The sequence below is a fragment of the Pseudoflavonifractor sp. HNCC25GI2 genome, assembly GCF_058136395.1.
This window is the reverse complement of record NZ_JBYUOW010000010.1, coordinates 1-99,489: the sequence shown is the minus strand read 5'-3', so window position 1 is coordinate 99,489 and position 99,489 is coordinate 1. Positions and strand designations below refer to the sequence as shown.

97 protein-coding genes and 2 tRNA genes are annotated in these 99,489 nt (G+C 59.0%); 38 read left to right on the top strand and 61 right to left on the bottom strand.

The features are described 5' to 3' along the window. Nucleotides 1–420: 420 nt before the first annotated feature. From AC3YUO_RS11585 to AC3YUO_RS11560, 6 genes are all read right to left on the bottom strand, one after another. Entirely contained in the window at nucleotides 421–834 is a 414-nt protein-coding gene (locus tag AC3YUO_RS11585) for a hypothetical protein (protein ID WP_489963196.1), read from the bottom strand. 22 nt (nucleotides 835–856) lie between these two features. Continuing rightward, nucleotides 857–1,252 carry a hypothetical protein gene (locus AC3YUO_RS11580; RefSeq protein ID WP_489963195.1) on the bottom strand — a complete coding sequence of 132 codons (396 nt, stop codon included), beginning with the start codon at nucleotides 1,250–1,252 and terminating at the stop codon, nucleotides 857–859. A 42-nt stretch (nucleotides 1,253–1,294) separates the two neighbouring features. After that, a complete protein-coding gene (locus tag AC3YUO_RS11575; RefSeq protein ID WP_489963193.1) occupies nucleotides 1,295–1,909 on the bottom strand; it encodes a hypothetical protein in 615 nt (204 codons plus the stop codon). 25 nt (nucleotides 1,910–1,934) lie between these two features. Then, nucleotides 1,935–2,165 (bottom strand): PF20097 family protein, encoded by a 231-nt coding sequence (locus AC3YUO_RS11570; protein WP_489963192.1) that lies wholly within the window; start codon nucleotides 2,163–2,165, stop codon nucleotides 1,935–1,937. A 27-nt stretch (nucleotides 2,166–2,192) separates the two neighbouring features. Continuing rightward, nucleotides 2,193–2,831 (bottom strand): hypothetical protein, encoded by a 639-nt coding sequence (locus AC3YUO_RS11565; protein ID WP_489963191.1) that lies wholly within the window; start codon nucleotides 2,829–2,831, stop codon nucleotides 2,193–2,195. A 153-nt stretch (nucleotides 2,832–2,984) separates the two neighbouring features. Next, on the bottom strand, nucleotides 2,985–3,857 hold the full coding sequence (locus tag AC3YUO_RS11560) for a LysR family transcriptional regulator (RefSeq protein WP_489963190.1): 873 nt from the start codon (nucleotides 3,855–3,857) through the stop codon (nucleotides 2,985–2,987). 169 nt (nucleotides 3,858–4,026) lie between these two features. On the opposite strand from AC3YUO_RS11560, the gene AC3YUO_RS11555 reads away from it, so the two are divergent. The 6 genes from AC3YUO_RS11555 (at nucleotide 4,027) to AC3YUO_RS11530 (ending at nucleotide 14,297) form a co-directional block, all read left to right on the top strand. Continuing rightward, nucleotides 4,027–4,878 (top strand): aldo/keto reductase, encoded by an 852-nt coding sequence (locus tag AC3YUO_RS11555; protein WP_489963189.1) that lies wholly within the window; start codon nucleotides 4,027–4,029, stop codon nucleotides 4,876–4,878. A 335-nt stretch (nucleotides 4,879–5,213) separates the two neighbouring features. Further along, entirely contained in the window at nucleotides 5,214–6,251 is a 1,038-nt protein-coding gene (gene asrA / locus AC3YUO_RS11550; protein ID WP_489963198.1) for an anaerobic sulfite reductase subunit AsrA, read from the top strand. Nucleotides 6,252–6,265: 14 nt separating this feature from the next. Next, nucleotides 6,266–7,057 carry an anaerobic sulfite reductase subunit AsrB gene (gene asrB, locus AC3YUO_RS11545; protein WP_489963188.1) on the top strand — a complete coding sequence of 264 codons (792 nt, stop codon included), beginning with the start codon at nucleotides 6,266–6,268 and terminating at the stop codon, nucleotides 7,055–7,057. Between the two features lie 18 nt (nucleotides 7,058–7,075). Then, the gene (gene asrC, locus AC3YUO_RS11540; protein ID WP_489963187.1) at nucleotides 7,076–8,143 is read left to right on the top strand and encodes a sulfite reductase subunit C; all 1,068 of its coding nucleotides are present in this window, start codon (nucleotides 7,076–7,078) and stop codon (nucleotides 8,141–8,143) included. Nucleotides 8,144–8,355: 212 nt separating this feature from the next. After that, nucleotides 8,356–9,558 (top strand): LuxR C-terminal-related transcriptional regulator, encoded by a 1,203-nt coding sequence (locus tag AC3YUO_RS11535; protein ID WP_489963186.1) that lies wholly within the window; start codon nucleotides 8,356–8,358, stop codon nucleotides 9,556–9,558. A 470-nt stretch (nucleotides 9,559–10,028) separates the two neighbouring features. After that, a complete protein-coding gene (locus AC3YUO_RS11530; protein WP_489963185.1) occupies nucleotides 10,029–14,297 on the top strand; it encodes an S-layer homology domain-containing protein in 4,269 nt (1,422 codons plus the stop codon). A 300-nt stretch (nucleotides 14,298–14,597) separates the two neighbouring features. On the opposite strand, the gene AC3YUO_RS11525 is transcribed toward AC3YUO_RS11530, so the two are convergent. Both AC3YUO_RS11525 and AC3YUO_RS11520 read right to left on the bottom strand, forming a co-directional pair. Next, nucleotides 14,598–15,512, bottom strand: a complete 915-nt coding sequence (locus AC3YUO_RS11525; RefSeq protein ID WP_489963183.1) for a DegV family protein — start codon at nucleotides 15,510–15,512, stop codon at nucleotides 14,598–14,600. Next, a complete protein-coding gene (locus tag AC3YUO_RS11520) occupies nucleotides 15,476–16,837 on the bottom strand; it encodes a radical SAM/SPASM domain-containing protein (protein ID WP_489963182.1) in 1,362 nt (453 codons plus the stop codon). Before AC3YUO_RS11520 ends, AC3YUO_RS11525 begins: the two co-directional genes overlap by 37 nt. 226 nt (nucleotides 16,838–17,063) lie before the next feature. On the opposite strand from AC3YUO_RS11520, the gene AC3YUO_RS11515 reads away from it, so the two are divergent. Continuing rightward, nucleotides 17,064–18,095, top strand: a complete 1,032-nt coding sequence (locus AC3YUO_RS11515) for a hypothetical protein (protein ID WP_489963181.1) — start codon at nucleotides 17,064–17,066, stop codon at nucleotides 18,093–18,095. Between the two features lie 72 nt (nucleotides 18,096–18,167). On the opposite strand, the gene AC3YUO_RS11510 is transcribed toward AC3YUO_RS11515, so the two are convergent. Then, nucleotides 18,168–18,743, bottom strand: coding sequence for a TetR/AcrR family transcriptional regulator C-terminal domain-containing protein (locus AC3YUO_RS11510; protein WP_489963180.1), 576 nt, complete (start codon nucleotides 18,741–18,743; stop codon nucleotides 18,168–18,170). 274 nt (nucleotides 18,744–19,017) lie between these two features. Between AC3YUO_RS11510 and AC3YUO_RS11505 the strand changes: the two genes are divergently transcribed. The 4 genes from AC3YUO_RS11505 (at nucleotide 19,018) to AC3YUO_RS11490 (ending at nucleotide 24,963) form a co-directional block, all read left to right on the top strand. Further along, nucleotides 19,018–21,633, top strand: a complete 2,616-nt coding sequence (locus AC3YUO_RS11505; protein ID WP_489963179.1) for a calcium-translocating P-type ATPase, PMCA-type — start codon at nucleotides 19,018–19,020, stop codon at nucleotides 21,631–21,633. A 66-nt stretch (nucleotides 21,634–21,699) separates the two neighbouring features. After that, nucleotides 21,700–22,380, top strand: coding sequence for a TVP38/TMEM64 family protein (locus AC3YUO_RS11500; protein WP_489963178.1), 681 nt, complete (start codon nucleotides 21,700–21,702; stop codon nucleotides 22,378–22,380). A gap of 124 nt (nucleotides 22,381–22,504) precedes the next feature. Beyond that, nucleotides 22,505–24,040 carry a glycosyl hydrolase family 79 N-terminal domain-containing protein gene (locus AC3YUO_RS11495; RefSeq protein WP_489963177.1) on the top strand — a complete coding sequence of 512 codons (1,536 nt, stop codon included), beginning with the start codon at nucleotides 22,505–22,507 and terminating at the stop codon, nucleotides 24,038–24,040. Between the two features lie 191 nt (nucleotides 24,041–24,231). Beyond that, nucleotides 24,232–24,963, top strand: a complete 732-nt coding sequence (locus AC3YUO_RS11490) for a class I SAM-dependent methyltransferase (protein ID WP_489963176.1) — start codon at nucleotides 24,232–24,234, stop codon at nucleotides 24,961–24,963. Nucleotides 24,964–25,072: 109 nt separating this feature from the next. On the opposite strand, the gene AC3YUO_RS11485 is transcribed toward AC3YUO_RS11490, so the two are convergent. Beyond that, nucleotides 25,073–26,461 carry an MATE family efflux transporter gene (locus AC3YUO_RS11485; RefSeq protein ID WP_489963175.1) on the bottom strand — a complete coding sequence of 463 codons (1,389 nt, stop codon included), beginning with the start codon at nucleotides 26,459–26,461 and terminating at the stop codon, nucleotides 25,073–25,075. Between the two features lie 142 nt (nucleotides 26,462–26,603). After that, the gene (locus tag AC3YUO_RS11480; protein ID WP_489963174.1) at nucleotides 26,604–27,035 is read right to left on the bottom strand and encodes a MarR family winged helix-turn-helix transcriptional regulator; all 432 of its coding nucleotides are present in this window, start codon (nucleotides 27,033–27,035) and stop codon (nucleotides 26,604–26,606) included. A gap of 245 nt (nucleotides 27,036–27,280) precedes the next feature. Here AC3YUO_RS11480 and AC3YUO_RS11475 point away from each other — a divergent pair, with 245 nt between their 5' ends. The 4 genes from AC3YUO_RS11475 (at nucleotide 27,281) to AC3YUO_RS11460 (ending at nucleotide 31,546) form a co-directional block, all read left to right on the top strand. Then, nucleotides 27,281–27,667, top strand: coding sequence for a Fur family transcriptional regulator (locus AC3YUO_RS11475; protein ID WP_489963172.1), 387 nt, complete (start codon nucleotides 27,281–27,283; stop codon nucleotides 27,665–27,667). After that, nucleotides 27,625–29,727 (top strand): rubrerythrin, encoded by a 2,103-nt coding sequence (rbr, locus tag AC3YUO_RS11470; protein ID WP_489963171.1) that lies wholly within the window; start codon nucleotides 27,625–27,627, stop codon nucleotides 29,725–29,727. Before AC3YUO_RS11475 ends, rbr begins: the two co-directional genes overlap by 43 nt. 203 nt (nucleotides 29,728–29,930) lie before the next feature. After that, a complete protein-coding gene (locus AC3YUO_RS11465; RefSeq protein WP_489963170.1) occupies nucleotides 29,931–30,563 on the top strand; it encodes an ECF transporter S component in 633 nt (210 codons plus the stop codon). A 14-nt stretch (nucleotides 30,564–30,577) separates the two neighbouring features. Continuing rightward, complete coding sequence (locus tag AC3YUO_RS11460) at nucleotides 30,578–31,546, top strand: P1 family peptidase (RefSeq protein ID WP_489963169.1); 969 nt, start codon at nucleotides 30,578–30,580, stop codon at nucleotides 31,544–31,546. Between the two features lie 102 nt (nucleotides 31,547–31,648). Here the strand turns inward: AC3YUO_RS11460 and AC3YUO_RS11455 are convergent, their stop codons facing one another. Both AC3YUO_RS11455 and AC3YUO_RS11450 read right to left on the bottom strand, forming a co-directional pair. Beyond that, on the bottom strand, nucleotides 31,649–31,831 hold the full coding sequence (locus AC3YUO_RS11455; protein ID WP_489963168.1) for a hypothetical protein: 183 nt from the start codon (nucleotides 31,829–31,831) through the stop codon (nucleotides 31,649–31,651). A 181-nt stretch (nucleotides 31,832–32,012) separates the two neighbouring features. After that, nucleotides 32,013–33,227, bottom strand: coding sequence for a LuxR C-terminal-related transcriptional regulator (locus tag AC3YUO_RS11450; RefSeq protein WP_489963167.1), 1,215 nt, complete (start codon nucleotides 33,225–33,227; stop codon nucleotides 32,013–32,015). A gap of 249 nt (nucleotides 33,228–33,476) precedes the next feature. Here AC3YUO_RS11450 and AC3YUO_RS11445 point away from each other — a divergent pair, with 249 nt between their 5' ends. Together AC3YUO_RS11445 and AC3YUO_RS11440 are read left to right on the top strand one after the other, a co-directional pair. Next, the gene (locus AC3YUO_RS11445) at nucleotides 33,477–33,890 is read left to right on the top strand and encodes a ribonuclease Z (protein ID WP_489963166.1); all 414 of its coding nucleotides are present in this window, start codon (nucleotides 33,477–33,479) and stop codon (nucleotides 33,888–33,890) included. Continuing rightward, nucleotides 33,887–34,813: a DNA/RNA non-specific endonuclease gene (locus AC3YUO_RS11440; RefSeq protein WP_489963165.1), complete on the top strand. Its 927-nt coding sequence runs from the start codon at nucleotides 33,887–33,889 to the stop codon at nucleotides 34,811–34,813. Before AC3YUO_RS11445 ends, AC3YUO_RS11440 begins: the two co-directional genes overlap by 4 nt. Nucleotides 34,814–34,900: 87 nt before the next feature. Here AC3YUO_RS11440 and AC3YUO_RS11435 read toward each other — a convergent pair whose 3' ends face one another. Genes AC3YUO_RS11435 through AC3YUO_RS11425 form a run of 3 tightly spaced genes read right to left on the bottom strand, consistent with a single transcriptional unit; the run spans nucleotide 34,901 to nucleotide 36,953 of the window. Next, complete coding sequence (locus AC3YUO_RS11435) at nucleotides 34,901–35,311, bottom strand: hypothetical protein (RefSeq protein WP_489963164.1); 411 nt, start codon at nucleotides 35,309–35,311, stop codon at nucleotides 34,901–34,903. Between the two features lie 15 nt (nucleotides 35,312–35,326). Further along, entirely contained in the window at nucleotides 35,327–36,454 is a 1,128-nt protein-coding gene (locus AC3YUO_RS11430) for a DUF4179 domain-containing protein (protein WP_489963163.1), read from the bottom strand. Then, a complete protein-coding gene (locus tag AC3YUO_RS11425; RefSeq protein ID WP_489963162.1) occupies nucleotides 36,447–36,953 on the bottom strand; it encodes a sigma-70 family RNA polymerase sigma factor in 507 nt (168 codons plus the stop codon). Before AC3YUO_RS11425 ends, AC3YUO_RS11430 begins: the two co-directional genes overlap by 8 nt. A gap of 280 nt (nucleotides 36,954–37,233) precedes the next feature. On the opposite strand from AC3YUO_RS11425, the gene AC3YUO_RS11420 reads away from it, so the two are divergent. Further along, entirely contained in the window at nucleotides 37,234–37,713 is a 480-nt protein-coding gene (locus tag AC3YUO_RS11420) for a flavodoxin (RefSeq protein WP_489963161.1), read from the top strand. Nucleotides 37,714–37,739: 26 nt separating this feature from the next. Here AC3YUO_RS11420 and AC3YUO_RS11415 read toward each other — a convergent pair whose 3' ends face one another. The 5 genes from AC3YUO_RS11415 to AC3YUO_RS11395 form a co-directional block, all read right to left on the bottom strand. Beyond that, nucleotides 37,740–38,066, bottom strand: a complete 327-nt coding sequence (locus AC3YUO_RS11415; RefSeq protein ID WP_489963159.1) for a hypothetical protein — start codon at nucleotides 38,064–38,066, stop codon at nucleotides 37,740–37,742. Further along, nucleotides 38,051–38,572: a hypothetical protein gene (locus AC3YUO_RS11410; RefSeq protein WP_489963158.1), complete on the bottom strand. Its 522-nt coding sequence runs from the start codon at nucleotides 38,570–38,572 to the stop codon at nucleotides 38,051–38,053. The genes AC3YUO_RS11415 and AC3YUO_RS11410 overlap by 16 nt, the downstream gene beginning before the upstream one ends. Then, nucleotides 38,569–39,849: a helix-turn-helix transcriptional regulator gene (locus tag AC3YUO_RS11405; protein WP_489963157.1), complete on the bottom strand. Its 1,281-nt coding sequence runs from the start codon at nucleotides 39,847–39,849 to the stop codon at nucleotides 38,569–38,571. The genes AC3YUO_RS11410 and AC3YUO_RS11405 overlap by 4 nt, the downstream gene beginning before the upstream one ends. Nucleotides 39,850–40,059: 210 nt before the next feature. Further along, entirely contained in the window at nucleotides 40,060–40,374 is a 315-nt protein-coding gene (gene trxA, locus AC3YUO_RS11400; protein ID WP_489963156.1) for a thioredoxin, read from the bottom strand. 36 nt (nucleotides 40,375–40,410) lie between these two features. Next, a complete protein-coding gene (locus AC3YUO_RS11395; protein ID WP_489963155.1) occupies nucleotides 40,411–41,265 on the bottom strand; it encodes an NAD(P)/FAD-dependent oxidoreductase in 855 nt (284 codons plus the stop codon). Nucleotides 41,266–41,539: 274 nt separating this feature from the next. Between AC3YUO_RS11395 and AC3YUO_RS11390 the strand changes: the two genes are divergently transcribed. Continuing rightward, nucleotides 41,540–43,252 carry a glutamine--tRNA ligase/YqeY domain fusion protein gene (locus AC3YUO_RS11390; RefSeq protein WP_118640693.1) on the top strand — a complete coding sequence of 571 codons (1,713 nt, stop codon included), beginning with the start codon at nucleotides 41,540–41,542 and terminating at the stop codon, nucleotides 43,250–43,252. Nucleotides 43,253–43,360: 108 nt separating this feature from the next. On the opposite strand, the gene AC3YUO_RS11385 is transcribed toward AC3YUO_RS11390, so the two are convergent. The 12 genes from AC3YUO_RS11385 to AC3YUO_RS11330 form a co-directional block, all read right to left on the bottom strand. Continuing rightward, a complete protein-coding gene (locus AC3YUO_RS11385) occupies nucleotides 43,361–44,269 on the bottom strand; it encodes a zf-HC2 domain-containing protein (protein ID WP_489963154.1) in 909 nt (302 codons plus the stop codon). Next, nucleotides 44,266–44,745 (bottom strand): RNA polymerase sigma factor, encoded by a 480-nt coding sequence (locus AC3YUO_RS11380; protein WP_489963153.1) that lies wholly within the window; start codon nucleotides 44,743–44,745, stop codon nucleotides 44,266–44,268. Before AC3YUO_RS11380 ends, AC3YUO_RS11385 begins: the two co-directional genes overlap by 4 nt. Nucleotides 44,746–44,924: 179 nt before the next feature. Continuing rightward, nucleotides 44,925–45,443 (bottom strand): GNAT family N-acetyltransferase, encoded by a 519-nt coding sequence (locus AC3YUO_RS11375; RefSeq protein WP_489963152.1) that lies wholly within the window; start codon nucleotides 45,441–45,443, stop codon nucleotides 44,925–44,927. A gap of 34 nt (nucleotides 45,444–45,477) precedes the next feature. Next, nucleotides 45,478–47,682 (bottom strand): SF1B family DNA helicase RecD2, encoded by a 2,205-nt coding sequence (recD2, locus tag AC3YUO_RS11370; RefSeq protein ID WP_489963151.1) that lies wholly within the window; start codon nucleotides 47,680–47,682, stop codon nucleotides 45,478–45,480. Between the two features lie 24 nt (nucleotides 47,683–47,706). Then, on the bottom strand, nucleotides 47,707–48,045 hold the full coding sequence (locus tag AC3YUO_RS11365) for a hypothetical protein (protein ID WP_489963150.1): 339 nt from the start codon (nucleotides 48,043–48,045) through the stop codon (nucleotides 47,707–47,709). Nucleotides 48,046–48,097: 52 nt separating this feature from the next. Further along, nucleotides 48,098–48,595, bottom strand: coding sequence for a COG2426 family protein (locus AC3YUO_RS11360; protein WP_489963149.1), 498 nt, complete (start codon nucleotides 48,593–48,595; stop codon nucleotides 48,098–48,100). 47 nt (nucleotides 48,596–48,642) lie between these two features. Next, a complete protein-coding gene (uvrA, locus tag AC3YUO_RS11355; RefSeq protein ID WP_489963148.1) occupies nucleotides 48,643–51,495 on the bottom strand; it encodes an excinuclease ABC subunit UvrA in 2,853 nt (950 codons plus the stop codon). A gap of 31 nt (nucleotides 51,496–51,526) precedes the next feature. Then, on the bottom strand, nucleotides 51,527–52,258 hold the full coding sequence (locus AC3YUO_RS11350) for a hypothetical protein (RefSeq protein WP_489963147.1): 732 nt from the start codon (nucleotides 52,256–52,258) through the stop codon (nucleotides 51,527–51,529). A 33-nt stretch (nucleotides 52,259–52,291) separates the two neighbouring features. Next, on the bottom strand, nucleotides 52,292–52,780 hold the full coding sequence (gene ybaK, locus AC3YUO_RS11345; RefSeq protein ID WP_489963146.1) for a Cys-tRNA(Pro) deacylase: 489 nt from the start codon (nucleotides 52,778–52,780) through the stop codon (nucleotides 52,292–52,294). A 5-nt stretch (nucleotides 52,781–52,785) separates the two neighbouring features. Continuing rightward, entirely contained in the window at nucleotides 52,786–53,307 is a 522-nt protein-coding gene (locus tag AC3YUO_RS11340) for a transposase (RefSeq protein WP_489963145.1), read from the bottom strand. Continuing rightward, a complete protein-coding gene (locus AC3YUO_RS11335) occupies nucleotides 53,304–53,732 on the bottom strand; it encodes a hypothetical protein (RefSeq protein ID WP_489963144.1) in 429 nt (142 codons plus the stop codon). The genes AC3YUO_RS11340 and AC3YUO_RS11335 overlap by 4 nt, the downstream gene beginning before the upstream one ends. After that, nucleotides 53,729–53,962, bottom strand: a complete 234-nt coding sequence (locus AC3YUO_RS11330) for a helix-turn-helix domain-containing protein (protein WP_489963143.1) — start codon at nucleotides 53,960–53,962, stop codon at nucleotides 53,729–53,731. Before AC3YUO_RS11330 ends, AC3YUO_RS11335 begins: the two co-directional genes overlap by 4 nt. Nucleotides 53,963–54,055: 93 nt before the next feature. On the opposite strand from AC3YUO_RS11330, the gene AC3YUO_RS11325 reads away from it, so the two are divergent. Then, the gene (locus AC3YUO_RS11325) at nucleotides 54,056–54,322 is read left to right on the top strand and encodes a hypothetical protein (RefSeq protein ID WP_489963142.1); all 267 of its coding nucleotides are present in this window, start codon (nucleotides 54,056–54,058) and stop codon (nucleotides 54,320–54,322) included. Here the strand turns inward: AC3YUO_RS11325 and AC3YUO_RS11320 are convergent, their stop codons facing one another. The 5 genes from AC3YUO_RS11320 to pyrE form a co-directional block, all read right to left on the bottom strand. After that, on the bottom strand, nucleotides 54,323–54,466 hold the full coding sequence (locus tag AC3YUO_RS11320; protein WP_489963141.1) for a UvrB/UvrC motif-containing protein: 144 nt from the start codon (nucleotides 54,464–54,466) through the stop codon (nucleotides 54,323–54,325). It lies immediately after the preceding gene. 77 nt (nucleotides 54,467–54,543) lie between these two features. Next, entirely contained in the window at nucleotides 54,544–56,511 is a 1,968-nt protein-coding gene (uvrB, locus tag AC3YUO_RS11315; RefSeq protein WP_489963140.1) for an excinuclease ABC subunit UvrB, read from the bottom strand. Between the two features lie 95 nt (nucleotides 56,512–56,606). Next, complete coding sequence (locus tag AC3YUO_RS11310; RefSeq protein ID WP_489963139.1) at nucleotides 56,607–57,332, bottom strand: JAB domain-containing protein; 726 nt, start codon at nucleotides 57,330–57,332, stop codon at nucleotides 56,607–56,609. Between the two features lie 60 nt (nucleotides 57,333–57,392). Beyond that, the gene (locus AC3YUO_RS11305) at nucleotides 57,393–57,557 is read right to left on the bottom strand and encodes a hypothetical protein (RefSeq protein WP_489963138.1); all 165 of its coding nucleotides are present in this window, start codon (nucleotides 57,555–57,557) and stop codon (nucleotides 57,393–57,395) included. Nucleotides 57,558–57,564: 7 nt separating this feature from the next. Further along, entirely contained in the window at nucleotides 57,565–58,239 is a 675-nt protein-coding gene (gene pyrE, locus AC3YUO_RS11300) for an orotate phosphoribosyltransferase (RefSeq protein WP_489963137.1), read from the bottom strand. A 217-nt stretch (nucleotides 58,240–58,456) separates the two neighbouring features. Here pyrE and AC3YUO_RS11295 point away from each other — a divergent pair, with 217 nt between their 5' ends. Together AC3YUO_RS11295 and AC3YUO_RS11290 are read left to right on the top strand one after the other, a co-directional pair. Beyond that, nucleotides 58,457–59,635, top strand: a complete 1,179-nt coding sequence (locus tag AC3YUO_RS11295) for a sensor histidine kinase (protein ID WP_489963136.1) — start codon at nucleotides 58,457–58,459, stop codon at nucleotides 59,633–59,635. Further along, nucleotides 59,628–60,332, top strand: coding sequence for a response regulator transcription factor (locus AC3YUO_RS11290; protein WP_489963135.1), 705 nt, complete (start codon nucleotides 59,628–59,630; stop codon nucleotides 60,330–60,332). Before AC3YUO_RS11295 ends, AC3YUO_RS11290 begins: the two co-directional genes overlap by 8 nt. Before the next feature lie 434 nt (nucleotides 60,333–60,766). Here AC3YUO_RS11290 and AC3YUO_RS11285 read toward each other — a convergent pair whose 3' ends face one another. From AC3YUO_RS11285 to AC3YUO_RS11275, 3 genes are read right to left on the bottom strand one after another with little or no spacing between them, the layout of a single operon-like run. Beyond that, nucleotides 60,767–61,483 carry a sigma-70 family RNA polymerase sigma factor gene (locus AC3YUO_RS11285; RefSeq protein WP_489963134.1) on the bottom strand — a complete coding sequence of 239 codons (717 nt, stop codon included), beginning with the start codon at nucleotides 61,481–61,483 and terminating at the stop codon, nucleotides 60,767–60,769. Beyond that, nucleotides 61,480–61,917 (bottom strand): anti-sigma F factor, encoded by a 438-nt coding sequence (spoIIAB, locus tag AC3YUO_RS11280; protein WP_489963133.1) that lies wholly within the window; start codon nucleotides 61,915–61,917, stop codon nucleotides 61,480–61,482. Before spoIIAB ends, AC3YUO_RS11285 begins: the two co-directional genes overlap by 4 nt. Nucleotides 61,918–61,959: 42 nt before the next feature. Next, entirely contained in the window at nucleotides 61,960–62,265 is a 306-nt protein-coding gene (locus AC3YUO_RS11275; RefSeq protein WP_489963132.1) for an anti-sigma factor antagonist, read from the bottom strand. A gap of 293 nt (nucleotides 62,266–62,558) precedes the next feature. On the opposite strand from AC3YUO_RS11275, the gene AC3YUO_RS11270 reads away from it, so the two are divergent. Further along, nucleotides 62,559–63,896, top strand: coding sequence for an MATE family efflux transporter (locus tag AC3YUO_RS11270; RefSeq protein ID WP_489963131.1), 1,338 nt, complete (start codon nucleotides 62,559–62,561; stop codon nucleotides 63,894–63,896). A 50-nt stretch (nucleotides 63,897–63,946) separates the two neighbouring features. Here the strand turns inward: AC3YUO_RS11270 and AC3YUO_RS11265 are convergent, their stop codons facing one another. Then, nucleotides 63,947–65,335 (bottom strand): MATE family efflux transporter, encoded by a 1,389-nt coding sequence (locus tag AC3YUO_RS11265; protein WP_489963130.1) that lies wholly within the window; start codon nucleotides 65,333–65,335, stop codon nucleotides 63,947–63,949. Nucleotides 65,336–65,699: 364 nt separating this feature from the next. On the opposite strand from AC3YUO_RS11265, the gene AC3YUO_RS11260 reads away from it, so the two are divergent. The 10 genes from AC3YUO_RS11260 (at nucleotide 65,700) to AC3YUO_RS11215 (ending at nucleotide 73,980) form a co-directional block, all read left to right on the top strand. Next, the gene (locus AC3YUO_RS11260) at nucleotides 65,700–66,080 is read left to right on the top strand and encodes a GntR family transcriptional regulator (RefSeq protein WP_489963129.1); all 381 of its coding nucleotides are present in this window, start codon (nucleotides 65,700–65,702) and stop codon (nucleotides 66,078–66,080) included. Beyond that, nucleotides 66,077–66,940, top strand: a complete 864-nt coding sequence (locus AC3YUO_RS11255; protein ID WP_489963128.1) for an ABC transporter ATP-binding protein — start codon at nucleotides 66,077–66,079, stop codon at nucleotides 66,938–66,940. Before AC3YUO_RS11260 ends, AC3YUO_RS11255 begins: the two co-directional genes overlap by 4 nt. Then, the gene (locus AC3YUO_RS11250; RefSeq protein WP_489963127.1) at nucleotides 66,937–67,572 is read left to right on the top strand and encodes an ABC-2 transporter permease; all 636 of its coding nucleotides are present in this window, start codon (nucleotides 66,937–66,939) and stop codon (nucleotides 67,570–67,572) included. The genes AC3YUO_RS11255 and AC3YUO_RS11250 overlap by 4 nt, the downstream gene beginning before the upstream one ends. Then, a complete protein-coding gene (locus tag AC3YUO_RS11245) occupies nucleotides 67,573–67,740 on the top strand; it encodes a hypothetical protein (protein ID WP_489963126.1) in 168 nt (55 codons plus the stop codon). A gap of 13 nt (nucleotides 67,741–67,753) precedes the next feature. Continuing rightward, a complete protein-coding gene (locus tag AC3YUO_RS11240; RefSeq protein ID WP_489963125.1) occupies nucleotides 67,754–67,918 on the top strand; it encodes a hypothetical protein in 165 nt (54 codons plus the stop codon). 84 nt (nucleotides 67,919–68,002) lie between these two features. After that, complete coding sequence (locus AC3YUO_RS11235) at nucleotides 68,003–68,131, top strand: hypothetical protein (RefSeq protein WP_489963124.1); 129 nt, start codon at nucleotides 68,003–68,005, stop codon at nucleotides 68,129–68,131. A gap of 78 nt (nucleotides 68,132–68,209) precedes the next feature. Further along, nucleotides 68,210–68,716 (top strand): cob(I)yrinic acid a,c-diamide adenosyltransferase, encoded by a 507-nt coding sequence (locus AC3YUO_RS11230; protein ID WP_489963123.1) that lies wholly within the window; start codon nucleotides 68,210–68,212, stop codon nucleotides 68,714–68,716. Between the two features lie 352 nt (nucleotides 68,717–69,068). Further along, on the top strand, nucleotides 69,069–71,702 hold the full coding sequence (ppdK, locus tag AC3YUO_RS11225; RefSeq protein WP_489963122.1) for a pyruvate, phosphate dikinase: 2,634 nt from the start codon (nucleotides 69,069–69,071) through the stop codon (nucleotides 71,700–71,702). A gap of 247 nt (nucleotides 71,703–71,949) precedes the next feature. After that, nucleotides 71,950–73,044 carry a metallophosphoesterase gene (locus AC3YUO_RS11220; protein WP_489963121.1) on the top strand — a complete coding sequence of 365 codons (1,095 nt, stop codon included), beginning with the start codon at nucleotides 71,950–71,952 and terminating at the stop codon, nucleotides 73,042–73,044. 33 nt (nucleotides 73,045–73,077) lie between these two features. Beyond that, a complete protein-coding gene (locus AC3YUO_RS11215) occupies nucleotides 73,078–73,980 on the top strand; it encodes a DUF2156 domain-containing protein (protein WP_489963120.1) in 903 nt (300 codons plus the stop codon). A 42-nt stretch (nucleotides 73,981–74,022) separates the two neighbouring features. On the opposite strand, the gene AC3YUO_RS11210 is transcribed toward AC3YUO_RS11215, so the two are convergent. The 6 genes from AC3YUO_RS11210 to AC3YUO_RS11185 all read right to left on the bottom strand — a co-directional run bounded on the left by AC3YUO_RS11210 (nucleotide 74,023) and on the right by AC3YUO_RS11185 (nucleotide 78,826). Continuing rightward, the gene (locus tag AC3YUO_RS11210; RefSeq protein WP_489963119.1) at nucleotides 74,023–74,820 is read right to left on the bottom strand and encodes a cell wall hydrolase; all 798 of its coding nucleotides are present in this window, start codon (nucleotides 74,818–74,820) and stop codon (nucleotides 74,023–74,025) included. Nucleotides 74,821–74,954: 134 nt separating this feature from the next. Further along, nucleotides 74,955–75,428, bottom strand: coding sequence for a DUF4358 domain-containing protein (locus tag AC3YUO_RS11205; RefSeq protein WP_489963118.1), 474 nt, complete (start codon nucleotides 75,426–75,428; stop codon nucleotides 74,955–74,957). 12 nt (nucleotides 75,429–75,440) lie between these two features. After that, nucleotides 75,441–76,514, bottom strand: coding sequence for a GDSL-type esterase/lipase family protein (locus AC3YUO_RS11200; protein WP_489963117.1), 1,074 nt, complete (start codon nucleotides 76,512–76,514; stop codon nucleotides 75,441–75,443). Nucleotides 76,515–76,542: 28 nt separating this feature from the next. Continuing rightward, a complete protein-coding gene (locus tag AC3YUO_RS11195; protein WP_489963116.1) occupies nucleotides 76,543–77,001 on the bottom strand; it encodes a threonine/serine exporter family protein in 459 nt (152 codons plus the stop codon). A gap of 15 nt (nucleotides 77,002–77,016) precedes the next feature. Beyond that, a complete protein-coding gene (locus tag AC3YUO_RS11190) occupies nucleotides 77,017–77,772 on the bottom strand; it encodes a threonine/serine exporter family protein (RefSeq protein WP_489963115.1) in 756 nt (251 codons plus the stop codon). A 157-nt stretch (nucleotides 77,773–77,929) separates the two neighbouring features. After that, nucleotides 77,930–78,826 carry a DegV family protein gene (locus tag AC3YUO_RS11185; protein WP_489963114.1) on the bottom strand — a complete coding sequence of 299 codons (897 nt, stop codon included), beginning with the start codon at nucleotides 78,824–78,826 and terminating at the stop codon, nucleotides 77,930–77,932. A 316-nt stretch (nucleotides 78,827–79,142) separates the two neighbouring features. Between AC3YUO_RS11185 and AC3YUO_RS11180 the strand changes: the two genes are divergently transcribed. Together AC3YUO_RS11180 and AC3YUO_RS11175 are read left to right on the top strand one after the other, a co-directional pair. After that, complete coding sequence (locus AC3YUO_RS11180) at nucleotides 79,143–79,838, top strand: response regulator transcription factor (protein WP_489963113.1); 696 nt, start codon at nucleotides 79,143–79,145, stop codon at nucleotides 79,836–79,838. Further along, on the top strand, nucleotides 79,832–81,079 hold the full coding sequence (locus tag AC3YUO_RS11175) for a sensor histidine kinase (RefSeq protein WP_489963112.1): 1,248 nt from the start codon (nucleotides 79,832–79,834) through the stop codon (nucleotides 81,077–81,079). The genes AC3YUO_RS11180 and AC3YUO_RS11175 overlap by 7 nt, the downstream gene beginning before the upstream one ends. Nucleotides 81,080–81,167: 88 nt before the next feature. On the opposite strand, the gene AC3YUO_RS11170 is transcribed toward AC3YUO_RS11175, so the two are convergent. The 7 genes from AC3YUO_RS11170 to leuS all read right to left on the bottom strand — a co-directional run bounded on the left by AC3YUO_RS11170 (nucleotide 81,168) and on the right by leuS (nucleotide 87,208). Beyond that, nucleotides 81,168–82,034: a tocopherol cyclase family protein gene (locus tag AC3YUO_RS11170; RefSeq protein ID WP_489963111.1), complete on the bottom strand. Its 867-nt coding sequence runs from the start codon at nucleotides 82,032–82,034 to the stop codon at nucleotides 81,168–81,170. 114 nt (nucleotides 82,035–82,148) lie between these two features. Further along, nucleotides 82,149–82,583 (bottom strand): hypothetical protein, encoded by a 435-nt coding sequence (locus tag AC3YUO_RS11165; protein ID WP_489963110.1) that lies wholly within the window; start codon nucleotides 82,581–82,583, stop codon nucleotides 82,149–82,151. Nucleotides 82,584–82,728: 145 nt separating this feature from the next. After that, a tRNA-Ala gene (locus AC3YUO_RS11160) sits at nucleotides 82,729–82,804 on the bottom strand. Between the two features lie 140 nt (nucleotides 82,805–82,944). Next, the gene (locus tag AC3YUO_RS11155; RefSeq protein ID WP_489963109.1) at nucleotides 82,945–83,985 is read right to left on the bottom strand and encodes a threonine aldolase family protein; all 1,041 of its coding nucleotides are present in this window, start codon (nucleotides 83,983–83,985) and stop codon (nucleotides 82,945–82,947) included. 71 nt (nucleotides 83,986–84,056) lie between these two features. Next, nucleotides 84,057–84,132 (bottom strand) — tRNA-Ala (locus AC3YUO_RS11150). 138 nt (nucleotides 84,133–84,270) lie between these two features. Then, a complete protein-coding gene (gene rpsU, locus AC3YUO_RS11145; protein WP_489963108.1) occupies nucleotides 84,271–84,453 on the bottom strand; it encodes a 30S ribosomal protein S21 in 183 nt (60 codons plus the stop codon). A gap of 325 nt (nucleotides 84,454–84,778) precedes the next feature. Next, on the bottom strand, nucleotides 84,779–87,208 hold the full coding sequence (gene leuS / locus AC3YUO_RS11140; RefSeq protein ID WP_489963197.1) for a leucine--tRNA ligase: 2,430 nt from the start codon (nucleotides 87,206–87,208) through the stop codon (nucleotides 84,779–84,781). A gap of 256 nt (nucleotides 87,209–87,464) precedes the next feature. On the opposite strand from leuS, the gene AC3YUO_RS11135 reads away from it, so the two are divergent. Together AC3YUO_RS11135 and AC3YUO_RS11130 are read left to right on the top strand one after the other, a co-directional pair. Further along, complete coding sequence (locus AC3YUO_RS11135; protein ID WP_489963107.1) at nucleotides 87,465–87,842, top strand: winged helix-turn-helix domain-containing protein; 378 nt, start codon at nucleotides 87,465–87,467, stop codon at nucleotides 87,840–87,842. Between the two features lie 34 nt (nucleotides 87,843–87,876). Then, nucleotides 87,877–88,473, top strand: a complete 597-nt coding sequence (locus AC3YUO_RS11130; protein ID WP_489963106.1) for a nucleotidyltransferase family protein — start codon at nucleotides 87,877–87,879, stop codon at nucleotides 88,471–88,473. 31 nt (nucleotides 88,474–88,504) lie between these two features. Here AC3YUO_RS11130 and AC3YUO_RS11125 read toward each other — a convergent pair whose 3' ends face one another. Continuing rightward, on the bottom strand, nucleotides 88,505–90,025 hold the full coding sequence (locus tag AC3YUO_RS11125) for an HAL/PAL/TAL family ammonia-lyase (protein ID WP_489963105.1): 1,521 nt from the start codon (nucleotides 90,023–90,025) through the stop codon (nucleotides 88,505–88,507). Nucleotides 90,026–90,360: 335 nt separating this feature from the next. On the opposite strand from AC3YUO_RS11125, the gene AC3YUO_RS11120 reads away from it, so the two are divergent. After that, nucleotides 90,361–91,878 (top strand): HAL/PAL/TAL family ammonia-lyase, encoded by a 1,518-nt coding sequence (locus AC3YUO_RS11120; RefSeq protein WP_489963104.1) that lies wholly within the window; start codon nucleotides 90,361–90,363, stop codon nucleotides 91,876–91,878. 90 nt (nucleotides 91,879–91,968) lie between these two features. Here the strand turns inward: AC3YUO_RS11120 and AC3YUO_RS11115 are convergent, their stop codons facing one another. From AC3YUO_RS11115 to AC3YUO_RS11095, 5 genes are all read right to left on the bottom strand, one after another. Next, a complete protein-coding gene (locus AC3YUO_RS11115; protein ID WP_489963103.1) occupies nucleotides 91,969–92,910 on the bottom strand; it encodes an FAD binding domain-containing protein in 942 nt (313 codons plus the stop codon). A gap of 2 nt (nucleotides 92,911–92,912) precedes the next feature. Next, nucleotides 92,913–95,177 (bottom strand): xanthine dehydrogenase family protein molybdopterin-binding subunit, encoded by a 2,265-nt coding sequence (locus tag AC3YUO_RS11110; RefSeq protein WP_489963102.1) that lies wholly within the window; start codon nucleotides 95,175–95,177, stop codon nucleotides 92,913–92,915. Further along, nucleotides 95,174–95,680 carry a (2Fe-2S)-binding protein gene (locus tag AC3YUO_RS11105; RefSeq protein WP_489963101.1) on the bottom strand — a complete coding sequence of 169 codons (507 nt, stop codon included), beginning with the start codon at nucleotides 95,678–95,680 and terminating at the stop codon, nucleotides 95,174–95,176. Before AC3YUO_RS11105 ends, AC3YUO_RS11110 begins: the two co-directional genes overlap by 4 nt. A gap of 63 nt (nucleotides 95,681–95,743) precedes the next feature. Then, a complete protein-coding gene (locus AC3YUO_RS11100) occupies nucleotides 95,744–98,866 on the bottom strand; it encodes an ATP-binding protein (protein ID WP_489963100.1) in 3,123 nt (1,040 codons plus the stop codon). 241 nt (nucleotides 98,867–99,107) lie between these two features. After that, nucleotides 99,108–99,489: aromatic amino acid lyase (locus tag AC3YUO_RS11095; protein ID WP_489963099.1), on the bottom strand; the 382-nt coding region annotated here is incomplete at its 5' end.

Below are 99,489 nucleotides of genomic sequence, written 5' to 3'. Positions count from 1 at the left end.
TACTGAAAAAGGGAGTCTGTTAGAATAGTCAGCTCTTTTCCAAACCACACACCGCAGTCCGTTGGCAGAAAACTTACCACCTTGCGAGAGCGTACGGTTCGCATCCGTAAGGTCGTCGGTTCGATCCCGATTAGGTCCACCATTTATGGAAAATGCCGCAGTGGAAACTGCGGCATTTTCTTATTTGACTACTTGACGGGCACTCCTTTCCATAAGGACTACCCGTCTTTTCGTTTTCTGCACAGCAGGTTTTGAGTGAAATCTAGTCTTCTGCTGCAGAATAACACTTCATGGGCAAACTCTGTATCTTCCAAAATGTGCAAGGCACACACGCCCCAGTTTTCAACTAAGGCAGAAGAAACAGTCCCCGAGCCTCTGCCAGCTTCCCAAACGCTCTGATATGTTCACTGGTGAGTCAAATCATTCTTGCTCCGAGCCAAAGATCCGCGCAAAGCCCTCTGTCCAATGGCATTGACCAATGAGGTAGGTATCCAAGCTCCACTCCTGCTTGTTCATACGCCGCCTGGTTGCATCCATAGCCCCCTGGGCTTCTGAGAAATCCGCATAACAGGCGCTGCTCCAGACATCTGTCTCATCCCCTTCTGCGTCCTCGTCCCAGCCCCAAATCATATGGACTTTCTGGGATTGGCCGATTGTACCAACCACCAACTTTTCTGTGATCTCATAGGTACAGGGGTAATCACGGAATCCTAGGAGAGCAGATAAGTAGTGTTCCGCCACTTGCCGGGCCTTTTCAGCGGATTCGAACAGGCCGATGAAAAAGCCTTCCTGTCGCTCATTGAACAGCATTAAGCTGTATAGCAGATTTGTCATATACATCTTCCTTCTAGCCTGTTTAGTCTCCCAGGCCGGACAATCCGTATCCATGCTCCATGGCCACATCACATACATGACCCAATTCGTCCGCAAAACGCCGGATCTTCGGGAAGGACAGGCCATATTGCTGAATTACACGGTTTTCTTCTGTGCCATGTTCCTCAAGCCACTTGACGATGGATTGCGAAAAAGTCTTGATTACCGGAACCTGGTCCGCTTCCAGTTGGATCTCCATGTATGGATCGAATTGATAATAGCATGTATAGTTTGTGAGTTCGTTTCTGATATCGTACAGGAAGTCGCCTATTCCTTCCGGTTCTGATACCACGTGATGTTTCATCGTTTTTCTGGGCCTCACCGACGCAATCTCAAACGCATGGTTAAGGTCTTTGGCTGCATATATATCAAGTGCCACCCTTTCATCGTCCTTTCTTTTCGTTATTTTACAGGGTATCCCTCACTTGTCTTCTTCCGGCCAAACCGGCTTTCCCGGAGTGCCGTCCTCGTTGATATAGCAGCCGTCTACGATGGTTCGCACACCACCACCGAAGCTCCAGCCGTTCTCCTCGATGAACATCAGGAACCGGTCCAGGAACTGGTCCTCTGAAAGCTCCATGGGCACCTCCACGCACCCTTGGAACTCAAACTCCTTGCGGTGTGCCTTAGCAATTCCAGCACTGGGCGCGATCACGGTGACCTTAGGCGGCTGCGCTGCAATTACATCTACAACAAGATTGGTCCCCACAAACAGCCAGTGGATAGTGCTCTCAGGAAGCAGGGCGCTGCGTTCTCGGAGCGTATTCAAATATGCAGAGTCTGTACTTTTCCAGAAAGACCATGCCTGCTTAGGATCGGAGATCCAGAGATCTTCCCGGTAACGTTTCCCGGACAGTTGATAGCTGACGATGGATTCCCAGGTGAGCATCAGTCGCTGCCCTTCCAGTTCCTCTTTGTATTTCCCATCCGGCAGCAAAATCAAGGTGTATCCATCCGGCCTCATCCATATATCGTCCACATCGTACATCGTGTCCAGGTTATCATAAGGATACCATTTTTTAAATATTTGCTCCATCCTTTGCCTCCGTTTTGCTCCGCGTTTATTCCTTACTGTCTACCCACATCAAAACTTTTCTGCACCTGGGACAATGCCATGCGGGGTGCTCCGCCAGGGTAGAGGGAATGGTAATGGTCTGCCGGGTGAGAAATCCCGCAATTCCTTTTTTCGCCTTCTCTGTCTCTGGAGTAAACTCATACCAACTCTCAAAACCAGCGCCAACGCACTCCGCTGTGCCACGCTCCATCTCAGCGCCACAATCCAAACATTTCATAGTTCAATGTCCTCGCTTTCCGGCTCCTCACACCAACAGCCACTTCTGGCCGTCCGGCATTTGACGGAAACTTCCCGGTATCCGTTCCAGCAGTTCCCCGGTATCATAATCCCGCACCAGAAGCTCCTCTCGGTAGTCCGGGTCCTCATACCAAACCGAAGTATACAGCCTGTTTCCTTCCAGATACTCAAAAAACTCATGGTCCTCTATGGCAAAGTCCCTGCGTTCCGGCCAGATAATCTGAAACTGATTGTCATGGGCTGACCGGGTCAGCATAAGCGGTGATGCCTCCAGCATGAGATTATAGCAGTCCGCCACGATAGAGAGAGGCAACACCGCCAGCGGCTCAGTGGATTCCTCTGTTTCATGGAAGGTCAGAATACGAATCTCTTCCTTTGGAAAATCTACCATCAGCAGTACTACCCGCCCGTTGTGATACACCGGTCTTCCAAGATATTGCCCCGACTTTGTGCGTACCGGCTCATAGACCGTGCCCTCCGGGCAGTGGACCAGGACAAGCCGGTTTTTCTCAATGGGATGTCCGCTGCGGAACAGCTCTTCCGCCTCATATAAATCGTTGCTGGCATAGTCGGCACCCCAGTACCATTCGCTGCTGCCTTGCAGCGGCTCCAGATTGGTAATTCCGTTTGTGATAATACGTTTCATGTCCTGCCCCCTGGCTATCTCTCAATTCAGTTTTGAGATTATATCACAGGGAATGGAGGAAGCTCATAAATATTCTCTTAAAGTTTCTTAATTTCCGGGAACAAAAGCTCTCTCTTAGCTTTCACTGGCCCAATTTATAAGCTGTAAACCATTCTAAAGAGGCTCCGTCTGAAATTTCTTTTCCTGGAGTCGGCTGATGAGTTCCCCGAATTTCTCCCGGTCCTTTTCCAGACAGAGAAAATAATAGGCCGTCTGGAAGTCCTCGTCAGCAATCGGAATCACCACTTTGCCCTCCGCCTGCTGTCCGGCATCAAAGGCATCCGTTACAAAACAGGGGAAGGCGCCCAGCCCTACCAGTTCTCCAAAGGCATCCCACTCGTTCATGAAGAGAAAATGGGCCTCGGGCAGCTTTTCCCGGCATATTTTGGTCCAGAACCCGATTTCTGAATAGAGCAGAAGGTTTTGGTGTGCCAAATCAGCAGCCCGGATCACCGGAAGCTTGGCCAAAGGGTGGCCTACCGGCACCAGCAGGCTGAGGTGCTCCTCCCGGTAGGGAAAGCAAAAAATCCCCTCGACCCGTAGCGGCGCCTGATGGGTGACTACAATCTGATACCGCCCCTGCCGAAGGCCCTCCACCAGAGCATCATCCGAGTCGTTTAACTCGGCGGAAACGGACACGCTCTCGTATAATTCTTTCAGCAGCGGTTTCAGATCCTGAATTGGAACCGGGGCACAGGAGCCCAGCGAAACACTCTGTCTGGAACGCTCAGCCAGCCGCACCCGCTCTGTCAGTTCTTTTGCGGCTGAGAGCACCTGTTTGGCCTGTTCCACGGCTACCTGCCCCGTCTCATTCAAGACAATCCGATTTTTCTTTCGGACAAAGAGGTTCGCCTGTAATTCTTCTTCCAGCGCTTGCATCGTCCGGCTCAGAGATGGCTGGGAAATATGCAGGTCCTCCGCTGCCCTGGACAGGGTGCCGTACTGAGCAAAAGCCACCAGCTGCCTCAGCTGCTCCAGTTCTATCATGATCCTCTCCCTCCTTTTTCACCATTATAGCAGAGCAATCTATATCCGCCAACCCAGTATTTAATTAACGAATACTACTATATGGGATCGGTTCTGTACTTTTCTTAATCACGCCGTTACAATCAATTCAGAAACAGGAAGCATGCAATTTACGAATGGAGGATGCGGTATGGACTATGTGACTTTGAATAACGGTGTGAAGATGCCGTTGGAGGGCTTCGGCGTATTTCAGGTGCCGGACCCGGTGCAGTGTGAGCAGGCAGTCCTGGACGCCATTGATGTCGGTTACCGCCTCATTGACACAGCGGCGGCCTACATGAACGAGCAGGCTGTGGGTGCCGCCATTGCCAAATGCAGGGTTCCCCGGGAAGAGTTGTTCATCACCACCAAGCTGTGGGTCCAGGACACAAATTACGAAGCGGCCAAGAATGCTATCCAGACCTCTCTGGACAACCTGAACCTGGATTATCTGGATCTATATTTGATCCATCAGCCGGTGGGAGATTATATCGGAGCCTGGCGGGCAATGGAGGAAGCTTACCGGGAGGGCAAGCTGCGGGCCATTGGTGTGTGCAACTTCCATGCTGCCCGGCTGTTGGACCTCTGTGAATCGGTGGAGATGCAACCGTCGGTCAATCAGGTAGAGATTCATCCCTTTTTTCACCAAAAGGAAACCATGAAGATTATGTCGGATTATGGCGTAATCCCTGAGGCCTGGGGGCCCTTCGCGGAAGGACAGTTCGGTATCTTTACCAATCCCGTTCTGACAGAGATTGGCCGTGCCCACGGCAAGACTGCCGCTCAGGTGGCCCTTCGGTGGAATATTCAGCGCAGCGTGGTCGTCATCCCCAAGACCGTTCACAGGGATCGCATGGAGCAGAACTTTGATGTCTGGGACTTTTCTCTCACCAAAGATGAAATGGAAAAAATTGATGCTCTGGATATGGGACACAGCAGCATTGTGGATCACAATAACCCGGAGTTTATCAAAATGCTCCACAATCTGAAGATCCACCCGTAACGTAAGCGGTTTATTTTGTTTCCCGCGCCCCAATTTTAGAGCTGTGGACGCCGCCGGTTCAAATCCAATCAGACCCATTCGAGAACTCCGTGAAGCCTAAGGTTTCACGGAGTTCTTTTCTGTCCTGCAGCGTTCTTCCGCGAACGCCATTGTAATACTCCACACTTTTTTGATATTTTCTTCGGTCTTACTATTCAAACTGCACAATTCATGGTATACTGATACCAGCTATATGGAAATTTTCTGCGGAACTGACAGAAGTCCCGCTTTCCCTCGCGGAGCAGTTCCGGGGCGGACGGTTTTCTGTGGCAAACTATATTAGGGAGGTACTGAACATGGGCTTTTCTCTCTCCGTCTCCCAGGCGGACGCCGTGCTTCGTGCACTGAAAAAAGACTACCGTGTCTACGCACCGAAGCGGTTTCCCAAACAGGGGCGCTACTCCGACACCGACATTATCCGGTATGCGGAAGTGGATTCCTTTGCCGACATTGTATGGGACACCAAGTCCGATTACCCTGCCAAAGAAGTCATCACTCCCATCCAGCAAGCCATTTTTTATTTTACCGAAGACGAATATCGCGCCAGCAAGGCCAAAACCAAACCCATTTTGCTGCTGGCCCGCCCCTGTGACATCAACGCCCAACGGATTCAGGCCCGCATCTACGCCGGAAACGGCGGTTATGATGATCTGTACTACACCCGGGTACGGGAGCTGGTGAAGTTCGCTGTCATGGACTGCAACGGCGGCGATGACACCTGTTTCTGCGTATCCATGGGCACCAACTGCACCGACGATTATGCCCTGGCCCTGAAATTCTCCGCTGACGGGCTCCTGGTTCAGGTGGCCGACGAATCCCTCTCCCCCTACTTTCAGGACATGCCACAGGCTGAGTACATCCATACCTTTGTAAAAAAAAATGAGCTGAAGGTCACCGTTCCTGATCTCAGCGACAAGGCGGTTCGCATGGCTCTCAAGTCCCATCCCATGTGGCAGGAGTACAACAGCCGCTGCATCTCCTGCGGCGCCTGCACCGTGGCTTGCTCCACCTGCACCTGCTTTACTACCCGGGACGTCATCTACGGTGACAACCCTGAGGTGGGCGAACGCCGCCGGGTAACTGCCTCCTGTCAGATTTCCGGCTTCGATCAGATGGCCGGTCAGCGTGAGTTCCGCTCCACCGCCGCTGACCGCATGCGCTACAAGGTGCTCCACAAGTTCCATGACTACAAGGCCCGGTTCGGTGAGGAGCACATGTGCGTGGGCTGCGGCCGCTGCACCCATCGCTGTCCCGAATTGATCTCCATTTCTGCCACCGTCAACAAAATGTCCGCTGCTGTGGAAGAAATCAAAGCTTCCATGGCCAGCCAGTAAAGGAGGTCTGCGCGATGATGAACCCTGTTCAGCCTCAGGCCTGTACGATCCTGAGCGTCAAGAAAGAAAGCCGTCACGAGTGGACCTTCCGGGTTGCGACTGACGCCAAACCCGCCCATGGTCAATTCATGCAGCTGTCCATCCCCATGATCGGCGAGGCCCCCATCTCCGTCTCTGCCCAGGGGGATGGATGGCTGGAATTTACCATCCGTTCCGTGGGCAAGGTCACCAACGTCATCTTCCAGAAGGAGGCCGGAGACACCCTGTTCCTGCGGGGCCCCTACGGAAAAGGCTGGCCCGTGGAGCAGTTCCGGGACAAGCATCTGGTGGTCATCACCGGCGGCACCGGCCTGGCTCCCGTCCGTTCCATGCTCAACATGCTGGCCGAGACTCCCGGCTATGCCCGGTCGGTCCACCTGATCTGCGGCTTCAAAAACGCAGACGGCATCGTGTTCCACAAGGAGCTGGAAGAGTGGAAGAACCACTTTTCTACCATTTACACCCTGGACAACGGCACCCTGGAGGGCTGGCGTACAGGCATGGTCACCGCTTTTGTGCCGGAACTCCCCATCGACTCCTTCGGCGGCGACTATGCGGTGGTGGTGGTAGGACCCCCGCCCATGATGAAATTTACCGGTCTGGCCCTCATGGACCATGGCGTGGATCCGGAAAAGGTCTGGATGAGCTTCGAGCGCAAAATGTCCTGCGCAGTGGGCAAGTGCGGCCACTGCCGCATTGATGAGGTATACGTCTGTCTCGATGGCCCGGTGTTCCCCTATACGGTGGCCCGGGACCTGGTGGACTGAGAAAGGAGGGGCCAGAGGATGAATCAGGACATCAACATCAAGAAGGTCCGACTGAACTGCTACCGGCAGTCCAAGGTGCCCGGAGAATTCATGCTGCAGATGCGTGTGCCCGGCGGCACGGTGGACGCCAAATACCTCAGCTATGTGGAGCACATCGCCAAGACCTGGGGCGACGGCACCTTCCATATGGGCACCCGGCAGAACTTTGACATTCCCGGCATCCCCTACGAAAATATCCCGGCGGTCAACGCCTATCTGGAGTCATACATCAAGGAGGTAGACGCTGAGCTGTGCAACGTGGACATGGATACCATCGCCCACGAGCCTCACCCCTGGGATCCCTCGGAGGGCTACCCCACCATCGGCGCCCGCAACATCACCGCCTGCATCGGCAACTACCACTGCATCTGCGGCAACTGCAACACCTTTGAGCTGGCTCGGAAGATCGAACCCATCATTTTCCCCAGCCACTACCACATCAAAATCAACATTGCCGGCTGCCCCAATGACTGCAACAAGGCCCACATGTGCGACTTCGGCATCATCGGCGTGGCACGCATGACGTATCACCCCGAGCGCTGCATCGCCTGCGGCGCCTGCGTGCGGGCCTGTCAGAACGGAGCCACCCGGGTCCTGTCCGCCAATCCAGCCATCGGCAAAGTGGAAAAAGACGCCTGCTGCTGCGTGGGCTGCGGCGAGTGCGTCCGCGTCTGCCCCACCAGTGCCTGGACCCGCCAGGAAACCAAGTTCTACCGGGTCATCCTGGGCGGCCGCACGGGCCGGCAGACCCCCCGCACCGGCAAAATGTTCCTTAACTGGGCCACGGAGGACGTAATCCTGGGTGTTCTGAAAAACTGGCAGAAGTTCTCCGCCTGGGTCATGGATTACAAGCCCGAGTACCTCCACGGCGGCCACCTCATTGACCGGGCCGGCTACAAGAAGTTCAAGGAAATCATCCTGGACGGCGTAGAACTGAACCCTGAGTGTCTGGTGGCTGAGGACCTATACTGGCATGAGACGGAATACCGCTCCAACTTCAATGTAAAACCCCTGTCCATGCACCACACCGCCGGTCCACAAAAATAATTCAACGAACAACAACGCCCCTGAACCGCTGGTTTCGGGGGCGTTGTGACGAGATTTACCTGTCAGCCAGAAAAGCGCAGAGCCTCATCCGCATGGCAGCGCCGCTCCACGGTTCGGTTCCTCTCTAATTTTGAGCCAGCGCCCCGTCCTCCTTGACCCTTTGCCAGTCAATCTTTTATAATAAATATAACAAAATAATTGTGGAGGCGCCTATGGACTACATCACCGTACGGGAAGCGGCGGAGAAGTGGAACATCTCCCTCCGCCTGGTGCAAAAATTCTGTACTGAGGGCCGTGTCCCGGGGGCACAAAAATTCGGCGGTACCTGGGCCATCCCCGCCGACGCGGACAAGCCGGAGGACCTGCGCCGAAAGAAAAAGGAACCAAACATCTCACCGTCTGTTCAGACCGATCCGGTGGAAGCGTTCACCATGATGCCCCTGATGAACACCCCTTTCCGGCCTGGGCAGTGCCGCAAGGCTGTGGAGGCCATGACTGACGGCCCACAAAAGGACATCGCCTGGGCAGAATATTACTATTTCAGTGCCCAGGCGGAACAGGCTGCTCAGGCGGCGGATCCCTATCTGGACAGCCCGGACCTGAATCTGCGGCTTTCCGCCTGCTGGCTCTATGGCTATGCCAATCTCACCACCGGCCAGATCCGGAAATCCCGCCGCGCCCTGAAAGCCGTACAGGACACCCTGGCAGAGGTGGAGCATCTTTCTCCGAATGTACGGGCAGCGGTATCCTTTGTCGCTGCCGGGGCTGCCGTACTGCTCCATCTGCCCCTGCCGGAGGGCCTGCCCCCCACCCGGGACTTTTTCCCCCTGCTCCCTCCGGGCCTGCGCTACTTCGCCCTGTATCTCCAGGCTCACTACCTCTACTTACAGGAGGACTACGCCAAAAGCGCTGGCATGGTGGAAGCCTCCCTGGCCATGGGGGCGGAGGCATACCCCATCTCCGCCATCTACCTCCATCTGGTGGCGGTGATGGACTATATGCGCCTCAAACAGCTCCCCCAGGCCCAGGCGCATCTGATCTCCGCCTGGACGCTGGCCCGGCCCGACGACCTCATCGAGGGCTTTGGGGAACATCATGGCTTGATGGGCGGGATGCTGGAATCGGTGTTCAAACAAAACTGGCCGGATGACCTGCGGCGCATTCTGGACGTGACGTACCGCTTCTCCTGGGGGTGGCGGCGTATCCACAACCCGGACACAGGGCATGATGTGGCCGACAACCTGACCACCACAGAGTTTTCTGTGGCCATGCTCACCGCCCAGGGTTGGACCGGCCGGGAGATTGCCGCACATATGAACATCTCCCCCAATACGGTGAAACGACACCTGGCGGAGGTCAAGAACAAGCTGAACACCTCCGGTCGGAGCGAACTGAAAAAATATATGCTCCAATAATCTCGTCCGCCGTTCTACTGTGCGTGACAGCGAACAGTAGAACGCGCAACGACAAAGCGGGACAGGTCCATAAACGGGCCCGTCCCGCTTTTTGATTCATGCCCGGAAAAGAACACCGTTTCTCTCCCTTTTCATAAAGAAATTTCAGATCACAGACACATTCTTTCCTTCAGACCGCAAACGAAAGCCATCGTTTCTCCCCTCAGCCCTCATGCCGTTTTGCACCGGAACAATACGCTCCACACTCACATATTTTTTATAAAATGGGCCTTTTCAGGGGGCAAAAGGGAGCATAGCGGAACCAATTTTTTTATGATACAGTTATAAACAAGAAATGTATGCATTGCCGCGCCCGGCAGGACGCGAACGAAAGCGTCACGGTGCTTCCGGTATGGGGGACCCCATACCGGAAGTTCTCTGCCCAGGGTAAACCATGAGGGCGGCCTGCCGCCTGGAAAAGGAGGAACTTTATGAAAAAACGAATATTAAGCATTGTCTGTGCCCTTGCCCTGTGCATCGGGCTGCTGCCCGCCACGGCACTGGCCGCTGGAAAGTGGATCTACTATCCAAAAAGCGACGCGGAGGATAGGCTCTACGGTTATATTGAACAGAATGGCCTCCGAGTGGGCGTAAGGTCAGAAAAAGAGGCTGGTACCGGAGAAAAAAGCCCCTATAACCTGATTATCGGGTCTAACGGTGATAAGTTTGGCGATGCCACCGCGCTGGATCTCACCGGTACTATAACGGATAGTTCGGGAACACCGTGTGTCATCATCGAAGACAGCGGTTCAACAGGCAGATATCAGATCACGTCGGTGCTCTTGCCGGACACGGTAAAACGTATCAGTGCTAGCGCATATAGTAACGCTGCCCTGAGCTCCATTAATTTTCCGGCCAGTCTGGAGTCGATCGGGTATAGCGCGTTCTACGGGTCCGCTCTGAGGGAGGCGGATCTGTCGGAGACGAAGATCACCACCCTGAGAAGCTCTACATTCTCCAGCTGCGCATCCCTCACCTCTGTTCAATTACCCAGTACGCTCACATTCATTGATGGATCCGCTTTTTATAACTGCACCAGTCTTACCGAGATCACTCTTAATGCAACAACCCCGCCAACCTTTGACTCGTGGTCGTTGAACACTTGCTCCTCCCTTAAGGTCATTTATGTCCCGACGGGCAGCGTGCAGACCTATCGGACGGCGGAGGGCTGGAAAGACTACGCTGAGAAGATCTGGGGCATCGGCGAGACCCCTGTAACTTATGGTCTGTCCGTTTCCTCCCCCGAGGTAGCCTTCGGCAGCTTCGTCGCGGGCAAAGTGCCGGAGGCCAAGACGGTGACCATCACCAATACCGGCACCGGCGAAGTGACCATCCAGCTGCCCAGCAATGAGAACTTCGATATCACCGCCGGAGCGGGCTTCACCGGCGATACCGCCACCATCGCCGGAAACGGGACTGCGTCCTTCACCATCCGGCCCAAGGACAGCACTGTGGATAAAACGGTCTCGGAGACGCTGACCATCCAAGGGACGCCCACCGACATCACCTCCCCGGCCCACCCCAGTGTCACGGTCACTGCCAGCTATCATGTGACCGCAGAGCTGACCTATACCATCAGCGCCGATCCCGGAACGCTGAACTTTGGCAGCTTCACCGCGGGTGGGACTCTGCCGGAAGCAAAGACGGTCACTGTGTCCAACACCGGCACCGGCACCGTGGAGGTTCAGCTGCCTTCCAGCGAGAAGTTCACCATCACCCCGAGAACGGGTTTCTCCGATGGGAAGGTTACACTTAACCCCAACGAAAAAGCCACCTTTACCGTCCAGCCCAAGGACGTCTCCACCGAAGGAGCAATCTCGGAGACGCTGACCATCACCGGCACCTCTGTGGGGGCAACCTCCACAAAGACATCCACTGCCGCTGTCACGGCCAGCTACACGGTGGCGTTCCCCAAGGCGATGGTGGGCGGCGTGGAACTGAAAGCGGCTCCGGACGGCGAACCGGCCTACGCCCTGACCGATGACACCGGCGCCGTGACCACGGAAGGCGCCTCCGCATCCCAGTACAACATCAAATGGGACGGTGAAACGCTGACTCTGAAAGAGGCAGTGATCGCTGTAACGGGCCAACATGGCATCCAGTCCGACGCGGACCTGATCCTGGCGCTGGAGGGCGACAACTCCATCCGGATTGATAAGCAAGAGGGTAGTCCTGCATCTTATTACGGCATCCATGCCGGGAAAGATCTGACCATCACCGGCACCGGCAGCTTGGACATCACCGCTGACAGCGGCGCCATCCGGGCAGCTGCGCTGACCGTCCGGGGCGCCGTGCTCTCCCTTGTTTCCCAAAGCGACAGCGGAATTTCCGCCAACAGCATGACGCTGGAATCCGGCCGCGTCACCACCCGGGGGCAGGACTATGGGATTAGCGTCACCGGCACTCTTTCCGTCAGCAGCACGGCCTATTTGAAGGCCCGCGGCGGCAGGGCGGCGCTGGAAACCAATCATATCACTATTGCCGGTACTCCGTATATGGAACAAGTGGATAATGTCAAAGTCGTCATTGAAAACGGCACTCTCACCCAGACGGGCGTGCTGTATGTAAACGGCGTGGACATTCTGGAGGACGGCGCGGTGCTTCCCCAGGGCGTCTCCTACGAGCAGAGCACCAATACCCTCACTTTAACGAACGCTGTCATCGAAGAGTGCTATGAAAGCGATGGGGGCTTCTTCGGCATTTACACCAACGGGGACCTGAACCTGGCGCTGGAGGGCAGCAGCTCCATCAGCAGCCGCGCCATCGTGGAGGGTAAGCAATTTTACGGGATCGCCGTTCAGGGCGCTCTGACCATCAGCGGCACCGGAAGCCTGGAGATCGCCGGTGCATCCGGGCCGGAGGGAACCATCAGCTATGGGATTATGCCGCTGGATGGGTTCACGCTCCAAAGCGGCAGTGTGACCGTTACCCTTGGCAACTGCTGGCAAAATGTGGGCCTCTACGGTGGCACAGGCGTTCTGGTGGAAGGCGGCGCTCTCACCATCAAGCCTGCGGCGGCTCCCCAAACCGCAGGGGTGAGCATGGGTATCCTGTCGGAAGCCGGGTCGGAGGAGCTGAACGGCAAAAGCGCCGTTCACATCACCGGAGGCACCGTCTCCGTCGAAGGAAATGAGCTTATCATACCTGCCGCTGATGTAAATGATTCCAGCAGCACCGGAATATCTGCCTCTTCCATCCTCGTGGAAGGCGGCACCGTCACCGCCCGGGGCGGCGACATTACGGTGGAGGGCACCATCGACGAAGCCACCCCAACTTCCGTGGTGCTCAGCTTCGGCATCGGAGCGGGACAACTCGTTATCCAGGGCGGCACCGTCACCGCCCAGTGCGGACAAATCTCCTGTACCGACGAAAATATCCAGGCCACCCGGAGTGCGTTCTTCTTTGAGCATGACGAAGACGGCTATGAGGCCGAAAAGATGCTCACCGTCTCGCCCCAGGCCCTGAGCGCGATCGCGGTGAAACTGGGGTCGGCCGAGGCTGATGCAGCGGAGATTGCCGGCTCTCCCTTTACCGGCAAATGTGACCTCAGCTATGATGCTCTGAAGCAGGCCGCCTATTTCCACAGCGAGGTCGTTGCACCTCTGACCCTGACGGCGGACCAGACCTCTCTCACCGGCGGCGGCACCGTCACTCTTACGGTGGGCGGCCCGCTGGCCTCCCAGACCGACAACCTGTCCCTGACCTGTTCCGACAGCTCCATCACGGTCACCGGCGGGCCTGACGTCTGGACGGCTGCACTGCCCAATGCCGAGAAGGAGTACACCTTCACGGTTACCTATACCGACGATATCTACCCCGACAACATCACCGCCACCTGCACCGTCCGCACGACCCACCGCAGCTCCGGCGGCGGCTCCAGCACCACCTACTCCGTCTCTCTGCCCGGCAAGGTGGAGGGTGGTACTGTCACGGCCAGCAAGCGCTCCGCCGAGGCAGGAGAAACCTTCCGCTTCACCGTCACCCCAGACGCGGGCTATGAGCTGGACAGCCTCACCGCCACCGACAGCCGGGGCACAGAGCTGGACCTGAAGTACGAGGGCAACGGCGAATACTCCTTCAAAATGCCCGCCGGGCAGGTGAAGATCCAGGCCACTTTCCGGGAAATCTCTGCGGAACTGCCCTTCACCGACGTCTCTGAGGGGGCGTGGTATGAGGATGCCGCGGCCTATGTCTATCAGCATGGCCTCATGGCTGGCACCAGCGCCACCACCTTTGCCCCCGACGCCACTACCAGCCGCTCCATGATCGCCACCATCCTGTGGCGCATCGCGGGCAGTCCCGTGGTGGATTACGCCATGGACTTTGGGGATGTGCCTCAGGGCCAGTGGTATTCCGAGGCCGTCCGCTGGGCAGCCAGCGAGGGCATCGTGAGCGGCTATGGAAACGGAACCTTCGGCACCAACGACTCCATCACCCGGGAGCAATTCGCCGCCATGCTGTACCGGTTTGCCCAGGAGCAGGGCTACGATGTGAGTGTGGGCGAGAACACCAACATTCTCTCCTATACCGATGCGGAGGATGTGGCCGAGTACGCCATCCCCGCCATGCAGTGGGCTGTGGGCGCCGGCATCATCAGCGGCACCGGCGACGGCAGCACCCTCAGCCCCCAGGGCCAGGCCACCCGTGCTCAGGCCGCAGTGATGCTCATGCAGTTTTGTGAGAACTATGTGACCTGGTAAATTGCTCAAACGGCTATTAGGACCATACACAAAGGCAGCAACGCCCACAGCGGAATATTCCGCTGTGGGCGTTGCTGCTATTGGAATCTTGGTCCCGATTCCTCCACCATACCGCTGCACCGCAGTTTGCTCCGTGTGAAGGAAGCGTGGTTTTACTGGTCAGGCCGGAATACTCGGCTGCGGGGGTTCTTCTTGGCGCTTTCTCCCCTTCTCTCCGTACAGAGGACAGCAATCTCTGCCTTCCTCTCTGGGATCCACTTCTTTCGTTTTTCCTCACGGTCAAGCCATGGGCTATATCCGTCAGCGCGTATCTCCCCAGTAAATCAGGGCCAGCATACCAGGCCCGGTGTGCGCTCCAATGATGGGACCAATATCCGCCGTCAGCACCTCCGCATCCGGAAACTGCTCCCGGACAGCCTCTTGCAGAGCCCGCGCACCGTCCGGGCAAGCTCCATGTCCCACCACAACCCGTTTTCCCATTTGTGGGTTCCAGCCCCGCTCCATTTGGGTCAGCTGAGCCCTGATGGCCTGTTTACGGCCCCTCGGTTTTTCCGCAACTGCCAGCTCCCCGTTTTGATTGACATGAAGAAGAGGCTTGATTTGCAGAGCCGTCCCCAGAACCGCCGTCCCGGCGGACACCCGGCCGCCCCGCCGCAAGTGATCGAATACATCCACCGTAAACCAGTGGCAGACCTCCAGGCGATGCCGGGTCACCCACAGAGCCAGCTCTTCCAGTGTATATCCTTCCGCCTGCCTCTGCGCCGCTTCACAAACCAAAAACCCCTCCCCCACCGAGGCACACAGCGTGTCCACGCACAGAATGGTACGCTCCGGGTATTGTTCACGCAGCTCCTCCGCGCACACCCGAGCCGACTGGAACGTCCCGGACATACCGGAGGAGAAGCTCAGGTACAAAATGTCCTTTCCTGCCTGCAGCACCGGTTCAAAGGCCTGAACATATTGAACGGGTGTAATTTGTGAGGTCGTGGCATAGTTTCCCGCCTTTTGAAGCGCGTAAAAATCCTCCACGGCGATCGTCCCGTCAGGGCCGTATGTATATTCCCGACCACCAATCTCTACCTGCATGGGAAGAATGACTATGTGGGGCAATGCTTCCAGCCATTGAGGATTACAATCCGCCGTTGCATCGGTAAAAATCTGATAGGGGGCCATTTCAATTACCCCTTTTTCCCGCAGGCCGTACAGCTGCCGCACCCCTTCCAGAGCTCCCCGGCCGTCTCCTTCCAGTTTTCTGCATAGGGCGTGGTCTTATCGCAGAGGTGATCCACACTCTCCGGGCTCTGGTAGTCCGTGCTGACTGCCCCCGTCTCTTTGACCATGGCCCGCAGCGCCTCGGGATTCTCCAGCATGGGACAGGGACGCAGCATATTTTCATTGAATGGCTGGTTGTCGTGGTAAGCCATGAAAATCGGGCTCTTGAGGGCGTCCAGCAGGCTGGTATCATGGATGTTGCAGTTGGAGTAATGAATGAACACACAGGGCTCCACATCACCCTTGGCGTTGATATGCAGGTAGTTCCGGCCGCCCGCAATGCAGCCGCCCACATATTCCGCATCATTCTGGAAGTCCATGGAGAAAATAGCCTTGGTCTTACGGAATTCCCGGATGCGGTGGTACACTTCCTTCCGCTGCTCCGGAGTGGGAAGCAGCTGCGTAGCGGCGGCATTTCCCACGGGCATATAGTGGAAGAACCAGACAAACAGGGCCCCGCTGTCGATGATATAGTCGAAGAAGGCCTCGCTGGTAATATCCGCGTAATTCTGGCTGGTGTAGCAGGTGGAAATGCCGAAGGGCAGATTGTGCTCCTTTAAGAGGGCCATGGCCCCCTTCACCTTCTGATACACGCCCTTGCCCCGGCGGGAGTCGTTGGCCTCTTCAAAACCCTCCAGGGAAATGGCGGGGACAAAGTTCTTGACCCGCAGCATCTCCTGGCAGAACGCCTCATCGATGAGGGTACCGTTGGTGAAGGCCAGGAACTCGCAGTCCGGGTGCATCTCACACAGCCGGATGAGATCTGCCTTCCGCACCAGCGGCTCACCACCGGTGTAGATATACATATAGGTACCCAGCTCCTTGCCCTGGCGGATAATGGAGTCGATGGTCTCCAAGCTGAGATTGAGCTGATTGCCGTATTCCGCCGCCCAGCAGCCGGTACAGTGCATATTGCACGCAGAGGTGGGATCCAGCAAGATGGCCCAAGGGACGTTACAATTCTCCCGGTCCTTAACCTCCTCCTGGGTGGCACTTCCCTTTAAGCTGGCGTTAAACAGGAAATTCTGGAAAAAGGCGCGGCGCACACCGGGGTCCAGCTCATAGACCCGCAGAATCAGCTGGTACCAGTTGTTCTTCTCCTCAATGGCCTGCCGAATGGCATCCCGCTGGCTTTGATACCACCCATCCGGCGTGAACAGGTCCACCAGAGACATCAGCTTCGGAATGTTTTCTTCCGGATTCCCCTCAATGTACTTCAATGCCTGATTGATGGCAAAATTCTGCATATTATCTTTCACGCTGCCCATGATATTCATCCTTTCTCTGCCTTGTTCCGGCTGTTTAAGCCACATTATAGAGAACTGCGGTGGAAAGTCACGGGACACAAAAACCGGTCAGTCAAAAATTGCGACACGCCTCCCACTCCGTTACCTTTTGGGACAGAATCCGCAAATTGTCCCTTGCACACGCGGGCGCGGAACACTAAGCTTTTCCTATCGAGCACAACGCAGCATCTCGGAAGGAGCTCTGTCTATGGAAAACAGCATGTCCCGCATTTTAATTGAAACCACCGTCCGGCAAACGCTGAAAAGTCTTCGGGAAAATCCCAAGCGGAGCATCCGGAACCTGGTGGATATGGCATTGCATTTTTCAGAGGGCCGCTTTCAAAGCCGTTTTTTCCAGACGGCCCGCACCATGCTGGAGCATGAGGACAGCGCGTATTACACGCTGGTGGAGGACGCCGTCAGTCACATTGAGACGGAACATCTGGTGAAATTCGGCATGAATCTGGGGTACAACAGCTGCACCTGGGGGGCCCAGCGCATCCGGATGAACGAGGATCGCATGGGCTTCAACATCCCCTGGACGGTGCTGTTTCAAATGGAGGACCCCCAGTATTCCGCCCATCTTCCCCAGTATGACCGCGCCATTGGGGAGGGTGAACAGCTAGGCATCTACAGCTGGATGCTTTTGTCTCACGGCAGCCCGCTGGAGCTGCTCCCGCTTATTGAGCAACACCCCGACAGCGCCTTTTTCCTCTTCTGCCGGCCCGAGGATGTAACCGCCGAGGTTTTGGACGAAATCGTTCCTCTCCGGCATCTTATGCTGGTGGTACGCTGGGGCGGCACAGCCGAAGACGTCTGCACCACGCTGCGAGACGCCCGCCTGCCCTACTCCGTTTACTACCCCTACTCCCAGCAAGACCTGCAGTTTATTCTCAACGGTGATCTGTTTTGCGAAACCCAGCAGCTGCACCCTCTGTTCACCGTGCTGGCAGCCAAGCCGGACTGCCCGGCCAACATACAGAAGCTGGTCCACCAGGCAGCAATACAGGCACGAAATGGACAGTACTATCAGACTGTGCCCTGGGAGCTGTCCTACGACACCCGGAATCTGGACGAAATCATCTCTGATGACGCCTGCTGTGTATTTTTTGACGGCCATGGCCAACTGTTCGCCCTGGACCGCCCGGACTGTCCTTCCTTGGGGAACCTGTTTCAAGAGGGTCTGACTCCTCTGATCCAGCGCGCCTATCCGAAACTTACGCCGGCCTCTTCCCAATAAGCAGCAAGAAAGGGCGCACCGCAAATTCCATGCGGTACGCCCTCTCTTTTCACATTCCTCAAACGTCCAAGGTCAGGTTGACTCCTGCTCCCGCTGCGACAGTTCCCGGCAAATGGAACGTGCCCCTTCTTCGGTGATCATCTTGATTTTCCCCAAAAACTGTTCCGGCGGCATGCACTCCTTGGTGAGTAGCCACCGCTCCATGGCACAGATGACCGCGTCCGTGAAGAAATTCATAGTAAATTCATCCAGCTGTTCCTTTCCAAACAGAGTGGAAATACGTTCCGCCAAAAGAGGACGGATGTACTCCCGGAAGTGGTCGCTGAAGGAATTCTGCCCCTTAATTTGCAGGGCTTTGCGATAAAATCCATGATTCTGATAAAAATACTGGCAAGTCTTTTCAACAAAGGCCCAACGCTCCTCGTAGTCGGACCCGAAATGTTCGTCTTTCAGCAGGGCAATGAATTCTGTGTCGAAAATCCAATTCACCAGGTCATATTTGTCCTTGAAATGGTAATAGAAACTTTTGCGGTTCATCTCGCAGCGTTCGCAGATCTGCGCCACATTGATCTTTTCAAAGGGCAGCTCTGCCATCAGGCTCTTCAGAGCCGCCGCCAACGCATGCTTTGTGATGTTGGAATCCGCCATATCCTGCCTCCGTTTCGCTGCCTCTTCGCCCGGCCTTCCCATCCATTCCGCGGGCGCCTCTTACCTTATTAGGAATCAGTGTACCATAGGATTCGACTTTTCTCAACCTGCGGTTTCTCTTCCTTTTTGGACAAAATGAGGCCGGTGTCCCAAAACGTAACACTGTGCATACAGATGAGAAAAAGTGTAACGCAAGCGAGGCTTTGCCCAATGAAATTCCCTGACTTTACGATTACAATAGCCCTCACAACACGACAGTAAGGAGGATGTTCCCTTGACATTCCATCAACTCTCACCCACCGAGACCATACAGGTGCTGAACACCAATCCCTCCAGCGGCCTGAATGCTCAGCAGGTGCAGGAAAAGCTGAGCCAATTCGGTGAAAACAAGCTGAAGGAGAAAAAGAAAAAATCCTTTTTCCAGCGTTTCCTGGCACAGTTCAAGGACGTGATGATTCTCATCCTGCTGGCTGCGGCAGCCGTTTCCTTTGCCATCGCCTGTGTGGAGGGAGAGCCAAAGGAATTTTTTGAGCCGGTACTCATTTTGTTGATCGTGGTACTCAACGCCATCATGGGCGTCATGCAGGAGAGCAAGGCGGAGAAAGCCCTGGACGCACTAAAAAACCTGTCCGCCCCCCACGCAAGAGTCATTCGGGATGGACAGGAAGCGGTAATTGACGCGTCGCAGCTGGTCCCGGGGGACATCATTCGCCTGGAAGCCGGCGATTTCATCCCCGCAGACAGCCGCCTTCTCCGCAGCGTCAGCCTCAAATGTGAGGAATCCGCCCTGACCGGCGAATCCGCGCCCTCTGAGAAGGACGCTCAGGTGGTGGTACCGGAGAACGCTCCTCTTGGTGACCGCAGCAATATGGTGTTCTCCGGCTGCTCCGTCACCTACGGAACCGCCGTGGCCGTGGTGACCGCCACCGGCATGGACACCGAGATGGGCCGAATCGCCAACCTGCTGGACAGCGAGACCGACAGCCAGACTCCGCTGCAGAAAAAGCTGGCCGAGCTGGGCAAATACCTCGGCATCCTGGCTCTGGTCGCCTGCTGCATCATTTTCGTGGTAGGCCTTGCCAATGGGATTCCGCCTCTGGAAATCTTCATGACCGCAGTTTCCCTGGCCGTCTCTGCCATTCCCGAGGGTCTGCCCGCCATCGTGACGGTGGTGCTCTCCATCGGCGTACAGCGCATGGTTCAGAAAAATGCGTTGATTCGCCGCCTGCCCGCTGTGGAAACTCTGGGCAGTGCCTCCGTCATCTGCTCTGACAAGACCGGTACACTGACACAGAACCGCATGACCCTGGTGAAGGCATATGTGGATGGGCAGGATGCCCCCGAAGCCATCGGCACCCAAAATTCCGAACCGGTGCGCACCCTTCTGCGGTATGCCAGCCTGTGCTGTGACGGCACGGTGGTCTTCCACGACGGCCAGGAGCAGCACATTGGCGACCCCACCGAGACAGCCATCGTGCTGGCCGCCCACAAAAACGGAATGCCCAAGGAGGGTCTGGACAAGCAGTATCCCCGCCTGGCAGAGCTGCCCTTTGACTCAGATCGCAAACTGATGACCACCGTCCACCAGATAGACGGGAAATACACGGTCATCGTCAAGGGTGCCTTTGATATGATGGCGCCCCGGTGCGTGGCCGGAAATCTGGAGTCGGCACGGAACATGGTGGACACAATGAGCTCCGATGCGCTCCGGGTCCTGGCCATCGCTTACAAGGAGATCGACGCCCTGCCTCAGACTCCCACCTCGGAGAATCTGGAATGCGGCCTGACCTTTATGGGTCTGGCGGGCATGATCGACCCGCCGCGGCCGGAGGTAAAGGATGCCGTCGACGTCTGCCGTATGGCCGGAATCAAGCCGGTGATGATCACCGGCGACCATGTGGTAACCGCCGCGGCCATCGCCAGAGAGCTGGGCATTCTGCAGCCCGGGGACAAGGCCATTACCGGCAGCGAGCTGGACGCCATGACCGACGGGCAGCTGGACCGGGAGGTGGAGCACATCTCCGTTTACGCCCGTGTCTCTCCGGAAAACAAGATCCGCATTGTAAAAGCCTGGCAGCGTAAGGGACAGGTGGTCTCCATGACCGGCGACGGCGTCAACGATGCGCCTGCCCTGAAGGCGGCTGACATCGGCTGCGCCATGGGAATCACCGGCACGGACGTGGCCAAGGGCGCGGCGGACATGACCCTCACCGACGACAACTTCTCCACCATCGTGGATGCTGTCCGGGAAGGCCGGGGCATCTATGCCAACATCCGCAAGGTGGTGGGGTTCCTGCTGGGAACCAACATCGGCGAGGTCATCACCGTATTTACCGCCATGCTCCTCTGGCACAAAACGCCGCTGCTGTCCATGCAGCTTCTCTGGATTAACCTGGTGACGGACAGCATGCCCGCCATCGCCCTGGGCATGGAGGCAGTGGAGCCTGACATCATGGCGCAGAAGCCCCGCCCCAAGGACGAGGGAATCTTCGCCCATGGGCTTGGCGTCCGGGTATTCCTTCAGGGTGTGATGTTTGCCGTACTCTCCCTGATCGCCTTTGTCTCCGGCGAACGCGCCGTGGGTTCCCTGGCCGGCGGCCAGACCCTCGCCTTTATGGTTCTGTCCCTGTCCCAGGTGGTGCAGGCCTACAACATGCGCTCTGAGCACTCGCTGTTCCGGATCGGCCTCTTTTCCAACCATAAGCTGAACTGGGCGTGCCTGGTCTCCTTCCTGCTTGTCGCTCTGGTGCTGTTCACCCCGGTACGGACTGCCTTCGGTCTGGTTGTCCTGCCCGGACAGTCCTATCTGCTGGGCCTTGGCCTTTCTCTGGTCCCTGTGGTCGTCATGGAGCTGTCCAAAGCCTTTGGCTTGAGCAAGCATCAGCATTAAAACCCGCAAATCATCTTCCGGAGGGGCTGCCCATGGGGCAGTCCCTCTTCCTGCAAGGAGTCCGCTATGAGAAACCGTCGTCCACGGCGATTTTATATCGCAGGATGTGTACTGGGCGTGGTCCTTTTGGGGCTTGCCGTGGTTTTTGCTCTGCGTTCCAACCTCTCCCTGGACACAATTTTAACCTGCACACCCCAAAATTCCCTTCTGACCGCAGGCGTGCTGCTTCTGTGCTACGGGCTGAAAAGCGCGACTGTTGTCTTCCCCCTGCTCCTTCTGGAAATAGCCGCCGGCTACCTCTTCCCCGCCCCCGCCGCTCTGGTCATTAATCTTATTGGCATATGGATCATTCTGACCATTCCTTACTGGATCGGCCGCGCTTTGGGCCTGCGGCAGGTCAGCAAGCTGACCCAGAAATATCCCAAATTTCAGGCCGTCATGGAAAAGCAGCAGAACCATTCCTTCTTTCTCTGCTTCTTCCTGCGTGCCATCAGCTGCCTTCCCGGCGATCTTGTCACCATGTACCTGGGCGCCACCCATACCCCCTTCTGGCATAATTTTCTGGGCGGAACTCTGGGCATTCTGCCTGGCATGATCCCGGCCACCATCATGGGCGTCAGCATTCAAAATCCCTCCTCCCCTGCATTTTGGATTTCCGCAGCGCTTTCCGTGGGTTTGGCCATTCTGTCCACGGTCCTCTACTACGTCTATCTGAAGCATCAGAAGACGAAGGACGACCATGCATAAATGGGCAGCGTCCATCGGGCCTTTGCCCTGCAGGCGCCGCACTGTATATTCTCCCGTTCCACAGCAATCCCCCAGCTTGTTTACAACCAGATCCGTTTATTTTAAAAAAGGAGCGCATCAGTATATGGACCGAACAACCCAATCCTCCAGAACGTGCATTCCCCTGATCCCCCGGCCGTCCCACATCATCCGCCAAGCGGATGAGCGGCTCGTGTCCTACAATATTGAGATGGCGGAGGTGACCGGAGGAACATTCTGGAAAGCCTATACCGCCGAACAAATCACCGGTACGGAAAAATTTCCTTCTGTCACGGGCTTTGCAAATCTCACCGCCATGCCGGAGCTGATGGAATGCTATCCCCCCATTGACCTGAGCAACAAACGGCTGCGTGAACTGGCAAAGCAGCTTGGTCCGGCCTGGGTGCGGGTATCCGGCACGTGGGCCACAAAGACCTACTACGACTTTGAGGGCGTGACCGGCGGAAAGGCGCCGGATGGTTACGCCAGCGTTCTCACGGGAGCGCAGTGGACCGAGGTTTTGAATTTTGTCGCCTATGTCGGCGCCAAGCTGCTGATCTCCGTCAGCAACTGCGCCGGCGACCACCCGGACGGCGGGCCGCTGGATCTCACCCAGGCAAAGAAAATCTTTGCGTTCAGCCACCGGCACGGTGTGGACATCGATGCCATTGAATTTATGAATGAACCCAATATGATGGAACTGTCCGGCGCCCCAAATGGTTATACGGCTGCCGACTATGCCAGAGATCAGGACATCCTGTATGCCTGGGTCCGGACCAACTATCCAAATTGCCTTCTGGTAGGACCGTGTACCACCGGCGACCCCTCGGCCGTAAACGGGGAGAGCAAGGGGTTTGGCGCGGGAATCGCCGCGCTCACCAAGACCTGCACCACCCAGGAGCTGTTGGCAGGTACCCGCATTCCTCTGGATGTGTTCAGCTACCATTACTATAACGGAGTCTCTGAGCGGATCGCCGGAGTCATGCCCTCCGCACACTGGCCTGCCCAGCAGGCTCACAGCGATGCGTATCTGGAAGTGGCACCGGACTGCGCCAGAGCCCACGCGGCCTTACGGGACCAATTTGTCCCCGGCAAACCCATGTGGGTCACTGAGTCCGGTGACGCCGGAGGAGGCGGCAATACCTGGGCGTCCACTTATCTGGATGTTCTGCGCACCTTGAATGAATTGGGCAGCTATTCCACCATTACCGATGGCGTAATCTTTCACAACACATTAGCCTCCTCCGATTATGGATTCCTGGAGCACGGCACCTTTTTGCCCCGTCCCAATTACTTTGCCGTCCTGCTCTGGAACCGGCTGATGGGAACCAGCGTTTATGACTGCGGGGAGCTGAACCAGAAAAATGCCCATGTCTACTGCCGCTCCCGCAAAGACGGAGTACCGGGGACAGTTTATTTGATCCTGAACAATTCGCTGACCGAGCCCATTGCCGCCATCCTTCCCAAAGACGCCAAGCGCTACACTCTGCATGCCGAAACCATGCGCTCTCCCACCGTACAGCTAAACGGAAAGGAGCTGTCCCTTTCCGGCGTCTGCAATCTTCCTGCACTTACACCCGACCCCCAGCCCCGTGGTACGGTCTGGCTGCCTCCCGGAAGCTGCACGTTTTTTGTTTTATAAGCTTGGTCCTAACCGCAAATTTCCGCCGAACCACAGGGAGCGCTGGATTTCTGGTCCAACAGGCAGTATAATGTTATGGCACCAGAAAGGAGTGTATGGATATGTGTGGTGGTATCCTCTCCCAAAAGATTGCATAAACCCATGTAAATCATCAAGCATCTGTTGTGATATTTACATGGGAGGACCTTAACATGAAAGAAAATAAATACGATACCGAACGTTTTTTCCAAAAGTACAGTCAGATGACACGCTCTCAAAAGGGCCTGCAGGGCGCAGGAGAATGGTCGGAGCTGCAAAAAATCCTTCCTGATTTTTGCGGAAAAAGGGTCTTGGATTTGGGCTGCGGGTACGGCTGGCACTGTAAATATGCTGCGGAGCACGGCGCATTCTCTGTACTTGGCACAGACATTTCCAAAAAAATGCTTGCGAAGGCACAGGCCATCAATTCCGCCCCGCAAATCAATTATCAGTGCATCGCCATGGAGGATTTGTCCTTTCCGGAGCGCACATTTGACGTCATTCTCAGTTCTCTGGCGTTTCACTACATTGAGGACTTCGAATCCTTGGTTGTAAACATCTCCAAATGGCTCAAACAGGGCGGCACTCTCGTCTTTTCCGTGGAGCACCCGGTGTTCACTTCCTACGGGACGCAAGATTGGTACTATGACAGCAACGGAGAAATCCTGCACTTTCCGGTGGATAACTACTACTACGAAGGCCGCAGAGAGGCGATCTTTTTAGGGGAGCCGGTCATAAAATATCATCGGACCTTGACGACTTATTTGAACACATTGCTTCAAAACGGGTTTGAACTCCAACATATTATTGAACCGCAGCCGCCTGAGGATATGCTGGAGCTTGACGGAATGAAGGATGAGATGCGCCGTCCCATGATGCTGCTTGTCTCAGCCCTGAAAAAATAACTGCCCGCATAACATAGGGGCCATGCCAAAAGGCATGGCCCCTATGTTATGCGGTAACTGCTTTTTTAACCGTTGGGTGCTGCAAGATCAGCGCTTCTCTCAGAAATTTTCAGGAAAACAGGTAGGATTCCCGGTTTCTTGTCTCCTCGCCTCCGCCCTCTGTCCCACGGAGCTTTTTGTATGCGCTCAGGTACAGGACCACGGCAATGAACAGGGAAAGAAGGTCGGCCACCGGCTGCGCCCAGAGCAGTCCTGTCAGGCCGAGCATTGCCTTCAACAGGAACAGGGCAGGGATAAAAATGATGCCTTGCCGGCTCAGATTGATGATCAGGGAAGCCGTTGCCGCCCCCATTGCCTGCAGAGTATTGATCAAAACGTAGAATACGCCAAACAAAAAACTGGTAGTCAACAGGATCTTTGCAAACTGCACCGCATACGCAAACGCCGTCACGTCAGTTAAAAATACGCTTACAATCTGCTCCACGAACAGGTAACAGATTATGGTCAATACAGCCCCCAGGGCAAATGCAAACAGCAGCGCAAATCGAAAAGCGGCCCGGAAGCGCTCCCATAGCTTTGCTCCCACACAGTATCCCAGCAAGGGCTGTATCCCCTGCCCAAGACCCATGCATACCATGCCCGTGATGGTGACCACCTTCATGGCAACACCCATACCGGCAATCGCCATGTCGCCGTACTCCGCCATTTGGCTGTTGATGATAATCTGAGAGACGCTCATGAGTATGGTCCCCAACGCAGAGGGAATTCCGATGGCGAGCACGCTGCTGCATACGCCCGCTCTTACCGTAAACTCTTTTGGGTGAATACTGAGGCCGGAGCTTCCCCGCAGGAAGTACAAAATATAATATCCCGCGCCAAACAGATTTCCAATCACCGTTGCGATAGCCGCTCCGGCAATGTTCCATCCAAGCCCCAGAATCATGATGGGATCCAGTACAACGTTCAGCAAGTTTCCAATCAGCTGCCCCATCATGGCTTTATTGGACTGTCCTTCCGCACGGATGATGTTGGAAAAGCAGTTTGAAATGAGAACAAAGGGCCCGCCATACGCCACAATGCTCAAGTAGGTCTTGGCAAGGTCCCAGGTACCAGCGCTGGCTCCAATCAAGGAGAGGAGCGGGTCCATAAACAGCAGAAACAGTGCTGTCATCACGAGCCCCACTACGACGCATCCCCACATGCAGAAGGAGCATACCTTCCGCGCATATTCCTTTCTCCCCTCTCCCAGGGCTCTGGAAATAACAGAGGTCCCGCCAACGCCAAACGCTGTGCCAACGGCCATGAACAGCAGAAATACAGGGGTGGCCAGTGACACAGCGGCCACCTGCAAGGCGTCGTGTGTCTGCCCCACAAAAAAAGTGTCCGCCAAATTGTAGACCAGCACCATGAGCATGGCTACCATGGCCGGTATGGCGTTTTTGAACACAGCCCTGGAAACAGGCATTTTTTCAAAGACCTCCAGCGATTCATTCTTCATGATTGCTTCCTCCTCGTTTTAATAGCAAGCTATTGATTTGGAGCTTTAAGAGCCCGTTACGCGAACGGGCCAATGTGCCACCTGAGTCTTTCAATAGCAAGCTATCATTTTGTCAAAACAGACGCCCGCCGCCTGCGGGTGTCTATTTTTTGCTGACGTTATCATATATTTTTTGGAGCAGTTCATGAACGGTATCCTGTTCTTCCTCCGTCAAGCCTTGAAAGATGATCTGATCAATTTCCTGCATCCGCTCTCTGGCATCCCGGCAGCACTGCTCCCCTTCCGGCCTGATCCGGACCAGCTTGATCCGCTTGTCAGCGGGGTCCGTGAAGCACTCCACGAGCTTTTTCAGGGCAAGCCGGTTCACAATCCCCGCACAGGTGGACTGCGCCACGTCCAGAATACGCTCCAGCTCCTTGAGCGAGTAGGTCTTATCTTCCTTCTCACTCAAAGACATCAGGACCCATATCTGTACCATGGTCAAATCATTTTGGCGCAGAGATTGGTTGGCTCTGCGTTCAATGGCGTCGTGGATCTGTTTGATCAGCTGTCCGCTGGTAGACCTCCGGCTCAACTCCTCGCCCCCTTTTCATGGTTCTCCTATCATATCATTTTAACAGCAAGCTGTTAATCGTATGCTTTTAATTTTTGAGAATAATAAAAGTCCACCCTTAAGAAGCAAAATGCCACAGACGGAGCGCAGTACAGACCGTTGTAAGAACTGATATTTGTATGAAGACTCCTTCCGTTTGTTTTTTACTTGACTTTTCTTCCCCATTGGCTATAATTAGAATCATTCTAAAAACGGTGTTGAGTGTTGTGACGAAGTATGCAAAAAAGATTCTGGAGATTGTGGAGACCTCCCACAGCCATATGACGGCGGAACAGGTATTTGAAGCATTGCGGCAGACCTATCCCACGGTAGTTCTGGCAACCGTTTACAACAACCTGAACCGTCTGTGGGAGGAAGACCGGGTCCGAAAAATCTCTGTGGAAGGGATGCCGGACCGCTATGACCGCATTCAGCGGCATGACCACCTTGTATGCAAGGGGTGCGGCAGGCTGCTGGATGTGGATTTGGGAGATCTGACCCACCAACTGGAAGAAAAAGCAGGGATATCCATCTTGTCCTACGACCTCAAGCTGATGTATCTGTGCGAGGAATGCAGGAAGAAACAACCACTGAGACAAGAGAAAGGAATGTGAGGAAACTGAAGCATCTGCCCTTATCCGTCCGCGTCCCCATTGAGGAGGACAACCCCAGCATCGTGCGCTGGGAGGAAGCATGTATCCGGTGTGGTATGTGCAAAGACGCCTGTACCAATCTGATGGGTGTGCATGGCACCTACACCCTAGAGGAAACCGGAGGCAAGGCCATCTGCATTTACTGCGGCCAGTGCGCCAATGTCTGCCCGGTGAACAGCATCACCGAGCGGGACGAAGCTCCCCAGGTCCGCCAGGCGGTGGCCGACCCCGACAAAATTGTGGTGGTCAGCACCTCGCCGGCCGTCCGGGCTTCCCTGGGTGAAGAGTTCGGCATGGAGCCCGGCGCCTTCGTGGAAGGAAAGATGGTGGCGCTGCTGCGTGCACTGGGTGCCGACTATGTGCTGGACACCAACTTTGCCGCCGATCTCACCATCATGGAAGAGGCCAGCGAGCTGGTTGAGCGCCTGACGAAACGGGATCGCCCCCTCCCCCAGTTCACCAGCTGCTGCCCCGCCTGGGTCCACTTCGCGGAGATCTATGCCCCGGATCTGCTCCCCCACCTCTCCACTGCAAAAAGCCCCATCGGGATGCAGGGCGCGACGGTAAAGACCTATTTCGCTCAAAAGATGGGTCTGAACCCCCAGCAAATCGTCCATGTCACCCTGACTCCGTGCACGGCCAAAAAATTTGAGGTCCGGCGGGAGGAGATGCACGCCGCCGCCGATTACCACGGCCTGCCGGGCCTGCGGGATACGGACCAGGTTCTTACCACGCGGGAAGTGGCCCGCTGGGCCAAGGAGGCCGGCATCGACTGGAACGCCCTGGAGGACTCCGCCTACGACTCCCTCATGGGCCGCTCCTCCGGAGCAGGCGTAATCTTTGCCAACACCGGAGGCGTCATGGAGGCCGCCCTCCGCACCGCCCACGCATTCCTGACCGGGGAGGAGGCACCGGAGCTTCTGCTTTCCTTCACTCCGGTGCGGGGATACGAAGGCGTTCGGGAGGCACAGGTGGAAATCGCCGGACAAACGCTGAATGTGGCGGTAATTTACGGCACGGCCAACGCCCGCCGCTTCCTGCAGCAGCAGAAGAAAGCCGGAAAAGAGTTCCACTTTGTGGAGGTCATGGCCTGTCCCGGCGGCTGCATTGGCGGCGGCGGACAGCCCAAAAACCTGACGCGGAACGCGGATGAGACCCGTCAGAGCCGAATTGCCGCTCTGTACCAGCGGGACGGCTCCATGACCCTGCGGACCAGCCACGAAAACCCCGATATCAAGGCGCTTTATGAGAGCTTTTACGGCCGCCCGCTCAGCGAATTGGCGGAACGCATGCTCCATACCTCCTACACGGATCGAAGCAGCCTCATTCAAACGAAAGGAGAACAACATACTATGAAAAAGTGGAAGTGCAAAATTTGCGGATACATCTATGAGGGGGAATCCCTGCCGGAGGACTTCACCTGCCCCCTCTGCAAGCAGCCCGCCTCTGCCTTTGAGCTCATTGAGTCCGCTCCCGCCAAGGGCGGCAGCAAATACGCCGGAACCCAGACGGAGAAAAATCTGCAGGCCGCCTTTGCCGGTGAGTCCCAGGCCCGGAACAAGTATACCTACTTCTCCTCTGTGGCCCAGAACGAGGGGTACGAGCAGATCGCAGCTCTCTTCCTGAAGACAGCAGAAAATGAGAAGGCCCACGCCAGAATGTGGTTTGAAGAACTGAATGGCTTGGGCACCACCTCTGAGAACCTCCTGCACGCCGCCGAGGGTGAAAACTACGAGTGGACCGATATGTACGACGGCTTTGCCAAGACCGCCGAGGAGGAGGGCTTCCCGGAGCTGGCCGCCAAGTTCCGCCTGGTCGCCGCCATCGAAAAGCGGCACGAGGAGCGCTACCGCGCCCTGCTGCACAATGTGGAGACCGCGCAGGTCTTTGAAAAGAGCGAGGTCAAGGTATGGGAGTGCCGCAACTGCGGGCACATCGTGGTGGGGACCGCCGCCCCTGAGGTATGCCCCACCTGCCTGTACGCCAAGAGCTACTTTGAAATCAACTGCGAAAATTATTGATCTCTCTCCCAACGCTTATCCCTTTTCGAGCGCCGCTGCATCCGCAGCGGCGTTCTTTTCTTGGAGACGGTGAAAGGCTTTGTTTTCAGGGAAGAACCTCCTTGAAAATTCCATAAGGCCATAGTATAATAGCCGCTGGCACATTGTGCCGCAAAAATGCGCTGCATCCGCCTGGAGCGGAGCGGCAGCAGGAGGAATTGAATATGGTAAAGGCAAAATCATCCAATCTCACGCACCTCATTGAACTGGCCCTGTTGGTGGGAATTCTTCTGATGATGAACCTCACCGGCCTGGCTATGATCCCACTGCCCGGACAGTACGCATCCATTATGACGGTACCGGTTGCTGTGGGCGCGATGATACTGGGGCCTCTGGCCGGCGGTGTTTTAGGCGGCGTAATGGGCTGCATCAGCTTCTACACTGCCATTAAGACCGGATTCAGCACCCTGTTCCTGGCGGGCTATACCGGAGGCATTGTGGTGGCGCTGAGCTTCGTCAACACCATCATCCCCCGGATCCTCATGGGCGTCTGCGTGGGTTGGATTTTTCGTGCCATTCACAGACTGGACCGGACGAAGACCATCTCCTACTACATCGGAGGGGTAGCAGCCCCGCTGCTGAACACCCTCCTTTACATGTCGGTGCTGGTCCTTATCTTTTTGAACGCCCCCACTCTGCAGGAGCTGCTGAGCGAGGAACTGATGGCTGCCTTCAAAGACAACATTCTGCTGTTTGTGGCCCTCTATGTGGGGCCTCAGGCACTCATTGAAGCCGTTTTGGGCTGTGTCATCAGCGGCTCCGTCTGTAAAGCCCTGGCCGTCGTACTGAAACAATGAGAGGAGCGAACGGGATGCAGGAAATTGGAATCATGGAGGTGGGCGGCTTCCGGGTGGGACACGCCCAGAATACAGAGGCCGTCACCGGCTGCACCGTGCTGCTCTGCGACCGGATGAGCCCCGCCGGGCTGGATGTCCGGGGCGGAGGCCCCGCCTCCCGGGAGTCTCAGATTTTGTCCCCGGTGGCTCAGGCCGACTCCATCAACGGCGTGCTGCTCTCCGGCGGCAGTGCCTTCGGTCTGGACGCCGCGGGCGGCGTTCAGAAGTATCTGGAGGAGCGGGGCATCGGCTTTGACGTGGGGGTGACCAAGGTCCCCCTCATCAGCCAGTCCTGTCTCTTTGATCTGGGCGTGGGCCGGATGGACGTCCGACCCGATGGCGCCATGGCCTACCAGGCCTGCGAGAATGCCAGCTACAATCCCCCCGCCGAGGGCAATGTGGGGGCCGGGACCGGCTGCTCGGTGGGCAAATACCGCGGCATGGACCGGGCCATGAAGTCCGGATTCGGCACGTACGCCCTCCAGGCCGGACATCTGAAGGTGGGCGCTCTGGTGGCGGTCAACGCCCTGGGCGACATCTATGACGGAGCGGTCCAGATCGCGGGGCTGCTGAACGCCGACCGCACGGGACTTTCCAACACCCTGGACGAGCTTTTTCAGGATGTAACCGTTGCGGAAAACCTCTTCACCGGCAACACCACCCTGGGCATTGTGGTCACCAACGCCAAGCTGAACAAGACTCAGCTCACCAAGATAGCGGGCATGACCCACAACGGCTTTGCCCGCGCCATTCGCCCCGTCCACACCATGGCGGACGGCGACAGCATTTACGCCCTCAGCACGGGTGACCTGCCCGGCGACGTAAACGTGGTGGGCGCAATGGCAGCCAGGGCCATGGAAAAGGCCATTGTCCGCGCCGTGCGGTCTGCTCAGTCGGCCTACGGCCTGCCCGGATGCGACGCGCTCTGCGCAAAACCGCAATAAGTCAGAACCAAAACAGGCGGCATTCCCGATGTTGGGAATGCCGCCTGTTTCTTCTATATTCAGCTCCGGCTTTTTCTCTCCAAGCCGGGCCCTGTTCTCATTTTACTGCTCCGTCTCCTCCGGAAACCCTGCATCAGGCTCCACATGGCGCTCCACCGTGCGAATGAGCTCAAGCAGACTCTGAAAGCTGTGCTGCTTATTCTCTGTGGGAAAATAGACGGTCCCCTGCCACTCTCCATGGTCAGTTCCGGTCAGGGTGATTTCACATAGCGAGGTTTTCTGCACGATTTCGTCCTCCTGTCTTTCGTGGGCTGCTTGCCATTCTTCTCCTCCGGCCTTTTTCATGAGCGGACAGAAGCCCGTTACACTGTTTACTCTAGCACGAAACCCCGCGTTTGAAATCCCCCGTTTCCCAGCAAAAACGGACTATGCCCGCGGTGGGGTATAGTCCGTTCTGCACGTTCCATCAGAGCAGCATGTACTGCTTCAAATCCTTACGCTGTTTGATGTTCAGCTTCTGCAATGTGGTGGAAATGTATTGCTTGACGGTATTGGGGGAAATCCCCATGTGGTCGGCAATTTCCTGATTGGTCCAGCCCCGGGCGGCCAGCATAGCAGCGGCAAACTCAGTGGTGGTCAGATTGTCCGCCACATCGTGCCCGGTAACCGGGTTATGTACCTTGCGCCATCCCGCGGAAAACCGATAGGTAATGGCGATAATCCTCTTGAAATCCTCCGGGTAGTCCTTTTTCAGAACGGCCTCCAGCATTCCGCCCAGCAGGCCATGGTGCTCCCCCAGACCCTCAATGAGATCGTCGGGCCGGGCCAGATCCCAGGCCGCAATCAGATGGCGCTGCGCCTGCTCCGGCTGCTTCAGACTCATGTAGTCCATCACCGCCGCCAGATGCATGTAGATGGATGGGATGGGATAGACCTCCGCCTGCATGGCAAAGGCGGTCTCCACAATCCCGATGCTCTTCCCGTAGTCTCCCTGCAGGTAGGTGTGGTGGGCCTGCACATAAAGTGCAAACATCCGCAGACCGGGCGGCAGGAGCCGGATATGATCCTGCAGCGGTCCCACCTCCTCCGGCAGAGGCAGGTGGAGCAGCACGGCGGCAGCTGTAACGACGAACACCGCTGCGGCCCGCAGTTCAGGCGGTGTATTCTCATCCGATGTGGCCAGGGTCTTCCGCACCTCAGTCAGTGCATAGCGGGCCCGCTGAATCTGCCCGATGGAAAGATTTGCATAGGCGTAGAGCAGACAGGCCGACAGCCGAAGCGCCGGTTCCGGGTTAGACAGGTAGAGCTCGGCTATCTGGGCCGACTCCTCGGCCCGGCCGCTGAAATAGCAGTACTCCGAGCGGGCAATATCCCGCAGCCGGGCATCGGCAATCCCATTGACATACTCCACGCAATGCCCCGGTTCAAATGCCGCGTTCAAAAGGGGCAGGAGCATAAGCCCCCCTGCCAGCCGGTCCGGCACAGGAGCATCCGCGGGGAGCTCCGTCCGCTTTTGCCTTGCCCGTCTCAAGTCGGCAGGCCGCTCCGCATCGGCGGGAATGGCCCACGCCCCGCCGAACTTCCTGGCCCCCTCAATGCGCCCATCCGTGCAATACTGCTGAGCCAGCCGCTGCGAAATCTCCCACTTCTGTGCCGCCTCCCGCACTGTGATGTATTCCATAGCGTCCCTCCTCAACGGTATTTTGTAATTTTTATTATATGCTTTTTTCCCTGTCGCTGCAATGGCCCCCTCCCGGACCGGCATCCGTTTTTCCATGCAAAACCGCCGAAAACATGGTACAATGGTGAAGTTCCTTCCGCCGAAACGGACGCAGTCCGTTTTATGGGACAACTGAGCTGCTACAATCAGTACCGTCAGGGAAAGCCCTGACCACCCACCGGAACATGAATACAACCTGGAGGATCTCTCATGATTATCATTGCTTGTGTGGACGACAAGGGCGGCATGGCCTTCAACGGCCGCCGTCAAAGTCAGGACCGCCTGCTGCGGCGCGCCCTGCTGGAGCAGGCCGGCTCCCGCCCCGTCTGGATGAACGCCTACTCCGCCGGACAGTTTGAGGCAGACGACGCCGAACGCCTGCGGGTGGCGGAGGACTGCCTGGACCGCGCCGGACCGGGGGAACTCTGCTTTGTGGAAACCCAAAGTCTGACAAGCTGTGCCCATCGGGTGGAAGAGGTCATCCTGTTTTGCTGGAACCGCCGGTATCCCGCGGACACCTGGTTTAATCTTCCCGGTTTCCCAAAAGATTGGCACCTGACCCGGCAGCGGGAATTTCCCGGTTACTCCCATGAAACCATTACCCAGGAGGTCTACACCAAATGAAAAAAGCCATCGCCGCGCGCCTGCTTGCTCTGGCGCTCTTGTTTACCCTGATCCCCGGTTGCAGCAGCCTTTCCGCTCTGACCTCAGGCGCTCCGTCCGGGTCCGTCTCCCAAAGCATCTCCTCCGATGCAGACTTTCAGCTCTCCGACGTCCCGGCCTACTCCGGGGACGCTTATGTCGCCGTCCATGACAACATCCCCTACTTCTCCACGGAGGATCTGTCGTCCGACTCCTTTGAAACCTACGGCCAGCGGGACAGTCTGGGCCGCTGTACCACCGCCTGGGCCTGCGTAGGGCAGGATCTGATGCCCACCGAGGACCGGGGCAGCATCGGTCAGGTCAAGCCCACAGGCTGGCACACGGTGAAGTATGACTGTGTGGACGGAAAGTACCTCTACAACCGCTGCCATCTCATCGGCTACCAGCTCACCGGAGAAAATGCCAACGAGGACAACCTGATTACCGGCACCCGTTACCTCAACACGGAGGGAATGCTGCCCTTTGAAAACCTGACCGCGGACTACATCAAGGAGACGGGCAACCACGTGGTCTACCGGGTCACTCCGGTGTTCGAGGGGGACAACCTTCTGGCCAGCGGCGTGCTGATGGAGGGCTGGTCCGTGGAGGACGACGGCGCTGGGGTGTGCTTCTGTGTGTACGCCTACAACGTGCAGCCGGGTGTGGAGCTTGACTACGCCACCGGAGACAGCTGGCTGAGCGGAGACGAACCCCAGAGCGGCGCGCAGAGCACCCAGGATGACCAGCAGGAGACATACGTTCTCAACACCAGCTCCGGGAAGTTCCACCTGCCCTCCTGCTCCAGCGTAGAAAAAATGGATCCCGCCAACCGCCAGGACTATACCGGCAGCCGGGAAGGCCTGATCGCCCAGGGCTACTCCCCCTGCGGCAGCTGCAAACCGTAATTTGATTTCCCTACAAACAGGCAAGAGGTGCAGTCCCCCTTCGGGACTGCACCTCTTGTTTTCGTATTTGGGCAAACCGTATGGAAGTTACTTCATCTTTTCCATGGCCACAATGACAGGGCTGTTCTCCTCATCGGCCAGATCGCCGGTATAAGTGATTTCCACCTTGTCCCCTTCCTTGAACGGCTCGGTGTCAAGGCCCTCGCCGAAGTCCATCACATGGTACTCTCCGTCCTCCGTGAGCAGCACCAGGTAGTTGCCAATCTTATTGACGATGCCCTGAATGGTCTTTTCTTCCTTCTGCTCCTCTTCGGATTTGTCCGGGGCGTCCATCTGTCCGTCCGCCGAGCTGTCCGTCTGCTGGCTGGAGGAGCTGTCTGACTGACTGCTGGAGACAGCGTCGGTTTTTTCCTTATTCTTACCAAGCCCCAGCGCAGTGCAGGAGGTCATGGTGAGGACCAACATCAGCATCAGGGTAATGGTTACGATTCGCTTCATAGTTTTGTTCCTTTCTTAGCCTTGCGCGGCGTTCTGATGCTGCCGGATGGACTCCGGCAGCGGCTGTCCTGCGAGCTGGTAGAAGGCAGCAGCCCGCTCCCAGTCCGTCTCTTCTTCATCCTCCAGCCATCCGCTCAGCCCGTTGAGCATAATCTCCTGTTCCTGCCGGCTGGCCTGGGCGAAATACCGGTCCATAAAATCCAGTACCGGCTCCACTGTGTCTGCGTGGAGCAGCACCTCGTAATACTGGTCCAAAAAGCAGCTGCTCTGATAGTCCTCCATGGTCCGGAAGCACACGGGCACATTGTTGCCGGTGCGTGCCTCCACAATTACATCCCCCTGGATGGCCTGGCATTCCGCCTGGGCCTGCTCCGATGTGTCGTACTGCCCAAATTCCAGAAAATAGGTCCCACTGTCATCCCGAAGAATGCGGACGGAGTTGGTTCCATATTGCTCCACAGCCTTCTCCAGCGCCTCCTCATTCAGAGAGAGGGTCCGCACGGAATAGACCGTATTCAGCGGGATCTCCGCCGGGGTCAGCCGGATTACCAGGCTGCCGGGGTCCCGGTATTCCTGGATCTGGACGTCCGCGTCGCTCTCCAGCTCCAGCTGGATGGCGGTGCTGCCTCCGGCGCCGTCCGGGATGGAATATACCGACTTGATGTACTGACTGGTATCCTGGGCCCGGGTGATCTCCGAGAGAATGGAGACCGATTCCGTTCCCGGAAGAGTGATGGTGACCGTCTTGGGATAGGAGTCAAACTCCGCCTGATACCGGGATGCCTGCTCCTGCTCAAATTCCAGACGAATCCACTCCACCCCGCCGCTGCGCCCCATGGTCAGGGCCGCATTTCCCTGTCCCAGCTGGCTTCCGCCCTGGGCCAGAGATTGATTTTTCCCAAATACCTGTACCAGCTCACCCAGCACCGGAAGCTCACCCACGGCCTCCGCAAAGGCCGGTGAGAGGTTGATTCCGCCCACAAAAAGGCCAAAAATCAGCACGAAGGAACAGGTGGAACGGGCCGCTGCCCGCTTGAGGCGGTTGCGCCGCGCCACGGTCTCCTTTCCGTCCCGGATGCCCCGCCGAATGACCTCATCCAGGTCCTCCGGAATGCTGACCTCGATGTTCCAGCGATTATCCATTGACCAGCATCCTTTCCTTCAACGATTTCAGTCCCCGATAGTAGAGGGATTTCACACTGTTCTCCGGCTTTTGAAGAATCTGCGCGATTTCCGCAAAGGTCATATTCTCATAGACCTTCAGGACGATGACGGTGCGGCTTTTGGCCTCAATGCGTCCCAGCGAGTCCTTGACCCAAAGCCGATCACTCCAGCGCTCCTCCAGAGGCTCCGGGTCCTCCAGAAGCTCCTCCTCCCAGGCCACGGCGCGGGCGTGCTTGCGCAGAAAGGATACCGCCGTATGGGCCAGAATCCGATAAAACCAGGGGTAAAATTTGTCCCGCTCCCTCAGACGCTTTTTTCCTGCGTAGGCTTTGCACACCGCTTCCTGCACGATATCCTTTGCGTCCTCCGGATTCCGGACATATCCATAGGCCACCCGATAAAACGAGTCGCTCTTTGCTTCAATTAACTGTAAAAATTCCGCATCCGATAATTCTGAACGGTCGTTCCGCAGCTGCATGTGGGCGGATAACCTCCTTTCATATAGTAAGACTCCGCCCCGCTGCATATAGTTGCACCGCCAAATAAAAAATTTTTTCAGCTGCGGGGCCTTCCTGTTCCGCAGTCACATTATAAGGCAGATGAACTCCTTCCAAATCTTAATAATCGTCAAAGATACAGAGAAAAAAGAGGCGGAAAACCGCCTCTTTTCTCCGTATCTGCCGTCTCTTGTCAAACGACTTTATGCCATCTATAATAAAAATACCCAATCTGTTATTTGTATGAAAGGAAGGATCTCTATGGGTAAAACGTTAGTCGCCTACTTTTCCGCCAGCGGTGTGACCGCCAAAGCAGCGAAAACCCTGGCCGGGGCCATGGGTGCCGACCTCTATGCGATCATCCCGGAGACGCCCTACACCAAGGCTGACCTGGACTGGACCGACAAGAACTCCCGCAGCACGCTGGAGATGGCCGATCCCAGCTCCCGCCCTGCCATTGCAGGCGTCTGTACCGATATGGATTCCTACGACACGGTCTTTGTGGGCTTCCCCATCTGGTGGCATGTGGCTCCCACCATCATCAATACCTTTCTGGAGCAGTACAATCTGGAGGGAAAAACCATCGTTCCCTTTGCCACCTCCGGGGGAAGCGGCATGGGCACCACCAATGAGAAGCTCCAGCCCAGCTGCCCCAAGGCGCGGCTGCTGAACGGCAAGGTCCTGCAGGGAAACATGAGCGAAGCCGACATGGCGGACTGGGTCCGCAGTCTGCCGCTCTAAGCGCACATTCCGTTCCAACACTTCCATTACTCTGAGCGTTCTGTCTCTCCGGATGCGTTCTTCTTTGCCTGCCTACTCCATCGGAGCAGCCCCACCAGGGTGCCAATTCCGATTGCTGCGGCCAGGGGCACGGTGCCAAAATGCACCAGGATATTCCATCCCAGAGCGTCCCAGCCCCTGGCCCGCCGCAGGCCAATGACGGTAAGCACCAACAACAGTACAGACAGAATAATCGGAATGAGGCACCGGTCCTGAAGGCTGGTTTTTCCCTGCGCCCAGGCCACCCATCTGGATTGAAGGATGGCAGCTCCCCCGTACAGAAATACCAGTAAAATAATCAGTCCCCCGTCCATTCCGCTCCCTCCTCTCGCTTTTGGCTCCGGTCATCCGGCTTCTCCGGCCGCCGGGCCAGCAGGCAGCCCAGGGTAAAGGCCAAGGGCGACAGCAGCACCCCCGCCCCATCCTTCAGCATCATCCGGGCGTAGTAGGGCCCCACCCCCAGAAACTCCGCCAGCGGGGGCACCCAGCCGGCCAGCACCTCCCCGGGAATGGTGAGCCAATAGACCGCCCCGCCCAGCAGAAGGAACCCCAGCAGCACCAGGGCATCCAGGGCGGCGGCCAGCCACAGTCCCCCGGCCTGCAACTCCGGCCGGAATTTTCGGGTGAGGCCTCCGGCCATGAGAAGGGGCAGCAGGGCCAGCCAAAACCCCGTCATGTCATACGGCAAACCGGGGCGGCTCAGAAAGCCATAGAGGTAAAGGCCCAGCATGGCCCACCCACCCAACAGGACACTGGTGACAAGGTACCCCAGCCAGAAGCCCATCAGGGCGGGCAGCAGACTCTTTTTCAGTTCCTTCATGGTCCCACCTCCGCTGGGGGATAGGGCTCCGTCTCCCACCAGCCGGTCTCCCCCAGCAGGCCGCCGTCCAGTTCCCCGTCGGAGATAATGCCCCGCCACAGCACCTGGGTCAGCGTCCGGCCGTAGCTGTCCCGGGCATAGAGGGCCAGCACCAGCTCATCTCCCCGCTCCAGCAGCTGATTGTCCAGGGGGATTTCCTCCTCCCACTCCCAGCGGCTCCAGCTCTCCTCCAGGCCGGCCCGTGGCTTTTGTACCTTCGACAGGTCCAGTCCGGTCCACTCCCGGGCCTCCCCGTTGACAAAGAGGCCCACGGCGGCCTGATCCACCGTCACCGGTTTCCCGGCCAGTGCCTCCTGACTGATCACCTCCAGGCTCAGATACAGGGGCACCCGGGTCCCCTGGGGCAGGCTTCCCCGGGTCTGAGTGGCGGGCTCCAAGTATTTGTCGGTATAGGGCTCGGCATAGCGGACATAGGAAGTGGGCCGCATGGCATATTCCTGCTCCAGCTGGAGCACCTGGGCCAGCTCCTCGGTGTGCTCCTCCCCCTCGGTCTGAAAGGCCACGGAAAGGCGGATGTCGTCTCTGAGGGGACAGGTAATTTGGGCAGAAAAGTACTGTCCCCCCTGGTCCGTGCCCTCCGCCCATATGGTCTCACCTCCGCTGCGGGCGGCGAACACCACCGGGGTATCCGGCGTGCGGCGGCGCAGCTGGGCGGTGAGGGTAAAGGTGGCGGTATTCTCCTCCAGGTCCACCTCCTCCAGGGTCCAGTTCTTCTCCTTCACCAGGGAGGTGACCTCGGTGAGGGCGATGTTCACCTGCTCCTCCACCGCCTGGCTCACCGTGTTGTGGACGTTAATCATCTCATTGGACATCGAGGAGACGGTGCGGTTCAGATCCCGCACCCATTCCGCCGCCACTACGCCCAGCACCAGCAGCACCGAGGCGGCCAGCACCCAGGGCCACTTCCGCCGCTGCCGCCAGCTCCGGGGCCTGGGCAGCGAAGAAAGATATTTTTCCGCGATGGCCTGGACCATGGCCAGCTGTTCCTCTGTCAGCTCTCCCGCTGGGGCGCTCGGTTCCTCCTCCAGCTCCAACAGCTGGCTGAGGGTAATGCCAAAGGCCTTACTTAGGGCCACACAGTTGTTGACGTCGGGCAGGGCACTGTCCGACTCCCATTTGCTCACCGCCTGGCGGGACACCCCCACCAGCTCGCCCAGGCCCTCCTGGGACAATCCCCGCTCCTTTCGAAGGGCGGCAATCCGCGCTCCCAAGGTCATGTCATCGCCTCCTTTCGCCCCCAGCCTACCAGAGAAACCGGCCGCCGGGCAACCAAATCTCCCTTCCTTTTTGTCAACCAAAGCTTACATGGGCCGTTTTTTCCCAAAAATATTATATCATAGCCTGGAAATCCCCTTCAAGAACTTCCGAAACGCAAAGCGGCCCGCCGGAGCAATTCCGGCGGGCCGCTTTCTCTATTTCAGTTTATTTTACTGGTTGGCGTCCAGCACCTGGGTGTAGGCGCCGGCGGGCATAACGCCCACCTTGCGGTCAATCTCCTTGCCATCCTTGAAGAAGATGACGGTGGGGATGGACATGACCCCGTAGCGGATGGCCAGCTCCTGCTCGTCATCCACGTTTACCTTGCCCACGACGGCCTTGCCCTCGTACTGGCCGGCCAGGTCCTCAATAACGGGGCCCAGCATCCGGCAGGGGCCGCACCAGCTGGCCCAGAAGTCCACCATCATGAGCTTGCCCTCGTTCAGAGCCTTGTCAAAACCTTCCTTGCTGAAATGTACCATCATATCATTCATTTCCTTTCTGTTTTATCAAACGTTATTTTATTTTTCCTGTTGTTGGTCCAGATATTCACAGGCGGACAGAGCGGCCACATGGCCCTCCCCCACCGCCTTGGCCACCTGGAGGGGAGCTCCGGTACAGTCGCCGGCGGCAAACACGCCCTCCACATTGGTGGCCATGCGCCGGTCCACCTTGATGACCCCGTTCTCTGTCTCCAGGGCGGGGAGCAGGTCGGTGGGCGCCACCGCCTGGCGCAGGATGAACACTCCGCTGCAGGGGATGTCCGCGCCGTCGGCCTCCAGAGCGGTGACCGTGGCCTCCCCCTTCACCGCCAGGCGGTTTGCCTTGACGAAGGGAATGTCTCCGGCCAGTCCCTGGGGAGGCTGGGGCGAGACGTACACCACCTGGCAGCCCAGGCTCTTCAGATAGTTGGCCTCCTGGGGGGCGTCAGGGCTGCGCCCCACCACCGCCACAGGCTTATTCCGGTAGAGCATACCGTCGCAGGTGGCACAGTAGCTCACCCCGCGGCCCAGATACTCCGCCTCGCCGGGGTACTTGGCCTGCCGGGAGACGCCGGGAGCCAGGATGAGGGCGCTGCCCTCGTAGACCTGACTGCCCACCGTCACCATAAAGCCGTTCCAGGCCATGAGAGAGATGGCCCGCCCGGTGACAAATTCCACCCCCGCCTTGACGGCGTGATTGTAAAATTCCTCCAGCATCTGCGCTCCGGTGCGGCCTGGCATCCCCAGGTAGTTATCCACCTTCTCCGCTTTGGCCAGAGGACTGTCCTGCCAGCGGTTGCCAATGACCAGGACGCTCTTGTTCCGTCCCCGGGCGCCCACCGCAGCCGCAAGGCCCGCCGGGCCGCTGCCCAGCACCAGAATATCGTAACGCACAGCGCTCACCTTCCTTCTTCGCAGTCCCAACCTTCCAACTGCCTCTATTATACCCGGTTTACGCCTTCACGCAAGAGCGTTCTGCCGGTTTGGGACTGCTTCCTTGTTTGTGAGCCTATTTTACACCAACACCCTTCGCCCTTCTGTGACACTGTCACAAACTTTTCCCGGAAACCGGACGGGGATTTTCCGGGGAAAAAGTGGGAAATCCTTGCATCACAGCCCGTATCTGGTGTAGAATAAGGGAGTTACCAAAGAGACAGGAGGGTCAACCATGGCTGAAGAGATCAAAACCGGAGCTCCCGCCGCCGAGAGCCCTGCCCCCAGCCAGAACTTTATCCATGAATTTATCACGGAGGACATTGCCCCCGGCGGACGCTTTGCCGGGATGCAGGTCCACACCCGTTTTCCGCCCGAGCCCAACGGCTACCTTCACATCGGCCACTGCAAGGCGCTGATCATCGACTTCGGCACGGCCGAGAAGTTCGGCGGCATCTGCAACCTGCGTATGGACGACACCAACCCCTCCAAGGAGGACGTGGAGTACGTGGAGGCCATCAAGGAGGACATCCGCTGGCTCGGCTTTGACTGGGGCGACCGGTTCTACTACGCCTCGGACTACTTCGAGCGGATGTATGACTGCGCCGTGGAGCTCATCAAGAAGGGCCTGGCCTATGTGTGTGAGCTCACCCCCGAGGAGTTTAAAGAGTACCGCGGCGACGTGAACACCCCCGCCCGCTCCCCCTGGCGCGACCGCCCCATTGAGGAGAGCCTGGACCTGTTTGCCCGGATGCGCGCCGGCGAGTTCCCCGAGGGCAAGTGCACCCTGCGTGCCAAAATTGACCTGGAGAGCGGCAACTTCAATATGCGCGATCCGGTGATCTACCGCATCAACCACGCCTCCCACCACCGTCAGGGTGACAAGTGGTGCATCTACCCCATGTACGACTTCGCCCACCCCCTGGAGGACGCCTTTGAGGGCATCACCCACTCCCTGTGCTCCCTGGAGTTTGAAAATCACCGGCCCCTCTACGACTGGGTCATCGCCAACTGCCCGGTGGAGGCCAAGCCCCGTCAGATCGAGTTTGCCCGTCTGGGCATCAACTATACGGTGATGAGCAAGCGGAAGCTGCGCAAGCTGGTGGAGGAGGGCTATGTCTCCGGTTGGGACGACCCCCGGATGCCCACCCTGTGCGGCCTGCGCCGCCGCGGTTACACCCCCGCCTCCATCCGGAACTTCACCGAGCGCAACGGTGTGAGCAAGGCCGCCTCCACCGTGGAGTTCGGCTTCCTGGAGCACTGCCTGCGGGAGGACCTCAATGACCACGCCCAGCGGGCCATGGCGGTGCTGCGTCCGGTGAAGCTGACCATCACCAACTATCCCGAGGGACAGAGCGAGACCTTTGAGGTGGAGAATAACCCCAACGACCCGGAGGCCGGCACCCGCCCCGTCACCTTCTCCCGGAACCTCTACGTGGAGGCCGATGACTTCCTGGAGACTCCCATTCCCAAGTATAAGCGCCTCTATCCCGACGGCCCCGAGTGCCGCCTGAAGGGCGCCTACCTCATCAAGTGCACCGGCTGCGTCAAGGATGCGGAGGGCAACGTCACCGAGATTCTGGCCACCTACGACCCGGAGAGCCGGGGCGGCAACCCCGCCGACGGCCGGAAGGTGAAGGGCGCCACCATCCACTGGGTGGACGCCGCCACCGCCGTGGACGCCCAGGTGCGCCTTTACGACAACCTCTTTGCCGACGAGGCTCCCGACGCTGGAGACAAGAACTTCCTGGACTGCCTGAACCCCAACTCCCTGGAGGTTCTGGAGGGCTGCAAGCTGGAGGCCTCTCTGGCCAATGCCCAGCCCAGCGACCGCTTCCAGTTCCTGCGTCTCGGTTACTTCTGTGCCGACAGCAAGGACTCCAAGCCCGGCGCCCTGGTCTTTAACCGGGCCGTCAGCCTGAAGGACAGCTTCAAGCCCGGTAAATAATCCCCTGTACGCTAAAACCGGCGGAGCATGCGCTCCGCCGGTTTTTCTTGTTCAAAGGGCCTTCATTGATGATTTTTTACAGCGAGAGGGCACATATTCCGCTCACACTCATGCTTTGGGAGCGGAACCATTCTCATAAGCTTGCTGTTCCACGAAGCAGGTGTACTGAGCCTTGCGCTCCTCGTCATAGTAGCGGGCCACATACTCATCCCACAGGGTATATTCCCACTCATTGATGTCATTGAGCTGCTGGGGGCCGCCCATGGGGTTGTCATAAATCCAGCAGTCTTCCACTCCGTCATCGCTTACCTCCAGGATGGCGCGATAGTCTTTCCCGCCCACAGTTACTTGGAAATCGAAGCGATAGCATGCCACTTTTTCCTCCTCGTCCAGGGCGCCCACCGTGGCAGAGGCATACCCGCCCCAATGGAAACGATAGTCGGAGAGTCCACCCATCTCAGTATAGCCCTGGGCGGCCGCTACAAAGGTGTCAGTCACATCCTGGTCAAAGTTTTCCATCTCGTCCTCGGTAAACCAGCTAAAGAGGTACCGCTCCCGGACGTCCTCTCGGTTGATGTACTCTGCCGCCCCCTCATAGTCCCCGGCCTTCATCTTTCCCAGGAAGGCGTTGGCCAGATAAAACTCATTCAGGTTGGTGTAGCATAGGCCTTCCTTCCGCACCTGGTTGATGCCCAAAAGCACAAAGGGCACCAAAATGATTACCACAATGAGAGATGCAATCCACCGGCGGCGGATTTTCTTCATCCCCTTCCGGAAGGTCCTGGCCCGCTTCTGTTCCGGTGCCTGCTCAGGCTCCTCCTTGGCGGGCTCAGCCTCCCCTTCCGGCTGAGGCTCCTCCGGGGCAGGAATTTCTCCCGCCATCTCCTGCCGCACCCGCTCACAGTCGGGACACTCCTTCAGGTGCTCCTCCACCAGCGCCCGGCTGCCCGGATGGCAGCAGCCGTCCAGATAGAGGGGAAGCAGATCCTGCACCACGTCACAGCTCGTTTGTTTCATCGCAATCCCTCCAGTTCTTGTCTCAGCATTTGTTTGGCTCGGTAATAGGTGACCTTGGCCCAGCTCTCCGATTTCCCTTTCATGGCGGAAATCTCCTTCAGGGGGATATCCCCGTAGACGTGGAGAATGACCACGTCCCGGTAGTCCTCGGGCAGGGCGGCCACCGCCCTTCGCAGCGCCTGCTGCACCTCCCGGTCCGACAGAGTCTCCTCCGGGCCGGGCTGGAGCGTGTCATTGAGCGGCTCCGGGGCCGCTCGCTTCTTCCGGCACTGGCTGAGCCACAGATTTTTCCCGATGGCGCACAGCCAGGTGAACATCTGCCCCTGCTCCCGGTAGCGGTCGATGTGGAGCAGGGCCCGGTAAAAGACCTCCTGGGTCAGGTCCTCCGCCTGGTGGGGGTCGCCGGACAGGGCCAGAAGAAAGCGGTACAGCCGGTCATAGTAGACCTGACACACCGCCGAAAACTCCTCTTCCAAGGCCCCGCCCCCTTCCCTTTGCCCGCCGGTTTGTTCCTTCTGTCTGTTAAACGCCGACAGGGGCAAAAGGTTACGGAAACTATTCCATTTTTTCAGCTCTGCTCCCCCCTTTTCAAAAAAGGCAGGCGCGGAACCCCCGATAAGGGGCTCCGCGCCTGTTTGATCGCTTGGTTTCGTGGTTACAGCTTCTTCTCCAGGCAGACCAGCTTCACCCCGGGGATGTTGTTGAAGGTACAGGACACCATCCCCGCCTCCCAGAAGCCCAGCTTCCGGTAAAAGCTCCGGGCCAGGGTGTTTTTCGCCTGGGTGTCCATGCGCAGGTAGGGACAGCCCTGGGCCCGGGCGTACTGCTCATAAAAGGCCACCAGCTCGGTCCCCAGGCCCCCGGCCTGGACGGCGGGGTCCACCACCAGGGTGTGGAGCACCATCACCTGCTCCGGCGGTGCGGGGTACTTCCAGGTACACTGGTCGTACTCCGGCACCTGAACCTGGTTGAGGATGGCCGCCGCCTCTACTCGCCCTGCCCGCTCGCTGACAAACAGGTCGCCCCGTTCCACGGCGGCCCGGGCGGTCTCCCGGACGGGATAGACGCCCCGGGCCCAGCCAACCGTGAGCTCGCCCCGCTCCTCCGATGCGTGGATGGCCTCATAGATCTCTGCCACCCGGTCAATGTCCCCGGCATGGGCCTTTCGAATCATGGTGTACCCTCATTTCTTCGCCCGGTTGGGGCGTTTATTCTTCCTCCGCCAGCCGGGCCCGAAGGCCGGAGTAGCGGCGGGTCTGGCGGTTGTTGGCCACCATGGAGGCCACCGCCTGGTCGTCCCCCACGATGATAAAGAGCTCCCGGGCCCGGGTGATGGCGGTGTAGAGCACTCCCCGGCTCATGAGCATGGGGCCGCCGTCCAGAGCGGCCAGAATGACTGCCCGGTACTCGCTGCCCTGGGCCTTATGTACTGTGACGGCGAAGGCGGGCTCCAGCTCTCCCAGCATGTCCGGGGAGTACTCCACAATCTTTCCGTCAAAGTCCACGGTAATGACCTCGCCGTCGATGGAGCGGATGTCGCCGATGTCCCCGTTGAACATCCCCATGCCGGAGCGGGTGCCCCCCTCCTCCCGCCAGAGGATGTCGTAGTTGTTCTTGACCTGCATCACCCGGTCGCCCGCCCGGAAGACCCAGTCGCCAAAGCGCCGCTCCCCTTTCCCCTCCAGGGGCGGGTTGAGAGCCTGCTGAAGGGCCTGGTTCAGGGCGCGGGTGCCCGTCCCCCGCCGCCGGGTGGGGGACAGCACCTGGATCTGGTCGGCGGGAATGCCCAGCCGCTCGGGGAGCCGGCGGCGGCACAGGTCCACGATGGTGTCCACCACGCCCTTGCCCTCCCGACGGGCCAGGAAGAAGAAGTCCCCGGTGTTCTGGCGCAGGTTGGGCAGCTCTCCGTGGTTGACCATGTGGGCGTTACGCACAATAGCGCTCTGGGCAGCCTGGCGGAAGATCTCCGTCAGGCGGACGGTGGGCACCACCTTGCTTCGGATGAGGTCAGCAAACAGATTTCCCGGCCCCACCGAGGGCAGCTGGTCCGGGTCGCCCACCAGCACCAGCCGGCAGTCTCCCCGCAGGGCGGTGAGCAGGGCGGCCATGAGGGGCACGTCCACCATGGAGGTCTCGTCCACAATCACCGCATCCACCGGCAGGGGATCGTAGGCATCGTGGGTAAAAACCAGGCGGCCGGTGTGGGGATCAAAGCCGGTCTCCAGCAGCCGATGGATGGTGGAGGCCTCGGTGGAGCACAGCTCCCCCAGCCGCTTGGCAGCCCGCCCGGTGGGGGCGGCCAGGGCAGTCTCCAGCCCCATGGCATCAAAGAGGGCCAGCACCCCCCGCAGGCAGGTGGTTTTACCGGTACCCGGCCCGCCGGTGAGCAGCATCACCTGGCTCTGGGCGGCCAGCTCCACCGCCTGGCGCTGCTGGGGAGCGTAGGTAATGTGCTGCCGGCGCTGGATTTGGTCGATCAGCTTGTCCAACCCGCGGGGCGGCGTCAGCTCGCTCTGACACATCTCCCGCATGCGCTGGGCAATGAAGGTCTCCGCTTCGAACAGAGCGGGGAGGTAGACTGCCTCCTGGCCGGCCACCGCCTGGCACTCCACCTCGCCCCGGCGCTCCAGGGCCTCCAGGCTCTCCTCTAAAAGCTCTCCGGAGACCTCCAGCAGCACCCCGGTGGCCTCCACCAGCTTGCGCCGGGGCAGGAAGGTGTGGCCGTTGTTCAGGTTGTGGGCCAGCTCAAAGAGAAGCCCCGCCTCCAGCCGCTGGGGGTCCTCCGCCCCCACCCCCTGGTCCAGGGCCAAAGCGTCCGCCTGGGAGAACTCCACTCCAAACTCCTCCCCCACCAGCAGGTAGGGGTTGGCCTTCAGCACCTCCAGGGCCACGTCCCCGTAGGCCCTCCGCAGAGGGACGGCCAGCTCCAGGGGCAGCTGGTGGGCGGTGAGAAACTCCATCAGAAGCCGCATGCCCATCTGCTGGCGGAAGGTGTCCCCAATCTGTCGGGCCCGCTTGGGGGAGATGCCCCGGATGCGGGTGAGCTGCTCCGGGTGCTCCTCCAGCACGGTGAGGGTATCCTCCCCGAACTCCTCGATGAGCAGCCGGGCGGTGGCCTTGCCCACCCCCTTCACTGCCCCGGAGGCCAGGTAGTGGTAGATCTCTTTTAATCCCTGAGGCAGGCGGCGCTCCACCGTCTCCGCCCGCAGCTGCACCCCGTAGGTGGCGTGGCGCACCCAGCGGCCCTTCACCGCCAGGTACTCTCCCGGGGAGACCCCGGGCATGGGGCCCACCACCGTCATCTCCTCCCCCTTCACGTCCAGGCGGAGGATGGTGTAGCCGTTCTCCTCGTTCTGATAAATAATGGAGGAGACGGTCCCCTCCACCTGGTTGTCCTTCTGGTATTCCTCCAAGGGGTCCGCCTCCTCTCTTATGTACTAAGCTTCTTCCCGGCCCACCCGCTCCGCCAGGTGGTCCGCCGGCCACAGAATGACATCCGGCCACCGGGCCGTCAGCCGCAGGGCCACGTCCCAGCCCCGGGCCGTGAGATCCACATCCGCAATGATGATGGGACAGTGCAGCAGCCCCAGGCTCCGCAGCCATACAAAGGCCCGCACCGACTGCTCCAGGTCCGTTCCGTCCCCCCGCCCGGAGATGAGGGCATACACCCGCTGCTCCGGAATGGGGCGCAGCAGGCGGCCAAACAGCCACCAGGCCAAAAAGGCCAGCCCCACCACGCACACCGCCGTCACCAGGATTTCCCCTGCCAGATTCACAGAGCAACACCTCCGGGTCATCCTATGTGCGCCGTGGCCCGGAGGTGTGGGATTATACGGTTCCGGAGAACAAATTGATGCCCACGTGGGTCAGGGTCAGCATAATGCAGCCGGCGGTGAGCACGCCCAGAATAACGGCAGGCAGGGCCTTCTTCAGCCGCATGTCCAGAAATGCCGCCGCCAGGGAGCCCGTCCAGGCCCCGGTGCCCGGCAGGGGGATAGCCACAAAGAGCCACAGGCCCAGATACTGGTACTTCTGCACCTTCTGGCCCTTCAGGTGGGCCTTTTTCTCCATCTTGTCCACCAGGCCATTGAGCCGGGGCATATACTTGCGCATCAGCATAAAAATCCGGCGGATATAGACGATGATGAAGGGTGCGGGAATGATATTGCCCAGCACCGCGAAGGGGAAGGCCAGATGGTAGGGCAGGCCCAGGGCCACCCCGAAGGGCAGTCCGCCCCGCAGCTCAATGATGGGAATCATGGACACCAGCATGGTAAAGATGCACTTGCCCAGTTCGGTGTCCGTCAGCCACTGAAAAATATCCATAGAAAACCTCTTATCTCTCTTATTTTCTATCCCCCAGCGGGGTGCCATCAGGTGTTCTCGTGCAGCGTTTTTTCCGGATTCAGCATCCGCTTGAGGTACTGCCCCGTATAGCTTTCGGGGCAGGCAGCTACCTCCTCGGGGGTGCCGGTGCAGACAATGGTGCCGCCGCCGTCGCCGCCCTCGGGGCCCAGGTCGATGATGTGGTCGGCGGTCTTGATGACATCCAGGTTGTGCTCAATGACCAGCACGGTGTTGCCCCCATCCACCAGCTTCTGAAGCACCTCGATGAGCTTGTGCACATCGGCACTGTGAAGGCCGGTGGTGGGCTCGTCCAGGATATAGATGGTCTTGCCCGTGGAGCGCTTCGAAAGCTCGGTGGCCAGCTTCACCCGCTGGGCCTCGCCGCCGGACAGCTCCGTGGAGGGCTGACCCAGCTTCACATAGCCCAGCCCCACCTCCTCCAGGGTTTTCAGGCGGTTGTAGATCCGGGGCAGGTTCTCGAAGAAGGGCAGCGCCTCGTCCACCGTCATCTCCAGCACCTCATAGATGTTCTTGCCCTTGTAGCGTACTTCCAGGGTCTCCCGGTTGTAGCGCCGTCCCTTACACACCTCGCAGGGGACGTAGATGTCAGGCAGAAAGTGCATCTCGATCTTGATGAGGCCGTCGCCGGTACAGGCCTCGCACCGGCCGCCCCGGGTGTTGAAGGAGAACCGGCCCGGGCCGTAGCCCCGGCTCTTGGCGTCGGGGGTGGAGGCGAACAGGTCCCGGATGTCGTTGAAGAGCCCCGTATAGGTAGCGGGGTTACTCCGGGGCGTGCGGCCAATGGGGGACTGGTCGATGTTGATGACCTTGTCCAGGAATTCCTCTCCCTCGATGCGATCGTGCTTACCCGCCCGGACCTTCACCCGGTTCAGGTCGGCCCCCAGCTTTTTATAGAGGATCTCGTTGACCAGGGAAGACTTGCCGGAGCCGGACACACCAGTGACGCAGGTAAAAGTGCCCAGAGGGATGGATACGTCCACGCCCCGCAGGTTGTTCTCCGCGGCACCGAATACCTTTAGATAATTCCCGTTTCCTGTACGGCGGTGTTCCGGGACGGGGATTTTCTTCCGTCCGGCCAGGTAGTCGCCGGTGATGGATCCGGGGGTGTTCATGACCTCCTCCGGGGTACCGGCGGCCACAATCCGTCCGCCGTTGACCCCTGCGCCGGGGCCCACGTCGATGATATAGTCGGCCTCCCGCATGGTGTCCTCGTCATGTTCCACCACCAGCAGGGTGTTGCCCAGGTCCCGCAGCTCCTTCAGGGTGGCCAGCAGCTTGTCGTTGTCCCGCTGGTGCAGGCCGATGGAGGGCTCGTCCAGGATATACAGCACCCCCATAAGGGAGGATCCAATCTGGGTGGCCAGACGGATGCGCTGGCTCTCACCGCCGGAGAGGGTACCTGCCTCCCGGGAGAGGGTAAGGTACTGGAGGCCCACCGACTGGAGAAAGCCCAGTCGGGACTTAATCTCCTTCAGAATCTGGGCGGCAATCATGGTCTGAGTCTCGTTGAGCTGGAGGTTTTCCATAAACTCCAACGCCTCAGTGACGCTCTTGCGGCAGTAGGTGTCGATGTCCAGCCCGCCCACGGTGACCGCCAGGGACTCCTTTTTCAGTCTCCGGCCGTGGCAGGTGGGGCAGGGGCACTGGCTCATGCACTCCTCCAGCTCCCGCTTCACCCCGTCCGACTGGGTCTCCCGGTAGCGCCGCTCCAGGTTGTTGACGATGCCCTCGAAGGGCTGGTACAAGGTACCCTGGCCCCGGGGCTGGTCGTAGTGGAGGGTGAGCTTCTCCCCGTTGGTGCCGTAGAGGATGACGTCCATGACCTCCTTGGGCAGGTCCTTCACCGGGGTGTTCAGCTTGAACTTATACTTCTTGGCCAGAGCCTCAAAGTACATCCGGGCGATGCCGTCGGAGTTGATGTTGCCCCAGCCCGAGGCCGTGATAGCCCCCTCGATGATGGACAGGTTCTTATTGGGGATGATGAGGTCCGGGTCAATCTTCATCTGGGAGCCCAGGCCCATACAGGTGGGACAGGCGCCGAAGGGGTTGTTGAAGGAGAACATGCGGGGGGTGAGCTCCTCAATGGAGATGCCGCAGTCCTCACAGGCGTAGTTCTGGGAGAAGAGGATGTCCCGGTCCTCCCCCACGATGTTGATGACTACCAGTCCTCCCGCCAGGTTGGAGGCGATCTCCACGCTGTCGGTGAGCCGGCGGGCGATGTCCTCCCGGATGACCAGGCGGTCCACCACAATCTCAATGTTGTGCTTCTTGTTCTTGTCCAGCTTGATCTCCTCGGTGAGCTCGTACATGGAGCCGTCCGCCCGGCAGCGGACATAGCCGGACTTCCGGGCGTCCTCGAAGATCTTGGCGTGCTCGCCCTTCTTCCCCCGAATGACCGGGGCCATGACCTGGATACGGGTGGCCTCGGGCAGGGCCATCACCTGGTCGATGATCTGGTCGATGGTCTGCTGCTTGATCTCCTTGCCGCAGATGGGGCAGTGGGGGGTACCTACCCGGGCCCACAGCAGACGGAGGTAGTCGTAGATCTCGGTGACGGTGCCCACGGTGGACCGGGGGTTTTTGCTGGTGGTCTTCTGGTCGATGGAGATGGCGGGGCTTAAGCCGTCAATGTAGTCCACGTCGGGCTTCTCCATCTGGCCCAGGAACATGCGGGCGTAGGAGCTGAGGGACTCCACATACCGGCGCTGCCCCTCGGCGTAAATGGTGTCAAAGGCCAGAGAGGACTTGCCCGAGCCGGACAGGCCGGTGAGCACCACCAGCTTGTCCCGTGGAATGGACACGTCCACATTTTTCAGGTTGTTCACACGGGCGCCTTTGACGGTAATGTGTGTGTGCATGATGGTTCTCCTTTGGAAAAATCAGGCGGTCTTAAAAGGTGACCGCGCCTATGATATAGAGCACCAGGGCCATTCCGGAAAACAGCCCCCAGGAGAGCTTCCGGGTGAACAGCTCCCACTCAGAGGGCTCCGCCAGCTCCGGGTTCTGGATATACCAGCCCAAGCGCCGCCGGAACAGCTTGTCGGCATAGAGGATGAGGGGAACGGTGATCAGTGAGAGGAGAAGCCCAAGAGCATAGGGCTGCCACTGTCCCCGGTGGTGCAGATCGGGCTCCAGCACCAGCTGGATGAGGAAGGAGGCAGAGGGATCCCGAGGCAGCAGCTTCTTCTCCCCGCTCACTGTAACGCCCAACTCAATCCGGGGCATGCCCGTCTCGTCCTCCAGGTAGGGAAAGTTCTCCTGCAGCAGCCAGCCGCCCCGGAAAAGGACCTCCTCCCCCAGGCGCACCTCGCCGCCGGTGAGCGAGTCATCCGGCGCCGCCGACTGGTCCAGCACCACGGTATAGGGGCCCCGGGCCTGGCCGTCCACAAGGTAGGTGACCGCCCCGTCCTCTGAGACCTGAAACTCCACCCGCTGCCCCCGGGCCTTGCCGGAGTAAATCACGGTCTCTCCCTCCGTGTGCCGCAGGAGCAGCGCGTCACAGTACTCTACCCCCGGCATCCGGGAGAGAATCAGGTAGAGGACGAGAAAGAACACCGCCATCCCCGGCAAAGCCAGGAGCAGTGCCTTCTCCAAAAAACTTCGCTGGCTCCAGTTCCGCATACAATCGCTCCTCTCAGAAGGCGTGAGGGGGTGTCAGCTCTCTGTGGTCAGGTCGGCGGTGGAGGCCCCTACCAGCGCGATGAGATCGGCAGGGGCAAGCTGCACCTGATAGCCAATCTTCCCGGCAGAGACCATAATGGTGTCCACAATCTCCGCCGTCTCATGGAAGACAGTGGGGTACTGCTTTTTCATACCAATGGGCGAGCAGCCCCCGTGGACGTAGCCTGTGAGGGGGAGCAGCTCCTTCTGATGGATCATGGCGATGGACTTCTCTCCCACGGCCCTGGCCGCCTTTTTCAGATCCAGGCTGTCCGCCACCGGAATATCAAAGACATAGAGACCGCCGGAGGCCCCCCGGGCCACCAGGGTCTTGAACACGCACTCCGGGTCCTGGCCCAGGTTTTTAGCCACCGTCACTCCGTCTATCCCGCTGTCCGGGTCGTAGGTGTGGGGGGTGTAGGGGATGCCCTTCTGGTCCAGAACACGCATGACGTTGGTCTTTTCTTCCTTCTGCTTTGCCATGGTTATCATTCCTCGGTTTCTGTAAAATAACAGTCCTCCCGCCATTTGGCGGGGTTGGTATCGATGTAGCTCCAGATGCGGAGATAGTCCGCGTCATTTCGGACGACGTGGTCGTGGTAGCCCTTTTGCCAGATGGGATGGCCCGCCGCTTTGGCCGCCGCACCCTTGAATTGGTTTATCGCTTGGGCGATCGTAGGGGCGGCCTGCGGCCGCCCGTCCCCGGTCTGGGATATTCGTAGGAGCAAATGAACATGATTTGACATAATCACGTACTTTTCTACTGTAAGCACAGGATATGTATGATGCAAACGCGCAATCTCCCGTTCCACAACGAAACCAAGCCGCGACAACGGCGGGCGGCCACAGGCCGCCCCTACGGATGAGCCGGAAGGCTCACGTTCCCACAACAAGCGCCGTCGTCCCTGGGTGCAAATCGTAATGAAATAGCACCCCGGCTGGCTGTAATCGTAATCCGGCAGGCGGTTCGCCTTTCGCCTGGGCAGGTCCATCCCGGTATCCTCCTTCATTCCCGCAGGAGGGCCGCCAGTTCCGTTCCAAAGGGCTCCAGGGCGGTCTGGTCTGCCAAAAATTCAAACTGAAGGCTTTGGACGCCGTGCAGGCCGAAGAGGGTCCCGCCCACCCGGATATGGCCCAGGCGGTCGGCGGCAGAGAAGGTAAGGGTGCTTCCATAGCCCATATCCCGCAACTCCGCCCGCTCCCGCTGAAAGCGGTACAGCTCCTCTACCTCCCGGTCAAAGGCGCGAAGGACAGAAATGTCACACTCCCACTCCCCTGTCCCGGAAAAGCCGTCGGAGCACACGGACAGCTGAAAGGTGGTGTTATAGGGATTTCCCGCCCGGGCGTCCTCCGGGCTGTGAAAAAAGGAGGAAATTTTTACATAATTCCCGTCCTGGAAACAGGAGGCGGCCATGGGCTCTTCCTCCCGGCTCACCGGTTAATCTCCCGGTTGTCCGTCCGGCCCAGGAGATAATCCACCGAGACGTGAAAATAGTCCCCCAGGAACATCAGCGTTGTGGCGGTCACATTCGTTTTCCCGTACTCCAGACGCTGATAATTCCGTTCTGTAATGCACAACAAATCACCCATTTGACGCTGGGTCAGCTTTTGTTCTTTTCTCAACAGGCGGAGCCGTTCCCCAAAGACAGACAGCTCTAATTCCATTTTCTCTCTCCCCTCTCTTGACACGTCATATTATAACATGTTATATTATGACGTGTATTAAGGATACCTTTCTGGGAAAGGAGCATACAATACATGAATGACTTTTACTTCTGGCTCTATGAGCACTATGCAGCCCCGCAATTCCAGGCCAGCGAGGCGGAGTTTCCCCTCTTTTACCAGGAGCAGAAGCGGGAATGGCAGGAGGCTGCCCGGACGCTGCCCAACCGGGAGCGGCTCCTCTCCGCCGACTTGCAGAACAGTCTGGCCTGCTGCTGGGGTGCCGCAGCCTTTTCCTACGGTGTCCATGTGGGTCAGATGCTGAGCAGCGGCTTCCCCGAAGATCTCCACGAGCTTCGCTGATTACTTCCCTCTCAGCTCGATAATCTGGTCTCTCAATGCCGCGGCCAGCTCGAACTCCAGCATCTTGGCCGCTGCCCCACGGACACAGTCCGTGGGGGCCCCTTTTTTACAATCCTCGGCGGAAGTGAATTCCGCCTCCGGCAATGGTTTTGCTCCGCAAAACCATTGTACGCGCCACTCGGCGCGCCCGCGCTGTGCGCGGGTGGAAAGAGGCGGCCTGCTTACTTCCCTCTCAGCTCGATAATCTGGTCTCTCAATGCCGCGGCCAGCTCGAACTCCAGCATCTTGGCCGCCTCTTTCATCTCCTTCTCCAGCTTGGCAATGCGCTCGGCCTTCTGCTGCTTGGTGAGGCTCTTCACCTCGCCCTTCCGCTCGGCCTCGCTGCTCTCGGACACGCCGATTTCCAGCAGGTCCCGCACCGACTTGATAACGGTCTTGGGCACGATGCCGTGGGCCTTGTTGAAGGCGTCCTGCTTCTGGCGGCGGCGCTCGGTCTCGTCAATGGCCCGGCGCATAGAGGGTGTGATAGTGTCGGCGTACATGACCACCATGCCGTCGGCATTTCGGGCGGCACGGCCGATGGTCTGGATGAGGGAGGTCTCGGACCGGAGGAAGCCCTCCTTGTCCGCATCCAGGATGGCCACCAGGGAGACCTCGGGCAGGTCCAGGCCCTCACGCAGCAGGTTGATACCCACCAGCACGTCGAAGGTACCCAGGCGGAGGTCCCGGATGATCTCCATGCGCTCCATGGTATCGATGTCGTGGTGCATATAGCGCACCTTGATGCCCGCCCCCTGGAGGTAGGCGGTGAGGTCCTCGGCCATCTTCTTGGTGAGGGTGGTGACCAGCACCCGCTCGGAGCGGGCGGTGCGGTCGTTGATCTCCCCGATGAGGTCGTCGATCTGGCCCTCCACCGGCCGGACCTCGATTTTGGGGTCCAGCAGGCCGGTGGGCCGGATGACCTGCTCCACAATCTGGCCCGACCGGGTGCGCTCATACTCGCCCGGGGTGGCGGAGACGTAGACCACCTGGTTTACTCTCCGTTCAAACTCATCAAATTTCAACGGACGGTTGTCAAAGGCGCAGGGCAGGCGGAAGCCGTAGTCCACCAGGGAGGTTTTTCTCGCCCGGTCGCCATTATACATGGCCCGCACCTGGGGCAGGGTGACGTGGCTCTCGTCGATGAACAGGACAAAGTCCTTAGGGAAGTAGTCCAGCAGGGTGTGGGGGGGCGAGCCCACCGGCCGCCCCTCGATGACCCGGGAGTAGTTCTCAATGCCGGAGCAGTAGCCCAGCTCCTGCATCATCTCAATGTCGTACATGGTGCGCTGCTTGATGCGCTGGGCCTCAATGAGCTTGTTTTCCCCCTCAAAGAAGGCCACCCGCTCCTCCAGCTCCTTGTAGATCTCCTGGATGGCGGCGTCCATCTTCTCCTTGGGGGTGACATAGTGGGTGGCGGGCCAGATGGGAATGTTGGTCAGGCGGCGGATGGGGGTGCCGGTGACCACGTTAATCTCGCTGATACGGTCGATCTCGTCCCCGAAGAACTCCACCCGGATGGCCGTGTCCTTCCAGTAGGCGGGCCATACCTCCACCGTGTCCCCCCGGACCCGGAACATGTTGCGCTCAAAGGCGATGTCGTTGCGCTCGTAGCGGATGTCCACCAGTTTTTTCAGCAGCTCGTCCCGCTCCAGCTGGGCGCCCACCCGCAGGGAGACCATCATCTTCTCAAAGTCCTCCGGCTCGCCCAGGCCGTAGATGCAGGACACGGAGGAGACCACAATCACGTCCCGCCGCTCCAGCAGCGAGGCGGTGGCGGAGAGGCGCAGGCGGTCGATCTCCTCGTTGATGGCCGAATCCTTTTCAATGAAGGTATCCGTGTGGGGGATATAGGCCTCGGGCTGGTAGTAGTCGTAGTAGGAGACAAAGTACTCCACTGCGTTGTTGGGAAAAAACTCTTTGAACTCGGCGCACAGCTGGGCGGCCAGGGTCTTGTTGTGGGCCAGCACCAGGGTGGGGCGCTGTACCTTTTCAATGATCTTGGCCATGGTGAAGGTCTTGCCTGAGCCGGTGACGCCCAGCAGGGTCTGCTCGTCCAGCCCCATCTCAATGCCTTTGGACAGGGCCTCAATGGCCTCCGGCTGGTCGCCGGCGGGCTTATATTCCGATACCACTTCAAACTTCGGCACAGGCACACCTCCTTGTCTTGCGCAGACGTACACTGTTCCCCAGTGTAGCAGAACAAACGTTCCGATTCAAGAGAAAATCCTACAATTTAACGCCATCAAAATGTCCCGCCCATCAGCTGATACACCGGACGGCGGCCGTTTCGCTCCGACTGGTTCAGGGACACCGCATCCCCGTCCACAAACACCAGGTGGTCAATGAGATTGAGCCCAACCGGGGCCAGGGCGGCCCGGATGGTATCCGTGGCCTGCCAGTCCGCTGCCGAGGGGAAGGCCAGGTTGTTCACGTGGTTGTGGGCCAGGTAAATGGCCGCCGCCCGCAGGCCCATGGCCTCCTCCACAATGCGGCGGATGTTGATGTCCGAGGCGTAGATGCTGCCCTCGGACACCTTTCGGATGCCCAGCAGCTTGCACTTCCCGTCCAGGCACAGGATATACACCATCTCGTTCCGGGCGCCGAAAAAATAGGGCTCCAGCAGGGCGGCGGCCTCCCGGGGTGTCTGCACCAGTTCGCCCAGGTCGCTGCGCTGCTCCCGGTACCGGGCGCCCACGGCCGGAATGAGCTGGAGCAGAAGCGACGTGTGCTCCCCCACGCCGGGTACCTTCCGCAGCTCGTCCTCCGAGGCGTCCAGCACCCCTGCCAGGGAGCCAAAGCGGTCGATGAGGTCATGGGCCAGGCCGTTCACATCCCCCTGGGGGATGGCGTAAAACAGCAGCAGCTCCAGCACCCGGTGGTCCGGCCAGCCCTCCAGACCCCGGGCGCGAAACTCGTCCTTGACCCGCTGCCGGTGTCCGCTGTGGAGATGTTTGGGCTTTTCCGCCATAGGCGTTCTCCTTTCCCAAAGCGTGCACAGCCCTATCCGGACCTCGCGGAACCGTTGGCTTTAGTGCAAGCCGATTAGTGTAAACACGATGACCCCAAACGCCAGACAGGACAGACGCATGTAGGTCGCGCTCCTGTCCTCATCCTGGTCACGAATCGCCTTCACCAGGAAGTAGGGAAACAGCAGGGCCAGCAGAATGCTCACAAGACCGAAAACCGTCTCCACCCCGGTCTCACTTTCTGGCTCCGTACTCGGCCAGATAGGCTTCCATCTTGGCCTTCATGTCGTCGTCAATGTAGACCTTGCCGTCCACGGGGTTGTTGTGGAGGAAGGAAATGACCTCCCGCACGGTGACGATGGGGTAGACGGCGATGCCGTAGTCCTCCCGCAGCTCGTCCAGAGTGGAGCACTCCCGGGTGCCCCGCTCCATGCGGTCCACGGAGACAATGAGGGCCTTCATATTCACCTTGGCCACATGCTTGAAGAGTTCGATGGTCTCCCGCACGGCGGTACCGGCGGTGACCACGTCCTCCACGATGACCACATCATCCCCGTCCTGAGGCTTGTAGCCCACCATGGAGCCGCCCTCGCCGTGGTCCTTGGCCTCCTTGCGGTTGAAGCAGTAGGGCAGGTCCCGGTCATAGGTGCGGTACAGGGAGGCGGCGGCGGACACGGCCAGGGGGATACCCTTGTAAGCCGGGCCAAAGAGGCAGGTCACACCGTCAGGCAGGTGCTCCTGAATGCAGGCGGCGTAGTAGTCACCCAGCTTGGCCGCCTGGGCCCCGGTCTTATAGTTGCCCGTATTCACAAAGTAGGGCGTCTTGCGGCCCGACTTGGTCACGAAATCCCCGAAGGTCAGCACGCCGGAGCGCACCATAAAGGTGATAAATTCCTCTTTATAAGTCATGTTATGAAACCCCTTTTCTCCAGTTTATCCGGCAAAATCCGGAAATCGTATTATTATATCATTTTTTCCCCTTTCACACAAGAAATCCCCCTTATATTTTCCTGAAATTCCTCCGCCGGTCCCGCTCTTTACGACAAACGGAAAAATTGTTATAATAATGTCGATTGCATATCCGCTCCATTCCCAGCGGACATTCCTACATTCAGGAGGTGAGCCTGTGTCACTCTCCCAGCGGCTTTCCGCCCTTTATCGGTGGGGTTATCGCCAGATGCACCGCATTCCTTCTCTTCCCCGGAACATTCTGGTCACCGCGCTCTTTCTCTGTGCGGCCTACCTGGCCAGCAGCATTCTCATCACCCACACCGGCGGCGAGAATAACTCCGCCCTGGTCTTCGTGCTGGCGGTGGTGCTCATCTCCCTGCTGACCACCGGCTATTTTTATGGAATTCTGGCCTCCATTGTAGGGGCGTTCTGTACCAACTTCTTTTTCATGTTCCCCTACGCCGCTTTCTCCCTCAGCCACGCCGGCTATCCGGTGGCCATGCTGTCCATGGTGGCCATCTCCTGCGTGGTGTGCGCCCTCACCTCCCGGGTGAAGCTCCAGGCCGCTGAGGCGGTGCGCCGGGAGCGGAAGGCCAAAGCCCTCTATGAGCTCAATGAGCGGCTCAACGAGGAAAAAACCGCCATTCAGCTCCAGTCCGCACGGGAGACCATCCGGGGCAACATTCTCCGGGCGGTATCTCACGACCTTCGCACGCCCTTGACCTCCATCTCCGGCGCTGCCTCTGTTCTGCTGTCCAGCGGTGAGATTTCCGAGAAAAACACCGCCATGCTCCGTGACATCAAGGAGGACGCCGACGCTCTCATTGTCATGGTAGAGAACCTGCTCTCTATCACCCGGATTCAGGATGGCACCATGCCATTGAAAAAGCGGGAGGAGATGCTGGAGGAGGTCGCCGGTGACGCCGTACTCACCACCCGCCGGCGCTTTCCTGACTGCAAGGTAGAGCTGGATCTTTCCGAGGATATTCTGTACCTGCCCATGGAGCCCATGCTCATCAAACAGGTGATGGTCAACCTGCTGGAAAACGCCGTGCGCCATTCCGGCGACCAGGAGCACATCACCCTCCATCTGTTCCGCCAGGACAACTGGGCAGTGGTGGAGGTACGGGACCGTGGCAAAGGTCTTTCGCCGGAGATCTGTCAGACCGTTCAGTCCGGCCGTCCTCTCTCCCGCGACCTGTCCGGGGACTCCACCCGGGGGATGGGCATCGGCCTCTCCGTGTGTCAGAGCATCATCAAGGCCCATGACGGCTTCTTTGCCGCGGGCAACAATCCCGAGGGCGGGGCGGTTTTCCGCTTCGGCCTTCCCATGGAGGATTTTCCAGATGAGTGAAAAACGCACCATTCTTGTCATTGAAGACGAACACGCCATCAGCAACTTTATCTGCCGGGCCCTGAGCGCCAGCGACTACAAGCCCCTGGCCGCCGCCAGCGGCAAGGAGGGCCTGTCCCTCTTCTTCTCCCACGGCCCCGACCTGGTCCTGCTGGACCTGGGTCTGCCCGACATCGATGGTCTGGAGGTACTCTCCCAGCTGCGCGGGCTGCCCCGGGAGGTCCCCGTCATCATCATCTCCGCCCGGGACCGGGAGTCGGAGAAGGTGAAGGCCCTGGACATGGGGGCGGACGACTACGTGGTCAAGCCCTTCGGCGTATCCGAGCTGCTGGCCCGCATCCGCACCACTTTGCGCCGGGCCGACCGGATGAAGGTCAACCAGGGTATTCAGCGGGACGTGTACCAGGTGAAGGATCTCACCGTGGACATTGCCAAGCACCAGGTACTCCAGGGCGGCGAGGAGATCCACTTCACCCAGAACGAGTTCAAGATTCTGGAGCTGCTGGCCATCCATGCCGGCAAGGTACTTACCTATGACTTCATTCTGGAGCACGTCTGGGGTCCCTACGGGGGGAGCAGCAACCAAATTCTCCGGGTGAACATGGCCAACATCCGCCGCAAGCTGAAGGAAAATCCCTCCGCGCCCAAATACATCTACACTGAGCTGGGTATCGGCTACCGCATGCTGGAAGATTAATCCTGTGGAAAACCATGTGGAAAACGGGGGAAAACTCGGTGTTTTCCACGAAACGCCCCCTGGAGCAGGCTCTGCTCCAGGGGGCGTTTGATGTTTACTGAGAAGAAGTGGCTGTTAAACGAGCCTTCCATCCTTTGCACAATTTTAACATGATGTTTGTTCCCATTAACAGCGTTTTAATTTTCCTTTTGCTATAATAAAGCCGAAATCAAGTTCTTGTGTCTTTGCGGCCGCGGCTTCCGCCGCGTCCGCCCGGGCCCTTCGGAGGGCCCCATTCTTGCCTTGCAGTCCCCGGGACAGTCGGCCTCCCTCACCATGTCCGGCTGTCCTTCTCCGCAGCCGAGCACCGGTTGTTCTCTCTCTCCTAGCAACCGGACCCGTTGTGGAACACGATGGCAGCCCCCCTTCCGCCAAAGGGGGGCTGCCTTTTTCTGCTATGGGGCCAGTTCCTGCCGCAGCCGCTCCAGCGCCCGGCGCTCCAGGCGGGACACCTGGACCTGGGAGACCCCCACCACCCGCGCCGTCTGCACCTGGGTCATGCCCCGGTAATAGCGCAGCAGCAGCACCTGCTGCTCCCGCTCCGGCAGGGCCGCCAGCGCGGCGCGCAGGGTCATCTGCTCCACCAGCCGCTCCTCCTCGCTGCCCGCGGTGAGCATCCCCTCCAGGGTAAGGCCATTCTCTCCCGTCTCCGCCTGGAGGGAAATGACCGGCTCCACCGCCGTCTCGGCGGCGGCAATCTCTTCGGGAGTGAGCCCCGTCTCCTCCGCCAGCTCGGACAGGCTGGGCTCCCGCCCCAGCTGGGCACACAGGCGGGTCCGGGCACCCCGGACGCTGACGCCCCGCTCCTTCAGTCCCCGGCTCACCTTCACCGGCCCGTCGTCCCGGAGGAAGCGGCGGATCTCTCCGGCGATCTTGGGCACCGCGTAGGTGGAAAACTGGGTGCCGTACTGGGGATCAAACCCCTGCACCGCCTTGAGAAAGCCCATACACCCCAGCTGATACAGGTCATCCGGCTCCACGCCCCGTCCGTAGTAGCGGCGCACCACACTCCAGATCAGGCCGTTGTTCTCCTCCAGCACCTGCTCACAGGCCCGGCTGTCCCCCTCCCGGGCCGCCTGGAGGAGTTCTGCGGCGGACAATGTGCCGCTCACCGCCCTGCCCGGCGGGCAATTTTCCGCCGCATGGTCACCGTGGTCCCCTTTCCGGGGACGGAGCGCACCTTCAGCGTGTCCATAAAGCTCTCCATAATGGTAAAGCCCATGCCCGCCCGCTCCTGAGTTCCGGTGGTGAACAGGGGCTCCCGGGCTTTTTCCACGTCCTCAATGCCCACGCCCCAGTCCTTCACCACAATCTCCAGGGCGTGGTCCTCCAGCAGCGCCAGGCGCATGACGATCTTTCCGATGCGGTCAGGGTAGGCATGGACGATGGCGTTGGTTACCGCCTCGCTGACGGCGGTTTTCACGTCGTTGACCTCCTCCAGGGTGGGATCCAGCTGGGCCGCAAAGCAGGCTGCCGCCGCCCGGGCAAAGCTCTCGTTGGCGGAGCGGCTGGGAAACTCCAGCGACACATAGTTTTCTTTTTTCATTATGTAAGTCCTCCTCGGTATGGAAATGGGGTGAGGCCCCCGTTACTCAAAGCGGATCATCCGCTCCAGCCCTGCGGCCCGGAACACCTTTTCCGCCTGAGCCGGGGTGCCCACCACCCGCATGGAGCCCTGAATTTGTCCCATTCTGCGCCAGGCCCGCAGCAGCACCGCAATGCCTGAGCTGTCCGTAAACGTCAGCCCCTTCAGATCCAACGTCAGCTGGCGGGGCAGGGCCTGGTCAATCCGTGCCTCCAGCTCCTCCATCACGGCCTTGGCCTCGTGGTGGTCCAGTTCCCCGGACACCATCGCCACAAGGTTTCTTCCCTCTTCCCGACAGGTCACCGGCATATGCCACCTCTCCTTTCTCTCGGTTCCCGGAGGTCTGCGTCTCCGGCCTTCTCTGGGTATGGAATGGACGGTCTGTCACTGTTTGCCGCCCTGATTATAGGACAGGCTCCGGGTCGGAACCGGGCGCTTTCTGTCTGCATGGGAAATTCCCCCTTCTGTATTCCGGCTCTGTCTCCCGGGTAACCTAATCCGGTATCCGGGCAAAGAAATCTTTGCAACGGCAGCTCATCTGACGTATTATAGAAAAAAGGCAGCCCTTCGGCCGCCTGATTCTCTCCAGAGGAGGCCTCGCTGTGTCCCGCCCTCTCCATCTCACCTCCGGCCCCATCACCTCCCAGCTGCTGAGCTTGTGCCTGCCCCTGCTGTGCGCCAATGTGCTTCAGCAGCTCTACAACATCGCAAACTCCCTCATTGTCACCCGCTACATCGGGGACCAGGCCTTTGCCGCTTTGGGTGTGGCCGAGAGCGTGATGAACCTCTATATTTACGTCATCACCGGGGCCTGCATGGGCTCCTCAGTCCTCATCGCCCAGTTTTACGGCGAAGGGGACATGGCCAAGCTGCGCCGCCAGCTCTATGTCTCCGCCGTCCTCATCGGCGGCTGTACGCTGACCGCCGTGGTGCTGGGTCAGCTCTTTCTTCCCCAACTGCTGGTGCTCATTCAGACCCCACAGGATCTGATGGATGATGCCGGGCACTACCTGCGGGTTATCCTGGCCGGGATGCTCTTCACCTTTGCCTACAACTACCTGGCCTCCACCCTGCGGGCGGTGGGAGACACCCGGGCGGCGCTGTACTTTCTTCTCCTCTCCCTGGGCTACAACCTGATTGCCGCCTGGCTTCTGGTGGCGGTGCTGGGCCTGGGCATCACGGGGACCGCTCTGGCCACCGCCTCCGCCCAACTGCTCTCCGCCCTTTTGTGCGCGCTCTACATTAAAAAGCGCCGCTCCTTCCTGTCCATCACCCGGCAGGACGCCCGGCTGGACCCCATCCTGGTCCGCCGTACCAGCAGCTACGCTGCCGTGGCCGCTCTGCAGCAGTCCAGCCTCTACCTGGGTAAGCTACTCATCCAAAGCGCCGTCAACGGCATCAGCCTGCTGGATTCCGCCCCCATTTCCGCCTTTACCGCTGCCACTCGGGTGGAGAACTTCACCCAGGCCTTCGGCATCAGCGGCTGCGAGGCCATCGCCATTTTCGTGGCGCAAAATGTGGGCGCCGGGGACCGGAAACGGGCCCTGCGGGGCTTCGCCCGGGGAGCCGGGATGGTGCTGGGTACCGGAGCGGTCTTTGCCCTGCTGCTGTTTTTTGCCAGCACGCCTCTGTCCACTCTCTTCCTCCAGCCGGGCAGCCAGTCGGCGGTGCTGTGCGCCTCCTACCTGCGGAACATCGCTCTCTTCTACCTGCTGGCCTTCTGCGGGCACACCTTTGTGGGGTGGTTTCGGGGAAACGGCCGGATGGGCGTTACCTTCTGGGGCACCACACTGCAAATTGTGGTGCGGGTCATCGGCTCCTACCTGCTGGTGAGACTCCTTGGGCTGGACGCCGTGGCGCTGGCCACTGGAGGAGGCTGGGTGCTGATTGTTGCCTTCCAGCTGACAGTATTCGCTCTGGAACGTCGGAAACAGATATAAAAAAATCCCGCTGCCGGTTGGCAGCGGGATTTTTCTTTCTATTTTCTATTTTATGTAGAGGCCCGGCTAAGCTGAGCGGAAGGGGCCTGCTCCAGCGCCCGGCGGGTTACCCAGCCGCGGCGCTTCCAGAACACCAGGCTGCTGAGCACCGGCGGGAAGAAGTCGGACACCGCCTCCGCCAGGAAGGCGGCGGGGGCACCCAGAAACACCGGCAGCGTGAACAGGGCAATGAAATAGACCACCTTGCGCAGCAGGGACAGGGGCAGCGAGTACTGCATCATGCCCATTCCGGTAAAGCCGTCCACCACCACGTACTGGAAGGCCAGGGGGATAATCCCCAGAGTGCTCAGCCGGATGGCCTGCACCGCCAGAGCGGACACCTTCAGGTCAGGCGTAAAGACCCTGGTGAAGGGAACCGCACAGAACTGGCCCGCCAGGAAGAGAATACCAGTATAAATGAGGCACAGGGTAAGGATACACTTTTCCGCCTCCTGAATGCGGTCGGGGCGGCCGGCACCAAAGTTGTAGCCCAGAATGGCTCCGGTTCCGCCGGTGATGCCGCCCATGGGCATAACCACCATCAGCATAAAGGACTGGGAGATGGTAGCGGCAGCCACCAGCTGATCCCCCGAGGCACCTCCGTGGCGCTGGAGCACGGCATTGAGGGCGATAACCATCAGGCTATCAATGGCGTACATCAGGAAGGGAGCCAGTCCCATAGCCAGCACCTGGCCCACAATCTTAAGCCGGTAGCCTCCGAAGGTAATCCGCACCGGCGGAATCTTGGAAAAGAGGAAGCACATTACATACAGGCAGCTGCCCAGCTGGCTGATCACCGTGGCAATGGCCGCACCCCGCACGCCCATGTTCAAGACAAAAATAAACAGGGGATCCAGCACAATATTCAGGATGGCGCCCAGCATCACCGACTGCATGCCCTTCTTGGCAAAGCCCTGACAGATGATGAACTGATTCATTCCGGTGGCCAGCAGTGCAAAGATAGTGCCGCAGACATAGATGGTAAAGTAATCCATGGCATAGGGCAGGGTGTCCGCGCTGGCTCCGAAGAGCGTCAGCAGCGGCCGCCGGAAGGCCAGCGCCACCGCTGTCAGCACCACAGAAAACGCGCACAGCAGCATGAAGCAGTTGGCCAAAATCTTTCTGGCCTCATCCAGTCTGCCGCCTCCCATGCGTACGCTCACCAGGGGCGATCCGCCGATGCCCACCAGAAACGCAAAGGAGGAGATCAGCGTCACCGCCGGGCCGCACACGCCGGCTCCTGCCAGAGCCAGACTGCCAACCTCCGGAATATTACCAATATAGATACGGTCCACAATGCTGTAAAGCACACTGACAAACTGGGCCAGCATGCTGGGAATGGCAATACGCAGCACCAGCTGACGAACAGGGTCCCGGCCCAGATCGTTTTCCAATTTCATGACGTTTCCGCCCCTCCGCTTCCTTCCAAAACATTCATCCTTTTTCGCGCGAGGCGCATTATACCACCGGGAACATCTCCTTGTAAATTGTTGAAAACCATGGTATTTGTTCCCCCTTTTTTCACAGAATGGCCAAAAGTGCTCATGGTCTGTTCTGCCCTTCCCCAGCGCTCCCTTTTCCCGTACACACCGGCCCGGATTTTTTGTCCTGCGGCCCCTTGACAAACGGCAAATCGATGTTATACTGTGCATATAGTATATATACAGTATTACCAAAATAACAGCAGTGAACGGGACGGCGGCGTTGGACTTTGCGCAGAGCCGACAGCACGCCGCCCGCACACCTGCTTAGAAGGGGCGCCACATGGACATTATTCTCAGTAACTCCAGCGGAAAACCAATTTACGAACAGATTACAGACCAGGTGAAGGAGCAGATTATGACCGGTGCACTGGCGGCGGGGGACGCCCTGCCCTCCATGCGGCTGCTGGCCAAAGAGCTGCGTATTTCCGTGATTACAACCAAGCGGGCCTACGAGGAGCTGGAGCGGGACGGATTTTTGGAAAACGTCCCTGGCAAAGGCTGCTTTGTGGCGCCGCAGAATCAGGAGCTTTTGCGGGAGGCCCGCCTGCGCAAGGTGGAGGACGCCCTGTCCCTGGCGGTGGAGGAGGCCCGCAAGGGCGGCCTCTCCCTGGAAGAGCTTCAGGAAATGCTGAACTTATTGTATAAAGGTGATAATCTATGACAAACAGTATTGAGATTCGGGGACTGAACAAGTCCTATCCGGATTTTACTCTGGGGGAAATTGACCTCACTCTGCCCGGCGGCACCATCATGGGCCTCATCGGGGAAAACGGGGCGGGCAAGACCACCTTAATGAAGTGCATCCTCAATTTGGTCCGCCGGGACAGCGGGAGCATCACCCTTCTGGGCTACGACAACATCCGGGAGGAGCGGCTGGCCAAGGCGGAAATCGGCGTGGTACTGGACGAGTGCTTCTTCCACGACACCCTGCGCCCCAAGGACGTGGGGGCCATCCTGGCTCCGGCCTTCCGGGACCGCTGGGACAGCCGGCTCTATGCGGACTATCTGGACAAATTCCAGCTGCCTCACGGCAAGCTCATCAAGGAATTTTCCCGGGGCATGAAGATGAAGCTCTCCCTGGCTGCCGCCCTGGCCCACCAGCCCAAGCTCCTGCTGCTGGACGAGGCCACCGCCGGACTGGACCCGGTGGTGCGGGACGAAATTCTGGACGAATTTCTCGCCTTCATCTGCGACGAGGAGCACTCCATCCTCATTTCCAGCCACATCACCTCCGACCTGGAAAAGGTGGCCGACTACATCACCTACCTCCACCAGGGCCGGATTGTCCTCTCGGACGCCAAGGACACCATTCTGGAGCATTACGGCCGGGTGGGCTGCACCGCCGCACAGCTGGAGGCCATTGACCCGGCCGACCTAGTACGGGTGCGCCGGGGCTCCTTCGGCTGTGAGGCCCTGGTGGCCGACCGGGGCGCCTTCCACCGCAGCTATCCCCACCTTATGGTGGAGCCCATTGCTTTGGAGGATATCATGCTCTTTATCGGAAAGGGGGAGTCGGCATGACCGGCCTAGTCTTAAAGGATTTCCTGGTGCTGCGCAAGGCGCTGAGAACCTACGTTCTGTTCCTGATCTTTTACCTTATCCTGGCCATTTTCGACCTGTTTTCCATCTCATTCATCACCGCTTTCGTCCAGATTATTGTCATGATCCTGCCCATGTCCTCCTTTGCCTATGACGATCTGGCCAAATGGGACCGGTATGCCATGACTCTGCCCCTGGGCCGCCGGGCAGTGGTGCGGGCCAAGTACGCCTTTGTGCTGCTGATGATTCTGGTGGCCGCCGCCTTCGCCCTCCTGTCCTGCGTGGCCCTGTCCATCACCGCCGCCCAGCCGGTGGAAGAAAATCTGGCCGCCGGGGTGGGCGCTCTCAGTGTGGGACTTCTGGCGGTGGATGTCACCCTGCCCCTCAACTATAAAATGGGGCCGGAACGGGCCCGTCCCTTCCTGTACGCCATCATCTTCATCCCCGTCATTCTCATCGTACTGGCCGCCCGCGCGGGCTGGCTGGACAATCTGGAGCAGCTTCCCCTCTCTGTGGTCCTGCCCCTGCTGTGCCTCATTCCTCTGGTCATTCTGCTGGGCTTGCCGGTGTCCTACCTCATCTCCTGCCGCGTTGTGGAACAAAAGGAGTTTTAAATGAAGGCCGGTGTGCTTTTGATCTGGACCGGCTGCCTGCTGGCGCTGGTTCTGGCCGCGCTGCATTTTGCCTTCGTGGCCACCCCACGGGAGCGCCTGCTCACTCTGGCCCTGATCCTGTCCGTAACCTGCAGCATGGATCGGAGCGTCCGCTCATCCCATAAATAGGAGGCTTATAAATATGCAGCGAAATCCCGTTCTGATTTGGGCCGGACGCATTGCCGCCCTGCTTATGGTGGTCCTGACCCTGACCGGCGCCATCCCCGCCGGAGGCGTGTTGTCCTGGAGCCTGGTAGCCTTGGCCGTCGTCCTTATTTTACTGGGCGGAGGCGGCCGCCGGCGCTGAAATTTCACCCCTCCCCTTGTCTTTTTCCCCTGTGATGTGTTAAAATGATCTACGCTGAATAAAGTTTCAGGGAGTGTGTGTGTTATGACCGCAAAAGAGGCAATTCGGGAGCTGGAGCAAATCAAGCAGTACTGCACCGCCAAGGCGATTCCCGCGGTGGACTACGCCATCAAGGTGCTTCAGCAGACCATGGAGGAATCCAAGGAGCAATAACCCATAACTCATCCGGCTGCCGGGCCGCTGCGGCTTTGGCAGCCGGACTTTTCTATCTTCCCACACAGGAGGTTTTCCATGATTCACATCTATTGGGGCGACGGCAAGGGCAAAACCACCGCAGCCATGGGGCTGGCGCTCCGTATGGCCGGCCGGGGCCAGTCGGTGGCCATTGCCCAGTTTATGAAGGGGCAGGACAGCGGCGAGCGCGCCGCCCTGGCCCTGCTGCCCAATGTCACGCTGCTGGATATACCGAAGGAGGTCAAATTCTCCTTTGCCCTCACCCGGGAGGAATTCCAGGTGGAGGCCGACCGCAGTCTGCGCCTGCTGGAGGAGGCCGCCGCGCTGGCCCGCCAGCCCGGCTGGGGCCTGTTGGTGCTGGATGAGGTGTGTACCGCCGTGGAGGCTGGTCTGCTCCCCCTCCAGGCCGTTCTCGATTGTCTGGATGTCCCCGCCGAGGTGGTGCTCACCGGCCACCAGCCGCACCAGGCTCTGCTGGACCGCGCGGATTATATAACCCGCATGGAAAAGCTTCGCCACCCCTATGATCGCGGCATTTCCGCCCGCCGCGGCGTGGAATTTTAAGTTAAGATGTGCTTTAGCTTTCTTTTTTTACCCGTTAGCCGGACGCTCCTTCGTTTTTCTCCTTCTGAATAAATTTAAGCGTCCTTTTCCCGGTTTAAAACTCATTTTTTACTGTTTCCACAGAATTTTGTATTTTCGTGTCATATTTGTTTCTTTTCACATAAGATTTCTATTCTTTTTTAAATTTTGTTGCAGTTTTTTTGAGAAAATTATTGCAATATTTCCTGCAAATGGTATAATGTTTTCTGCGGAATTTTGGGCTGCTGCCCAGAAGGCCGCTGCGATTATATCCTCCGGTCTGAGATAAGGCCCGCCTTGCCTCAGACCGCTACTGAAGAAAGGAATGACGTAAATGGCAAAGAAATTCGTGTACCTCTTCTCCGAAGGCAACGGCAAGATGCGTGAGCTGCTGGGCGGTAAGGGCGCCAACCTGGCCGAGATGACCAACCTGGGCATGCCCGTGCCCCAGGGCTTCACCATCACCGCCGAGGCCTGCACCCAGTACTATGAGGACGGCGAGAAGATCAACGACGAGATCCAGGCTCAGATCATGGAGTACATCGTCAAGATGGAAGAGATCACCGGCAAGAAGTTCGGCGATCTGGAGAATCCCCTGCTGGTCTCCGTCCGTTCCGGCGCCCGCGCCTCCATGCCCGGCATGATGGACACCATCCTGAACCTGGGCCTGAACGAGGACGTGGTCGAGGTCATTGCCAAGAAGTCCAACAACCCCCGCTGGGCTTGGGACTGCTACCGCCGCTTCATCCAGATGTACTCTGACGTCGTCATGGAAGTGGGCAAGAAGTACTTCGAGGAGCTCATCGACGAGATGAAGGCCAAGCGCGGCGTCACTCAGGACGTGGAGCTCACCGCCGACGACCTGAAGGAGCTGGCCGGCCAGTTCAAGGCTGAGTACAAGGAGAAGATCGGTGCCGACTTCCCCACCGACCCCAAGGAGCAGCTCATGGGCGCCATCAAGGCCGTGTTCCGTTCCTGGAACAACCCCCGCGCCATTGTGTACCGCCGCATGAACGACATTCCCGGTTCCTGGGGCACTGCCGTCAACGTCCAGTCCATGGCCTTCGGCAACATGGGCGACGACTGCGGCACCGGTGTTGCCTTTACCCGTAACCCCGCCACCGGCGAGAAGAAGCTGATGGGCGAGTTCCTGACCAACGCCCAGGGCGAGGACGTGGTGGCCGGCGTGCGTACCCCCATGCCCATCCAGGAGATGGCCGACAAGTTCCCCGAGGCCTTCAAGCAGTTCGAGCAGGTCTGCCAGACTCTGGAGAACCACTACCGCGACATGCAGGACATGGAGTTCACCGTCGAGAACGGCAAGCTCTACATGCTGCAGACCCGTAACGGCAAGCGTACCGCCGCCGCCGCTCTGAAGATCGCCTGCGACCTGGTGGACGAGGGCATGATCTCCGAGCAGGAGGCCGTGGCCATGATCGACCCCCGCAACCTGGACACCCTGCTGCATCCCCAGTTCGACCCCGCCGCTCTGAAGAAGGCCACCCCCGTGGCCAACGCCCTGCCCGCCTCCCCCGGCGCTGCCTGCGGTAAGATCGTCTTCACCGCCGATGACGCCAAGGAGTGGGCTGCCCGCGGCGAGAAGGTGGTTCTGGTCCGTCTGGAGACCAGCCCCGAGGACATCGAGGGCATGGTCGCTTCCCAGGGCATCCTGACTGTCCGCGGCGGCATGACCTCTCACGCCGCCGTCGTGGCCCGCGGCATGGGCACCTGCTGTGTCTCCGGCTGCGGCGCCATCAAGATGGACGAGGACAACAAGCAGTTCGAGCTGGCCGGCAAGGTCTACCACGAGGGTGACTGGCTCAGCCTGGACGGCTCCACCGGCAACATCTACGGCGAGGCCATTCCCACTGTGGACGCTTCCATCTCCGGCGAGTTCGGCCGCATCATGGCCTGGGCTGATAAGTATCGTCAGCTGAAGGTCCGCACCAACGCCGACAACCCCCGCGACACTGCTCAGGCTGTGAAGTTCGGCGCCGAGGGCATCGGCCTGTGCCGCACCGAGCACATGTTCTTCGAGGGTGACCGCATCCGCGCCATCCGCGAGATGATCTGCTCCGACACCGTGGAGCAGCGCGAGAAGGCTCTGGCCAAGCTGGAGCCCATGCAGCAGGGCGACTTCGAGGCCATGTACGAGGCTCTGGAAGGCCGTCCCATGACCGTCCGCTTCCTGGATCCCCCGCTGCACGAGTTCGTGCCCACCGAGGAGGCCGACATCGAGCAGCTGGCCAAGGACATGAACAAGTCCGTGGCCGACATCAAGGCCATCATCGCCGGCCTGCACGAGTTCAACCCCATGATGGGTCACCGCGGCTGCCGTCTGGCTGTCACCTATCCTGAGATTGCTGCTATGCAGACCCGCGCCGTCATCAAGGCCGCTCTGAACGTCCAGTCCAAGCACCCCGACTGGAACATGGTCCCCGAGATCATGATCCCCCTGGTCGGCGAGGTCAAGGAGCTGGCCTTCGTGAAGAAGACCGTGGTGGAGACCGCCGACGAGATCATCAAGGCTGCCGGCTCCAACATGAAGTACCACGTGGGTACCATGATTGAGATCCCCCGCGCCGCCCTCACCGCCGACGAGATCGCCAAGGAGGCCGAGTTCTTCTCCTTCGGCACCAACGACCTGACCCAGATGACCTTCGGCTTCTCCCGTGACGACGCCGGCAAGTTCCTGGATGCCTACTACACCAACAAGATCTACGAGAGCGATCCCTTCGCCCGTCTGGATCAGACCGGCGTAGGCAAGCTGGTGAAGATGGCCGCTGAGCTGGGCCGCTCCACCCGCCCCGACCTGAAGCTGGGCATCTGCGGCGAGCACGGCGGCGATCCCTCCTCCGTGGAGTTCTGCCACAATGTGGGTCTGGACTACGTGTCCTGCTCCCCCTTCCGTGTGCCCATCGCCCGTCTGGCTGCCGCTCAGGCTGCCATCAAGAATCCCCGCAAGTAAGCCGGATTCTTCTCTGTAATATAACATCCGCGCCGGTCCAAAAGGACCGGCGCGGATCTTTTTGTAGTCTCCCCGCAGCTCCCATAGGTACCGTGTGTATCCTTCTCCCCCGCCAATCCCTTGCATTTGATGGCTCTGCTGTGCTATGATTGCGGTGCGCAAATCACCATAATCCACGGTAACATTCGGTTTACGGAATAACTCATTGTAATTTTTACATGCAGCAATACAAAAAGGAGGGCCCCCTATGGACCGCGCCGTTGTAATTCACCCCCAATTTCAGCCCGGACAGCGCATTATTGCGGTCAGCGACATTCACGGGAACCTCCCCTTCTTCCGGGCCCTTATGGACCAAATCCGCCTCACCCCTCAGGACGCCCTGGTGCTGGTGGGGGATATGCTGGAGAAAGGAGCCGAGAGCCTGGCCCTGCTGCGCTACCTGGTGGAACTGTCCCAGACCCACTGTCTCTATCCCCTCTCCGGCAACTGCGACGGACTGGTATCCCGCTTTTTTGAGACAGATGAGCTGGATCAGTCCTTCTTCTCCTTCTACCTGCCCCAGCACCCCGAGTCCACCCTGCGGCAGCTGGCCCGGGAGGGCGGCTTTGAGCAGCTGGAGGACCTGCCCAAGCTGCGCCGGGACCTGCGGGCGGCATATCCGGAGATCCGGGCATGGCTGAAGGCTCTTCCCACCATTCTGGAGACGGAGCATCTGGTCTTCGTCCACGGCGGCGTCCCCTCCCTGTCCCACATGGAGGAGCTGAACCGGTGGGACTGCATGAAAAATGATGACTTTCTGGGGCAGAACCGCTCCTTCCAAAAGTGGGTCATCGTGGGCCACTGGCCGGTCACGCTCTACAACCCCAGCATTCCCTCTGCCGCTCCCATTCTGCTGCGGGATCGAAAAATCTCCTCCATTGACGGAGGCTGCGTGCTGAAAATGGATGGTCAGCTCAACGCGCTCATCCTGCCCTCAGAGGATTCCCAGGACTTCTCCTGGCAGGCCTGGGACGGCCTGCCTGTGGTGAAGGCTCTGGATCCTCAGGAGGCCTCCACAGATTCCGTCAACGTCCGCTGGGGCCGCAGCGCGCTGGAGCTTCTGGAGGAGGGAGAGGAGACCTCTCTGTGCCGCCACCTGGAGAGCGGCCGGGTGCTGCCCATCCTCAACCGCTACCTGCGCCGGGACCAGCGCGGGCTGTGGTGTGAGGACTCCACCGACTACCGCCTCCCCGTCTCTCCCGGGGATCATTTGTCCCTGGTACAGACCACAAAGCACGGTTTTTTGTGCAAAAAAGAGGGGGTTACAGGCTGGTATTATGGGCGGATATCGGATATAATGTAGAGCGACTAAATCAAACGACAAGGATTTTCAATTATGCTGGATTTTCATCCCCTGCAGCTGGAGGATCTCCCCAAGCTGCGCCATTTCTTTGATTACAGCGGCAGCCGCATCTGTGACACCACCCCCGGCACCTGCTTTATCTGGCGGGACATGTATAAGACCGAGTGGGCTGTCTACGATGGTTCTCTCTACTTTAAGGTGTACTACCCCGGTCTTGGCGACACCTTCACCCTGCCCCTGGGGGGCGGCCGCAACGAGCACTACCGGCAGATCGCCGACTACTGCTGCCGCCGGAAGATGCCCATCTCCTTCTACCCCGTTCCCAAGGATGAGCTGGAGCGGATTCAGGAGTTCTTCCCCAACAGCGCCGCCATCCCCGAGCGGGACAACTTCGACTACCTGTACCGGGCGGAGGACCTGAAATACTTCCGGGGCAAGAAGCTCAGCGGGCAGCGGAACCATGTCAACAAGTTCCTGAAAACCTATGGAAACTGGACCTTCCGAGTGATTACTCCGGAGGACATCCCCGTTGTCAAGGCGTTTCTGGACCGGTACGCCAGCCGGGTGGACAAGGCGGCGGCCTCCTTCCACGAGGACATCGCCAAAACCCACGAGGTGCTGGACCACTACACCACCTATGACATGCTGGGCGGTATGCTGCTGGTGGATGGTGAGGTTGTGGGCTTCTCTCTGGGCGAAATCATCGGCGACACGCTGTTCACCCACATCGAGAAGGCTGACCGCACCTACGAGGGCTGCTATCAGATGCTGGTAGCCCAGTTCGCCCAGCAGTTTGCCCACGAGGGCATCCATTTCATCAACCGCGAGGATGATGCCGGCGATCTGGGGCTGCGCACCAGCAAGCTCTCCTATCACCCCGTGGCTCTTCTGGAAAAGTACACCGTGACAGTGGAGGAGCCCTGCTCCTTCTGCTAAGCAAAAAAGAAAGGGACGGCCGTAAGCCGTCCCTTTTCCTTTTTAGAGGTAAAAGTCGTGTGCACCAATGGTGATGTAGTAGGTTCGGTTATTGACAATCCATGTCCCCTCCGACAGGGCGGGAGCGAAAAAGTACAGGCAGTCTCCCACCACCCGGGCACCCTCCAGGGTCATCTTAGCCGCCAGAATGGAGGACTGGGCCGGCTCGTTATAGACCGTTCCATTGGCCACCGGTTCAAACTGCACGGCGTATTTGGTGTCAAAAATGACGTCCTTAATGGTGTCCGGGAACTGCCCGTTGGCCACCCGGTTCAATACCACATTGCCCACGGCAATCTGGCCAATCAGGGGTTCACCCCGGCTTTCCGCCGAGATGATGCGGGAGAGCCAGTAGAGGTCCTCCTCGTCATAGTCGGCCTGGGGCGCGGATGCACCGGTCAGCCCCAGGGAGGCGGTGGCTGTTTTGGCGTTCCAGCCCAGGGATCCACCCGTAGCCGCGGCCACCACCCGCAGGGGCAGCGTCAGCTTACCGTCCACCACCTGCACGCCACCCTCCACATACAGAGCCCGGTCATTACTCAATATGTATAAATCACCTGGACGGGCGGACAGCTCCAGGTCCTCGCCCCGCAGCCAGGCGCGGCTCCCGTCCCAGGTCAATTCGTAATCGGAGTGCTGGGCCAGCGCCCGCAGGGTCATATAGCTGGTTCCGTCCTTAATCCAGCCCTGTTCGGCGGTGAGAGGCTGACCGTTGGCCTCGACGGACGCGCCCCAGGCCGGAACAGTCAGGGCCGCCGCGGTCATCAGGGCGGCAGCGGCCCCCTTCCATCGTCGGTTCATGTTGTTATTTCCTCCTTTGCAGGTTTATAACAAGATTGTAACCGACTGTCCCCCAGAAAGACAAGCTGTAAGTTTTTCCACCTATTTCAGCAAAAAATGCCGTTTAGAGTACTCCAAACGGCATTTTTGATTGCTTATTTGCTGCCTACGGCTTCCTTGGCAGCCTCTACATCGTTGGCCACGACCATCAGCACGGTGTTCCCCCGCTGCTCCACCCAGGCTCCCTCCAGCTTGGGAATCTCCGCCGGGCGGTAATCAGTATTGGAAGCAATCTGGCCCTCCAAATAGGTCTGAAGAGACTGGACGGCAGCCTCTGCCGCTTTCTCATCACCAAAAATCAGCACAGCCAGCTCCTCGCAGGTAGCTCCCGCGGAGCGGCGGCACAAACCGCCGGTCAAATCCTCCCGGCTCAGCCCCGCGTCCTCCAGCTTGTAGAGCATAAACGCGGTGTCCAGATCCAGCTCCTCCAGCTCCTCGGAAAAAGCGCCGGAGTTCAGAATGTCCTGTCCATGCTCCTCCGTCCAGGAGGCCTTGCTCTCCTTCTGGCTGCAGCCAACCAGCGCCATGGCCAGCACCACGCCGGCCAGCAGTAAAATCCACTTCTTCAAGATAATCTCCTCCTATGTAAGATCAGATTGTCCCTGGTCCTCCGCTCCGCCGGACACATTCAGCCCGACAGCGCTTCCGGATGGGTACAGGGTCTTATAATCCACTGTGTGGGTCTTCAGGTAGGCCAGCCACTGCCGGCACCAGGCGCCCCGAAGGTGGACGCCGTCCTTGCTGGCCTCGGCGGGCAGCTCATTGTTTCCGTCCGCAAATTCGGAATACAGATCCAGGAACACCACGCCCTCCTCCTGGGCCGCCTTGCGCATCAGGTCGTTGTAGACCCGCAGATGCTCGTTGGTCAGGTAGCGGGATCCCCCTGTCTGGGCGATCACGCCCTCATTGAGGGGAATGAGCCCCTGGATGTAGATAACTGCGTTGGGCTGCAGCTGGCGAATGGTCTGGATGGCGTCGCGATATTTCTCATAAAAGCCCTTATCGTTGTTATAGCCCAGCTCATTGACCCCCAGGGAGAGGTACACCTTTCCGTACTGCTCCAGGGCCAGGGCCTCCAGAAGGGTATATTTCTTCCCGTCAATGGTCAGAGCCTTTTTCTCCTTCAGCTTGAAGATGGACAAACCGTTGGAGGTCAGGTTCTTCCCGTTTCCAATTCCGCTGTAAATCATAAAGCCGTCGGTACGGGAATCACCGATAAAAGCTGCATCAGCAAAGTAGCTGTTGTCCACCTCCGGACTCTCGGGCACGGGCTGGCTAAAATCATAGCCGTCCCCTTCCGTCCCCTGGGGCTGCTCTACCCCGCTCTCCGGTGTCCGGGCTGCCCGGGCGTTCTCCGCCTCGGTCCCTCCGGTCTGGGTGGGCTCGTCTGTTTCCTCCGGTTCAGCGTCTCTAGGCGGGACCAGCTCCGGCTCTCCGGAAGGCTTGTCCTCCAAGGCGGCGTCCGGCTTTTCGCCGTTATCCCCGGCTTCGCTTCCGTCGGGCAGTTGGGGGTGGGACTGGTCGGAATGCTGCCGATCCGCCCTGGCGGAACCGGCAGGCAGAGCGATTCCCTTCTGGATGGAGCATCCCGCCAAAAGGGTCAGCAGGCAAATCGCGATAAGCGCCGTCTTCCAACGGCTGTGAGAAATGTGCATCAATGTGGTCCTCCGCTTGGAAAAGTCGTTACGTCCCCCCTCTGTGAAAATGAGGCAGCAGCGCCCGCAGCACCGAGGTGGTCAGCATGGCTCCCACCGACAGGGCGGCGGCAAAGCCGAACGTGTGCAGCAGGGTGGACAGGAACAGCTGGGTCTCTCCCTCCACGCAGTACTGCATGGTGTAATAGATGCCCGCCCCTGGAACCAGAGGCAGCAGGGCCACCTGGAGGTAGCCCGTCACCGGACAGCGGCGAATCCGCGCCATCACCTCAGAATAGATGCCAATAGCAATGGCGGCCAGAAACGCGGCGAAAATATCGCCCGTCCCCACAGCCACGGCCACCAGGTACACCAGCCAGCCCAGGCCCGCGCCCAGGCCACAGATCAACACGCCCACGCCCTGGATGTTGAACACCAGTCCAAACCCAATACAGGCCAGAGACGCCCACAGGCAGGGAAGCACATAGCCGGTCACAAGCTCACTCATTTCTTCCCCACCTCCTCACAGATACTGTCCCAGCACAAGGGGGATGGCGGTGCCCAGAGCCATGGCGGTGGCTACCAGGAGCACCTCCGCCGTCCGGTTCAACCCAGAAAAAATATCTCCCGCCATAATTTCCCGCATGGCATTGGTCAAGGCCCTTCCGGGCACCAAAACCATCAAAGTTCCGATGGTAATTGCCTCCAGATTACTTCCAAGCCCCAGCCGCACCAGCAGCAGGGACATGCCGGAAGCCAGAGCAGCCTGAACCACCGTGCAGAAAAAGATGTTCGACCCCGTCAAAAACTGCCCGAAGAGAATACATGCCCCCACCGCCAGGCCGCACAGGCCGGCACTGAGGCAGTCCAGAAATCCTCCTCCGAAAAACAGTGCAAAAAATCCCGTGGTCATGGCGTAGCCCAGCAGCAGCACCTGGGGCGGAAACTGCCGGGTGTTGGACAGCTGCTCCACCAGCCGCTCCGCCTCCTCCACCGGGACAGGATCCTTGCACAGCCGCCGGCAGAGCTCGTTGCACCGCTCCAGCAGTTCAATATCCGTTCCGTGGGCCGGAATGCGGCACATGCGGGTAATGGGATGGCCCTGGGGAGTGGTGACACTGACAATGAGGCAGTTGGGAATGGCAAAAATCTGCGGCTCCAGGCCGTAAGCCTGAAGCAGCCGCTCCACCGACTCCTCAACCCGGTAGATTTCCGCTCCGCTGTCCATCAGCCTGCGGCCCAGCTCCACGCCCAGGTTCAGCAGCTTGTCGTAATCCATCGAATTTCCCCTCTCTTTAGACAGAATATCATGTTTTTTCAAAAAAACAAGGGGCAAGGGGGTTACAGTTTCTTCTCCAAAAGTAACAGCGCTGTTACAGCTCTTTCTCCCCCAGCGCAAAAAAACAGCGCCGGAAAACCGGCGCTGTTCTTGCCGTTTAACGGACTGCCCGGCGCAGAATGCCCACGCCGATGGGGGTGGGGCCGGTGTGGACGCCAATAGTCACACCAATCTGATAGGGTTCGGACACCGGGAGATCATACCCCCGCTCCTTCAGCCCTTCAAAGAGGGCGGCGGTAAACTGGTCATACTCCTCCCGGTCCAGTCCGAATCCGGTGACCACCCGCCACTGGGCCAGGTCCAGCCTCTCCCGCTCCACATGGCGGTAAAAGAGCTCCCGCACCCGCTGCAAAGACTTCTTCCGCCCCTGGGCAATGCCGTCGGAGATAAGCTCCCGGTTATGATAGCCGATGAGGGGTTTCACCTTCAAAAGCGCCCCGGTGGTGGCTGCCGCCTTGCCGATGCGGCCGCCGTGGCGGAGATAGTCCAGGTCATTTGTAGTGAAGAAGATCCGTCCGCTCTCCCGCAGGGGCTCCAGCGCCTCTACCGCTTCCTCCAGCGTGTACCCCCGGTCCCGCAGCTGGACCGCCTCTTCCACCAGCTGCCCCTGAAGCACGGTGGCCAGCTGGGAGTCCATCACATAAATCTTGGCCTGGGGATACTCCTCCAGCAACACCTCCCGGGCGTTGCGCGCCCCCTGAATGGACCCGCTGAAGGGCTCGTTGAGGCAGACGCACAGCACCGGCTGTCCCTCGCGTACGGCCGGTTCAAAGGCCTGCAGATAGTCCTCCACGGTGGGCATGGACGTCTTGGGAAACTCCCCGGTACGCTGGGCCATCATGCGGTAGAAGTCCTGGCTGGTAATATCCCGCTCCTCCCGGTAGTAGGGCTCCCCCTCAAAGGCCACATAGAAGGACACCAGAGTAACCCCCATCCGCTCGGCACGTTCCCGACCCAGATCACAGGAGCTGTCACTGACAATATGAAACTTCATCTTCTTCTCCTTTTGTTGGCGCCGGATTCCCCCGGCAGCGGACCAGGAACTGCCGTTTTTCCCCGTTTCTCCGCCCCGTAGGCAGGCCTCCATCGCCGGCGCCGGATTTCCTTATATAAGGATAATCATATACCAATTCTTAAAAAACCACAACTAAATTTAAGCAAGAATAAATTTTCTTCACCTTCTTCTTTTCTTTCTTCACCGTTGTGGCACATTTTCCTTTCTTGTGCTATACTAAAAGCCCCTGTTTTCAGGGCAATTACAGCTTGGGGTAGTACAATGGTGTCACATCAACGCACCAGGAGGCGCTTCTATGCGTGTTTTAATTATTGAAGACGAAACCCGGCTGGCTGAGACCCTGCGCCAGCTGATGAAGGAGCTGCTCTATCAGGCAGACGTGGTTCATAACGGCCAGGACGGTCTGGATTATGGCCTGGCCGGGCAATACGATCTGATTTTGCTGGATGTCATGCTGCCCGGACTGGATGGCTTCCAGGTGGCCCGTCAGCTGCGGGCTGCCCGGGTATCCACTCCCATTCTGATGCTCACCGCCCGGGACGAGGTGGCCGACAAAATCAGCGGCCTGGACTGCGGCGCCGACGACTATATGACCAAGCCCTTTGACACCGGCGAGCTGCTGGCCCGGGTGCGGGCCCTCACCCGCCGCCAGGGCGAAATTCTCAGCGACGTGCTCACCATGGGTGACCTCTCCCTGGACTGCAACTCCCATGTACTCTCCTGCGGAGAGCGCTCTGTCCGTCTGGGCTTCAAGGAATACGAGGTCATGCGCCTTCTGCTGGTCAACCAGGGAAGCGTCATGGCCAAGGAAACCCTGATCACCAAGGTGTGGGGCATGGAGTCCGAGGCAGAGGACAACAATGTGGAGGTATATATCTCCTTTCTCCGGAAAAAGCTCTCCTACCTCAACAGCCAGGTGATTATCAGCACCATCCGTAAGGCCGGCTATTTTCTGGAGTGTATTCAGAAGCAAGAGGACAAATCATGCTGAAAAAGCTGCGCCTGAAGTTCATCGGAATCAACATGGCTCTGGTCTGTCTGGTGCTGCTCATCGTCTTTGCCACGCTGGTATACTCCACCGCCCGGCAGTTGGAAGAGGACGCCACTGCTGCCCTGGAGCTGGCTCTCCGCTGGGAGGGACGGGACGACCCCAGGCCCTTTACCTTCGGCCTTCCCAATGGAAATTCGGACGGCCGCAGCCGCCTGATCCCGGTCTTCTGCGTCACGATTTCTCCCGACGGCAGTCTGGATGAGCTGACGCTGGGCAGCGGAGACAGCGTCTCTGATGAGGTTCTGGAGCAGGCCGTGAAGGAGGCTCTGTCCAGCGAAGCAGACCGGGGCATTTTGGAGGACCTGGGCCTCCGTTTTCAGATCCGAACCATTCGGGACAACACCCGGATCGCTTTCTCCGATATGGGCTGGGAGCGCTCCTCCCTTACCCGGCTGATTCTGAACTCTCTGCTGGTGGGTCTGGCCTCCATCGTATGCTTTTTCCTCATCAGCCTCTTCCTCTCCCGCTTGGCCCTGCGCCCGGTGGAACAGGCCTGGGAGCAACAGAATCAGTTTGTGGCCGACGCCTCCCACGAATTGAAAACCCCCATCACCGTCATACTGGCCAACACCGGCATTGTTCTCTCCCATCCCAAGCAGCCGGTGGCCGACAACCAAAAATGGCTGGAGTATATTCAGGATGAGGCCCGGCGGATGAAATCCCTGGTGGAGGACCTTCTGTTCTTGGCCAAGCACGACGCCGCCGGTCTGCCCGCCGCCAAGGCAGTCAACTTCAGCGATCTGACCGAGGGCTGCCTGCTGCGTTTTGAATCAGTGGCCTTTGAACAAAGAGTCCATCTGGACAGTCAGGTGTCCCCCGGTCTCTCTCTGAATGGAGACCGGGCCAGCCTGGAACGCCTTGTGATGATTCTGCTGGACAACGCCATCAAGTACGCCGGGCCAAAGGGTGAGGCCTCCCTCCGTCTGGAGCGCCAGCAGGATCGGGCTGTTCTGACCATGTCCAACTCCGGTCCACCCATTCCGGCCGAGCACCTACCCCATTTGTTTGAGCGCTTTTACCGTGCGGACAGCTCCCGCAGCCGGGAGCAGGGCGGCTATGGCCTGGGGTTGTCCATCGCCCAGGCGGTGGCACAGGCCCACCGGGGCACCATCACGGTGCGCAGCGACGCAGCCCACGGCACGGTATTTACCGTCACTCTTCCCCTGTCACATCCCCAGTAACCTGTTTTGAGCTGTTTCAAGCAGAGAGGGCGGCTGGCACATGCCAGCCGCCCTCTCTGTCCTTTTGTCACCGGAATGGTTTGCCGCCCTATTTGCCGGAGGACTCAAAGCTGGCGCAGCGCCCGGTGCGGTCCAGGACAGGCCGCCCGCCTATAGTAAAGCGGTAATGTACCGCTCCGGAAAGGCTCTCATGGACGATGCGCCCCATCGTTCCTTCCACTGGCGCCCGGAGAGCCTGCCCCTTTCCTGTCTCCAGACGGGCATCCAGTCGCCAGCTTCCCTGGCAAATAGTCACCCCTTCTCCGGTCCATCGCCGGATTCGCGCCCCGCGGTAGGTGGCCAGGCGGTATTCCCGCCCCCCGTGCACCACCGCGCAGATACAGCCCCGGAAGCTGCCCACAGGCAGCGGGATAGAGGCCGCCGCCAGCATGATGCTGCTGGGATCGGACTCAGGCCAGACGCACTGGCTCCAGAGGTAGCGGCTGGGGAACGAACGACCCCGGTCGGTCTCCACATACCCCACACCGCCTGAAAAGTCCAGCGTTCTGCCGTTGCAGACCAGCGCTCCCTCTAAGCTGTGGGCCATGCTGATGACGCCGTGGGTACATTCCATATGGGGCAGAAAGCGAAACGGGCCCATAATGTCTGAGCTCAGTCTTCGAAGCGGGCCGAACCAGACGGTACCGTGCAAGGACAGCCCGGCCCGTTCCACGGACACCTCCACCCCCTCCTCTGCAAAGGAGGATGCCCCCAACCGGATACGAAGCGGCTCTGTCTGCACCTGAAGCGCATCTCCGGGGTAGTCAAGCCACCAGCTCTGGTCCCGGACAATCACCTGCAGCGAGGCACTGTGCCGCCCGCTCCGGTCAATGTGGAAGGCGGGGATCAGCGCCAGCGCCTCGCCCTGCCCAGTCTGCAGTTTGAAATACCAGCCCTCAAAGTAGGGACCTCTCATCACGGTGCTCCTCGGATGGCGTGTCACGTGCTCCCCCATTTAAGAAGCCTCCTCTAATCGGCAGTAAAAGGCACCACCCTCCCCGGTGGGAACGGTGATGCCTCCTGATTACGCTTACAAAAAGGTTCGGATGTCTACGGCCAGCCGCTCCTCCAGATTGATGAGCCGCTTGGTGATATCCTTGGACACCTCGTCGGCGGCCTTGTACTGGTTCAGATACTGGTTCAGGGACTTGACTCCCATATTGCAGCCGTCTGTCATGAGAGCCGCGATGGTCTGATCTGAGTCATCCATGCCCATCTTCACGTTGATTTTCATCCAGGACATGCCTTTGGCAATGGAATTGGGCTCTTTGCCGTCGTCGTGATACTGATCCAAAAGTTTATGAATCTCCTGCTTCAGCGTTTCATGCTCCTGCTTGCACCGGGTCAGGTAGCTTTTGAGCTTGTCACTGCGCACCCGGTCCAGCACGTCATCGATGGATGCAACGCCCATCTTTACGCCCGCGTCACACTCCCGAAGCAGCTTGATGGTATCCTGCTCAATCATGGAAGGCTCAACTCCTCTGTTCAGATACCCTTAGTCTGAACCGCAGGGCGGACATTTATTCCCCCGGCAGAAATCAAGCACACAACATGCCGACATTTCCTCAGAAAAAATAAAAAAGACTTGAAACACAAGTTTCAAGTCTTTTTGGTGGAGATAAGCGGGATCGAACCGCTGACCTCTTGAATGCCATTCAAGCGCTCTCCCAGCTGAGCTATACCCCCAAATATTTACTTTTTGCAACCCACAATCGTGAGACCGTAGGTTATTATAGCAGATTCTGCCCGATTGTCAAGAAAAATTTTTCATTCTGGAAAATTTTCTGCCGGGGCCGGAGAAAATTCTCCGGCCCCGGTCATATCACTCAGCCTACTTCCTTCTGGATATCGGCCACGAAGGCCTCCACATGCTCCCGCTTGGTGGCCCAGCTGGTGCAGAAACGCACCGCACAATGGCTGTCATCCATCCGCTGGTGGTGGGAAAAGCTGTACTTCTCCTTCAGCTTCTCAATCGCCTTGTCAGGCAGAATGGGGAAAATCAGATTGGTACGGCTGTGCACCAGCAGCGGGCAGCCCGCCTTCTCCAGGCCCTCCCGCAGCAGGTCTGCCATCTCGTCGGCGTGGCGGGCCAGGCGCAGGTACAGTCCGTCTTCAAACAGGATGAGGAATTGAATCCCCAGCAGCCGTCCCTTGGCCAGCATGCCGCCCCGCTGCTTGATGAGATAGCGGAAATCCTCCTTCAGCCTGGGCTGGAGAATGACCACAGCCTCCCCAAACATGGCCCCCTGCTTGGTGCCTCCGATGTAAAACACGTCGCACAGGCGGGCGAGGTCGGGCAGTGTCAGGGTGTTGTCCTCCGCCGCCAGGCCGTAGCCCAGCCGCGCTCCATCCAGATAGAGCGGCAGTCCATGGCTGCGGCACACCGCCGACAGCGCCTCCAGCTCCTCCAGCGTGTAGAGGGTGCCCAGCTCCGTGGGATTGGAGATATACACCATGCCCGGCTTGACCGTGTGCTCCTTGGTCTCATCCGCCTGGTGGGCCTCCCAGTACGCCTCCACCTGCTCGGCGGTGAGCTTGCCGTCCTGATTGGGTACCGTCAGCACCTTGTGCCCGGTCGCCTCAATGGCGCCCGTCTCGTGGCCGCTGATATGGGCGGTGTCCGTGGCAATCACGCCCTCGTGGGGCCGCAGAGTGGCCGCAATGACCGTCAGATTGGCCTGGGTGCCTCCTACCAGGAAGTGGACGTCAGCCTCCGGCGCACAGCACAGTTCCTGGATCCGGGCCCGGGCCTCCCGGCAGAAATGGTCCTCCCCGTAGCCCTCTGTCTGCTCAAAGTTTGTCTGGGCCAGCTTTTCCAGAATTGCGGGATGGGCCCCTTCGGCGTAGTCACAGTAAAATCGGATCATGGCTCGTTTCCTCCATTCCGTTCTGTTTCTGATATAAAAAATCGTCGCAAGTCCAGATGACTTGCGACGATTGGTGGAGATAAGCGGGATCGAACCGCTGACCTCTTGAATGCCATTCAAGCGCTCTCCCAGCTGAGCTATACCCCCATATTTTCCCGAACAGGACAAGCCGTCTTGTTCAGCGCAAGAGATATAATACCAGAAAATATGTAGCTTGTCAATAAGAAAATTAAATTTTTCTCAGGATAAAAAACACCGCAGCCGAAGCTGCGGTGTTTTTCGATCTTAGTAGAACTTCTTGCGATTCTTGCGGGCGGCCTCGGACTTCTTGCGGCGCTTGACGCTGGGGCTCTCGTAGTGCTCACGCTTACGGACCTCAGCCAGCACACCAGACTTCGCGCAGCTGCGCTTGAAGCGCTTCAGCGCGCTCTCCAGAGACTCGTTTTCTCTCACACGGATTTCCGACATTTATATTTCCCTCCCTCCGGCGCGGCGGGGCGTCCCCCGTCCACGTAAGGGCCATTTGTATGGCTTTAACAGTAGTATTATATTCGTTACAACGCCCTCTGTCAAGTGGGAATTGTGAACGTGCTGTAAACCTTGCTCAAGCCTGGGGCTTGAAAATGAGGCTCACCAGCTTGCCCTTGTTTCCCCAGCGAACCTGTGTTCGCTGGGCCCCCTTCGACTTTCAATCCTCAGACGTGCAAAGCCCGTCCTCCGGAAATGCTCCGCTACGCTTCGCATTTAACGCGCCACAGGCGCGCCGCGCTTCGCGCGGTGGTGGTCAAGGGCATTATGCCTGGGGCTTGAAAATGAGGCTCACCAGCTTGCCCTTGACCACGATGGACTTCACCAGAGTCATACCGTCGGACAGCTTCTGGATCTTGGGCTCGGCCAGAGCGGCGGCTACAATCTCCTCATCGGAGGCATCCACGGGCACCACGATGTTGGCCTTCACCTTGCCGCTGACCTGGACGGCCATCTGGACGGAAGCGGCCACAGTCTTGCTCTCGTCGTACTCGGGCCAGGGCTGCAGGCACACCTGTCCGCCGTAGCCGGCCATCTCCCACAGTTCCTCGCACATGTGAGGGGCGAAGGGAGAGAGCATCAGCAGCAGGGCCTTCATATCGCCCCGGCTGGCGCCGTTAGCATAGAAGTCGTTGACCAGGGCCATCAGCGCAGCGATAGCGGTGTTGAACTTCATGGCCTCGATGTCCTCGGACACCTTCTTGATGGCCTTGTGAACAGCCGCCTCGTTGGCCTTGGAGTACTCGTCGCCCACGTGCTCCTGCTCAGTGGCCAGGTTCCACACGCGGTCCAGGAAGCGCTTGCAGCCCTTCACCGCGTTGGCAGACCAAGCAGCGGCCTTCTCAAAGTCGCCGATGAACATGATATAGGTGCGCATGGTGTCGGCACCGTACTGGTCGATGATGTCGTTGGGGTTCACCACGTTGCCGCGGCTCTTGGACATCTTCTCGCCGCCCTCACCCAGGATCATGCCGTGGGAGGTACGCTTCTTGTAGGGCTCCTTGGTGGGCACCACGCCGATGTCGTAGAGGAACTTGTGCCAGAACCGGCTATACAGCAGGTGGAGAGTGGTGTGCTCCATGCCGCCGTTGTACCAGTCCACGGGAGACCAGTACTCCAGCGCCTCCTTGGAGGCCAGAGCCTTGTCGTTGTGGGGATCCATATACCGCAGGAAGTACCAGCTGGAACCGGCCCACTGGGGCATGGTGTCGGTCTCCCGCTTGGCGGGGCCGCCGCAGCAGGGGCAGGTGGTATTCACCCAGTCGGTCATCTTGGAGATGGGGGACTCGCCGTCGTCGGTGGGCTCGTAGGAATCCACCTCAGGCAGCAGCAGGGGCAGCTGGTCCTCGGGCAGGGGCTGCCAGCCGCACTTCTCGCAGTAGATCATGGGGATGGGCTCGCCCCAGTAGCGCTGACGGGAGAACACCCAGTCACGCAGCTTGTAGTTCACCTTGGCGTGGCCGATGCCCTTCTCCTCCAGCCACTTGGTGATGACGGGGATAGCGTCCTTCACGGTGAGGCCGTTGAGGAAGTCGGAGTTGACCAGAATACCGGTCTCGTCCTTGGCGGTAAAGGCAGCCTTCTGCACATCCTCGCCGCCGGAGACCACCTCGATAATCTCACAGCCGAACTTCTTGGCAAACTCCCAGTCGCGGTCATCGTGGGCCGGAACGGCCATAATGGCGCCGGTGCCGTAGGTGGCCAGGACGTAGTCGGAGATGAAGATGGGGATCTCCTTGCCGTTGACCGGGTTGATGCCCTTCACGCCGTCCAGCTGGACGCCGGTCTTCTCCTTGTTAAGCTCGGTACGCTCCAGGTCGGACTTGGAGGCAGCCTCCTTCTGGTAGGCCTTCACCTCATCGGCATTCTTCAGCAGGCCGGCCTCCAGCCACTTGCGGATAAGCTCATGCTCGGGGGACAGGACCATATAGGTGGCGCCGAAGAGGGTGTCGGGACGGGTGGTGTATACCACAATCTCCTCTCCGGTGGTGGCTTTGAAGGTGACCTCCGCGCCGGTGGAGCGGCCAATCCAGTTCTTCTGCTGGATCTTCACCCGCTCGATGAAGTCCAGGTCGTCCAGGTCATCAATGAGGCGCTGGGCGTAGGCGGTAATCTTCAGCATCCACTGGCTCTTCTCCTTGCGGATGACGGGGGCGCCGCAGCGCTCGCACACGCCCTCCACAACCTCCTCGTTGGCCAGCACGCACTTGCAGGAGGTACACCAGTTCACAGGCATAGTGGTCTTGTAGGCCAGGCCGTGCTTATAGAGCTGCAGGAAGATCCACTGGGTCCACTTGTAGTAGCTGGGGTCGGTGGTGTTGACCACACGGTCCCAGTCGAAGGAGTAGCCCAGCATGTGCAGCTGCTTGGTAAAGTTGGCAATGTTGTCGTGGGTCACCTTGGCGGGGTGGATGTGGTTCTTGATGGCAAAGTTCTCGGTGGGCAGGCCAAAGGCATCAAACCCAATGGGGAACATGACGTTATAGCCGTCCATCCGCTTCTTGCGGGCCACCACGTCCATAGCGGTGTAGGGCCGGGCGTGGCCCACGTGCAGGCCGTTGCCCGAGGGATAGGGGAACTCCACCAGGCCGTAGAATTTGGGCTTGCTGGTGTCTCCGGTCTGGCAGGCGAAGGTCTTCTCGTCCTTCCAACGGGTCTGCCACTTCTTTTCAATCGCGGTGAAATCGTACTTCACAGTCATCACGCCTTCTTGTATTGTTCCGCCGAACATCGGCTTATCTCATATGGCCGGTTCCACGGCCATCCTCGCAAAACGATTCCGTAATATTATACAAGAATATGGGGGTGATTGCAAGGGCCGGGCCGGAAAATTCCCGCTTTCCTCCCCTTTCTTGACGGGTATGCCGCTTTTATGATAGTATCGTTGTATTCCCATTCCAATAACGTCTCCGCCCCGGGCGGCGATTCGGACGAAAGGAAGCGGATGGACCATGAAAATCAAACTGAAAGTCACCCTCTGCACCGACGACTGGGAGCGTCTGTTCGGAGAGGGCCCCTACGAGCTTCTCTCCGGCGTGCAGGAGCTGGGCAGCCTCCGGGCCTCCGCTCAGCGCATGGGGATGGCCTACACCAAGGCCTTTCACATGGTCAAGCATGTGGAGACCGTCCTGGGCATCTCCCTGACTCAGCGCACCATCGGTGGCCGCGGCGGCGGCGGGAGCACCCTGACCCCCGAGGGGCAGGAGCTGCTGAAGCGCTACGAGGCTTACCGGGCCGCCTGTGAGCAGGCCGCCCATGCTCTGTACGAGCAGTATCTGGGCGATTTCATTCCCCTGCAGGGGCCGGATTGTACCGGAGACCAGGGGTAACCACAATGCACGTTTTCCCATCAGGAGGTCATGTATGAAACTGGGCTGTGTGGTGCTGGCGGCCGGACGAGGCGTCCGGTTTGGCGGCAACAAGCTGATCTGTCCCCTGGCAGGGCGGCCGGTGCTGTCCCGGGTGCTGGACAGCCTCCCCCGGGAACAGCTTTCCTCCATCGTCGTGGTGGCCAGTTCTCAGGAGGTGGAGCAGCTGTGCCGGGCATCAGGGGTCCCCTGTCTGCGCTATGAAGGGGGCGCCCAGAGCGACAGCATCCGTCTGGGGATTGGCACCATGGAGGAAACCGAGGGCTGTATGTTTGTTATGGGGGATCAGCCCCTGTGCTCCCGCCGAAGCATGGAGCGGCTGCTGGAGGCCTTCCACCGCCAGCCGGAGGCGGTGGTCCGGCTGGCCTTTCAGGGGCGGCCCTGCAGCCCTGTCCTCTTCCCCAGCCGCTATTATCCCAATCTGGCCGCCCTCACCGGGGAACAGGGGGGCATCGCCGCGGTGCGCAGTCTCAACCCCACCTTCCGTTTCGTGGAAGCGGAAGAGGAGGCTGAGCTGTGGGACACGGACACCCCGGAGGAACTCACACGCATCGAGCACTATCTGATGACAAAAGAAGGACGCACCCTTTAAGGGGTGCGTCCTTCTTCTTTTTTATGGCAGTTTAGTTCAGAGGACCAACCACGCTCTCCACCAGCTTCACCAGCTCTCCGGAGTGGATGAGGCCGCGCAGATACTCAATGTGGGGGTGGAGGAACATGTCCTCCTTCATCACCGGCACATGCGCCCCAATCTCCTGGAGCAGCTTGGCCGTGGCCGGGCTGCGGGCGAGCTTCTCGTCCAGGAACTGCTGGGCCTGGAAGCCGGAGAGCAGCTCGATGGCCAGGATGTACTCCAGCTTCTCCACCACCTGAATGGCCTTCTTGGAGGCGTTGTAGCCCATGGCCACATAGTCCTCCTGGTTGCAGCAGGTGGGGGTATTGTCGATGACCGCCGGGGTGGACAGAATCCGCATGTCATTCAGGAGGCCCGCCTGGCCGTACTGGGGAATCATCAGGCCGGAGTTGAGGCCGGGATTGCTGATGAGGAAAGCGGGATAGCCGGAGAAGGCCTCGTCAATAATGCGGTTGTTGCGCCGCTCGGACATCTTGGCCAGCATGGTGCAGGCGATGGAGGCGCTGTCCATGGCCAGGCCCACATAGGAGGAGTCGCAGTTGCAGGCGGAAATCACGTCTGCGTCGTCCCCCATATCCCAGATAATGGGGTTGTCACAGCAGGAGTTCATCTCAATCTCAATGGTGCCCTTGGCGTCGTAGAAGGCCTTCTTGGAGGCACCATGGAGCTGGGGAATGCACCGCAGGGACAGGGCGTCCTGAAGCCGGGTGCCCTCGTAGTGCTTCAGAACCTCCGAACCGGCCAGAATCCGGCGCACGTTGTCCGCGCTGCCTCCCTGCTCCTTGTGGGGGCGCACCGACATGACCCGGGGGTCAAAGGCCCGCATAACGCCCTTCAGCACCTCCAGGGACACCGATCCAATGACATCGGCGGCCTTGCCTGCGTTGATCATGTCATACAGGGCCAGGCTGGCCAGAGCCGTCACCGAGGTGGTGCCGGAGACCAGGGCCAGGCCCTCCTTGGCGGCCAAAGGCATGGGCTCCAGACCCGCCTTCTCCATGGCGGCCTTGCCGGGCATCAGCTCGCCCTGATAGTAAGCCTGTCCCTCGCCGATGAGCACCAGGGCCATGTGGGCCTCGGGAGACAGGTAGCCCACCGAGCCCTCCCGGGGCATCCAGGGCGTCACGTCCCGGTTGAGCATCTCCCGCAGCAGCTCCAGCACCTCCAGGCGCACGCCGCTGTGCCCCTGACCCACATTCTGGAGCACCATGAGCATGGTGGCCCGGGCCTGCTCCTTGGTGTAGGGCTCGCCCACCGAGATGGAGTGGGAAAGAACGATGTTCCGCTGCAGCTGCTGGGCCTCCTCCTTGTTGATCACCCGCGTGCTCAGGGAGCCGAAGCCGGTGGTGACGCCGTACATCACCCGGTCCTCGCTGATGGCTTTTTCAATGAGCTGACGGGCGCGGCTGACCCGGCTGCAATACTCGGGGGAAAATTCTACCTTGGCCCCAAATCGGGCAATCTGAATAAATTGCTCCAGGTTCAGCGGAGCACCCAGTGTGATAACCATGTTTTCTCCTCCTAAACTTTGCCTGAGAAACCCGCGTCCCGTCTTCGGGGAGGAAGCGCGTCCATCCTGCCGCCTTTCCTCCGGCTTCTCCGCATGTACTGATACACTGCTATACTAAACCTTTTTTCTCCCGACATCCAGTCCTTTCTTTGATTTTATATAAAAATCTGTGTCTCCTTTTTCAGCCGGGCAGCTCTGTCTTGTGGAACCAAAAAGTTGATGAAAAAGCAGGTGACATTTTAGTGCTTTTGTAATATAATGAGCTAAACTGCGCCGGTTCCATTTTCTCGTCCGGCGCTCCGTTTCTCACACGGCAAAGGATGGAGGAGTCAACAATGAGTGATACGCTAATTTTGAATGGTTCCAACTTGACGCTGGAGGATCTGTACGACGTGGTTTACCACGGCCGGAAGGTGCAGATTGACCCCGATGTTATTCCCCGGGTGAAGGCCGCCCGTCAGGTCCTGTTTGACCTGGCCGCCACCGGCCAGCCCGTTTACGGTCTCAACCACGGTGTTGGCTGGAACAAGGACCGGGAGTTCAGCCAGGACTTTTTCGAGCAATATAACCGCAACCTCATCAACAGCCACTCTCTGGGCATCGCCCCCTACTGCAGCGTGGAGGAGGTCCGCGCCATGCTGTGCATCCGCCTGAACACCGCCCTGTGCGGCTGCACCGGCATCTCCCTGAACATTCTGGAGATGTACCAGGAGTTTTTGAACCGGGGCATTCATCCCCGTGTCCTCCGCCGGGGCGCCGTGGGCGAGGGCGACGTGAGCACCCTGCCCCTCATCGGCCAGACCATCATCGGCGAGGGCGAGGTGGAGTACCACGGCAAGATCGTCCCCTCCATTGAGGCCCTGCACGCCGAGGGCATGGAGCCCGCCATTCTGGGGCCCAAGGACGGACTGTCCATCGCCTCCTCCAACGCCCAGGGCGAGTCCCTGGTGGTCATGCTGGTGAAGGAGACCGAGGAGATCATCAAGCTGTCCAACGCCATCTACTGCATGGGGCTGGAGGGCCTTAACGGCGGACTGCAGCCCCTGGGTGAGGCGGTCAACGCAAAGCGCGGCCTGCCCGGCCAAATGCGCTGCGCCGCCGACTGCCGCCGCTACCTCCAGGGCAGCTACCTGGAACAGCCCGACCCCAAGCGCGCCCTGCAGGATCCCCTGTGCTACCGCTGTGGTGCCGCCATCAACGGCTCGGTGGTGGATGCGCTGGAGTTCGTAAAACAGTATCTGGAGCTGCAGATTAACCGCACCGATGACAACCCCTGCATCCTTGTAGAGGAAAACAACACCTCGGTGAGCCCCAACTTTGAGACCACCACTCTGGCTTTGGGTGTGGACATGCTGGCCGCCGCCCTGTGCCACATGTCCCAGGCCATCACCAACCGGCTCATCAAGATTGTGGCTCCGGTGTTTACCGGCCTGCCCCGCTTCCTCACCCCCCACGAGGTGAAGACCATCGCCTACTCCACCATGCAGAAGACCTTCGCCTCCCTCCACGCGGAGAACCGCTGGCTGGCCAACGTGACCACCCTGGACGTGGTGCCCATTGCCGGCGGCATTGAGGACCACGCCTCCGGCCTGCCTCTGTCCGCCATGCGCACCCTCCAGATCGTGGACAACCTGCGCTACATGCTGGGCATGGAGGCCATGCACGCCGCCCAGGCCACCGATATGCGCGGAGATGTTCCCCTGGGCAAGGTGTCCGGTGCGGTGAAGGCCAAGCTGCGTGAGACTATCCCCTATCTGGACAAGGACCGCAACCTGAGCCTGGACATCGAGGCCGCCTACCAGTGCATCCGCTCCGGAAAGCTGCTGGAGGCCCTGGAGGAGGCTGACCGCTGAGCGGTTTCCCTCCGGACTGAGAACTACATAAACGAAAGAGGAGCGGATATGCAGCTGCATATCCGCTCCTCTTTATTTTTATCATTCTGCTTATTCCCCGTCTCTGCGCAGGTGCAGCAGGCAGGAGAGCTGACGGTACAGGTCCCGCTTGAGGCCCGGGGAGATGCAGGCCTCCTTGATGGGCTTGGCCAGCTTTTTCAGCTCGGCCTCGCAGCAGGCGATAATTTCCTCATCGGTGGACTGACCGTCCTCCAGCAGCTTGGCGGTCTCCTCCAGCACCACCGGCTCCGGAGCCACCGCGCCCGCCACAATCCGAGCCGGGCGGTTGCCTCCGCAGCGCAGGGCAAAGTTGATGAGGGGGAAGTCAATGGTGGCCCGCATGGCGTACTTATAAAAGCCGCTCTTCTCACCTTTGGGGGCCTCAGGCACCCGGAAGCGCACCACCAGCACCGGCAGGTGCTGGCTGCAGGCCAGACCGTTGGCCTGGGAGTGGCGGGCGATGAGCTCCTCCACAGGGACCCAGCTGCGCTCACCGTTTTCCACACACTCGGCCTCCGCCCCGTACAGCACCAGGGCCGTGGCCACGTCGGAGTAGTAGATGGCCCGGCACACGGGGGAGTTGGGGATCTGGAGGCACACCTCGCCCCCGGTCTTGAAGCACAGGGGCAGACCGCTGCGCCAGTAGCGGCTCTGATTGAAGTAGATGCACCGGCGGTCCTGCATGATGTTGCCGCCGATGGTGGCGATGTTGCGGATCTGGGGAGAGGCAGTGGCCCCCGCCGCCTGGGCGATGGCAGGCCAGCCCTCCTGCACCAGGGGGCTCACCGAGATGTCGTAAAGCCGCTCTCCGGCCCCCAGATACAGGTACCCGTCCTTGTGCTCCATGCCCTGGAGCTCCAGCACCTCACTGACAAAGACCAGATCCCGGTCGTCCCGCACATGGTTTTTCAGCAGGGGCATGATGTCCGTGCCGCCTCCGATGTAGGTGGGGTGTTCTACCTGCAGAATATCTTCCAAAGTCTTGACTGCCATGCTCACTCCTCCTCCTTTCGGTGGCTGGGCAGGATAATAAACTTATCGCACAGGGGCAGGCTGTTCAGCTCCTGTCCGCTGGCGTGACGCACCGCGTTGACAATGGCGGGAGCCACCGGCACCGTGGTCAGCTCGCCCACGCTCTTGGCTCCATGGGGGCCATAGGGGTCATAGCTGTCCACCATGTCCACATGGGTCCGGGGCATGTCACCCATCTGGGGAATGCGGTAGTGCAGAAGGTCGGAGGACAGGGTGCGCTTGCTCCGGGGATTGATCTCCATCCGCTCATAGAGGGCGTAGCCAACGCCCTGGGCGATGCCGCCCTCGATCTGGCCCGCCACGGTCATGCGGTTGATGGGCGTACCCACATCCACCACCTGGATGACATCCAGAATCCGGATGGCGTTGAGCTTCTTATGGTACTCCGCCTTCACGAAGCACACCGCGAAGGGGTTGGGGCAGGCCGCCGCCTTGTAGGTGCCCGCACCGATCATTACGCCGCCCTTCAGGTCAAACATGATTTTGGCGGCCGCTTCCTCAAAGCTCAGGTCCAGCTCCTCGCTGCCGTGAATGTGGTAGCGGTGGTCCTTCTCCTCCACCTCGCAGTCGGGGTAGATGGTCTTCAGCTGATCCAGCACCTTCGCCTTCAGATCCTCACAGGCCTTTACCACGGAGTTTCCGCAGATGAAGGTCTGGCTGCTGCCGAAGGTACCGGTATTGTAGGGGGTAGTCAGGGTGTCAGCCGCAGTGATCTGCACACGTGAGAGGGGGATACCCAGGCACTCGGCCGCAATCTGGCTCTCCATGGTCTCGCTGCCCTGGCCGATGTCCGCCGAGCCCACCATCAGCTGCACGGTGCCGTCCGAGTTGAGCATCACCACCGCGCCGCTCAGGCCGTCCTTGTTGGAGGGGCCGGAGCCGTGGCAGCTGAAGGAGATGCCCCAAGCCTGCCGGATGTCCTCGTTGTCCACCAGGGGCTCCTTGGCGTCAATCTCCGCCTGGATGGCCCGGCAGCGGCGGGCGCACTCCTCAATGCCGTTGCTGCTCACCGGGATGCTGGCGCAGGGGAAGCACTCCCCTACCTGCACATGGTTCAGAAGCCGGAAGTCGATGGGGTCCATACCCAGCTTTTCCGCCAGACGGTCCATGAGGATCTCACGGCCGAAGGTCAGCTGGGTGTTGCCGTAGCCCCGGAAGGCGCCGCCGATGACATGGTTGGTATAGACGCTCAGGCCCTCAAAGAAGTAGTTGGGCACCTTGTACTGCAGCTTGCGGGCCGCGGCCGCCACTACGGTGGGGGTATGGGTGGTGAAGGGACCGCCGTTGAGGCGGAAGGTGGTGTCAAACAGCTTCAGCTTGCCGTCCTTGCTCACACCGATGCGCAGATCCACGTCGGAGCCGTGGCGCACCACGGAGTAGAGGTCCTCCTCCCGGGTGTAGGACAGGTTCACCGGCCGGCCCAGCTTTTTGGACATGAGGGCCGCCACATGCTGGGCATGGAGCTGCTGCCGGGCGCCGAAGCCGCCGCCCACGATGGGCTTGCTGAAGCGCACGTCCGTCTCCTTCAGGCCCAGAATCTCGGCCATAATGCGCCGCTCCTGGAATACCGTCTGAGAGGTGCTATACACCGTCAGATGCTTGCCGTCGCTGAAATCGCACACGCAACTGGTCAGCTCGATGGTGGCGTGCTGCATGGGAGGCGTCACAAAGTGGTCCTCCAGGATGATGTCGGACTCCGCTTCGCCCACAGCCCGGTCGCCCTGGGAAACCTCCCGCCGCTGGATGATGTTGTCGGGAGCGATGTGGGGCTGCAGGGGGTCGGCCTTCTCATCCAGAGCCTGCTTGATCTCCAGATAGGGGGTCAGCTGCTCGTACTCCACCTTCACCCGGTCGGCGGCCTCCCGGGCCGCCTCCTCCGTCTCCGCAGCCACACAGGCAATGCGGTCGCCTAGAGTCTTGGGCTCCAGGGTCAGCACCGTCTCATCCTTCATGAGCAGCGGGGAGGGCGGGTTGCCCGAGCAGTTGAAATAGTCCTGGGGTACCTCCTCCGGCAGCAGGCAGCCCAGATAACCGGGCACCTTCTCCGCCTCGCTTACATCAATACTCAGCACCTTGGCCCGGGAATAGGGGCTGCGCACCAGCGCCGCATAAGCCATGTTGGGCAGCCGGATGTCATCGGTATAGACGGCCTGCCCCGACGCCTTCTTCCAGGATTCCAGGCGGGGCACCTCTTTATTGACACTGTCAAACTGTCTCGCTTCGCTCACGCCGGCTCCTCCTCTCCCTGGGCATAGCGGGCCACTACTTCCGCAGCCATCGCAATCGCCTTTTCAATCTTTTCATAGCCTGTGCACCGGCACAGGTTGCCCGACATGGCCTGCCGGACCTCCTCCTGGGTAGGATGGGGATTGCGGTCCAGCAGCGCCTTGGCCGCCATGATCATGCCGGGGGTGCAGAAGCCGCACTGAATGGCGCCCGCATCAATGAAGGCCTGCTGCAGCGGGTGGGGGTGCTCCTCCGTGCCGATGCCCTCAATGGTCTCCACCCGCTTGCCGTCCGCACTCACCGCGAACACACAGCAGGAATTGACGGCCCGGCCGTCCATGATTACGGTACACGCACCGCACTCTCCCAGGTCGCAGCCCTTCTTGGCTCCGGTCAGTCCCGCCCGCTCCCGCAGTACGTGCAGGAGTGTCTCCTGCTCTTCTACGGTAAACTCCCGGTCTGTCCCGTTTAAGTTTATCGTAATGTGATATTGCTTTTCCGCCATATGTCTTTTTCCTCCCTTGGGTCCTTTCGTTTTTCCATTCCAGATTCAGCGTACCGCCTGGTTTTATTCTTCCTTCCGCCGTATCCGCTGTTCCACCTGTTCCAGATAGAGCAGATCCACCGGGGAATACACATGTTCCAACAGTTTCCTGGCCCGGGCGGCATAAAATGCCGCATTCTGGTCCAGATACCGGCCAAATACCGAGCGCAGCTTGGAATTCTCTTCCATCCGCAGGGCAATCTGTCCATACATACGGTTGAGCATCCCCTGCTCATAGCAGCTCTCCAGCCGCTGGGCAAAGCACTCCGCCTTTGTCAGATAGTCAAAGGCCTCCTGGTAGCGGCCCAGCTGCACACACAGCATCCCGTAATAGCCAAAGGCCGCGCCCCGTCCCCACATCAGCTCCACCGCGTTAAACTGGCGGATGCCCAGGGACAAATACTCCTCCGCCGCGGCCAAATCGCCGCTGTCGAAGGCCGCCTGTCCGGCGTAGGTATAGAACGTAGCGGTCCCACCGGCCAGGAAATGGCTGGTGCAGATGGAGATTGCCTTATCATAGTAGGTTTTGGCCTGGTCATAATGCATCTGACTGCGTTCCGCTTCTCCCAGCCATGCGTAGGAGGCCGCCAGATTGTAGATATACCGTTCCTTCTCCTCCGAATGCTCAAAGGTGGAAATGGCCTGCTGCAAATCCGCAATTCCCTGTTCAATGTCGCCCGACATAATGCTGCAAAGGCCGGACAGGCGCATCCAGATGGCCTCTTCCTCCGCCTTATAGATAAATTGGAGCAGCTGAAGGGATTCATCAATGACCTTCCGCATATTCTCCGTGTCGTAGCGGTCCAGGTGAACACAAATGAGCTGCCGGTTGGCTTTGATCAGATTGGTGCAGCAACGCCGGCTGCGTTCCCCTTGGTTTAGGGCAATCAGCTTATTGATGTAGGGCAGTCCTTTCTCATACTCCACCAGCCGGATGTGGTAGCGTCCCATCATGTGGTAATAATCGGACAAGAAGCCCTGGCAATCCTCCTCGTCAAAGTCATCCATGTTCTCATCCACCAGTTTTTTGATGTCCTGAAGGATGCGGTAGATGCCTTCGTTGTCACTGCCGTCAATCTCCGGCGTATCCGCCCAGGGCCGCGAGACATAGCTGACGTTGACGATAATGGGATAATACTCATGCGAGCGGTTCAAATAGCTGTAAACATACTCGATGTAGTACTTCAGATACTTTTTCTTGTTTCGGGAACGCTGGAAGTGATACATCAGCTGGGAGTAGAGCAGCAGGTCGCTGTCGTTGTTGCGCAGCTTCCGCTCCAGACAGCTGGCTACTTTCTGGTGGAGCAGCTGCTTTTTGGTGATGGACATCTCCCCGTAGACATATTCCAGCGTCTTCTGATGGACAAACTGGAACTTGACCCCCTCCGGCTGAGCCGATTCCCGAATAAGCTGTTTGGAGAGCAGTGCCTCCAGCACATCCACCAGTTCATACTCCTCCCGGCCCGACAGCTCCAGCAGCAACTCAAAGGTGGCGCCGTCAAAGAAGACCGACAGAAGATTGAGAATGTTCCGGCTCTCTCCGGAGAGCATCACAATTCTGGAGTAAATGTTGTCCCGAATGTTGGGGGTAACATCCGCCATGGAGCGGTTATGGCGAATGCTGTTGGCTGTCTCAATGATAAAGAAGGGATTGCCATCCGTCTCCCGATAAAATTTCTGACGGACCTCCTCCGACTCCAGTCCATTGGGTACCAGCAGTTCAGCCAGTTGGATGGTCTCCTCATAGCTGAACCGCTCCAGATTTACTTTTTTCAGCAACTGGGACAGGGCCATGCTCTCCAGAAAGCGATCTACAAAGGGCCGCTTGTCCCCTCTGCAGGTAAGCAGGAACAGAATATTCTGGTTCTGCTCCGAGGTCATAATATCCTGAATGAGGGAAATGGTAATATTATCCGCCCACTGCAAATCATCAAAAAAGAACAGCAGCTTCTGCTTCCTGGCCAGGCGAATCAGAATCTGGGCGATCAGCCGCTCCGAATTGTTATACCGTACAGTGGCAATTTCGTCCGGGTCCATGGGCTGCCCACCCTCGTTTTGCCGAAAAAACGGAAATACATTGGAAACTGCCTCCACAAAAGGTACGCTGTCCTCCTGGGGCAGGTGCTCCCGGAAAAATACAATGAGTTGGGCAAACACATTCTGCCATGGCTTCAATGCGTACTGCTCCTCTGCCCGGTAGCACCGGGTCCGAAAACAGCTCAGGCCTTCTTTTTGCTCCGCCTGTTCCAACACATTCTCCAGCAGACAGGTCTTTCCAATGCCTGTCTCGCCCAGTACCACCAGACTGATGCATCCTTCTTCACTTCGAAAGCTATCAATGGTACTAGAAAGCAGATACCGCTCCTTCTCACGTCCAAAGAAAATCTTCCCCGTTTCAGAAAAGGGCTCCACTGCGCTGCGCTGAGAAATAAGCTGGGTCACCCGCTGGTTGCGCAGATCCTTAATCTGCTCCATGAGCAGCGTGGCCTCCTGACTGGGATCCTGAAAGAGTTCCTCCGCAAACAGCTTTTTCAGCTGCTCATACAGCACCGTGGCCTTGGAATACTCCCCCTGCATCCGGTAAATCTCCATCAGACGGCAGTACGTAGACTCGTCGTATTCATCCAGCTGCAGCAACTGCAGACAGCTGCTCTCACACCGGTCCCACCGCTGCTGCTGAAAGCTCTCGTCCACATCCTGTTTCAGCCGCTGCAGATAGACCCGGTTGTACCCCTGCCGGATTGTAATAACCCATTCGTTATAGTACTCATTGTCTTTTAAATAAAAATCTTCCAGAAAATCTCCCCGGTATTCCCCCAGTGGCTGCTCCTGCTTCATAAACTGGAGCAGATCCACCTCGACCCGGTAATCGGGGTTAATTTCCAGAACATCCTTTTGTCGCTCCACCAGAAAATCGGTCCCCAGTGCCTTGCGCAGCACATAAATGGCGTTGCGCATGTTGGAGCGCACCTTCTTCTCATCCCCCCGGTCGCCCCAAATTAAATCGGCCAGTTTGAATCGGGATGCACTGCCCTCCACCAGCAGGTAGCAGAGCAGAGCCTCCGCCTGCTTAAAGGGCAGGGAAACCGGCTCCCCGTCCAATAATACACGCGGCCTGCCCAACAAGAAGGCCTGAATCTCTTTCACCGGGATCACCTCTATCTGTCTTGGCTACGCCCTCCAGACCGAAACCTACCGACTGCAGCTTCTAACTAGTACACCCATTCCGGTTTTCGTTCCTTCGTCGCCGAATTATTATAACAAACATCTCAGAACGCCGTCAAAGGAATCTATCCGGAAAATCGGAGCAAAGCCGCCGGCACGCCTACAAATTAACGCCCCGGCAGCTTTTGCCCCATTTTTATTCCATTTTCTTTCCGTATGTCCCTTACAGCTCGCCCACAGCGGCCTCCACCGCGTTGAGCAGGTCGTCGGACTCAATGAGACCAATCGTGGCCTTGGACTGGTCACCCATGTAGATGTCTTCCTTCTGGAACTTGATGAGTTCGGTCACCTTCTCATAGGCGATGGAGGTACCCTTGCCCAGCTTGAACTGGCCCAGCTTCTCCTGCGTGATGAAGATGCCGCGGGAGGCCAGCAGCAGCTCAATACCCAGAATCTTCTCCAGGTTCTTAATCACCTGCGCACACTTCCGTGCGGCCCAGGGAGCCATGGACACGTGGTCCTCCTGATTGGCCTTGGTGGGAATGTTGTCGCACACAGAGGGGAAGGCCAGGGTCTTGTTCTCGGATGCCAGAGCGGCGGTGGCA

What these genes read in the sequence shown, in the direction of transcription:
- AC3YUO_RS11585 (WP_489963196.1), bottom strand. Translation starts at nt 834, where the DNA reads ATGACAAATCTGCTATACAGCTTAATGCTGTTCAATGAGCGACAGGAA.
- AC3YUO_RS11575 (WP_489963193.1), bottom strand. Translation starts at nt 1,909, where the DNA reads ATGGAGCAAATATTTAAAAAATGGTATCCTTATGATAACCTGGACACG.
- AC3YUO_RS11570 (WP_489963192.1), bottom strand. Translation starts at nt 2,165, where the DNA reads ATGAAATGTTTGGATTGTGGCGCTGAGATGGAGCGTGGCACAGCGGAG.
- AC3YUO_RS11565 (WP_489963191.1), bottom strand. Translation starts at nt 2,831, where the DNA reads ATGAAACGTATTATCACAAACGGAATTACCAATCTGGAGCCGCTGCAA.
- AC3YUO_RS11560 (WP_489963190.1), bottom strand. Translation starts at nt 3,857, where the DNA reads ATGATAGAACTGGAGCAGCTGAGGCAGCTGGTGGCTTTTGCTCAGTAC.
- AC3YUO_RS11555 (WP_489963189.1), top strand. Translation starts at nt 4,027, where the DNA reads ATGGACTATGTGACTTTGAATAACGGTGTGAAGATGCCGTTGGAGGGC.
- asrA (WP_489963198.1), top strand. Translation starts at nt 5,214, where the DNA reads ATGGGCTTTTCTCTCTCCGTCTCCCAGGCGGACGCCGTGCTTCGTGCA.
- asrB (WP_489963188.1), top strand. Translation starts at nt 6,266, where the DNA reads ATGATGAACCCTGTTCAGCCTCAGGCCTGTACGATCCTGAGCGTCAAG.
- asrC (WP_489963187.1), top strand. Translation starts at nt 7,076, where the DNA reads ATGAATCAGGACATCAACATCAAGAAGGTCCGACTGAACTGCTACCGG.
- AC3YUO_RS11535 (WP_489963186.1), top strand. Translation starts at nt 8,356, where the DNA reads ATGGACTACATCACCGTACGGGAAGCGGCGGAGAAGTGGAACATCTCC.
- AC3YUO_RS11530 (WP_489963185.1), top strand. Translation starts at nt 10,029, where the DNA reads ATGAAAAAACGAATATTAAGCATTGTCTGTGCCCTTGCCCTGTGCATC.
- AC3YUO_RS11520 (WP_489963182.1), bottom strand. Translation starts at nt 16,837, where the DNA reads ATGGGCAGCGTGAAAGATAATATGCAGAATTTTGCCATCAATCAGGCA.
- AC3YUO_RS11515 (WP_489963181.1), top strand. Translation starts at nt 17,064, where the DNA reads ATGGAAAACAGCATGTCCCGCATTTTAATTGAAACCACCGTCCGGCAA.
- AC3YUO_RS11510 (WP_489963180.1), bottom strand. Translation starts at nt 18,743, where the DNA reads ATGGCGGATTCCAACATCACAAAGCATGCGTTGGCGGCGGCTCTGAAG.
- AC3YUO_RS11500 (WP_489963178.1), top strand. Translation starts at nt 21,700, where the DNA reads ATGAGAAACCGTCGTCCACGGCGATTTTATATCGCAGGATGTGTACTG.
- AC3YUO_RS11495 (WP_489963177.1), top strand. Translation starts at nt 22,505, where the DNA reads ATGGACCGAACAACCCAATCCTCCAGAACGTGCATTCCCCTGATCCCC.
- AC3YUO_RS11490 (WP_489963176.1), top strand. Translation starts at nt 24,232, where the DNA reads ATGAAAGAAAATAAATACGATACCGAACGTTTTTTCCAAAAGTACAGT.
- AC3YUO_RS11485 (WP_489963175.1), bottom strand. Translation starts at nt 26,461, where the DNA reads ATGAAGAATGAATCGCTGGAGGTCTTTGAAAAAATGCCTGTTTCCAGG.
- rbr (WP_489963171.1), top strand. Translation starts at nt 27,625, where the DNA reads ATGCAGGAAGAAACAACCACTGAGACAAGAGAAAGGAATGTGAGGAAA.
- AC3YUO_RS11465 (WP_489963170.1), top strand. Translation starts at nt 29,931, where the DNA reads ATGGTAAAGGCAAAATCATCCAATCTCACGCACCTCATTGAACTGGCC.
- AC3YUO_RS11460 (WP_489963169.1), top strand. Translation starts at nt 30,578, where the DNA reads ATGCAGGAAATTGGAATCATGGAGGTGGGCGGCTTCCGGGTGGGACAC.
- AC3YUO_RS11450 (WP_489963167.1), bottom strand. Translation starts at nt 33,227, where the DNA reads ATGGAATACATCACAGTGCGGGAGGCGGCACAGAAGTGGGAGATTTCG.
- AC3YUO_RS11445 (WP_489963166.1), top strand. Translation starts at nt 33,477, where the DNA reads ATGATTATCATTGCTTGTGTGGACGACAAGGGCGGCATGGCCTTCAAC.
- AC3YUO_RS11440 (WP_489963165.1), top strand. Translation starts at nt 33,887, where the DNA reads ATGAAAAAAGCCATCGCCGCGCGCCTGCTTGCTCTGGCGCTCTTGTTT.
- AC3YUO_RS11435 (WP_489963164.1), bottom strand. Translation starts at nt 35,311, where the DNA reads ATGAAGCGAATCGTAACCATTACCCTGATGCTGATGTTGGTCCTCACC.
- AC3YUO_RS11430 (WP_489963163.1), bottom strand. Translation starts at nt 36,454, where the DNA reads ATGGATAATCGCTGGAACATCGAGGTCAGCATTCCGGAGGACCTGGAT.
- AC3YUO_RS11425 (WP_489963162.1), bottom strand. Translation starts at nt 36,953, where the DNA reads ATGCAGCTGCGGAACGACCGTTCAGAATTATCGGATGCGGAATTTTTA.
- AC3YUO_RS11420 (WP_489963161.1), top strand. Translation starts at nt 37,234, where the DNA reads ATGGGTAAAACGTTAGTCGCCTACTTTTCCGCCAGCGGTGTGACCGCC.
- AC3YUO_RS11415 (WP_489963159.1), bottom strand. Translation starts at nt 38,066, where the DNA reads ATGGACGGGGGACTGATTATTTTACTGGTATTTCTGTACGGGGGAGCT.
- AC3YUO_RS11410 (WP_489963158.1), bottom strand. Translation starts at nt 38,572, where the DNA reads ATGAAGGAACTGAAAAAGAGTCTGCTGCCCGCCCTGATGGGCTTCTGG.
- AC3YUO_RS11405 (WP_489963157.1), bottom strand. Translation starts at nt 39,849, where the DNA reads ATGACCTTGGGAGCGCGGATTGCCGCCCTTCGAAAGGAGCGGGGATTG.
- trxA (WP_489963156.1), bottom strand. Translation starts at nt 40,374, where the DNA reads ATGATGGTACATTTCAGCAAGGAAGGTTTTGACAAGGCTCTGAACGAG.
- AC3YUO_RS11390 (WP_118640693.1), top strand. Translation starts at nt 41,540, where the DNA reads ATGGCTGAAGAGATCAAAACCGGAGCTCCCGCCGCCGAGAGCCCTGCC.
- AC3YUO_RS11385 (WP_489963154.1), bottom strand. Translation starts at nt 44,269, where the DNA reads ATGAAACAAACGAGCTGTGACGTGGTGCAGGATCTGCTTCCCCTCTAT.
- AC3YUO_RS11375 (WP_489963152.1), bottom strand. Translation starts at nt 45,443, where the DNA reads ATGATTCGAAAGGCCCATGCCGGGGACATTGACCGGGTGGCAGAGATC.
- AC3YUO_RS11360 (WP_489963149.1), bottom strand. Translation starts at nt 48,595, where the DNA reads ATGGATATTTTTCAGTGGCTGACGGACACCGAACTGGGCAAGTGCATC.
- uvrA (WP_489963148.1), bottom strand. Translation starts at nt 51,495, where the DNA reads ATGCACACACACATTACCGTCAAAGGCGCCCGTGTGAACAACCTGAAA.
- AC3YUO_RS11350 (WP_489963147.1), bottom strand. Translation starts at nt 52,258, where the DNA reads ATGCGGAACTGGAGCCAGCGAAGTTTTTTGGAGAAGGCACTGCTCCTG.
- ybaK (WP_489963146.1), bottom strand. Translation starts at nt 52,780, where the DNA reads ATGGCAAAGCAGAAGGAAGAAAAGACCAACGTCATGCGTGTTCTGGAC.
- AC3YUO_RS11340 (WP_489963145.1), bottom strand. Translation starts at nt 53,307, where the DNA reads ATGAAGGAGGATACCGGGATGGACCTGCCCAGGCGAAAGGCGAACCGC.
- AC3YUO_RS11330 (WP_489963143.1), bottom strand. Translation starts at nt 53,962, where the DNA reads ATGGAATTAGAGCTGTCTGTCTTTGGGGAACGGCTCCGCCTGTTGAGA.
- AC3YUO_RS11325 (WP_489963142.1), top strand. Translation starts at nt 54,056, where the DNA reads ATGAATGACTTTTACTTCTGGCTCTATGAGCACTATGCAGCCCCGCAA.
- AC3YUO_RS11310 (WP_489963139.1), bottom strand. Translation starts at nt 57,332, where the DNA reads ATGGCGGAAAAGCCCAAACATCTCCACAGCGGACACCGGCAGCGGGTC.
- pyrE (WP_489963137.1), bottom strand. Translation starts at nt 58,239, where the DNA reads ATGACTTATAAAGAGGAATTTATCACCTTTATGGTGCGCTCCGGCGTG.
- AC3YUO_RS11290 (WP_489963135.1), top strand. Translation starts at nt 59,628, where the DNA reads ATGAGTGAAAAACGCACCATTCTTGTCATTGAAGACGAACACGCCATC.
- spoIIAB (WP_489963133.1), bottom strand. Translation starts at nt 61,917, where the DNA reads ATGAAAAAAGAAAACTATGTGTCGCTGGAGTTTCCCAGCCGCTCCGCC.
- AC3YUO_RS11275 (WP_489963132.1), bottom strand. Translation starts at nt 62,265, where the DNA reads ATGCCGGTGACCTGTCGGGAAGAGGGAAGAAACCTTGTGGCGATGGTG.
- AC3YUO_RS11265 (WP_489963130.1), bottom strand. Translation starts at nt 65,335, where the DNA reads ATGAAATTGGAAAACGATCTGGGCCGGGACCCTGTTCGTCAGCTGGTG.
- AC3YUO_RS11260 (WP_489963129.1), top strand. Translation starts at nt 65,700, where the DNA reads ATGGACATTATTCTCAGTAACTCCAGCGGAAAACCAATTTACGAACAG.
- AC3YUO_RS11255 (WP_489963128.1), top strand. Translation starts at nt 66,077, where the DNA reads ATGACAAACAGTATTGAGATTCGGGGACTGAACAAGTCCTATCCGGAT.
- AC3YUO_RS11250 (WP_489963127.1), top strand. Translation starts at nt 66,937, where the DNA reads ATGACCGGCCTAGTCTTAAAGGATTTCCTGGTGCTGCGCAAGGCGCTG.
- AC3YUO_RS11245 (WP_489963126.1), top strand. Translation starts at nt 67,573, where the DNA reads ATGAAGGCCGGTGTGCTTTTGATCTGGACCGGCTGCCTGCTGGCGCTG.
- AC3YUO_RS11240 (WP_489963125.1), top strand. Translation starts at nt 67,754, where the DNA reads ATGCAGCGAAATCCCGTTCTGATTTGGGCCGGACGCATTGCCGCCCTG.
- AC3YUO_RS11235 (WP_489963124.1), top strand. Translation starts at nt 68,003, where the DNA reads ATGACCGCAAAAGAGGCAATTCGGGAGCTGGAGCAAATCAAGCAGTAC.
- AC3YUO_RS11230 (WP_489963123.1), top strand. Translation starts at nt 68,210, where the DNA reads ATGATTCACATCTATTGGGGCGACGGCAAGGGCAAAACCACCGCAGCC.
- ppdK (WP_489963122.1), top strand. Translation starts at nt 69,069, where the DNA reads ATGGCAAAGAAATTCGTGTACCTCTTCTCCGAAGGCAACGGCAAGATG.
- AC3YUO_RS11220 (WP_489963121.1), top strand. Translation starts at nt 71,950, where the DNA reads ATGGACCGCGCCGTTGTAATTCACCCCCAATTTCAGCCCGGACAGCGC.
- AC3YUO_RS11215 (WP_489963120.1), top strand. Translation starts at nt 73,078, where the DNA reads ATGCTGGATTTTCATCCCCTGCAGCTGGAGGATCTCCCCAAGCTGCGC.
- AC3YUO_RS11210 (WP_489963119.1), bottom strand. Translation starts at nt 74,820, where the DNA reads ATGAACCGACGATGGAAGGGGGCCGCTGCCGCCCTGATGACCGCGGCG.
- AC3YUO_RS11200 (WP_489963117.1), bottom strand. Translation starts at nt 76,514, where the DNA reads ATGCACATTTCTCACAGCCGTTGGAAGACGGCGCTTATCGCGATTTGC.
- AC3YUO_RS11195 (WP_489963116.1), bottom strand. Translation starts at nt 77,001, where the DNA reads ATGAGTGAGCTTGTGACCGGCTATGTGCTTCCCTGCCTGTGGGCGTCT.
- AC3YUO_RS11190 (WP_489963115.1), bottom strand. Translation starts at nt 77,772, where the DNA reads ATGGATTACGACAAGCTGCTGAACCTGGGCGTGGAGCTGGGCCGCAGG.
- AC3YUO_RS11185 (WP_489963114.1), bottom strand. Translation starts at nt 78,826, where the DNA reads ATGAAGTTTCATATTGTCAGTGACAGCTCCTGTGATCTGGGTCGGGAA.
- AC3YUO_RS11180 (WP_489963113.1), top strand. Translation starts at nt 79,143, where the DNA reads ATGCGTGTTTTAATTATTGAAGACGAAACCCGGCTGGCTGAGACCCTG.
- AC3YUO_RS11175 (WP_489963112.1), top strand. Translation starts at nt 79,832, where the DNA reads ATGCTGAAAAAGCTGCGCCTGAAGTTCATCGGAATCAACATGGCTCTG.
- AC3YUO_RS11170 (WP_489963111.1), bottom strand. Translation starts at nt 82,034, where the DNA reads ATGAGAGGTCCCTACTTTGAGGGCTGGTATTTCAAACTGCAGACTGGG.
- AC3YUO_RS11165 (WP_489963110.1), bottom strand. Translation starts at nt 82,583, where the DNA reads ATGATTGAGCAGGATACCATCAAGCTGCTTCGGGAGTGTGACGCGGGC.
- AC3YUO_RS11155 (WP_489963109.1), bottom strand. Translation starts at nt 83,985, where the DNA reads ATGATCCGATTTTACTGTGACTACGCCGAAGGGGCCCATCCCGCAATT.
- rpsU (WP_489963108.1), bottom strand. Translation starts at nt 84,453, where the DNA reads ATGTCGGAAATCCGTGTGAGAGAAAACGAGTCTCTGGAGAGCGCGCTG.
- AC3YUO_RS11135 (WP_489963107.1), top strand. Translation starts at nt 87,465, where the DNA reads ATGAAAATCAAACTGAAAGTCACCCTCTGCACCGACGACTGGGAGCGT.
- AC3YUO_RS11130 (WP_489963106.1), top strand. Translation starts at nt 87,877, where the DNA reads ATGAAACTGGGCTGTGTGGTGCTGGCGGCCGGACGAGGCGTCCGGTTT.
- AC3YUO_RS11125 (WP_489963105.1), bottom strand. Translation starts at nt 90,025, where the DNA reads ATGGTTATCACACTGGGTGCTCCGCTGAACCTGGAGCAATTTATTCAG.
- AC3YUO_RS11120 (WP_489963104.1), top strand. Translation starts at nt 90,361, where the DNA reads ATGAGTGATACGCTAATTTTGAATGGTTCCAACTTGACGCTGGAGGAT.
- AC3YUO_RS11115 (WP_489963103.1), bottom strand. Translation starts at nt 92,910, where the DNA reads ATGGCAGTCAAGACTTTGGAAGATATTCTGCAGGTAGAACACCCCACC.
- AC3YUO_RS11105 (WP_489963101.1), bottom strand. Translation starts at nt 95,680, where the DNA reads ATGGCGGAAAAGCAATATCACATTACGATAAACTTAAACGGGACAGAC.